General features: G+C 63.4%; 102 protein-coding genes and 1 riboswitch (2 of these 103 running past the window's edge). Of the genes, 44 read left to right on the top strand and 58 right to left on the bottom strand.

The window, feature by feature from the left end; translation table 11 throughout:
- The 4 genes from DYZ14_RS02905 to DYZ14_RS02890 all read left to right on the top strand — a co-directional run.
- A protein-coding gene (locus DYZ14_RS02905) for an FIST N-terminal domain-containing protein (RefSeq protein ID WP_154719260.1) crosses the window boundary here: on the top strand, positions 1-41 show its 3' end. 1,162 nt of this gene lie to the left of the window's left edge; 41 of the gene's 1,203 nt are visible here — the last part of the coding sequence; its start codon lies off the left edge, out of view; the stop codon is at positions 39-41.
- Complete coding sequence (locus tag DYZ14_RS02900; protein ID WP_154719259.1) at positions 38-2,284, top strand: hybrid sensor histidine kinase/response regulator; 2,247 nt, start codon at positions 38-40, stop codon at positions 2,282-2,284. The genes DYZ14_RS02905 and DYZ14_RS02900 overlap by 4 nt, the downstream gene beginning before the upstream one ends.
- Before the next feature lie 74 nt (positions 2,285-2,358).
- A complete protein-coding gene (locus tag DYZ14_RS02895) occupies positions 2,359-3,039 on the top strand; it encodes a hypothetical protein (protein ID WP_154719258.1) in 681 nt (226 codons plus the stop codon).
- Positions 3,036-3,386 (top strand): hypothetical protein, encoded by a 351-nt coding sequence (locus DYZ14_RS02890; protein WP_154719257.1) that lies wholly within the window; start codon positions 3,036-3,038, stop codon positions 3,384-3,386. The genes DYZ14_RS02895 and DYZ14_RS02890 overlap by 4 nt, the downstream gene beginning before the upstream one ends.
- A gap of 45 nt (positions 3,387-3,431) precedes the next feature.
- Here the strand turns inward: DYZ14_RS02890 and DYZ14_RS02885 are convergent, their stop codons facing one another.
- Complete coding sequence (locus DYZ14_RS02885; RefSeq protein ID WP_232365411.1) at positions 3,432-4,247, bottom strand: quinoprotein dehydrogenase-associated SoxYZ-like carrier; 816 nt, start codon at positions 4,245-4,247, stop codon at positions 3,432-3,434.
- A 174-nt stretch (positions 4,248-4,421) separates the two neighbouring features.
- Here DYZ14_RS02885 and DYZ14_RS02880 point away from each other — a divergent pair, with 174 nt between their 5' ends.
- Positions 4,422-5,486 (top strand): quinoprotein relay system zinc metallohydrolase 2, encoded by a 1,065-nt coding sequence (locus tag DYZ14_RS02880; protein WP_154719256.1) that lies wholly within the window; start codon positions 4,422-4,424, stop codon positions 5,484-5,486.
- Positions 5,487-5,496: 10 nt separating this feature from the next.
- On the opposite strand, the gene DYZ14_RS02875 is transcribed toward DYZ14_RS02880, so the two are convergent.
- Entirely contained in the window at positions 5,497-6,090 is a 594-nt protein-coding gene (locus DYZ14_RS02875) for a hypothetical protein (RefSeq protein ID WP_154719255.1), read from the bottom strand.
- 166 nt (positions 6,091-6,256) lie between these two features.
- Here DYZ14_RS02875 and DYZ14_RS02870 point away from each other — a divergent pair, with 166 nt between their 5' ends.
- The 6 genes from DYZ14_RS02870 to DYZ14_RS02845 all read left to right on the top strand — a co-directional run bounded on the left by DYZ14_RS02870 (position 6,257) and on the right by DYZ14_RS02845 (position 12,316).
- The gene (locus DYZ14_RS02870) at positions 6,257-7,384 is read left to right on the top strand and encodes an S-(hydroxymethyl)glutathione dehydrogenase/class III alcohol dehydrogenase (protein WP_154719254.1); all 1,128 of its coding nucleotides are present in this window, start codon (positions 6,257-6,259) and stop codon (positions 7,382-7,384) included.
- Between the two features lie 8 nt (positions 7,385-7,392).
- On the top strand, positions 7,393-8,223 hold the full coding sequence (gene fghA, locus DYZ14_RS02865; protein WP_154719253.1) for an S-formylglutathione hydrolase: 831 nt from the start codon (positions 7,393-7,395) through the stop codon (positions 8,221-8,223).
- Positions 8,224-8,490: 267 nt separating this feature from the next.
- On the top strand, positions 8,491-10,293 hold the full coding sequence (gene xoxF5, locus DYZ14_RS02860; RefSeq protein WP_154719252.1) for a lanthanide-dependent methanol dehydrogenase XoxF5: 1,803 nt from the start codon (positions 8,491-8,493) through the stop codon (positions 10,291-10,293).
- 79 nt (positions 10,294-10,372) lie between these two features.
- Positions 10,373-10,903, top strand: a complete 531-nt coding sequence (locus DYZ14_RS02855) for a c-type cytochrome, methanol metabolism-related (RefSeq protein ID WP_154719251.1) — start codon at positions 10,373-10,375, stop codon at positions 10,901-10,903.
- Positions 10,860-11,729: a substrate-binding domain-containing protein gene (locus tag DYZ14_RS02850; RefSeq protein WP_154719250.1), complete on the top strand. Its 870-nt coding sequence runs from the start codon at positions 10,860-10,862 to the stop codon at positions 11,727-11,729. The genes DYZ14_RS02855 and DYZ14_RS02850 overlap by 44 nt, the downstream gene beginning before the upstream one ends.
- On the top strand, positions 11,726-12,316 hold the full coding sequence (locus tag DYZ14_RS02845; protein WP_154719249.1) for a PQQ-dependent catabolism-associated CXXCW motif protein: 591 nt from the start codon (positions 11,726-11,728) through the stop codon (positions 12,314-12,316). The genes DYZ14_RS02850 and DYZ14_RS02845 overlap by 4 nt, the downstream gene beginning before the upstream one ends.
- Here the strand turns inward: DYZ14_RS02845 and DYZ14_RS02840 are convergent.
- The 4 genes from DYZ14_RS02840 to DYZ14_RS02825 are packed head-to-tail and all read right to left on the bottom strand — an operon-like array spanning position 12,310 to position 15,163.
- Positions 12,310-13,161 carry a quinoprotein dehydrogenase-associated SoxYZ-like carrier gene (locus tag DYZ14_RS02840; RefSeq protein ID WP_154719248.1) on the bottom strand — a complete coding sequence of 284 codons (852 nt, stop codon included), beginning with the start codon at positions 13,159-13,161 and terminating at the stop codon, positions 12,310-12,312. The two genes, DYZ14_RS02845 and DYZ14_RS02840, sit on opposite strands and share 7 nt — an antisense overlap.
- Before the next feature lie 4 nt (positions 13,162-13,165).
- Entirely contained in the window at positions 13,166-14,140 is a 975-nt protein-coding gene (locus DYZ14_RS02835; RefSeq protein WP_154719247.1) for a YVTN family beta-propeller repeat protein, read from the bottom strand.
- The gene (locus DYZ14_RS02830) at positions 14,112-14,645 is read right to left on the bottom strand and encodes an SRPBCC family protein (protein WP_154719246.1); all 534 of its coding nucleotides are present in this window, start codon (positions 14,643-14,645) and stop codon (positions 14,112-14,114) included. The genes DYZ14_RS02835 and DYZ14_RS02830 overlap by 29 nt, the downstream gene beginning before the upstream one ends.
- Positions 14,646-14,653: 8 nt before the next feature.
- Positions 14,654-15,163 carry a DUF3280 domain-containing protein gene (locus DYZ14_RS02825; RefSeq protein WP_154719245.1) on the bottom strand — a complete coding sequence of 170 codons (510 nt, stop codon included), beginning with the start codon at positions 15,161-15,163 and terminating at the stop codon, positions 14,654-14,656.
- Positions 15,164-15,288: 125 nt separating this feature from the next.
- Between DYZ14_RS02825 and DYZ14_RS02820 the strand changes: the two genes are divergently transcribed.
- The 10 genes from DYZ14_RS02820 to gfa all read left to right on the top strand — a co-directional run bounded on the left by DYZ14_RS02820 (position 15,289) and on the right by gfa (position 22,897).
- Positions 15,289-16,476, top strand: coding sequence for an ABC transporter substrate-binding protein (locus DYZ14_RS02820; protein ID WP_154719244.1), 1,188 nt, complete (start codon positions 15,289-15,291; stop codon positions 16,474-16,476).
- Position 16,477: 1 nt separating this feature from the next.
- Positions 16,478-17,452, top strand: a complete 975-nt coding sequence (locus DYZ14_RS02815; RefSeq protein WP_154719243.1) for a YVTN family beta-propeller repeat protein — start codon at positions 16,478-16,480, stop codon at positions 17,450-17,452.
- Between the two features lie 35 nt (positions 17,453-17,487).
- Positions 17,488-17,943 carry a hypothetical protein gene (locus tag DYZ14_RS02810; protein ID WP_154719242.1) on the top strand — a complete coding sequence of 152 codons (456 nt, stop codon included), beginning with the start codon at positions 17,488-17,490 and terminating at the stop codon, positions 17,941-17,943.
- Between the two features lie 27 nt (positions 17,944-17,970).
- Positions 17,971-18,228, top strand: coding sequence for a hypothetical protein (locus DYZ14_RS02805; RefSeq protein WP_154719241.1), 258 nt, complete (start codon positions 17,971-17,973; stop codon positions 18,226-18,228).
- 90 nt (positions 18,229-18,318) lie between these two features.
- Positions 18,319-19,290, top strand: coding sequence for an ABC transporter substrate-binding protein (locus DYZ14_RS02800; protein WP_154719240.1), 972 nt, complete (start codon positions 18,319-18,321; stop codon positions 19,288-19,290).
- Positions 19,283-20,044, top strand: a complete 762-nt coding sequence (locus DYZ14_RS02795) for an ABC transporter permease (protein WP_195949794.1) — start codon at positions 19,283-19,285, stop codon at positions 20,042-20,044. Before DYZ14_RS02800 ends, DYZ14_RS02795 begins: the two co-directional genes overlap by 8 nt.
- On the top strand, positions 20,041-20,673 hold the full coding sequence (locus DYZ14_RS02790) for an ABC transporter ATP-binding protein (RefSeq protein WP_154719238.1): 633 nt from the start codon (positions 20,041-20,043) through the stop codon (positions 20,671-20,673). Before DYZ14_RS02795 ends, DYZ14_RS02790 begins: the two co-directional genes overlap by 4 nt.
- The gene (locus tag DYZ14_RS02785; protein WP_154719237.1) at positions 20,670-21,398 is read left to right on the top strand and encodes an ABC transporter ATP-binding protein; all 729 of its coding nucleotides are present in this window, start codon (positions 20,670-20,672) and stop codon (positions 21,396-21,398) included. The genes DYZ14_RS02790 and DYZ14_RS02785 overlap by 4 nt, the downstream gene beginning before the upstream one ends.
- On the top strand, positions 21,395-22,189 hold the full coding sequence (locus DYZ14_RS02780; protein ID WP_154719236.1) for an ABC transporter permease: 795 nt from the start codon (positions 21,395-21,397) through the stop codon (positions 22,187-22,189). Before DYZ14_RS02785 ends, DYZ14_RS02780 begins: the two co-directional genes overlap by 4 nt.
- 138 nt (positions 22,190-22,327) lie before the next feature.
- Positions 22,328-22,897 (top strand): S-(hydroxymethyl)glutathione synthase, encoded by a 570-nt coding sequence (gfa, locus tag DYZ14_RS02775; RefSeq protein WP_115672013.1) that lies wholly within the window; start codon positions 22,328-22,330, stop codon positions 22,895-22,897.
- 260 nt (positions 22,898-23,157) lie between these two features.
- Here gfa and DYZ14_RS02770 read toward each other — a convergent pair whose 3' ends face one another.
- From DYZ14_RS02770 to DYZ14_RS02730, 9 genes are read right to left on the bottom strand one after another with little or no spacing between them, the layout of a single operon-like run.
- Positions 23,158-23,736 carry a thioredoxin family protein gene (locus DYZ14_RS02770; RefSeq protein ID WP_154719235.1) on the bottom strand — a complete coding sequence of 193 codons (579 nt, stop codon included), beginning with the start codon at positions 23,734-23,736 and terminating at the stop codon, positions 23,158-23,160.
- 4 nt (positions 23,737-23,740) lie between these two features.
- Positions 23,741-24,436: a ribulose-phosphate 3-epimerase gene (rpe, locus tag DYZ14_RS02765; RefSeq protein WP_154719234.1), complete on the bottom strand. Its 696-nt coding sequence runs from the start codon at positions 24,434-24,436 to the stop codon at positions 23,741-23,743.
- Entirely contained in the window at positions 24,433-25,377 is a 945-nt protein-coding gene (cbbX, locus tag DYZ14_RS02760) for a CbbX protein (RefSeq protein ID WP_154719233.1), read from the bottom strand. Before cbbX ends, rpe begins: the two co-directional genes overlap by 4 nt.
- Positions 25,378-25,392: 15 nt before the next feature.
- Complete coding sequence (locus DYZ14_RS02755) at positions 25,393-25,785, bottom strand: ribulose bisphosphate carboxylase small subunit (RefSeq protein WP_154719232.1); 393 nt, start codon at positions 25,783-25,785, stop codon at positions 25,393-25,395.
- A gap of 27 nt (positions 25,786-25,812) precedes the next feature.
- On the bottom strand, positions 25,813-27,273 hold the full coding sequence (locus tag DYZ14_RS02750) for a form I ribulose bisphosphate carboxylase large subunit (RefSeq protein ID WP_154719231.1): 1,461 nt from the start codon (positions 27,271-27,273) through the stop codon (positions 25,813-25,815).
- A gap of 31 nt (positions 27,274-27,304) precedes the next feature.
- Positions 27,305-28,384 (bottom strand): class II fructose-bisphosphate aldolase, encoded by a 1,080-nt coding sequence (gene fba, locus DYZ14_RS02745; RefSeq protein WP_127807178.1) that lies wholly within the window; start codon positions 28,382-28,384, stop codon positions 27,305-27,307.
- Positions 28,385-28,430: 46 nt separating this feature from the next.
- The gene (tkt, locus tag DYZ14_RS02740) at positions 28,431-30,458 is read right to left on the bottom strand and encodes a transketolase (RefSeq protein WP_154719230.1); all 2,028 of its coding nucleotides are present in this window, start codon (positions 30,456-30,458) and stop codon (positions 28,431-28,433) included.
- A gap of 11 nt (positions 30,459-30,469) precedes the next feature.
- Positions 30,470-31,339 carry a phosphoribulokinase gene (locus tag DYZ14_RS02735; RefSeq protein WP_115672005.1) on the bottom strand — a complete coding sequence of 290 codons (870 nt, stop codon included), beginning with the start codon at positions 31,337-31,339 and terminating at the stop codon, positions 30,470-30,472.
- 10 nt (positions 31,340-31,349) lie between these two features.
- The gene (locus DYZ14_RS02730; protein WP_154719229.1) at positions 31,350-32,399 is read right to left on the bottom strand and encodes a class 1 fructose-bisphosphatase; all 1,050 of its coding nucleotides are present in this window, start codon (positions 32,397-32,399) and stop codon (positions 31,350-31,352) included.
- Positions 32,400-32,501: 102 nt separating this feature from the next.
- On the opposite strand from DYZ14_RS02730, the gene DYZ14_RS02725 reads away from it, so the two are divergent.
- A complete protein-coding gene (locus tag DYZ14_RS02725) occupies positions 32,502-33,443 on the top strand; it encodes a LysR family transcriptional regulator (RefSeq protein WP_154719228.1) in 942 nt (313 codons plus the stop codon).
- Between the two features lie 20 nt (positions 33,444-33,463).
- Here the strand turns inward: DYZ14_RS02725 and DYZ14_RS02720 are convergent, their stop codons facing one another.
- A complete protein-coding gene (locus DYZ14_RS02720) occupies positions 33,464-34,687 on the bottom strand; it encodes a YeeE/YedE family protein (RefSeq protein WP_154719227.1) in 1,224 nt (407 codons plus the stop codon).
- A 182-nt stretch (positions 34,688-34,869) separates the two neighbouring features.
- The gene (locus tag DYZ14_RS02715; protein ID WP_195949791.1) at positions 34,870-35,490 is read right to left on the bottom strand and encodes an exopolysaccharide biosynthesis protein; all 621 of its coding nucleotides are present in this window, start codon (positions 35,488-35,490) and stop codon (positions 34,870-34,872) included.
- 212 nt (positions 35,491-35,702) lie between these two features.
- On the opposite strand from DYZ14_RS02715, the gene DYZ14_RS02710 reads away from it, so the two are divergent.
- From DYZ14_RS02710 to DYZ14_RS24090, 3 genes are all read left to right on the top strand, one after another.
- Positions 35,703-36,863, top strand: coding sequence for an iron-containing alcohol dehydrogenase (locus tag DYZ14_RS02710; protein WP_154719225.1), 1,161 nt, complete (start codon positions 35,703-35,705; stop codon positions 36,861-36,863).
- Between the two features lie 5 nt (positions 36,864-36,868).
- Entirely contained in the window at positions 36,869-37,306 is a 438-nt protein-coding gene (locus tag DYZ14_RS02705; protein ID WP_154719224.1) for an acyl-CoA thioesterase, read from the top strand.
- A gap of 62 nt (positions 37,307-37,368) precedes the next feature.
- On the top strand, positions 37,369-37,542 hold the full coding sequence (locus DYZ14_RS24090; protein ID WP_195949789.1) for a hypothetical protein: 174 nt from the start codon (positions 37,369-37,371) through the stop codon (positions 37,540-37,542).
- A 75-nt stretch (positions 37,543-37,617) separates the two neighbouring features.
- On the opposite strand, the gene DYZ14_RS02700 is transcribed toward DYZ14_RS24090, so the two are convergent.
- From DYZ14_RS02700 to DYZ14_RS02660, 8 genes are all read right to left on the bottom strand, one after another.
- Entirely contained in the window at positions 37,618-38,715 is a 1,098-nt protein-coding gene (locus tag DYZ14_RS02700) for a DUF475 domain-containing protein (protein ID WP_154719223.1), read from the bottom strand.
- Between the two features lie 353 nt (positions 38,716-39,068).
- The gene (locus tag DYZ14_RS02690; protein ID WP_154719222.1) at positions 39,069-39,488 is read right to left on the bottom strand and encodes an OsmC family protein; all 420 of its coding nucleotides are present in this window, start codon (positions 39,486-39,488) and stop codon (positions 39,069-39,071) included.
- Between the two features lie 88 nt (positions 39,489-39,576).
- A complete protein-coding gene (locus DYZ14_RS02685) occupies positions 39,577-39,984 on the bottom strand; it encodes a hypothetical protein (protein WP_154719221.1) in 408 nt (135 codons plus the stop codon).
- Positions 39,985-40,062: 78 nt separating this feature from the next.
- Positions 40,063-42,150, bottom strand: coding sequence for a penicillin-binding protein 1C (pbpC, locus tag DYZ14_RS02680; RefSeq protein WP_154719220.1), 2,088 nt, complete (start codon positions 42,148-42,150; stop codon positions 40,063-40,065).
- Positions 42,150-47,606, bottom strand: coding sequence for an alpha-2-macroglobulin family protein (locus DYZ14_RS02675; RefSeq protein WP_154719219.1), 5,457 nt, complete (start codon positions 47,604-47,606; stop codon positions 42,150-42,152). Before DYZ14_RS02675 ends, pbpC begins: the two co-directional genes overlap by 1 nt.
- 108 nt (positions 47,607-47,714) lie before the next feature.
- On the bottom strand, positions 47,715-48,992 hold the full coding sequence (locus DYZ14_RS02670; RefSeq protein WP_154719412.1) for a CynX/NimT family MFS transporter: 1,278 nt from the start codon (positions 48,990-48,992) through the stop codon (positions 47,715-47,717).
- Positions 48,993-48,994: 2 nt separating this feature from the next.
- Entirely contained in the window at positions 48,995-49,672 is a 678-nt protein-coding gene (locus tag DYZ14_RS02665) for a FadR/GntR family transcriptional regulator (protein WP_154719218.1), read from the bottom strand.
- A gap of 73 nt (positions 49,673-49,745) precedes the next feature.
- Positions 49,746-50,669 (bottom strand): LysR family transcriptional regulator, encoded by a 924-nt coding sequence (locus DYZ14_RS02660; protein ID WP_154719217.1) that lies wholly within the window; start codon positions 50,667-50,669, stop codon positions 49,746-49,748.
- A gap of 99 nt (positions 50,670-50,768) precedes the next feature.
- Here DYZ14_RS02660 and DYZ14_RS02655 point away from each other — a divergent pair, with 99 nt between their 5' ends.
- Both DYZ14_RS02655 and DYZ14_RS02650 read left to right on the top strand, forming a co-directional pair.
- Positions 50,769-51,956: an acyl-CoA dehydrogenase gene (locus DYZ14_RS02655; RefSeq protein WP_154719216.1), complete on the top strand. Its 1,188-nt coding sequence runs from the start codon at positions 50,769-50,771 to the stop codon at positions 51,954-51,956.
- A 418-nt stretch (positions 51,957-52,374) separates the two neighbouring features.
- Positions 52,375-53,385, top strand: a complete 1,011-nt coding sequence (locus tag DYZ14_RS02650) for a diguanylate cyclase (protein ID WP_154719215.1) — start codon at positions 52,375-52,377, stop codon at positions 53,383-53,385.
- Between the two features lie 32 nt (positions 53,386-53,417).
- Here DYZ14_RS02650 and glgX read toward each other — a convergent pair whose 3' ends face one another.
- Positions 53,418-55,496, bottom strand: a complete 2,079-nt coding sequence (gene glgX, locus DYZ14_RS02645; protein ID WP_154719214.1) for a glycogen debranching protein GlgX — start codon at positions 55,494-55,496, stop codon at positions 53,418-53,420.
- 170 nt (positions 55,497-55,666) lie between these two features.
- Between glgX and DYZ14_RS02640 the strand changes: the two genes are divergently transcribed.
- Positions 55,667-55,855 (top strand): DUF3008 family protein, encoded by a 189-nt coding sequence (locus tag DYZ14_RS02640; RefSeq protein WP_154719411.1) that lies wholly within the window; start codon positions 55,667-55,669, stop codon positions 55,853-55,855.
- Positions 55,856-55,881: 26 nt separating this feature from the next.
- Complete coding sequence (locus DYZ14_RS02635) at positions 55,882-56,664, top strand: SDR family oxidoreductase (RefSeq protein WP_154719213.1); 783 nt, start codon at positions 55,882-55,884, stop codon at positions 56,662-56,664.
- A gap of 58 nt (positions 56,665-56,722) precedes the next feature.
- On the opposite strand, the gene DYZ14_RS02630 is transcribed toward DYZ14_RS02635, so the two are convergent.
- Positions 56,723-57,208, bottom strand: coding sequence for an MgtC/SapB family protein (locus tag DYZ14_RS02630; protein ID WP_154719212.1), 486 nt, complete (start codon positions 57,206-57,208; stop codon positions 56,723-56,725).
- 100 nt (positions 57,209-57,308) lie between these two features.
- Positions 57,309-57,695 (bottom strand): hypothetical protein, encoded by a 387-nt coding sequence (locus DYZ14_RS02625; RefSeq protein WP_154719211.1) that lies wholly within the window; start codon positions 57,693-57,695, stop codon positions 57,309-57,311.
- Positions 57,696-57,767: 72 nt separating this feature from the next.
- Between DYZ14_RS02625 and DYZ14_RS02620 the strand changes: the two genes are divergently transcribed.
- Positions 57,768-58,307 carry a response regulator gene (locus DYZ14_RS02620; RefSeq protein ID WP_232365410.1) on the top strand — a complete coding sequence of 180 codons (540 nt, stop codon included), beginning with the start codon at positions 57,768-57,770 and terminating at the stop codon, positions 58,305-58,307.
- A gap of 19 nt (positions 58,308-58,326) precedes the next feature.
- Here the strand turns inward: DYZ14_RS02620 and DYZ14_RS02615 are convergent, their stop codons facing one another.
- Positions 58,327-58,947, bottom strand: coding sequence for a riboflavin synthase subunit alpha (locus DYZ14_RS02615; RefSeq protein WP_154719210.1), 621 nt, complete (start codon positions 58,945-58,947; stop codon positions 58,327-58,329).
- A gap of 240 nt (positions 58,948-59,187) precedes the next feature.
- On the opposite strand from DYZ14_RS02615, the gene DYZ14_RS02610 reads away from it, so the two are divergent.
- The gene (locus tag DYZ14_RS02610; protein WP_154719209.1) at positions 59,188-60,111 is read left to right on the top strand and encodes a 1-phosphofructokinase family hexose kinase; all 924 of its coding nucleotides are present in this window, start codon (positions 59,188-59,190) and stop codon (positions 60,109-60,111) included.
- Positions 60,112-60,138: 27 nt separating this feature from the next.
- Here the strand turns inward: DYZ14_RS02610 and DYZ14_RS02605 are convergent, their stop codons facing one another.
- The 5 genes from DYZ14_RS02605 to ppsA form a co-directional block, all read right to left on the bottom strand.
- Entirely contained in the window at positions 60,139-61,248 is a 1,110-nt protein-coding gene (locus DYZ14_RS02605) for an ABC transporter ATP-binding protein (RefSeq protein ID WP_154719208.1), read from the bottom strand.
- Positions 61,249-61,252: 4 nt separating this feature from the next.
- Complete coding sequence (locus tag DYZ14_RS02600; protein WP_154719207.1) at positions 61,253-62,146, bottom strand: carbohydrate ABC transporter permease; 894 nt, start codon at positions 62,144-62,146, stop codon at positions 61,253-61,255.
- Positions 62,143-63,042, bottom strand: a complete 900-nt coding sequence (locus DYZ14_RS02595; protein WP_154719206.1) for a carbohydrate ABC transporter permease — start codon at positions 63,040-63,042, stop codon at positions 62,143-62,145. The genes DYZ14_RS02600 and DYZ14_RS02595 overlap by 4 nt, the downstream gene beginning before the upstream one ends.
- 115 nt (positions 63,043-63,157) lie before the next feature.
- The gene (locus tag DYZ14_RS02590; protein WP_210209273.1) at positions 63,158-64,396 is read right to left on the bottom strand and encodes an ABC transporter substrate-binding protein; all 1,239 of its coding nucleotides are present in this window, start codon (positions 64,394-64,396) and stop codon (positions 63,158-63,160) included.
- A gap of 223 nt (positions 64,397-64,619) precedes the next feature.
- The gene (ppsA, locus tag DYZ14_RS02585) at positions 64,620-67,016 is read right to left on the bottom strand and encodes a phosphoenolpyruvate synthase (RefSeq protein WP_154719204.1); all 2,397 of its coding nucleotides are present in this window, start codon (positions 67,014-67,016) and stop codon (positions 64,620-64,622) included.
- Positions 67,017-67,246: 230 nt separating this feature from the next.
- On the opposite strand from ppsA, the gene DYZ14_RS02580 reads away from it, so the two are divergent.
- The 4 genes from DYZ14_RS02580 to DYZ14_RS02565 all read left to right on the top strand — a co-directional run bounded on the left by DYZ14_RS02580 (position 67,247) and on the right by DYZ14_RS02565 (position 70,888).
- Positions 67,247-68,209, top strand: coding sequence for a LysR family transcriptional regulator (locus DYZ14_RS02580; RefSeq protein WP_154719203.1), 963 nt, complete (start codon positions 67,247-67,249; stop codon positions 68,207-68,209).
- Between the two features lie 162 nt (positions 68,210-68,371).
- Positions 68,372-69,445 carry a tonB-system energizer ExbB gene (gene exbB, locus DYZ14_RS02575; protein WP_232365409.1) on the top strand — a complete coding sequence of 358 codons (1,074 nt, stop codon included), beginning with the start codon at positions 68,372-68,374 and terminating at the stop codon, positions 69,443-69,445.
- Positions 69,446-69,449: 4 nt separating this feature from the next.
- A complete protein-coding gene (gene exbD, locus DYZ14_RS02570; RefSeq protein ID WP_154719202.1) occupies positions 69,450-69,926 on the top strand; it encodes a TonB system transport protein ExbD in 477 nt (158 codons plus the stop codon).
- Entirely contained in the window at positions 69,923-70,888 is a 966-nt protein-coding gene (locus DYZ14_RS02565; protein WP_154719201.1) for an energy transducer TonB, read from the top strand. Before exbD ends, DYZ14_RS02565 begins: the two co-directional genes overlap by 4 nt.
- On the opposite strand, the gene DYZ14_RS02560 is transcribed toward DYZ14_RS02565, so the two are convergent.
- The 3 genes from DYZ14_RS02560 to DYZ14_RS02550 all read right to left on the bottom strand — a co-directional run bounded on the left by DYZ14_RS02560 (position 70,885) and on the right by DYZ14_RS02550 (position 75,480).
- Positions 70,885-72,414 (bottom strand): bifunctional aminoglycoside phosphotransferase/ATP-binding protein, encoded by a 1,530-nt coding sequence (locus DYZ14_RS02560; protein ID WP_154719200.1) that lies wholly within the window; start codon positions 72,412-72,414, stop codon positions 70,885-70,887. The two genes, DYZ14_RS02565 and DYZ14_RS02560, sit on opposite strands and share 4 nt — an antisense overlap.
- 182 nt (positions 72,415-72,596) lie before the next feature.
- Positions 72,597-74,138: an L-piperidine-6-carboxylate dehydrogenase gene (gene amaB, locus DYZ14_RS02555; RefSeq protein ID WP_154719199.1), complete on the bottom strand. Its 1,542-nt coding sequence runs from the start codon at positions 74,136-74,138 to the stop codon at positions 72,597-72,599.
- 58 nt (positions 74,139-74,196) lie between these two features.
- Entirely contained in the window at positions 74,197-75,480 is a 1,284-nt protein-coding gene (locus DYZ14_RS02550) for an NAD(P)/FAD-dependent oxidoreductase (RefSeq protein ID WP_154719198.1), read from the bottom strand.
- Between the two features lie 203 nt (positions 75,481-75,683).
- Here DYZ14_RS02550 and DYZ14_RS02545 point away from each other — a divergent pair, with 203 nt between their 5' ends.
- On the top strand, positions 75,684-76,601 hold the full coding sequence (locus DYZ14_RS02545) for a LysR family transcriptional regulator (RefSeq protein ID WP_154719197.1): 918 nt from the start codon (positions 75,684-75,686) through the stop codon (positions 76,599-76,601).
- Positions 76,602-76,608: 7 nt separating this feature from the next.
- Here the strand turns inward: DYZ14_RS02545 and DYZ14_RS02540 are convergent, their stop codons facing one another.
- From DYZ14_RS02540 to purU, 3 genes are all read right to left on the bottom strand, one after another.
- On the bottom strand, positions 76,609-77,013 hold the full coding sequence (locus DYZ14_RS02540; RefSeq protein WP_154719196.1) for a DUF3307 domain-containing protein: 405 nt from the start codon (positions 77,011-77,013) through the stop codon (positions 76,609-76,611).
- A 175-nt stretch (positions 77,014-77,188) separates the two neighbouring features.
- Complete coding sequence (locus DYZ14_RS02535; protein ID WP_154719195.1) at positions 77,189-80,116, bottom strand: aminotransferase; 2,928 nt, start codon at positions 80,114-80,116, stop codon at positions 77,189-77,191.
- Between the two features lie 107 nt (positions 80,117-80,223).
- Positions 80,224-81,108: a formyltetrahydrofolate deformylase gene (gene purU / locus DYZ14_RS02530; RefSeq protein ID WP_154719194.1), complete on the bottom strand. Its 885-nt coding sequence runs from the start codon at positions 81,106-81,108 to the stop codon at positions 80,224-80,226.
- Positions 81,109-81,373: 265 nt separating this feature from the next.
- On the opposite strand from purU, the gene DYZ14_RS02525 reads away from it, so the two are divergent.
- On the top strand, positions 81,374-82,465 hold the full coding sequence (locus tag DYZ14_RS02525) for a glycoside hydrolase family 5 protein (protein ID WP_154719193.1): 1,092 nt from the start codon (positions 81,374-81,376) through the stop codon (positions 82,463-82,465).
- Here DYZ14_RS02525 and DYZ14_RS02520 read toward each other — a convergent pair.
- Both DYZ14_RS02520 and DYZ14_RS02515 read right to left on the bottom strand, forming a co-directional pair.
- Positions 82,413-83,786, bottom strand: a complete 1,374-nt coding sequence (locus tag DYZ14_RS02520; RefSeq protein WP_154719192.1) for a UDP-phosphate alpha N-acetylglucosaminyltransferase — start codon at positions 83,784-83,786, stop codon at positions 82,413-82,415. The two genes, DYZ14_RS02525 and DYZ14_RS02520, sit on opposite strands and share 53 nt — an antisense overlap.
- Before the next feature lie 42 nt (positions 83,787-83,828).
- Entirely contained in the window at positions 83,829-85,856 is a 2,028-nt protein-coding gene (locus DYZ14_RS02515; RefSeq protein ID WP_154719191.1) for a GumC family protein, read from the bottom strand.
- 336 nt (positions 85,857-86,192) lie between these two features.
- Between DYZ14_RS02515 and DYZ14_RS02510 the strand changes: the two genes are divergently transcribed.
- Positions 86,193-87,380 carry a glycosyltransferase family 4 protein gene (locus tag DYZ14_RS02510; protein WP_154719190.1) on the top strand — a complete coding sequence of 396 codons (1,188 nt, stop codon included), beginning with the start codon at positions 86,193-86,195 and terminating at the stop codon, positions 87,378-87,380.
- The gene (locus tag DYZ14_RS02505; RefSeq protein WP_154719189.1) at positions 87,377-88,528 is read left to right on the top strand and encodes a GumK N-terminal domain-containing glycosyltransferase; all 1,152 of its coding nucleotides are present in this window, start codon (positions 87,377-87,379) and stop codon (positions 88,526-88,528) included. The genes DYZ14_RS02510 and DYZ14_RS02505 overlap by 4 nt, the downstream gene beginning before the upstream one ends.
- 30 nt (positions 88,529-88,558) lie before the next feature.
- Here the strand turns inward: DYZ14_RS02505 and DYZ14_RS02500 are convergent, their stop codons facing one another.
- The 7 genes from DYZ14_RS02500 to epmA form a co-directional block, all read right to left on the bottom strand.
- Complete coding sequence (locus DYZ14_RS02500) at positions 88,559-91,033, bottom strand: glycoside hydrolase family 2 protein (protein ID WP_154719188.1); 2,475 nt, start codon at positions 91,031-91,033, stop codon at positions 88,559-88,561.
- Between the two features lie 9 nt (positions 91,034-91,042).
- On the bottom strand, positions 91,043-92,011 hold the full coding sequence (locus DYZ14_RS02495) for a DUF1839 family protein (protein ID WP_232365407.1): 969 nt from the start codon (positions 92,009-92,011) through the stop codon (positions 91,043-91,045).
- 4 nt (positions 92,012-92,015) lie between these two features.
- Positions 92,016-92,924: an amino acid--[acyl-carrier-protein] ligase gene (locus DYZ14_RS02490; protein WP_154719186.1), complete on the bottom strand. Its 909-nt coding sequence runs from the start codon at positions 92,922-92,924 to the stop codon at positions 92,016-92,018.
- Positions 92,925-92,929: 5 nt separating this feature from the next.
- Positions 92,930-94,111: an acyl-CoA dehydrogenase family protein gene (locus DYZ14_RS02485; protein ID WP_154719185.1), complete on the bottom strand. Its 1,182-nt coding sequence runs from the start codon at positions 94,109-94,111 to the stop codon at positions 92,930-92,932.
- The gene (locus DYZ14_RS02480) at positions 94,111-94,362 is read right to left on the bottom strand and encodes an acyl carrier protein (protein WP_154719184.1); all 252 of its coding nucleotides are present in this window, start codon (positions 94,360-94,362) and stop codon (positions 94,111-94,113) included. Before DYZ14_RS02480 ends, DYZ14_RS02485 begins: the two co-directional genes overlap by 1 nt.
- Positions 94,363-94,557: 195 nt before the next feature.
- Positions 94,558-95,598, bottom strand: coding sequence for a lysine-2,3-aminomutase-like protein (locus DYZ14_RS02475; RefSeq protein WP_154719183.1), 1,041 nt, complete (start codon positions 95,596-95,598; stop codon positions 94,558-94,560).
- A complete protein-coding gene (gene epmA / locus DYZ14_RS02470) occupies positions 95,595-96,659 on the bottom strand; it encodes an EF-P lysine aminoacylase EpmA (RefSeq protein WP_154719182.1) in 1,065 nt (354 codons plus the stop codon). Before epmA ends, DYZ14_RS02475 begins: the two co-directional genes overlap by 4 nt.
- A gap of 144 nt (positions 96,660-96,803) precedes the next feature.
- On the opposite strand from epmA, the gene efp reads away from it, so the two are divergent.
- Complete coding sequence (efp, locus tag DYZ14_RS02465) at positions 96,804-97,373, top strand: elongation factor P (RefSeq protein ID WP_115671959.1); 570 nt, start codon at positions 96,804-96,806, stop codon at positions 97,371-97,373.
- Positions 97,374-97,504: 131 nt separating this feature from the next.
- Here efp and DYZ14_RS02460 read toward each other — a convergent pair whose 3' ends face one another.
- Both DYZ14_RS02460 and DYZ14_RS02455 read right to left on the bottom strand, forming a co-directional pair.
- Entirely contained in the window at positions 97,505-98,989 is a 1,485-nt protein-coding gene (locus DYZ14_RS02460) for an NAD-dependent succinate-semialdehyde dehydrogenase (protein ID WP_154719181.1), read from the bottom strand.
- The gene (locus DYZ14_RS02455) at positions 98,989-100,272 is read right to left on the bottom strand and encodes a 4-aminobutyrate--2-oxoglutarate transaminase (protein ID WP_154719180.1); all 1,284 of its coding nucleotides are present in this window, start codon (positions 100,270-100,272) and stop codon (positions 98,989-98,991) included. The genes DYZ14_RS02460 and DYZ14_RS02455 overlap by 1 nt, the downstream gene beginning before the upstream one ends.
- Positions 100,273-100,429: 157 nt before the next feature.
- Between DYZ14_RS02455 and DYZ14_RS02450 the strand changes: the two genes are divergently transcribed.
- Positions 100,430-101,260, top strand: coding sequence for a MerR family transcriptional regulator (locus DYZ14_RS02450; RefSeq protein WP_154719179.1), 831 nt, complete (start codon positions 100,430-100,432; stop codon positions 101,258-101,260).
- Positions 101,261-101,362: 102 nt separating this feature from the next.
- Here DYZ14_RS02450 and DYZ14_RS02445 read toward each other — a convergent pair whose 3' ends face one another.
- The 6 genes from DYZ14_RS02445 to DYZ14_RS02420 form a co-directional block, all read right to left on the bottom strand.
- Positions 101,363-102,775 (bottom strand): efflux transporter outer membrane subunit, encoded by a 1,413-nt coding sequence (locus DYZ14_RS02445; protein WP_154719178.1) that lies wholly within the window; start codon positions 102,773-102,775, stop codon positions 101,363-101,365.
- Between the two features lie 142 nt (positions 102,776-102,917).
- Entirely contained in the window at positions 102,918-106,031 is a 3,114-nt protein-coding gene (locus tag DYZ14_RS02440; RefSeq protein ID WP_154719177.1) for an efflux RND transporter permease subunit, read from the bottom strand.
- Positions 106,032-106,072: 41 nt separating this feature from the next.
- Positions 106,073-107,287: an efflux RND transporter periplasmic adaptor subunit gene (locus tag DYZ14_RS02435; protein ID WP_154719176.1), complete on the bottom strand. Its 1,215-nt coding sequence runs from the start codon at positions 107,285-107,287 to the stop codon at positions 106,073-106,075.
- Positions 107,288-107,445: 158 nt separating this feature from the next.
- A complete protein-coding gene (locus DYZ14_RS02430) occupies positions 107,446-108,006 on the bottom strand; it encodes a TetR family transcriptional regulator (protein ID WP_232365424.1) in 561 nt (186 codons plus the stop codon).
- A 120-nt stretch (positions 108,007-108,126) separates the two neighbouring features.
- On the bottom strand, positions 108,127-109,077 hold the full coding sequence (locus DYZ14_RS02425) for a phosphoribosylaminoimidazolesuccinocarboxamide synthase (protein WP_154719175.1): 951 nt from the start codon (positions 109,075-109,077) through the stop codon (positions 108,127-108,129).
- A gap of 194 nt (positions 109,078-109,271) precedes the next feature.
- Complete coding sequence (locus tag DYZ14_RS02420) at positions 109,272-109,925, bottom strand: energy-coupling factor ABC transporter permease (protein WP_154719174.1); 654 nt, start codon at positions 109,923-109,925, stop codon at positions 109,272-109,274.
- Positions 109,926-109,977: 52 nt separating this feature from the next.
- A riboswitch (cobalamin riboswitch) is annotated at positions 109,978-110,192 on the bottom strand.
- A 201-nt stretch (positions 110,193-110,393) separates the two neighbouring features.
- On the opposite strand from DYZ14_RS02420, the gene DYZ14_RS02415 reads away from it, so the two are divergent.
- Positions 110,394-110,609, top strand: coding sequence for a hypothetical protein (locus DYZ14_RS02415; RefSeq protein ID WP_181904073.1), 216 nt, complete (start codon positions 110,394-110,396; stop codon positions 110,607-110,609).
- 38 nt (positions 110,610-110,647) lie between these two features.
- Here the strand turns inward: DYZ14_RS02415 and DYZ14_RS02410 are convergent, their stop codons facing one another.
- A complete protein-coding gene (locus DYZ14_RS02410) occupies positions 110,648-111,526 on the bottom strand; it encodes a helix-turn-helix domain-containing protein (RefSeq protein WP_154719173.1) in 879 nt (292 codons plus the stop codon).
- Positions 111,527-111,646: 120 nt separating this feature from the next.
- Between DYZ14_RS02410 and DYZ14_RS02405 the strand changes: the two genes are divergently transcribed.
- Complete coding sequence (locus DYZ14_RS02405; protein ID WP_154719172.1) at positions 111,647-113,098, top strand: aldehyde dehydrogenase; 1,452 nt, start codon at positions 111,647-111,649, stop codon at positions 113,096-113,098.
- A gap of 57 nt (positions 113,099-113,155) precedes the next feature.
- On the top strand, positions 113,156-113,270 hold the beginning of the coding sequence (locus DYZ14_RS02400; RefSeq protein ID WP_154719171.1) for an aldehyde dehydrogenase. The gene runs 1,331 nt beyond the window's last position; the window shows 115 of its 1,446 coding nt (coding positions 1-115); its start codon is at positions 113,156-113,158; its stop codon lies off the right edge, out of view.

The raw sequence follows: 113,270 nt of genomic DNA, 5'->3' as shown, positions 1-113,270 counted from the left end.
GCGTCGCCTTCTTTCGTCCCAGGGGGAGCGCGCCGCTGTGATCGATCCCAATGATCCGTATGAGATCCAGATCGCCAAGCAGGCGAAGATCATCGATGCGCTGATCAATCGCGCCGAGCGCGGCCACGAGGTCGGCGGAACCGCCTATTCGCTGTTCCAGTCGGCCATCGCCTTGCAAGCGGAGGTGTGGGAGAAGACCAAGGACCTGGAAAAGGCGCTGGATACCCTCGGACGGGCATCCAGTGAGCTGGAAATCGCCTATCAGGCGCAGGAGCGCATTCAGCGCAATCTCGCCGACGCGATGGTGGCCATGGAGGGGGGCTTCGCGCTCTTTTCCGAAGACCGGCTACAGGTCTGCAACAGCCAGTTTCGCCAGTTGCTGCCGGATGTCGAGCCGATCATCAAGCCGGGTCTCGCCTTCGACGACTATCTCGCGGCCGTCAATGCCAGTCGATACCTGGTCCATGAGGAGGGCGAAGGATCAAAGGCGCGAGGTCGGCTGGCCGTGACCGCCCAGGGGCCTTCCGGCCAACGTTTTTCCTCCTTCGTCATGGCGCTGCGCAACGATCGCTGGTTCCAGATCTCCTATCGCCAGACCAGTTCCGACAATATGGCGGTGCTGCAGACGGAAATCACCGACCTGGTCCGAGAGAACCGTCGCGAGAAGAACCGGCTGATCGACCAGCAGGCGCATCTGCTGCAGGCGGCCTTCGACCACATGTCGCTTGGCGTGTGCACCTTCTCCTCCACCGGCGAACTTCTGGTGCGCAACGAGCGGTTTGGCGAACTGCTCGGAATTCCGCTGCCGCTGTTGAAGAAGGGCACGCGGTTCCAGCGCATCATCGAGCACATCGAACGGCATGAAATTCTCGACAGGACGTCTCAGGACCCGGAGATCTCGAATTGGTTCAAGGCGCTTTTGCGGGGTGAGACGATCCAGCAGCGCTTTCGCCGGCGCGACGGCATGAGCCTCGACATGCGGGTGCATTCCCTGCCCGACGGCGGGTTCATCGTCTCGATCATGGACATCACCGCCGAGACGGAGGCGGCCGCGCTTCTCGAACGGCGCGTGCGGGAGCGGACCGCCGAGCTGACCGAAGCGAACCGGCTGTTGCAGAAGCATGCCGCCGAGCAGACGAAGATCGAGGCTGCGCTTCGGCAGGCGAAGGAAGTGGCGGAGGCGGCGCATACGTCCAAGACCCGGTTCCTCGCTGCGGCGAGCCATGACCTGTTGCAGCCGATCAATGCGGCAAAGCTCTATCTCTCCACCCTCACAGAAACGGTCGAGCAGGCCGAAGCCAAGGAAGTGGTGAACCGCCTCAATCGATCCTTCAACTCGATCGAGACCTTGTTGCAGGCGCTGCTCGACATTTCGCGTCTCGATAGCTCTGGCGTCGAGTTCAACCTCACGTCCTTCAGCCTTGGGAATATGCTTCAGGGCTTGGCGGAAGATCTGGCGCCGCTCGCGGCGGAGAAGGGCATCAAGCTCACCATCCTGCCGACGACCCGGTGGGTGACGAGCGACCAGCGCTATCTGATGCGTTGCGTGCAGAACCTGGTGGTCAACGCCATCCAGTATACCGAACGCGGCCGTGTTCTTGTCGGGTGCCGCATGGCCGAAGGCCGGCTGCGCATCGAGGTCTGGGACACCGGGATCGGCATCTCGGACCATGACCAGGCGCGGGTGTTCAAGGAATTCACCCGCGGCAGCGGCGGCAAGGGCACCGGCATGGGGCTCGGCCTGTCGATCGTCGAGCGCGCCTGCCGGCATCTCGATCACGCGCTGAAGCTCAAGTCCCGCCCAGGCCACGGCACCATGTTTTCCATCGAAGTGCCGCTTGCCGCTGCCGAATATGGCGGGCATGGCGAGAGCCCGGTCGCCGAGACCCCGCCAGAAGGCAGCCTCGACCTGATCGTCATGGTGGTCGAGAATGACGCCGACGAGCTCAATGCCATGACCAGAAAGCTGGAGAATTGGGGGGCGAGCGTGCTGGCGGCCAGCTCGACCGCGGAGGCCCTGGCGCTGATGCAGGAAATCGGCACGCCGCCCGATATCCTGCTTGCGGATTACCAGTTGGACGACGAGGACACCGGCATCGACACCATCCGGACATTGCGGGCCATGTCCGGCGAGGAGATACCGGCGGTCATCATTTCGGCCAACCGTGAGCGCGAGCTCCTGCTGCTTGCCCGCGAAATGTCTTTCACCGTGCTCAACAAGCCCGTCCAGCTCGTTCGGCTGAGGGCATTGATCGACTGGCAGACCCGAGGCCGCGCGGCTTGAGCCAATACCGACCAATGTCTGCGGTGACTAACGGGTGCAGGGGGTTAGGCTCTTTAGGAAAAGGGAGGATTTCGATGCGTGTCTTTCTGCTTCTTCTCGCCCTGTTCGGCGGGTCGACAGCGCCGCTGTCGGCCGCGGAAACCTATGATCTGCTGTTCCGCAAGGGAGCGCTCTCGGGCCTTCCCGCCTCGCTCCCACCGGCGGCGGGCGAAGAAGGTCGAGACATCCTCGTCTACGACCGGATCGTCTCCCCCCTCAAGAAGGACGAATCTGGCGACACTGACACGATCGGCTTGCAGTTGACCTCGGACGACAATGCGGCGCTGATCCTGCATCGTGGACCGCAGATGCGTATGATCGGCACCTTCCCGGCTTCGGTCGGCAACCCGCTGATCATGTACTTCCTCGAGACGGCCGTCGCGGACATCGCAAAGCAGTCGGGCGGGAGCCCGTTCTACATGCGCAACCGCATCAAGGAAGCGCTGCTGAAGGATGCCGAGATCGTGCCGGTCTCGGTTCGCATCGGTGATCGCGACATTGCCGCAAGGCAGGTGACCATCCGGCCCTTCGCCGAAGACAAGGCGCGTGGCCAGATGGGGCGGTTCGCCGAACTGGCACTCGCCGTCACCGTCTCGCAGGATGTGCCTGGCTGGTACTATTCGTTGAAGGCGTCCGTTCCCGAGGGATCGACGCCCGCCGATATCGGCTATTCCAACGCCATCACTCTGACCCAGGGCGGGAATGCGAAACCATGAAGCGGCTCCTGATCGGTCTTGCCCTGGCACTGGGGGCCGGCTCCGCCGGCGGGCAGGGCATGCCCGAGCGGCTCAACGACTATCCCACCGAGGCGCGCACCGACTATGTCTTCGGCTGCATGGCGACAAACGGGCAGACCCGCGAGGTCTTGCGCAAATGCGCCTGTTCGATCGACATCATCGCATCGATCCTGCCTTACGAGAAATATGTCGAGGCGGAGACGGTGCTTTCCCTGCAGCAGGGAAGCGGCGAGCAACTGGCCATGTACAAGACCGCAGTCGTGTCGCAGACCATGGTGGCCGAACTCAGGCGTGCCCAGGCGGAAGCCGAGATGTTGTGCTTCTGAAGCACCCACTAAGGTCAGCACGCAGGTCTGAGGACCGGTCAGGCCTCAGGCCGGCGGTCGCTTCGGCAGGACCCGATCGAAGACATTGCCCTCGGTGTCGACAGCGTGCACCACGAAATCGGGTGAGCCGTCGTCCAGGTAGCTGAAGCGGAAGACCGGGTTTTCGCTGATCGAGATTCCGCCCTCCAGTGCGAACAGCAGGTCCTCGCCCTGGCGGACTTCGAGTTCGGTGATGAAATGCGCCCCGATGAACAGTTGGGTGATCTGGTCACGCTGCAGCCCGGAATAGTTCGGGTGGCGGATCATGATCTGCGCTTCGCGCCGCCCGCTCTGATCCGGCGTGGCCGCGTCGAACAATCTAAGCCGCATCTCGCCCATGCCGGCGAGCGCTGCGGAAGGGTCCTTGGTCGCGGGAGCGGAGCATCCGCCGGAAGCCTTGACGAAACGTCCGGTCATGTAGCTGCCGTCCGGCGTGTCGGCGATGACGCGGATGTTGGAATACTGGTTGACCCGCACGCGGGTCTCGAACTTCAGCGGCGTCATGGAGGGACCGAAGCGGATTTCGGCGGCAAGTGGTGCGGGGTTCTCGTCGATCACCAGCTTGATCGCCTGTATCGGCCCGGTGCCCGCCTCCCTTTGTTCGATGACGACCGGCACCGTGGCCGCGTCATTGGCGCGATAGGGCGCCGTCACCGTCAGCAGGGCGGAACCGTCGCTGAGCGGGACCTCGCCGGCGATGGCATCCTTGATCGTCGCCCAGGTCGCGCCTTCGACAAGCGGATTGTCGGCGACGGGCTCTTCGGCTACGGCCAGCCCGGCGATGAGCAGGAAGGACATTCCGGCTAGAACCTGGCGCATCATGGCAAAGCCCCTCTTCTTCCAAGCACCGGACGCGGTGCCGGCCCGCTTGATTTTGTATCATACGCCCTGAGGCCGTTGCGCAGAACCAAGCCTTTCGGATGTGTTGCGGGGCTTGCGTGCCGGTCTCAGGCTGGATGATCAGGGACGTCGCGGGGACGGATGCGGAGGTGAGGTGTGTTCGAGGCATTCGTTGCAATCTGCCTGCTCGCATCGGGCGATGCGCAGGCCGGCACGCAAGCCCCACAGCGATGCCGGACGGCCCTCCTGCCGGGCTATGCGTCGGAGAGCCAAGCGGATTGCGAGGCGGGCGTGCGCGCCAATCCACCCGCCTGGCTGGCGAGGAGTAGTGCTGGTGTGCCCCATTGCGAGCCCCGGCCGCCGGCCCGGCTCGCCTTCGTCGAAGCGGCTCCCGGCCTCTTCGTCCACCGCGGCGCGATCGCCGAACCCGATGCGGCGAATGCCGGCGATGTCTCCAATATCGCCTTCGTCATCGGCGAGCGCAGCGTAGCGGTCATCGATTCCGGTGGTTCGCGCCAGGTGGGCGAACAGGTCTATCTTTCCATTCGCGCCATAAGCGACCTGCCGATTTCGCATCTCATCCTTACGCACATGCATCCGGACCATGTCTTCGGCGCCGAGCCCTTGCGCGAGGCGGGTGCGCAGATCGTCGGCCAACTGAACCTGCCGCGGGCGCTGGCCGACCGGGCCGGCAGCTACGAGACGAGCTTCGGGCGGTTGATCGGCGCGCCGGCTTTCCTCGGCAGCCGGATCATTGCGCCGGATCGGGCCGTCGCCACATTGGAGAAGATGGATCTCGGCTCTCGCGTGATCGAGCTTGAGGTGTGGCCGACGGCGCATACGGCAACGGACATGACGGTCCTCGACCTCTCCTCGGGGGTGCTGATCGCCGGCGATCTCGTATTCCACGAGCATGCCCCCGCTCTGGATGGCTCGCTCAAGGGCTGGCGATCGGTTCTCGGGGATCTTGGCAGGGGGCCGGCGCGTCGTGTTGTTCCCGGCCACGGCGGCCCGCTGCTCGACTGGCCCCAAGGCGGCGAGCCGCTCGGGCGATATCTTGGCGTGCTGGAGACCGATACGCGTGCCGCCCTTGCGGCAGGCTTGACGCTTAGTGCGGCTGCCACCGTCATCGGTTCGGCCGAGGCAGGGCACTGGCAACTGTTCGACCTTTACAATCCGCGCAATGCCACCGTCGCCTATACGGAGCTCGAATGGGAATAGCGGGTTTCGGTCATTGCGGCAGGTGCTTCAAAAGCAGTTGGGCGACCGCATAGGCGCGCTTTTCAAGCAGGACCGGGGTTTCGCAGACATAGGTCAACGCGCGCGAACGATCGAGGAAGATGCGCTCGTTCCAGTCCATCTCCTCCTCGAGCTTGTCGATCCGGTCGAAGTCGGGTGCCTTCTCCGCGGTCAGTTTCGCCATTTCGCTCCGCTCCGCTTCGATCTTCTGGGACAGTTCGATCTGGCTGCGCGAATAACGGGCAATGCCGCCGATCAGGCGCAGGCGATCCGCGGAGAGCTTGTCGAAGACAGCGTGGAAGACGTTGCCGAGCAGTTGTTCGTCGGCCGCCTGCTGCTCGAGGAAGGTGCGGATGTGGGCCTCCGCCTCCTCCAGGCTGACGCGGCGCAGTGCCAGCACGGCCGCCAGTTCCTCAGCCTCCGGGGGCAGAGGTGTCCGGGCCACGGGATGCGGCCACATCAGGCCGGCCGAAAGATTTTCGACCTTGCGCTGGATGCAGGGCCAGTCGGGATCGGAAAAATCCGCGGCAGCGACCAGACCTGGAAAGAGCGCCAGCAGAAACCCCAGGTGCATGGCTTTCATCATGAGATCCTCCTCGACCTTGTGTCACTATAGGCAAACGGAGGCAGATACCAAAGGTGCCGATTTACACACTAAGGTCGCAATTGTCAGTGCGCTTGGCTGGTCTGTAATCTCATCCCAATGTCGCAGAAAGCGGGCATTCAATAACGCAGATTTCGGGAGGCACTCCATGCGCACACGCGCTGCTCTGGCTGTTCAGGCCGGAAAACCCCTTGTCGTGACAGAGGTAGAGCTCGAAGGCCCGCGGGCCGGCGAGGTGCTGATCGAGGTCAAGGCGACCGGGATTTGCCATACCGACGATTTCACGCTCTCGGGCGCCGATCCGGAAGGCCTGTTTCCCGCCATTCTCGGCCATGAGGGCGCCGGCATCGTCGTCGATGTCGGCCCCGGCGTCACCTCGGTGAAGAAGGGCGACCATGTTATCCCGCTCTACACGCCGGAATGCCGCGAATGCTATTCCTGCCTTTCCCGCAAAACGAACCTCTGCACCGCCATCCGCTCGACGCAAGGCCAGGGCCTGATGCCGGACGGCACCTCGCGGTTCTCGATCGGCAAGGACAAGATCCACCACTACATGGGCTGCTCGACCTTCTCCAACTTCACCGTGCTGCCGGAGATCGCGGTCGCCAAGGTCAACCCCGACGCCCCCTTCGACAAGATCTGCTATATCGGCTGTGGCGTCACCACCGGCATCGGCGCGGTGATCAACACCGCCAAGGTCGAGATCGGTTCGACCGCCATCGTCTTCGGCCTCGGCGGCATCGGGCTGAACGTGCTGCAGGGCCTGCGCCTGGCCGGTGCCGACATGATCATCGGCGTCGACATCAATCCGGACCGCAAGGAATGGGGCGAAAAGTTCGGCATGACGCATTTCGTCAATCCGAAGGAAGTCGGCGACGACATCGTGCCCTATTTGGTCAACATGACCAAGCGCAACGGCGACCTGATCGGCGGCGCCGACTATACCTTCGACTGCACCGGCAATACCAAGGTCATGCGCCAGGCGCTGGAGGCAAGCCATCGCGGCTGGGGCAAGTCGATCATCATCGGGGTGGCCGGCGCCGGCCAGGAGATCTCGACGCGTCCCTTCCAGCTGGTCACCGGCCGCAACTGGATGGGCACGGCATTCGGCGGCGCACGCGGCCGCACCGACGTGCCGAAGATCGTCGACTGGTACATGCAGGGCAAGATCCTGATCGACCCGATGATCACCCACACCATGCCGCTCACCGACATCAACAAGGGCTTCGACATGATGCACAAGGGTGAGAGCATCCGCGGCGTGGTGGTCTATTGAGAACGCCAATGGAACTCGTCTCGCAAAACAGGTGCTTCGGCGGCACGCAATCGGTCTATCGACACCGGTCCGAGGTTTGCGATGGCGAGATGACCTTCGGTCTGTTCCTGCCACCGCAGGCAAAAAGCGGATCCGTGCCGCTGCTCTGGTACCTGTCCGGCCTGACCTGTACCCACGAGAACGCCATGACCAAGGCAGGTTTGCAGCGGCATGCGGCGGAACACGGCCTGGCGGTCGTCTTTCCCGACACGTCGCCGCGCGGCGAGGGCGTTGCCGACGATCAGGCCTATGACCTTGGGCAAGGCGCCGGTTTCTACGTCAATGCGACCCAGAAACCCTGGTCGCGGCACTTCCGCATGTACGACTACATCGTTACCGAACTGCCCGCGCTGCTGATGGCCAATCAGCCGCTCAACGGGGTTCACGGCATTACCGGCCATTCGATGGGCGGGCATGGCGCCCTGACGATCGCCTTTCGCAATCCGGGACTGTTCCGTTCGGTTTCCGCCTTTGCGCCGATCGTCAATCCGACCCGGTCGGACTGGGGCCGCAAGCAGTTCTCGGCCTATCTGGGCGACGACGAGGCGCATTGGGTGGACTATGATGCCTGTCTCCTTCTCGCCGAGCGCGGATGGGCCGGCGACATCCTGATCGACCAGGGCGCGACCGACCAGTTTCTCGATCTGCTCAAGCCGGAAGCGATCGCCAGCCTGATCGCCGAACGGCGTCAGCCGGGTGTGGTGCGGATGCAGGCCGGCTATGATCACAGCTACTATTTCGTCGCGAGCTTCGGCGAGGATCACATTCGCTGGCACGCCGAACGGCTCAAGGCCGCGTGACGGAAATGCGTGGCGTCGGTTGGGCCGCCGCCACGCGATCTGCCCCGAATCGAAAGGCACGGGTTGCTGCCTTCAATTGTAAGTTTTGACGCACTTAACGGATCGGAGGAAGGGGATCGTTACGGAATGGGATCGACGCTGCGGAAAGCCGTGTCGCGATCTTGGGGGATTTTCGCGCAGCCGATGCCGGGAAGGAGGAGACCGTAAGGTTTTCCCGGGGCGAAGAGGGTGGAAGCCCTGATCGGTGTCACTCAACGGGAGGATGAAATGAAACGACTTCTCACATTGTTTGCCGTGTTGTCCATGGGCGGTGCACAACTCGCCTACGCCAATCCGGAACTGCAGAAAATCATCGATGACCCCAATCAGTGGGCCATCCAGACCGGCGACTACGCCAACCAGCGCTATTCCAAGCTCGACCAGATCAACAAGGACAATGTCGGCAAGATGCAGGTCGCCTGGACCTTCTCGACCGGCGTCCTGCGTGGTCACGAAGGTTCGCCGCTGGTCATCGGCGACATGATGTATGTCCATGCGCCGTTCCCCAACACGGTCTTTGCGCTGGACCTCAGCAAGGAAGGCCAGATCGTCTGGAAATACGAGCCGAAACAGGACGCCGACGTCATTCCGGTCATGTGCTGTGACACCGTCAACCGCGGTGTGGCCTATGCCGACGGCAAGATCTTCCTGCATCAGGCCGACACGACGGTTGTCGCGCTCGACGCAAAGACCGGCAAGGTGGTGTGGAGCGTCAAGAACGGCGATCCGAAGAAGGGCGAGACCAATACCGCGACCGTCCTGCCGGTCAAGGACAAGGTCATCGTCGGTATCTCGGGCGGCGAGTTCGGCGTCCGCGGTTCCGTCACCGCCTATTCCATCGCCGATGGCAAGCTGCTCTGGCGCGGCTATTCGATGGGTCCCGACAGCGACACGCTGATCGATCCGGAGAAGACCACCCATCTCGGCAAGCCCGTCGGTGCGGATTCCGGTCTGAACACCTGGGAAGGCGATCAGTGGAAAATCGGCGGCGGCACGACCTGGGGCTGGTATTCCTATGATGCCGAAGAAAACCTGATCTACTACGGTTCGGGCAACCCTTCGACCTGGAACCCGTCGCAGCGTCCCGGTGACAACCGTTGGTCGATGACCATCTTCGCTCGCGATGCCGATACCGGTGTGGCCAAGTGGCTCTACCAGATGACCCCGCACGACGAGTGGGATTATGACGGCATCAACGAGATGATCCTGACCGAACAGGAGATGGACGGCAAGGCGCGCAAGCTCCTCACCCATTTCGACCGAAACGGCTTCGGCTACACGCTGGACCGCGTCACGGGCGAACTGCTGGTGGCGGAAAAGTATGACCCCGTGGTCAACTGGGCGACCGAAGTCGTGATGGACCCGAAGTCCGAGCAGTATGGCCGGCCGCAGGTGGTCGCCCAGTATTCCACCGAACAGAACGGCGAGGACGTCAACTCGACCGGCATCTGCCCGGCGGCGCTCGGCACCAAGGACCAGCAGCCCGCGGCCTATTCGCCGAAGACCGAACTGTTCTACGTGCCGACCAACCACGTCTGCATGGACTATGAGCCTTTCCGTGTCAGCTATACCGCCGGCCAGCCCTATGTCGGGGCAACGCTGTCGATGTATCCGCCGGAAGGCAGCCACGGCGGCATGGGCAATTTCATTGCCTGGGACAACAAGGAAGGCAAGATCAAGTGGTCTCTGCCGGAGAAGTTCTCCGTCTGGTCCGGCGCTTTGGCAACGGCCGGTGACGTCGTGTTCTACGGCACGCTGGAAGGCTACCTGAAGGCCGTCGATTCCAATACGGGCAAGGAGCTCTATCGCTTCAAGACGCCGTCCGGCATCATCGGTAACGTCATGACCTACACCCATGGCGGCAAGCAGTACGTGGCTGTTCTGTCCGGTGTCGGTGGCTGGGCCGGTATCGGCCTCGCAGCCGGCCTGACCAACCCGACCGAAGGTCTGGGCGCGGTCGGCGGCTATGCGGCGCTCAGCGACTACACCGCCCTCGGCGGCACGCTGACCGTCTTCTCGCTGCCGAACTGACGAACGGTTTCGCCCAGGTGACTGGCGCGGGTGACCAAGACCCGCGCCAGTTCGTTCTCAAGGCCCAAAAGGACGAATTATGACCAGACCAGCATCAGCCCTGCCGATCACGTTTGCCGCACTCGCGCTGCTTGCCAGCGCCGCGACGGCGCAGGATGCGGAAAAGCCCGACAACATCACGGCCGCCTCCAATGAGAACGGTCGATACCTCACCGCCGACGGCGTGCCGACCTACAATGTCGCGCCCGATGGCACGATCGACTGGCTGACCTATTCCGGCTTCCGCCGCTACCATTCCGAATGCCATGTCTGTCACGGCCCGGAAGGCGAGGGCTCGAGCTACGCGCCCGCGCTCAAGACATCCGCGATCACGATGGACTATTACGACTTCGTCGATGTGGTCACCAATGGCCGCAAGAAGGTCAATGCGGCCGAGAATTCGGTCATGCCGGCCTTCGGCCAGAACGCCAATGTCATGTGCTACCTCGACGACATCTACGTCTATCTCAAGGCACGTGGCACCGATGCGGTCCCCCGCGGACGGCCCGCCAAGAAGGAGGCGAAGCATGAGGCGATCCGCCAGGCGGAGGCCGATTGCCTTGGTCACTAGTCGCATCGTCATTGCTGGTGCCTTGTGCCTCGCGAGCCTCGCCGGGATACCGGCCCTCGCCCAGACATCCGACCTGGTGTCGAAGACGGCCTTTCGCGTCTGCGCCGATCCGGCCAATTTTCCCCTGTCGGACAAGTCGGAGGCGGGGTTCGAGAACAAGATCGCCGAGCTGATGGCGAGCGAGCTCGGCTTGCCGCTGGAGTATACGTGGTTCCCGATGGCGACGGGTTTCATCCGCAAGACCCTGCAGGCCAATGCATGTGACGTGGTGATCGGCTATGCGCAGGGCGACGAGATGGTGCTCAACACCAATCACTACTATACCTCCGGCTTCGTCCTGATCGTACCTGCGGACGGACCGCTCGCCGGCGTAACGACGATCGGCGATCCGGCGCTCAAGGGCAAGCGGGTGGGGGTGGTGGCGGGCAGTCCGCCTGGAACCCACATGGCGCTGCATGGGTTGTTGGCCAAGGCGAAGGGCTATGACCTGATGGTCGACCGGCGTTACCAGGATCCGGCGGGCGACATGCTGGCGGATCTCGAGGCCGGCACGATCGACGCGGCGATCCTGTGGGGGCCGATCGGTGGTCCGCTGGTGAAGCAGAGCCACCCGGGTCTCAAGATCACGCCGCTTCTCTCCGAGCCCCTGCCGCCGAAGATGTTCTATCGCATCACGATGGGGGTGAGGCAGGGCGAGAAGGTCTGGGAGCGCAAACTCAACTCGCTGATCCGCCGCAACCAGGCCAAGATCGATGCGATTCTCGCCGATGCGGGCGTTCCCCTTCTCAACGACATGGGAACAGGTCCTCTGGAAGCGAAGAAATGACCTGGGGACGGGTGGCGCTTCTGGCCTTGCTCTGTCTTGCGCCGACGGCGCTCACCGCAGGGCAAGCCGGTGTTGCTGGGCAGGCGGGCGGGTCGCCCTCCGTCGAGGAGCCGGCTGACTATCGCGAAGACGAGTACAGGTCGCCCGTTCCAGCCACGCTTGCCGGCGCAACCGTCGTTTCGACCGATGAGGCCTATGCCCTCTGGCAGGGAGGAGAGGTCGCGTTCATCGACGTGCTTCCCCGCCCGCCCAAGCCGGCCAACCTGCCCGAGGGCACTATCTGGAACGAAAAGCCGCGCATTTCGATCGAAGGGGCTATCTGGCTTCCCAATACCGGCTACGGCAAGTTGGCCGACGTCACGCTCGCCTATTTCCGCGCCGGCTTGGAAAAGGCAACTGAGGGCGACAAAGGCAAACCGGTCCTGTTCTTCTGCCTTCCCAACTGCTGGATGTCATGGAACGCTGCCAAGCGGGCGCTCGAGCTCGGCTACAGCCAGGTCTACTGGTATCCGGACGGTAGCGAAGGCTGGACTTTCGACGGCTATCCGACTGCGCCTTTGCAGCCCGAGCCGGGGGCGGATCAATAGCTCGTCAGCCGCTGCGTCTTGCGGCTCACCGTGCCGTTCGTGTCCGTCATCGTCACATCGACCACCTGGGTCGCGGCCGGTATCGACAATCTGAACTCCGGATTCTCGCTCAGCGAAATCGACCCGGTCACCTCGACGAAGGACTGGCCGTCCAGATCGATGTTGATCGTCTCGACATAGCGCATGGGGATGAAAAGCAGGGTGATCTGATCCATCTGCATGCCGGAGTGGCTGGGATGGCTGATCCCAAGGTTCAGCGACGCCTGCTGGTTCCGCAGGCGTGAAAACTCGCCCAGCAGGCTTGACGAGCCGCGGGCCTCATGGCCGATGTCGATCGTCATGTCGCCCAAAGTCGCGAGCGCGATTGCGGGATCGCTGCCCGGAGGGGCCGCGCAGGCGCCCAGCCCGGAGGTCTTCACGAAGCCTTCGGTGGAGACGAGTTCGCCATTGGTCAACTCCGCCACGACATGAACCGGCGTCGGACCATTGACCCGCACGGTCGCCTCGAAGGCGAAACGTGCCATCGGTCGCGACAGGTGGAAGACCGCGGAAACCGGCATCGGGTTCTCATCCAGCACCAGGGTCACCGCGCGTATCGACTGGCCATCCGGAGCGGCGAGCGTGGCGCCGATGACCGTTCTGGCATCGTTTGCGGAGCGATAGGGCGCTTCCAGCGATACCGTTCCGTCGCCGGGCGCGATCGGTCGGTTGCCATAGAGCTGTTCCCGGATGGCTGGCCAAGGGTCATCTTCGGCAGCGCTCGCGGGGCCGATCAGGACCGTTCCCACGGCGAAGGCAAGGGAAAGGCACAGGGGCAGGGAAAAACGAAGGCAAAGCGTGCGCATGCCATCACTCCTTCGGCATATCTGTGGTGAGGAACAGGCCGAAGGCGCGCGGACCGTCGCCCGTGGCGATTTCCCCGACCACCTCCAGGCTTTTCGCATCGATGATCGACAAGGTATTGGTGTCCCAGTTGGCGACGGCGATGCGCGCCCCATCCGCGGTCGTGTCTATGCCCTCGGGATAGCCGCCGACATCGATCACGCCAACCTCTGCATAGGTCCTTGCGTCGAAGACGGTGACGCTGTCGCCATACTGATTGGTCACGAAGCCGCGATCGGTGGCAAAGGCGATGCCATAGGGTCGCTCGCCGGTTTTTGCCCGACCCAGGACGCGGCCGCTTTCAGGATCGACGGCGGTGACCGTGTTGCTGCCGACATCTGCGGAAAAGACACGGCCGTCGGGTGCGAAGGCAAGACCAAAGGGGCGTTCACCGACAGTGATGCGGTGCCTGAGCGCAAGTGTATCCGCGTCGAAGATCGACATCTGGTGGGAATCACGATCGGCCGTCGCCAGCCAGCGGCCGTCGGGCGAAATGGCGAGACCGGCCGGAGCGCTGCCTGTGTTCAAGGTCGCCGTCAGGCTCAGATCGTCAGCGGCGAGAACCCAGACGCGGGCGTTGTACCAGTCGGAGACGAAGATCCTGCGGCGCCTGTCGTCAACCGCGATCCCGATCGGGCCGCCGTCCAGTTGGCGTTCAACTTGCGGATTTGCGTCCGCCAGTCCGAAGCGCCGGATCGTCTTGCTGTCGGGGCTGACCGTGAAAAAGGCGCCAAGCTTCTGCGAAACCGCGACGCCGGCCGGCATTCCCGGTACCGGGATCCGCCGGATCTCCTTCATCCGCTCAAGGTCGATGACGCTCAGGTCGCTGGAGGACTGATTGGTCACATAGGCATAGTCGGCCACACCCTCACGCGGCCCCAGAAGAGCCGCGAGGAGACAGAACAGGACTGTTCTATTTGCCGAACTTGGCTTCCAGCGCATCAAGGCCTGCCTTGTAGACCGCGGTTACGGCGGCGATTGCGGCCGCGTCATTGAGGTTTTCCGGCGGATCGTTGTTGGGATAGCCGCGATAAAACGCGCCGCGCCATTCGATATGCGACCCGCCGCTCGCCGTGGGCGTGACTGTCAGGTGCGACGAATAGTTGGTAACCGGCAGCACGGCGACGTCGACCTCCGTGATGCGGTAGGAATAGGTCATCTTCGTCGCGTCATACTTGTACAGCTGTTCCGAGATTGTCGGACCGCCTTCCTTGCCAAGGGTCAGGACGCGCGTTGCATCGATAGCATTGTCGCCCGTGCCCGTCGATTTGAAGACCGCCGGATGCCAGCTCATGTCTTGGAAATTGCCGATCACCGCCCAGACCTCTGCCGGGGCCGCCTTGACGTCGACGGCGAGGGACAGCTTCTGCCGGGTCGGTCCGTGGGCGAAGGCGATCGCCGGAAGGAAGAGAAGAAATGTCAGCAGAATAGTAGGCAGCCGTCGCATGGGTATCCTCACTTTTTGAAGAAGTGGTTCTTGAAGATGTAGTTCAACCCGCGCAGCCAGCTGTCGTCGGTGTTGGAACGGATGTCTACGGCCAGGGCGCGCAGGGTTTGTCCGGTCTTAACGTCGGTCAGGACCAGGTTCATCGACAGGATGAGGTTGGAGACCTTCTGCACCTCGCCGACCAGCACATAGTCGGCACCGAGGCGCTCGGCCATGCGTTGCTCGCAGCCGTAGCAGTCGGCGGGATTGGTGGTGCGGGCGAGTTCGTCCGCGATCGCATCATTGGCGAGAAGGACGAAACCCTCTTCGCCGAATCGCTGCCGCGTTCTTTCTTCCAGAAGCCGGGTGCGCGCCGTCTGGTCCGGACGTTCGCCGTCATAGGCCCCTTCCGTCGAGGTATCGATGAAGGTGATGCCGAGAAAGGCGACCTTGGCGCCCGGCATCAAAGGCTTGTCCAGCGCGGCAAGCGCGAACACGGGCATGAGGGCCAGCAGGAGAGCTATCAGAATACGCTGCATGCAGACCAGCCTAACCACACCGGGACGGTCATACCACGATCCATAAGTATCGGTTTCGCACCATAAACCTCGCTGCTATCCTCCACTTTAAGATGTGTCAGGAGGATTGGGAGGTCATTCCGGCGATGTCTATTCCGCGGCTAACGCTCGCCATCCTTTGGGCTGCCTTGATGTCAACGCAGACCGCGTCGGCCGAGGAGGTGAAAACAGCCGTCCTGCGTGTCGATCTCACAAAGCTGCCGCCTATCTCCCGGCTGGATGTTGCTCCCGCCGATCTCGGTTTTGCCGGTGCGACGCTCGGCAACGAAGACAACCGCACCACCGGTGCCTTTACCGGCATGGACTATCAGTTGACCACCAAGGCCGTTCCGCCGGACCAGGCGGGAGCGGCGCTGGATGAGCTCAAGGCCGCCGGCATACGGCTGGTCGCGGTCATTGCCGATGGCGAGACGCTGAAGGCGCTGGCCGATCGGGCCGGGCCGGACATGCTCATTCTAAATGCGGGCGCGCGCGACGAGGCGCTGCGCGACGCGGAGTGCCGGGCGAATGTCCTGCATGTGGCGCCGAGCCGGCAGATGATCACCGACAGCGTCGTTCAATTCCTGATGTGGAAGAAATGGTCGCGCATTTTGCTGGTGCACGGTTCGCATCCCGAGGACAAGCTGCTGGCCGACAGCTACCGAAAGTCGGCAACAAAATTCGGCGCGAAGATCGTCGAGGAGCGCGAATTCGTCGATACCGGCGGCGCGCGGCGTACCGATACCGGCCATGTCCTGGTGCAGAAGCAGATCCCCGTCTTCATGCAGGAGGCCGAGGAGCATGACGTGACGGTCGCGGCCGACGAGACCGACGTTTTTGCCGCCTATCTGCCTTATCATTCCTGGGACCCGCGTCCCGTCGCGGGTTCGGCCGGCCTGATGCCGCTCACCTGGCACCAGGCGCATGAATCCTGGGGCGCCACGCAATTCCAGCGCCGTTTCGAAAAGCTGACGGGGCGGGGCGCCCGTGACGAGGATTATCAGGCCTGGCTTGCCATGCGGGTGATCGGCGAGGCCGTGACGCGATCGGGCAAGGCTGACGCCGGAACGATCCGGTCTTTCCTGCTGTCGAAGGATTTCGAGATCGCCGCGTTCAAGGGGCAGAAGCTGACCTTCCGCCCCTGGAACGGCCAGTTGCGCCAGCCGATCCTGCTCGGCGATGGCCGCATCACCGTCTCCGTCTCGCCGCAGGACGGCTACCTGCACCAGTATTCGCCGCTCGACACACTGGGCACGGATGCACCCGAAACCGCCTGCCGCGCCTTTGGAGGATAGAATGCTGAAATACGCCTGGATGATCCTGCCCGCCGCCATTCTGGCGAGCGAGCCCGCGCTTGCCAACAAGGTGTTCGTCACCAATGAACGGGGCAATACGGTCACCGTCCTCGACAGCAAGACCTGGGAGAAGATCGCCGAGTTCCCCGCCGGCAACCGGCCGCGCGGCATCACCATCAGCCCCGACGGCAAGGAGCTCTATGTCTGCGCTTCCGACGACGATACCGTCCGCGTTTTCGACCCGGAAACCTACAAGGAGATCCGTACCCTGCCGTCGGGTCCCGACCCGGAACTCTTCGCGCTCAATCCTTCCGGAAATCCGCTCTATGTCGCCAATGAGGACGACAACCTGGTGACCGTCGTCGACGTCAAGACCTATCAGGTCCTGGCGGAAATCCCGGTCGGGGTCGAGCCGGAGGGCGTTGCCGTCAGCCCCGACGCCAAGACGCTGATCAACACGTCCGAAACGACGAACATGGCGCATTTCATCGACACCTCGACCTACGAGATCGTCCACAATGTGCTGGTCGACCAGCGGCCGCGCTATGCCGAGTTCACCGCCGACGGCAAGAAGCTCTATGTCAGTGCGGAGATCGGCGGGACCGTTTCGGTCATCAATCTCGGCACGGAGGCGCCGAAGGTCGACAAGAAGATCACCTTCGAGGTGCCGGGCGTTCTGCCGGAGTGGTTGCAGCCGGTCGGGGTCAAGGCGACCAGCGACGGCTCGCGGGTCTTCGTCGCGCTCGGTCCGGCCAATCGCGTCGCGATGATCGACGGCAAGACCGACGAGGTTCTGGACTATCTGCTCGTCGGCCAGCGGGTCTGGCAGATGGCGTTCACGCCCGGCGAGGAGTTTCTCGTGGTCACCAACGGCAATTCCAACGACGTCAGCATCATCGACGTGAAGGCCGAAAAGGTCATCCGTTCCGTTCCCGTCGGCGAACAGCCCTGGGGAGTGGTCGTCGCGCCGAACTGACCAGTTACCAATCAAAACGATATTGGGAGGATTTCATGCGCAAAATTGTTATCGCGGCTTTCGCCGCACTGGTCACTTCGACCGTTACCCTGGCTCCGGCTGCGGCTTCACCGCTGTGCGACAAGCTCGGCTTTGCCGGACTTCTGGCCAAATGCAATCGCGGCGAGCCGATCGAGATCACGCTCGCCTCTGGCCAGCCGCTCGCCAAGGGCGATGTGGCGCTGCAATCCGGCGCCTATTACGAGATGAAGATCACGGCGGACGGTTCGGCCGAGCTTGCGATTACCGGTGCTCCGTTCTTCCGGGCGATCTGGATGAACGAGATCGTCATCAACGGGATCGAGGTTCGCCCGATGGCAATCGATAGCCTCGAGTTCGACCAGGCGGGCGTCGCGACCATGTCGTTCATTGCGATCAAGCCGGGTTCCTATGAGGTTCGCATTCCAAATACCACGAGCGACAGCCAGAAGATCACGATTTCGATCCAGTAAGCCAACATCGACAGAGGGATGAAGACGATGAAGATCAGCACGATGAAGTACCTGCTTGTTGCCGCCTTTTTGACCCTGCCCGTGGCAGCCGGGGCACAGGAAGTACCAGCGGAGAAGGTGACGGCGATCCAGGCCATGCTGAAGACCATGCAATGCGAGGTCGATCCGGCCAATATCGAGGCCGATGGCGAGGGTTTCGAGCTCGATGATGTTTTCTGCGCCGACGGCCAGTATGACATGGATCTGAAGGCCGACTTGACTGTGGCGGAGAAACGCAAGGAATAGGCGAGACGTTGGCCGCTGGGCGGACGAATCGCATAGAGATCGGCCGGACAGGAACCGGGAAGGCGGCGGTAAGCCGTGGGAGGACGCGCGATGGGTAAACTGGGACGTTTCTTGGCGACGGGCCTTTTGGCGCTCGGCCTTTCGCCGGCTCTGGCCGGGGATCTGCCGAAACTGCGGGCGGCCATGCTGGCGTCCGGCACGGTCAACTGGGAAATCACCACGATCAAGGCGAACGCGCTCGACAAGACGAACGGGTTCGAGATGGCGGTGCAGGACTATGCCGACAACGGCGCGACGCGCGTCGCCTTCGAGGGCGGCGAGGCCGATACCATGGTGGCCGACTGGATCTGGGTCGCCTATCAGCGCGCCGCCGGCAAGGATTATGTCTTCATCCCCTATTCGCGGGCTGTCGGCGGACTGGTCGTCAAGGACGACAGCCCGGTCAAGGCGCTCGACGATCTGAAGGGGCAAAAGATCGGCATTGCCGGAGGGCCGCTCGACAAGAGCTGGCTGATCCTTCGTGCCTATGCGACCAAGAAGCATGGCATGGATCTCGCCAAGGAGACCGAACAGGTGTTCGCCGCGCCGCCGCTGATCTTCAAGTCGGCCTTGTCCGGCGAGACCGCGGCGGCGATCAATTTCTGGCATTTCCTCGCCAAGATGAAGGCCAAGGGTATGCGGGATCTGGTGACCGTCGCAGACGCGGCGACCGAACTCGGGCTGGACCCCGATACTCCGCTCCTGGGCTATGTGCTGAAGGGCGAATTCGTCAAGGCACATCCCGAGGTGGCGCAAGGGCTCTACAAGGCCTCCGTGGGGGCGAAGGAACTGCTGCGCACCGACGACCAAGCCTGGGAGGGTCTGCGCGGAATGATGAACGCAGCGGACGACGCCGAGTTCGTTGCCTTGCGCGACGGGTATCGAGCCGGAATCCCGAGTGGCAAGCCGATCGACGAAGCGGCTGCCGATCGCTTCCTCACGCTGATGGCGGAACTTGGCGGCGAGGAACTCGTCGGCAAGGCGACGACGCTTCCGGAGGGAGTGTTCCTGCATCTTGAGTGAGTTTGCCCGCCATCCGTCAATTGTTCGCGCGCTGTCGCTCGGCCTGCTCCTGCTGGTCTGGGTCGGCGCGGCGGCGCTGACGGCGGATGCGAGCATCCTGCCGCAGCCATGGGCGCTCGGCGAACCCTTTGCCCGCGCGGCTGGCTCTGGCGCGCTGCCTTATCATCTCGCCATGACGCTCGGGCGTGTGGTGATGGCCTTCGTGCCGGCCATGGCGATCGGCGTGGCGCTGGGTTTCCTGATGGGGCGCTATCCCGCCTTCGATCGCTGGCTCGACCCCTGGCTGGTGGTGTTTCTCAATCTTCCGGCGCTGGTGCTGATCGTGCTCTGCTATCTGTGGATCGGTCTCAACGAGACGGCGGCGATCATCGCCGTGGTGCTCAACAAGATCCCGAATGTCGCCACGCTGATCCGCGAGGGCGCCCGCGCGCTCGATCCCAATCTCGATGCCATGGCCAAGGTCTATCGCATGTCGTCGCTAGCGCGGCTGCGTCATGTCGTCGTTCCGCAATTGGCTCCCTATATCGCAGGGGCCGCGCGCGCCGGCATCGCGGTCATCTGGAAGATCGTGTTGGTGGTTGAATTTCTCGGCCGCTCCAGCGGCATCGGCTTCCAGATCCACTTCTATTTCCAACTGTTTGATGTTGCCATGGTGCTGGTCTATTCGCTGACCTTCATCATCGTCATGCTGATCGTCGAGGCGTTGATCCTGCAGCCGCTCGAGCGCCGGGCGCGGGCCTGGAGGACGGCATGATCAAGATCGACGTCGAACGCAAGGCATTCGGCGAGACCGAGATCCTGCGCGACATTCGCTTCGAAGTGGCGGATGGCGAGACGGTTGCGATCCTCGGGGCTTCGGGGATCGGCAAGTCGACGCTGCTCCGGCTGATCGCCGGCATCGACGAGGCTTTCGAGGGTGAGATCGTCCGACCGTCGAACATCGCCTTGGTCTTCCAGGAGCCTGTGCTGCTGCCCTGGCGCAGCGCGCTGCAGAACCTCACCCTGGTGCATCCGACGCTTGGGGAGCAGGCGGCGCGCGGCGCACTCGAACGCATCGGCATCGCCGACAAGGCCGGGCTCTTCCCTGGCCAGCTGTCGCTTGGCCAGCAGCGGCGACTGGCACTGGCGCGCGCCTTTGCCGGGCGTCCCGCACTTCTCGTCATGGATGAGCCCTATGTCTCGCTCGATCTGCAGACGGCGGAGGAAATGCTGGAACTGACCGAGGCGCTCATTGCCGAAACCCGCCCGACGGTCATCCTGGTCACCCATTCCGAGGCGGAGGCGAGACGGCTGGCCAGACGCACGCTCCGGCTTGCCGGGCGTCCGGCGACGATCATTGACGGAGCGGACCCACCGGCAGCGAAGCGGGAGGTCACGGCATGAAGGGCCTCGAAATCAGCCATGTTGGATTTCGCTATGGCGAACGCAAGGCGCTTGACGATGTCTCGTTCAATGTCGAGCCCGGCCGGTTCTGTGCGCTGCTCGGGCCTAACGGTGCCGGCAAGTCGACGCTCTTCGCCCTTCTGACCCGGCTGATCGTTGCAGACGAGGGAGTGATCAATGTCGCGGGCTTCGACATGGCCCGTTCGCCAAGGGCGGCGCTCGCCCGGATCGGTGTCGTATTCCAGCAGGCGACGCTCGATCTCGACATGACGGTGCGCCGTAACCTGCGCTACTTCGCCGGGCTTCACGGTCTGTCCGGGCGTTCCGCCGCCATCGCCATAGATCGGGCACTGGCACAGCTCGGCATGGCCGAGCGCGCCGACGAACTGGTGCGTGCGCTGAACGGCGGACACCGCAGGCGCATGGAGATCGCCCGCGCCCTGGTCCATCAACCGGAAATCCTGCTGCTCGACGAGGCCACGGTCGGGCTCGATGCCGCCTCGCGCCAGGCGATCACCGATCATGTCCATCAGCTTGCCGAGAGCGGACTTGCCGTCCTCTGGGCGACGCATCTGGTCGACGAGATCGCCATGTCGGACCAGGTCGTGGTGCTGCATCGCGGGCGGGTGTTGAGCAACAGTCCCGCGGCTGAACTGGCCGGGGACCGCGGTCTCTCCAAGGCCTTCCTCGCCATGACGGCCGAAAATGCGGAGGCGACGGCATGAAAGCCTGGCTGACCGCGCTCCTCGCCATCATCACCCGGGAGAACCTGCGCTTCGTCAGGCAGCGCGGACGCTTTCTCGCGGCTCTCGTGCGCCCACTCGTCTGGCTTATCGTTTTCGCCGCCGGCTTTCGCGCCGCGCTCGGCGTGTCGATCATTCCGCCCTACCAGACCTACATCACCTACGAGGTCTATATCCTGCCCGGGCTGTGCGGCATGATCCAGCTGTTCAACGGCATGCAGTCGTCGTTGTCGCTGGTCTACGACCAGGAGATGGGGTCGATGCGGCTCTTGCTGACATCGCCCTTGCCGCGCTGGTGGCTGCTGTTTTCCAAGCTGCTGGCCGGGGTCATCGTGTCGATCGTGCAGGTCATGGTGTTCCTGGGTCTTGCGGCGCTGACCGGCATAGACCTGCCGCCGCTCGGCTATCTCGCCGTGCTGCCGGCGCTGCTGCTGAGCGGCCTGATGCTCGGGGCCTTCGGCCTGGTGATATCCTCGACCATACGTCAGCTGGAGAATTTCGCCGGGGTGATGAACTTCGTCATCTTCCCGATGTTCTTCCTGTCGTCGGCGCTCTATCCGCTGTGGAAGATGGCCGAAAGCTCACCGTTGCTGCGCGACATCTGCGCCTACAATCCCTTTACCTATGCCGTCGAGTTGATCCGGTTCGCGCTCTATGGCCAGTTGAACCTCGAGGCGCTCGCCTGGGTTTCCGCCTGCTTCGTCGTTTTCATGCTGGCGGCGGTGTGGGGCTATGATCCGGCCCGCGCCATGCTGCGCGCGCGCGGTCGATAGTCGCCCAAGACTTACGCCTTCGTCGCATCGTCGCACTGAAAACCGCCACTTTCCGCTATGTTGCCGATCGCCTGATTTGCTCCGATCCTGTCATCGACTGAGACGCTCCAGACGTCCAGACTTGAGGAGGAGGGACCCATGATCAAACTGCATCCGGCCATCGACAACGGCTTTCCGCCGGCTAAGCCCGGCTTCCACGGCGGTACGCTCAAATGCAAGTGCGCGACCAATCCGGTGACCGTGGAAATCAGCTCGCAGACGGCCCACAACCATGCCTGCGGCTGCACCAAGTGCTGGAAGCCGAAGGGCGCAATCTTCGCGCAGATCGCCGTCGTGTCGCGGGACAATGTCAAGGTGACTTCCGGGGCGGAGAAGCTCCAGATCGTCGATCCCAGTGCCACGATCCAGCGTTATGCCTGCAAGGATTGCGGCACGCACATGTACGGCCGCATCGAAAACACCAAGCATCCGTTCTACGGCCTGGACTTCGTCCATACCGAACTCAGCGACGAGACGGGCTGGTCTCCGCCGGAATTCGCCGCCTTCGTCTCGTCGGTCATCGAGAGCGGGGTCAGCCCCGACAAGATGGGCGAGATCCGCGCGCGCCTCAACGAACTCGGGCTGCCGCCCTATGACGCGCTGTCACCGGCGCTGATGGACGCGATCGCGACCCATGTCGCCAAGCAATCGGGTGCGCTTGCGGCCTGAAGAAGGCTAACCATTCCTCCCCCGAGCCCTGTCCGTGTCTCTTCCCTTTCGGAAGCGAAAACGGGCGGGGCTTGAGGTTGTCGGTGACACGCCGGCATCCTTGGGTTGGAAGCGTAAGCAGCCAAAAGCAAAGCCGCCGATGGTGGATCATCGGCGGCTTTGGACGTTTCATGGGATGTCCGCATGCGACCGGCGTTTGGTGTTGAAGGTCCTTGTCGCCCTTTCGATCGGGGAGGGTGATCGCCGGTTCCGCAGTTGCCTCAGCGCTTCTGCGCCAGCCAGGACGGATCCTGCTTCCATTTGATCGAACAGCCGATCGCCGAGTGCTGTTCTTCCGGCCCCTTGCCGGTCCTGGCGATCCCGACCATGGCTTCGAACAGGTCGCGCTTCAGATCGGCGGGGCCAATCTCCTTGCGCGAGGCATCCAGCCGTCCGCGATATTGCAATTCCATGCGCTTGTTGAAGCCGAAGAAGTCCGGCGTGCAGACCGCGCCATAGGCTCTGGCAACCCACTGGTCGGCGTCATGCAGATAGGGAAAGGGCAGGGCGTGGTCGGCGGCAAACCGCTTCATGTTGTCGAAACTGTCTTCCGGATAGGCGGTCGCATCGTTGGAGTTGATGGCGACGAAGCCGATCCCGTGCGCCTCCAGCTCTAGCGCATCGCGCACGATCCGACCGATCACCGCTTTCACATAGGGGCAGTGATTGCAGATGAAGGCGACGACGAGGCCGTTCGGTCCGGCCAAGTCGAGTATGGAGCGGGCGCGTCCCTCGGTGCCGGGAAGCCGGGCGTCGATGGCCTTCCAGCCGAAATGGCAAAGCGGCGCAGTGGATGCCATGGAGCTACCTTTCGTTCTGGACCAGGGGACGGGTCGCGTTGTCTGCAGCGTGGCGCAGGGCGGCGATATTGCCGGCATAGGCATCCGCTCCGCCCTTGAAGACCGCCGAGCCGGCGACGAGGATGTCGGCGCCGGCCCGGGCGACGAGCGGCGCGGTCTCGGGCGTCACGCCGCCGTCGATTTCGATCACGATCGGGCGATTGCCGATCATCGCCTTGATGCGTGCGACCTTGTCGACCACGGCCGGGATGAAGGCCTGGCCGCCGAAGCCGGGATTGACCGTCATCAGCAGGACGAGATCGAGGCGATCGAGGACGTATTCGATGACGTTTTCCGGTGTCGAAGGATTGAGCGAGACGCCCGCCTTGCAGCCGAGGTCGCGGATCGCCTGCAGCGAGCGGTCGAGATGGGTCGTGGCCTCGGCATGGACGGTGATGATGTCGCAGCCCGCATCGGCGAAGGCGGTGAGAAAGCCGTCGACGGGCTCGATCATCAGGTGGCAGTCGAACACCTTGTCGGTGCGATTGCGGATCGCCTTGATCACCGGCGGGCCGAAGGTGATGTTGGGCACGAAATGCCCGTCCATCACGTCGAGATGGATCCAGTCGGCACCGGCGCGGCAGACGGCTTCGACTTCCTCGCCCAGGCGCGAGAAGTCGGCGGACAGGACCGAGGGCGCAATGATGGTGTTCTGTTTCATGCCGTCTCCTGACGCTGCTCGGAGGGTGTGGGCGGTTTCATGGCGAAGACACGGCTGGCGGCAATGTCACGGCCGATGATCGTGGACAGCTGCTCGGCATTGACCGGGCCCTTGGCCTCCTCGAACAGGCGGTTGGCCTGGCGCAGACGCGCCCGGTCGAGCGCGTTGCGGATGGACCGCGCATTGGCGAAATGCGGCTGGCTGCGCCGGCGGGCGATGTAGTCGGTCATCACGTCCGTCGCCTCGGCGTCGAGGTGGTATCCCTGCCTCTCGAGCATGGTCTCGGCGATCGACAGCAGTTCCTCGTTTGCATAGTCGGGGAAGTCGATGTGATGAGCGATGCGCGAGCGGAAGCCCGGATTGCTTTCGAAGAAGCGATCCATGCGGTCGGAATAGCCGGCAAGGATCACCACGAGATCGTCGCGGTTGTTTTCCATCACCTGCAGCAGGATCTCGATTGCCTCCTGGCCGTAATCGCGCTCGTTGTCCGGCCGGTAGAGGTAGTAAGCCTCGTCGATGAACAGCACGCCGCCCATGGCCTTCTTGAGGATCTCCTTGGTCTTCGGCGCGGTGTGGCCGATATACTGGCCGACGAGGTCGTCGCGCGTCACCGAGACGAGGTGGCCCTTGCGGATATAACCGAGGCGATGAAGCAGGTTCGCCATGCGCAGCGCCACCGTCGTCTTGCCGGTGCCGGGATTGCCGGTGAAGCTCATGTGCAGCGACGGCGGTTCATGGGAAAGTCCCATGGCGCGGCGGGCGCGCTCGACCAGGAGCAGTGCGGCCGTCTCGCGGATCCGCCGCTTCACGGGTTTCAGGCCCACAAGGTCGCGGTCGAGTTCTTCGAGGATCTCGGCGACGCCCGAGGTCCGGTATTCCTCGGCGAGGTCGACCGAAGTCGGCAAGCTCTCCTGCGTCACGGTTGTCTCGGGCATTGCCATTGTCTCGTCCTTTCGTCAGTTCGTCGTGGTCGACCAGGAGTAATGCTGGGAGCGGCCCGGACCGTCGGTCCGCACCATCCGGAGATCCGGCTCCTTGTCCGGGCGGTTGACGATGAAGGACATCGTCACCGTCTCGAAACCGCGATGGGAATCGAAGGCATTGAGGCGGATGTAGTGCTGGGGATTGGCCTTGCGGCAATCGTCGAGCTCCATCATCACGCCCTTGGCGTCCTTCAGGTCGAACATCGGATTGCCCCACACTTCCCAGTAGGTGTTGCGGGGGTGGGGATCGTCGGTGTACTCGACGCCGATCGCCCAGCCCTTGCGCAGGCAGTATTCCACCTGCGCGGTGATCTGCTCGTCCGTCAGGTCCGGCAGGAACGAGAAGCAGCCTTGGGTGATACGCATTGTCGTTTCTCCTTTTCTCTCGCTCTGTCAGAGGACGCTTACGCTCGGAACGAAGTCCGACGTGTCGGTCGAGGTGTAGTTGAAGCTGATATTGCCCCAGGTATCGAGGGCGGCTTCGAGCGGCTTGCACCACTTCGCGGCGGCCCTCAGGATTTCCGGACCTTCATTGGCGATGTCGCGGCCCTCGTTGCGGGCGAGCACCATGGCTTCGAGAGCCACCCGGTTGGCGGCCGCACCGGCTTGGATGCCCATGGGATGGCCGATCGTGCCGCCGCCGAACTGCAGAACCACGTCGTCGCCGAACAGGTCCAGCAACTGGTGCATCTGGCCGGCATGGATGCCGCCCGAGGCGACCGGCATGACCTTCTTGATGTCGCCCCAGTCCTGCTCGAAGAAGAGGCCGCGTTGCAGGTCCACTTCGTTCTTCGTTTCGCGCAACACATTGTAGTAGCCCTGTACGGTCATCGGATCGCCTTCCAGCTTGCCGACGGCAGTGCCGGCATGCAGGTGGTCGACGCCGGCCAGACGCAGCCACTTGGCGATGACGCGGAACGAGATGCCGTGGTTCTTCTGGCGCGTGTAGGTGCCGTGCCCGGCGCGGTGCATGTGCAGGATCATGTCGTTCTGCCGGCACCATTCCGAGATCGACTGGATTGCCGTCCAGCCGACAATCAGGTCGACCATGACGATGACGGAACCCAGTTCCTTGGCGAATTCGGCGCGGCGGTACATTTCCTCCATCGTGCCGGCGGTGATGTTGAGGTAGTGGCCCTTGACCTCACCGGTGACGGCGGAGGCATGGTTGACGGCCTCCATGCAGTAGAGGAAACGGTCGCGCCAATGCATGAAGGGCTGCGAGTTGATGTTCTCGTCGTCCTTCATGAAGTCGAGCCCGCCCTTCAAGCCTTCGTAGACGACGCGGCCGTAGTTCTTGCCGGACAGGCCGAGCTTCGGCTTGGTGGTGGCGCCGAGCAGTGGTTTGCCGAACTTGTCGAGCCGTTCGCGCTCGACGACGATGCCGGTCGGCGGTCCCTTGAAGGTCTTCACATAGGCGACGGGGAAGCGCATGTCCTCAAGCCGTGCGGCCTTCAGCGGCTTGAACGAGAAGACATTACCGATGATCGAGGCCGTGAGGTTGGCGATCGAGCCTTCCTCGAACAGGATGAGGTCATAGGCGACGTAGCAGAAATACTGCCCCGGCGTTCCCGGCACCGGATCGACCCGGTAGGCCTTGGCGCGGTACTGGTCGCAGGCGGTAAGGCGGTCGGTCCAGACGACCGTCCAGGTGGCGGTCGAGCTCTCGCCGGCGACGGCGGCCGCCGCTTCGATCGGATCGACGCCTTCCTGCGGCGTGATGCGGAAGAGGGCGATCAGGTCGGTGTCCTTCGGCTCGTAGTGGCCGTCCCAATAGCCCATCTGGGCGTATTTCAGGACGCCCGCCCTGTAGCGTTCCTTGCCCTTGATCTCGGTTTTCGCATCGGCGTTCATGGCACTGTCCTTTCCTTGGTCGGATGGGAGTTCAGGCGGCTTCTGACCGCGCGTTTGAGGGTTTCAGGCTGCCGCTCGCATAGCGTTTGGCCATGTCGCTCATCGGGATGACCTTGATGCGCGACGCATTGCCCGCCGTGCCGAAGGCCTCGAAGCGGGCCTTGCAGACGGAGGCCATGGCATCCATGGCGGGCTTCAAGAACTTGCGCGGATCGAATTCGTCGCGGCGGGTGTCGGCGACGCGGCGGAATTCGGCGGCGGCGGCAAGACGCAGGTCGGTGTCGATATTGACCTTGCGCACCCCGAAGCGGATGCCGCGGACGATCTCCTCGACAGGGACGCCATAGGTCTCACGCATCTCGCCGCCATGGGCGTTGAAGATCTCCTGCCATTCCTCAGGGACCGAGGAGGAGCCGTGCATGACGATATGGGTGTCGGGCAAGCGCCGGTGGATCTTCTCGATCACGTCCATGGCCAGCACTTCGCCGGTCGGCTTGCGGGTGAACTTGTAGGCGCCGTGCGAGGTGCCGATCGCCACCGCCAGTGCGTCGACGCCGGTCTCGGCGACGAAACGGGCGGCTTCGTCCGGATCGGTCAGCAATTGCGAGCGGTCAAGCGCGCCTTCGAAGCCATGGCCGTCCTCGGCCTCGCCGTGGCCGGTCTCCAGCGAGCCCAGGCAACCGAGTTCGCCCTCGACGGAGACGCCGACCATATGGGCAAGCCGCGCGACTTCGGCGGTGATGCCGGCATTGTAGGCATAGTCGGCGGGCGTCTTGGCGTCCTCTTTCAGCGAGCCGTCCATCATCACCGAGGTGAAGCCGTGCTGGATGGCAGAGAGGCAGGTGGAGACCCGGTCGCCATGATCCTGGTGGATGCAGAGCGGAATGTCCGGATACATCAGTTCCAGCGCTTCCATCATCTTGGCGAGCATGATGTCATTGGCATAGGTGCGGGCGCCGCGCGAGGCCTGCAGGATGACCGGCGCATCGCAGGCCTTGGCCGCCTGCATGATGGCGAGGCCCTGTTCCATGTTGTTGATGTTGAAGGCGGGCACGCCGTAGCCGCGTTCGGCGGCATGGTCGAGCAATTGACGAAGCGTTATGCGGGCCATGGTCAGGCGTCCTCTCTCTGTGCGTTGGTAGGGGCGGGGCTTCTCGTCATCGGCCGCGATCGCCCTTGTTGTGGCCGGTCAGCCGTAGCGCTTCCGCGACGACATGCTCGGCGGTGATGCCGAAGTGCTTGTAGAGTTCGCCGGCCGGGGCCGAGGCGCCAAAACCCTGCATGCCGATGAAGCTGCCGCGCGGCCCCATCCAGCGGTCCCAACCGAGCCGGCCGGCGGCTTCGATCGCGATGCGCGGCGCGCTGCCGAGGACCTTGTTCTGGTAGGCCTCGTCCTGCGCCTCGAACTTTTCCCAGCTTGGCATCGAGACGACGGCCGCCTCGATGCTTTTTTCGGAGCGGAGCTTGTCGGCCGCGGCGACGGCGATCTCGACCTCCGAGCCGGTGGCGAGAATTGTCACGTCGCGGGGCCCTTTGGCTTCGCGCAGGACATAGGCGCCACGCGCGGAGAGGTTCTCGTCGCCGGGGACCGTGCGGAGCATCGGCAGGGCCTGGCGGGAGAGCGCCAGCACGCTCGGCGTCGCCTTTTCGGTGAGCGCGATTTCCCAGCATTCGGCCGTCTCGATGATATCGGCCGGGCGGAAGACATTGAGGTTCGGCGTGGCGCGCAGCATGGCGAGATGCTCGACCGGCTGGTGGGTCGGGCCGTCCTCGCCAAGGCCGATGGAATCATGGGTCAGCACATAGACGACCGGAAGGCCCATCAGTGCCGAGAGCCGCATCCCGCCGCGGGCATAGTCGGAGAACACCAGGAAGGTGCCGCCATAGGGGATGAAGCCACCATGCAGCGCGATGCCGTTCATCGCCGCCGCCATGCCGTGCTCGCGGATGCCATAGTGCAGGTAGCGGCCCTTGAAGTTGCCGGCGGCGATCGGGGCCGTCTGCGAGGTCATGGTGAGATTGGAACCGGTGAGATCCGCCGAACCGCCGATCGTCAGGTCTGTCGCGTCGTTGATCACTTCCAGCGCCATTTGCGAAGCCTGACGCGTTGCGACCTTGGTGGATTTCGCCTGGTGCTCCGCACGGAACTTCGCCAGCCGACGCCCGACCTCGGCGCCGAGATCGCGGCCGATGGTCTGCTCATAGCGCTTGCGCGAGCGGGATGTCTCCCTGCGAATTTCCCAGGCTGTCCGGACTGCCTTGCCCCGGATCGCCACGCCTTCCCAGGCCGACTTGATGTCGGACGGGATGAAGAAGGGCGGATGGGGCCAGCCGAGCTTTTCCCGCGTGGCGGCGATTTCCTTGTCGCCGAGGGCGGCGCCATGGGTCTTATGCGAGCCTTCCATGCTGGCGGCCCCCTTGCCGATCCGCGTGCGGCAGGCGATCAGCGATGGCTTGCGGCTCTTGCGGGCACGCTCGATCGCCTTGGCGACCGCTTCCGGATCATGGCCGTCGACGGCTTGCGCGTCCCAGCGGGCGGCGCGGAAGCGGGCGAGCTGGTCCATGGAGGTGGAAAGCTCGGTCGCGCCGTCGATGGAGATATGGTTGTCGTCCCACAGCACGACGAGCTTGCGCAGCTTCAGGTGTCCAGCCAGATCGATCGCCTCGTGGCTGATGCCCTCCTGCAGGCAGCCGTCACCGGCAACGACATAGGTGAAGTGATCTGAGAGCGACGAACCGAAGCGGGCAGCCATCATCTGTTCGGCGATCGCCATGCCGACGGCGGTGGCGATACCCTGGCCGAGCGGACCGGTGGTCGTCTCGATGCCGAGGGCATGGCCGTATTCCGGATGGCCGGCGGTCTTCGAGCCCATCTGCCGGAACGCGGCGAGCTCCGTCATCGGCATGTCGGCAAAGCCGATAAGGTGATGGATCGCGTAGAGCAGCATGGAGCCGTGGCCGGCGGACAACACGAAACGATCGCGGTCGGGCCAGTCGGGTTTGGACGGATCGATCCTGATGAAGCGGTTGAACAGCACGGTCACGGCATCCGCCATGCCCATCGGCATGCCGGGGTGCCCGGAATTGGCGTTTTGCACGGCATCCATGGCGAGGAAGCGGATGGCGTTCGCCATGGCCTGCTCGGATGCCGCGGCAGTGGTCTCGATCTTCTGCGAAATGTTCATGACTGTCCTCCTCACGACATGCGGTGCTTGCGTTCGAGCAGCTTGTGGATGAGCGGGGTGAAGATCAGCTGCATGGCGAGGTCGAGCTTGTCGCCGGGCACGACGATCGAATTGGCGCGCGACATGAAGCTGTTCTGCAGCATCGACAGCAGATAGGGGAAATCGATGCCGCGCGGATTGGTGAAGCGGATCACCAGGATCGATTCCGCCGGCGTCGGGATCCAGCGGGCGATGAACGGGTTCGAGGTGTCGACGATGGGCACGCGCTGGAAGTTGATGTCCGTCTGCGAGAATTGCGGGCAAATGTAGTGAACATAGTCCGGCATGCGGCGAAGAATGGTGTCGGTGACGGCTTCGGTCGAATAGCCGCGGGTCGCCTTGTCGCGATGGATCTTCTGGATCCATTCGAGATTGATGACGGGCACGACGCCGATCTTCAGGTCGCAATGCTGGGCGAGATTGAGGTCCTCGGTCACCGCGCAGCCGTGAAGCCCCTCGTAGAACAAGAGATCGCTGCCCTTGAACTCCTCCCATTCGGTGAAGGTGCCGGGGGCTGCTCCGTATTTCGCGGCTTCCGCATCGTCGTGGATATAGTGGCGGGTACGGCCGACGCCGCGGCGGCCATATTCCGAAAATACGTTCTCCAGGATTGCCAGTTCGTTGGCGTCGGCGGCGAAATGGGTGAAGTCGTTGCCCTTGGCCTTTTCCTCGGCGACCTTCTTCTTCATCGCCTCGCGGTCGTAGCGATGGAAGGCATCGCCCTCGATGAACGAGGCGGAGATGTTCTCGCGCTTGAAGATCTTCTCGAAGGTGTCCTTGACGGTGGTGGTGCCGGCGCCGGACGAGCCGGTGATCGAAATGATCGGGTATTTTGCTGACATTGGTTTCTCCTCAGGCGCGGAACAGGCCGCGCTTGCCGAACAGCGGCGCGCGTTCACCGATCATGGTGGGGTCGACATGGTAGCGGGCGACGCGCGCCACCTCGCGGCGAGAGCCGAAGACCAGGGGCACGCGCTGGTGCAGGCCTTCAGGTTCGATCTCTAGGATACGGGTGACGGCATTGGTCGCCGCACCGCCGGCATTCTCGACAAGGAAGGCGATCGGATTGGCTTCGTAGACCAGCCGCAGGCGCCCTTGCGAATAGCCTCTTCGGCTGTCGGCCGGATAAAGGAAGATGCCGCCCCGCACGAGGATGCGGTAGGCATCGGCGACCAGGGAGGCGATCCAGCGCATGTTGAAGTCGCGCTCGCGCGGGCCGTCTGCGCCGGCCAGGCAGTCGTCCACATAGAGGCGGATCGCCTCTTCCCAGTGACGGTAGTTCGAAGCGTTGATGGCGAATTCGTGAGCGCGATCGGCGATGCTGACGGACTTGTAGCCTTGTACGAAACAGCCGAGGCGGCTCGAGAAGATGAAGATCTCGGTGCCCTTGCCGAGCGACAACACCAGCGCCGTCTGGGGCCCGTAGATGAAGAAGCCAGCCGCCAGCTGGCGGGTGCCCGGCTGCAGGAATGTCGGCATCGGGTCGTGCTCGGCGTTCGTGAGGGCCGGAAGGATCGAGAAGACCGTGCCGACCGAGACATTGGTGTCGATGTTCGACGAGCCGTCGAGCGGATCGATGGCAACGGCAAGCCTTGCCTCGGGATTGAGCGAGACGGGATGCTCCAGCTCTTCCGATGCGTAGAAGGCGACCGGCGCGCCCTGCAGCGAGGAGAGGAAAAGGTCGTCGCAGATGACGTCCATTTCCTTCTGCATGTCGCCGTCGCTGTTCGAGGCACCACGCAGGCCGTGGAGGTGCGCGCTGAGTGCGCCCTGGCCGACAAGCTTGCGAACATCCAGGGCCGCGGTTGCCAGCCGCTGTATGACGGACGCTACGTCGCGTGCCGTTTCATCGCGCGTGGCGATGCATGAAACGAGATATGCCTCGAGTGTTGCGCCTGACATGATGTCTCCTCCCATCAAGTGTCAGGAGAAGAATGGCGGATTGCCAGAGTTTGTAAATTTTATTATATTGACTAACTCGGTTAGAAATATTTACTTACTAATATGCGCAATGTGACCCTCCGCCAGCTGCGAACGATCGAAGCCGTCAGTCGGCTGGGCAAGATCAATCTCGCCGCCGGCGAGCTGGGTTTGACCGGGCCCGCGCTGACCCTGCAGATCCAGCAATTGGAACGCGACACGGGCGTATCGCTCTTCGATCGGACCCGCGAGGGGATGGTGCCGACGACCTTCGGTCTTGCCTTTCTCGAGGCGGCGCATGCGATCGAGGAGAACCTGTCGGCTCTTGCCGACTCGATCGATGCGATGAAGGGTTTGCGAAGCGGGCGCCTGAGGCTCGGTGTGGTGTCGACGGGCAAGTATTTCGCGCCGCAACTGATCGCCGCCTTTCGCAAGCAGGTGCCGGGGATCGAGATCAATCTCTTCATCGGCAACCGTGCGGAGATCATCCAGAAGCTTCGCGATCACGAGGTCGATATCGCCCTGATGGGCCGTCCGCCGCGCGATTTCGACGTTCGCTCCCAGATGTTCGGCGACCATCCGCTGGTGTTCATCGCGCCGGCCGGGCATCCGCTGGCGGGTGTGCTCGACATTTCTCGCGAGCGGATCGCCCAGGAGCAGTTCCTGGTGCGGGAAAGCGGATCGGGCACGCGCATCTCGCTGGAGATCTTCCTCAGCGAAGTGCCGCGGCGGCTGGAAGAGCTGGGAACGGAGATGGGTTCGAACGAGACGATCAAACAGGCGGTGATTGCCGGGCTCGGCCTTGCCTTCATTTCGGCGCATACCATCGAGCAGGAAGTCAAGCTCGGCCGTCTCATCATTCTCGATGTGGTGGACACGCCGATCCGGCGGCAGTGGTTCAGCGTGTCGCGCACGGACCGCGCGACCAATCCGGCCATGCAGGCCTTCGAGCGTTTTCTGCTGGCGGAAGGGGCTCGCCACCTGCCGGTGGTGACGAAGCCCTATCCCGCCAACGCTTTCGGGTGAGCGTTCTCGCTGCCGGCTGATCAGCCGTCGGCGCGCGACAGGACCTTCTTCTCGAAGAAGAAATAGGGGCGGAGCTTCACGCCGACCATGTTGCCGGCAAAGGCGAACACGGCCCAGAGCCAGCCGTGCAGGCTGCCCGAAGCGATGCCGGAGAAATAGGCGCCGATGTTGCAGCCATAGGCGATGCGCGCACCATAGCCGAGCAGCAGGCCGCCAATCACGGCGGCAAGCACCGAGCGCAGCGGAATATCAAGGCTGGGCGCGAACTTGCCGGCCAGTGCCGCAGCCAGCATGGCACCGGCGATGATACCGAAGTCCATAACCGAGGTGATGTCGGCAAGTACGCTTTCACTCAGCGCCTTGGCATTGGCGGGTGCCTGCCAATAGGCCCAGGCCGAGGGGTCGATGCCGATCAGTTGCGCGCCCTTGGCACCCCAAAGGGCAAAGGCCGAGGTGATGCCCCAGGGACGGCCGGCCAGCGCCAGGGTCGCGAAGTTGAGAAGGACCAGGGCGATCGCACCGGCGACCAGCGGCCAGGGACCACGCAGCAGGCGGGAGAGGCCCTGGCGCTGCGAGGCCGGTTCTGCTTCCAGCGCGCCATGGCGGCGCTTCTCGACCAGAATGGTGACAGCGGCGATCGCCGCAAAGAGCACCAGCGAAACGAGAATACCGCCGGCGGCACCGAAGTTCTCGACCAGGGAAACCGGCGGCAGGGACGGAAGGCCGGTCCACCAATCGAAATGGATCGTGGCAAGCACCGAGCCGATGATGAAGAACAAAAGCGTCACCAGCATGCGGGCATTGCCGCCGCCGGCGGTGAACAGCGTGCCGGAAGCGCAGCCGCCGCCGAGCTGCATGCCGATGCCGAACATGAAGGCGCCCGCCAGGACGGAGGTGCCGAGCGGAGAGACGAAGCCCTTGACCGGATTGCCGAACAGCGTGCCGCTGGCCAGGAAGGGGAAGAATAGGATGACGGCCAGCGCCAGCAGGATCATCTGCACGCGCAGGCCGCGACCGCGACCGTCCATGATGAAGACGCGCCAGGCGGAGGTGAAGCCGAAGGCTGCATGATAGAGGGCGATGCCGAGGCCGCCGCCGACGAGGAACAGCGCGCCCTGTTTCACGCCATAGGCGTAACCGAGCAAGAGGGTGCCCAGAACGAGGAGGGCGAGAGCGCCGAGGCCGGGGGTACCGAGCAGCGGCTGCCGTTCGGGCGCGCTCAGCGGAGATGCGACTGTGGACATGGGGAGGCTCCTGATGTTGAGGTCGCGATCCTATGTCCTGTCGCCCGCTTTCACGAGAAACGCTGTTCTTCGCCGGCGCCGGATCGGCACGCAGTTTTGCGCGTTGGCCAAAGTCAGTGGATAATTGTACCGGGCTGCCGGCAAGTCCGGTCGGCAGAGGCGTTCCGGCTTGTTTTCTTCCCTTAGCCCGCAGCCCAGCCAAAGGCCGCGGCGGTGCCGTAGATCAGGCCTCCGGTGGTGCTGAGCGCCACGGCGGCCAGCACGATGCCGAAGAGGGTGGCCAGTCCATCCCGTTCCATCAATCCCATGGCGATCACCACCAGTGCTGCCACGGGGAGAACATTGCCGAACGGAATGGGCAGCGCCACGGCCACGGCCAGCAGGAAGACGGGGATGCCGAGCAAGGTCTCGGCGGTTCGGCCGGTCAGCGGTCTCATGCGATCGCGCCTGAGGATGGTCTCGACCCGTTTGACGAGGGGCGCGGTGTGGCGCACCACCAGTTCGACCGTGCCCGCCGAAAGCCGTCTGCGGGCCAAAATGTTCGGCAGCCAGATGGATCGGTTCCCGGCCATGATCTGCAGCGAGACGAAGGCGAGGCAGGTGCCGAAAAACATGCCGAAAGGGCCGGGGATCGGTGTCAAAGCCGGCAAGGATAAAATGAGGATGGCGAATGCAATGCTGGTCCGGCCCATCGCCGCCAGGAGTTCGCCGAGCGTGATCGTTCCCGCTAAACTCGCCGCTTCCGCGAGGGCTGCGAGTTGCGTAGAAGCGGTGCCTGCCTGTTCAGTGGGGGCGGGGTCCATCGATCTTTGATCCTCGGCCTTCGGTCGGCGGGTTGATTGCCCCATCGCCAATCCGCTGTGGCGTTCATGCCTGCATGTAGGTGCGCCGAAGGCTGGGACAAGATGAGGGCGTTTCGATGGCCGCTCCCCTTATCAATGCGCGCGCCATGGTTCCCAATGGGGGCGACACGCTTTAGCATGCGGGTCATGGACAGGACGGGACAGGAGGAAGAATGCAAGCGTTTCAGTTCAACACCACGCCGCAGGTGATTTTTCGGCCCGGAGCCACCAACGAGATCGGCGCCCTGGCACGCCTGAAATGTGGTGCCAGGCCCCTGCTTGTCACCGATCCCGGCTTGCGCCGGATCGGTCTCTGCGATCCCGCGCTTCATTCGCTTGCCGAAGCCGGGCTCGGGGTGACGGTGTTCGACGCGGTCGAAGCGGACCCCTCCCTTGCGACGGTGATGGCTGCGGTGGAGGCCGGACGTGCGGCCGAGGTGACGGGTGTCATTGGTTTTGGAGGCGGCTCCTCGCTCGACGTCGCCAAGGTCGTGGCATTGCTGCTCGGCTCCGGCGAAGAAATCGACGCTGCCTGGGGCGTCGGCAATGCGAAGGGGCCGCGCCTGCCGCTCATACTCGTGCCGACGACAGCCGGCACCGGTTCCGAGGTGACCCCGGTATCGATCATCACGGTCGGCGGGGAGGAAAAGCGGGGTGTGTCGTCGCCGATCCTGCTGCCGGACGTCGCCCTGCTCGACCCCGACCTGACGCTTGGCCTGCCTGCGCCGATCACGGCGGCGACCGGCATCGACGCCATGGTGCATGCCATCGAGGCCTATGCCTCGCGCAATGCCAACAACAATCCCTTGTCAAAAATGCTCGCCCGCCAGGCCCTGCAACTCCTGGGGGCGAATATCGAGACGGCGGTTTTCGACGGGGCCAACCGGGAAGCGCGCGGCGCCATGCTGCTCGGCTCGATGCTGGCGGGACAGGCCTTTGCCAACTCTCCGGTCGCCGCGGTCCATGCGCTCGCCTATCCGATCGGCGGGATCTTCCATATCCCTCACGGATTGTCCAATGCCTTGGTCCTGCCGCATGTCCTGCGGTTCAACGCGCCACAGGCAGCGGGTTTCTATGCCGAAATCGCTGCCGACGTGTTCCCCGATCTGGCAATGGAGCAGGGGACACAGGGGCGATGTGCGGCCTTTATCGAGCGCCTTGCCGACCTGTCGCAAAGGCTCGGGCTCAAGACAAGGCTGCGCGATGTCGGCATCGGCGAGGCCGATCTGCCGCGCATGGCCAGCGAGGCGATGAAGCAGGGCCGTCTCCTGGTCAACAATCCCCGAGATGTCAGTGAAGCCGATGCGCTGGCGATCTATCGGGCGGCGTGGTGAGCGGCATGGAGAGACGCGGCCCGGCGGATCGCTCCGCCTACAAGCTGTTCCGCACGCTGACGACGCGCTGGGCCGACAATGACATTTACGGCCATATGAACAATGTCGTTCATTACAGCCTGTTCGATACGGCGGTGAACGGTTTGCTAATCGAGAAGGGCGTGCTCGACATCCATGGCGGCGAGCGGATCTTTCTCGTCGTCGAGACGGGGTGCCGCTATTTCGCGGAAATCGCCTTTCCGGACGTCGTCGATGCGGGAATCCGGGTGGCCCGGCTCGGCGGCTCGTCTGTTCGCTATGAGGTGGGCCTCTTTCGCCACGGGGAAGAGGCCGCCGCTGCCGAGGGTTTCTTCATCCATGTGCAGGTCGATCGCGCGACACGTCGGCCGGTGCCGCTGGGTGAGGAGACCCGTCGCGTTCTGGTGCCGCTGTCGATTGGTTGATGACCGTTGGAACCCGAGGACGGGTGGCGCGGTTCTTCAGGCATGGAAACGAGGAGACAGCCATGAGCCGCGATAAAAAGATCGACCAGGCCGAGTTGGAGCGCGAACGCCGCCAGGAAGATATGCCGGCGGCCGGGCCGCACGGCCGCAAGGAACTGACCGACCCGATGAAGACGCCGGGTACGGGATCACTGCCTGAACCGGGTGCGTCGAAGACCGACGTTGGCCCTGATTGATCGACAAATGCCCCTTGAAATGACGAAAGGCCGGCGGATATCCGCCGGCCTTTCTGTATTGTCCTTGGTCGAGTCCTAGATGTTTTCGGCGATTGTCTCGCGTTCGCGCTGCAGTTCTTCAGCGCGTTCCTTGCGATTGTAGCGGATCGAGGACCACAGCGAGACGCCGATAAGGCCGGCGCCGCCGAGGCCGGTGATGACCTCCGGGATGTGCACCAGCGTCTGGCAGTACATGATGACCGATAGGATCAGGATCGCGTAGAAGGCGCCGTGCTCGAGGTAGCGGTATTCGGCCAGGGTACCCTTCTCGACCAGCATGATCGTCATCGAGCGCACATACATGGCGCCGATGCCGAGGCCGATGGCGATGACGAACAGATTCTGGCTGAGCGCGAAGGCGCCGATGACGCCGTCGAAGGAGAAGCTGGCATCGAGCACTTCGAGATAGATGAAGGCGCCCAGACCGCCCTTGGCTGCTTCCGACATCGTCTTCTGCGACTGGTCGAGAAGGCCGCCGAGCACTTCTACGGCGAGGAAGGTCAACAGGCCGTAGATTGCGGAATAGACGAAGGTGACGGCTTCCTCACCCTCGAGCAGTTTCGAGAACAGCAGGATCAGCAGCAGGACAAAGGCGATTTCGATGCCCTTGATCGTCGCCGAACGCGCCATGTGCTTCTCGATCATCTCGATCCAGTGCACGTCCTTCTCATGGTCGAAGAAATAGGTAAGGCCGACCATCATCAGGAAGGTGCCGCCGAAAGCCGCGATCGGCAGGTGGGCATCGTTCATGATGCGGGCATATTCGGCCGGTTCCCGCGCCGCCAGGATGAAGGCGTCGACCGGACCGATTCCGGCGGCGATGACCACGATCAGCAGCGGGAAGACGATACGCATGCCGAACACGGCAATGATAATGCCCCAGGTCAGGAAGCGATGCTGCCAGACCGGCGTCATGTCCTTAAGTTTGTTGGCATTGACGATGGCGTTGTCGAACGACAGCGAGATTTCGAGCACTGCGAGCACGGCGCAGATGAAGAAGACCGTGGCCATGCCGCCGATCGTGCCGGTCGTCTGCCAGCCAAGCCAGGCGCCGAGCACAAGGCCGGCGACCGTGACGATGAAGGCCCACTTGAAGTAGCCGAGCGTGTTGTTTCCGGATACGGGCTGGCTCATCGACGTGTCTCCCGGTTGATTTGAATTGTCGAAGGGGACAGGCGAAGTGGTCTGCCGCGCGTCGCCCAGCACGCGCGGAAAATTGGCATGTTCGAAGATATCATTTTCTTGAATCCGCCGGCTCATATTGCTGGCGGTACCGACATCACGAGAGCGCCGTAAACTCTCGCCAGAGGGGCCCGGCACCAAAGTTTATCCGTGGAGACCAATGGTCAGGTGTCACAGAACCCGGACGTTTTCACCGAAGTCGGACCTTGCGTCAAGACCTCGGCGCATTTGCACCGCGCGGCAACTGATATAGGACGGTTTTGTCGCCCGTCCATCGGAATACGTGCCGCATCCTGTGCCAGGGCTTATTCCGCCAGGCGCAGGTCAAGGCTTGGGTTCCCGGAGAGCGTGTTGCTGACCGTGCAGATTTCCTCGGCGTCATGAACGATCGCCATCCTCGTTTGGGCATCGATGTCGCCGTCGATGGTGAAGAGGATATCGAAACGGGCGATGCGGGACGGGCCTTCGTCCGCCTTTTGGCCGCTCGCCTCGACGCGGATTTCCCGGATTCTTTCATGAACGCCCATGCGATGGGCAGCGATGCGCGCGCTCATCGCCATGCAGGAGGCCAGCGAAGCATAGAGCAGATCCAGCGGATTGAAGCCCGGCTGCGAGGGGCCGGTGACGATGTCGAGTGTTCCGCCGGTGGTCGTGGCGATATGGGGGAAGCCTGTTCGTCCGAGGCTTGCGGTGGCTCCCGTCGCCCGGACCTTTGATTGCTGCATCTGCCTTCCCTCGTGCTTACGGTCAACTCTGCATAGCGGTGAGGCGCCTGGCCGGCAAGCGCGTCGACCAGGGGCTGCCAGAGGGTTGTCAGAGTGAACTGCCGATCCGGGCTGTTCCGGTCTGGCCGTTGTTGCGCGTCCATTTGAGCTTGTTGTCGCTGATGCGCTCGAGTTCGAAGCACATGGGCTCGCCCTTGTACCAGGTGGTGAACTTCTGGCACAGCCGGTTGCCATCGATCCACCAGCGGCCGGTGTCGGAGGGCTTGGCCAGGCGTCCGAGGCCGAGCGCTTCGCCAGAGCCGTCCACCTGTCCGTCGAGGCGATAATTGAGCGGGAATTCGCCGCCGAAGGGGACAGCCAGATAGATCCGTTTGCCGATCACCGACTGCTTGATCTCGGCGGCGTCGTAGCGGTTCTGGTTTGCATTGGCGGGGTTTGTCAGAATGAGCGCAGAAGCAAGCGCCGCAAACACCATGATCGTCTTTGCTGTCGTCATCTTTCCGGTCTCCCTGGAGGTTCCAAGCCTGGTCCGTTCAAAGATACGCAGTGCGCGCAGCCCTGGATCAGCCTGAGATCAGGGGTTTCGTATGAAAATCCCGACGCTCGCTGCCCGGCCGGCGGCGTCGATCACGGTCAGCGTCGAATAGCCGGAGCCTTCCGGCGTCCAGTCGCTGGTGCGCCGCCTCGTCGGTTCGGCGAGCGGCTTGCCATTGGCGAGCCAGCGGAACGGTGCGCGCCCGGCCTGCAGCTTGAGGATCAACGGCAGGGCCGTGCCGTCCGGCGCGGTGCCGAGTTCCACATGCGCGCCCTCTGGAGGATAGACGATCTGTGGTGGCTTTTCCCGCGCGGATGCCGAGATGAGGCCGTTCGCCTGCATGGAGAACCGCCGCTGGCTGATGGGGAGCTCGGCCTGGGCGATGCGGGCAGCGCCACGGGGAGCGGGTGGGAGCGCCGTGCCGGCAATGCCCGACTTGGCGAAGGCCTCGAACAGCACGGGGGCGGCCGTGGCATAGCCGGATATGCCGGGGATGGCGGCGTTGTCGGGCCGGCCGATCCACACGCCGATCACGTAACGCCCGTCGTAACCGACGGACCAGGCGTCGCGGTAGCCGTAGCTTGTGCCGGTCTTGTAGGCGATGCCGCTCTTTGGACTGCCGAGCGGCGGCAGGACGGCGGAGAGGACGTCCGCGACATTCCAGGCGGCGACGGGTTCGAACAGCGGCGGGCTGTCGATCGCTCCGGGCAGATCGCGAATGCCGTCACCGAGCCTGACCGGCTTCTCGCGGTTCGCAAGGCCGGCATAGAGCTGGACCAGATCCTTCAGCGACAGGCCGACCCCGCCGAGCGCAATCGCAAGGCCCGGCGCTTCGGCCGTCGGCAGGCGCGGCGTCACCTCGGCGCGGCGTAGGCGCGCCATCAGCTTGGTCGGGCCGAGTGCATCGAGAAGACGAACGGCCGGCACGTTGAGCGACAATTGCAGCGCCTGACGGACCGACACGTCACCCTGGTAGGTCATGTCGAAATTCTTCGGGCGGTAGCCGAAGAAGTCGGCAGGGCGGTCCTCGACGATGGTCTCCTGGGCGACGAGGCCCTCTTCGAAGGCGAGGCCATAGATGAAGGGTTTCAGCGTCGAGCCCGGCGAGCGGCTCTGGCGCGTCATGTCGATCCAGCCGGAGCGCGAGGCGTCGAAATAGTCGGCGGCGCCGACTTCGGCAAGGATTTCGCCGGTCTCCGCATCAGCCATCATCAGGGCGAGCGAAACTTTGGGGTCGAGCTTGGCCGAGGCATGCAGCGCGACGGTCTCCAGCCTCTGCTGGATGTCTGCGTTCAACGTCGTTTCGTGGCGCTCGGCCGTTGGCTCCCTTTTGCGCGCGGCTTCCGCCAAATGTGCGGCCAGTGCCGGCAACTGCGCACGCCGGGTCGGAACGGCACTTGCCCCGGCGCGGGCGATCTCGGTCGCGTCGAGCACACCGGCCGTCTGCATGCGCTCGAGAACACGGTGACGGGAGGCTTCGGCCGCGGCCGGATGGCGATCGGGCCTGCGACGTTCCGGCAGCTGCGGCAAGGCGACGAGCAGGGCGGCCTCCGCCACCGAAAGACGGCGCGGCTCCTTGCCGAAATAGGCAAGGCTTGCGGCCCGTACGCCTTCGAGATTGCCCCCATAGGGCGCGAGCGTCAGATAGAGATCGAGGATTTCCGCCTTGCCGAGGCGCCGCTCGATCTGGATCGCCCGGGCGATCTGGATGAGCTTGGCGGCGATCGACCGCTCCCGCCGCGGCTCGATCAGGCGTGCCACCTGCATGCTGATGGTCGAGCCGCCGGAGATGATGCGGCCATTGGAGACGAGCTGGAGCGCTGCGCGGCCGAGGGCAATAACATCCACCCCGGCATGCTCCTCGAAGCGCCGGTCTTCATAGGCGATCAGCATTTTGAGGAACTGCGGATCGACATCCGCTGCATGTGTCCGCAACCGCCAAAGCCCGTCCCGCGTGGCAAAGGCGCGCAACAGCCGTCCGTCGCGATCCACCACTTCCGCAGAGACGCTTGCGGCGCCTTCCAGCGGCGGAGGGAACGCATGGTCGGCCCAGAGAAGGCCGGCGACCAGCACGCCCGCCAGGGAAGCGGCGAGGGTGCCGATGCCGATGGTTCGAACCAGCCTCATTATTCCGCTGCCACGACCTCCATACGTCCCGTCGCCGTGCGGGCGAAGAATTGCGGGCGATACATGTCCTCGACATGGGCGGCGGGGTGGTCATAGACGCCCGGCGTCACCGCGCGGACCACATAGGCCAGCGTGATCGCATCGTTCTCACCCTTGTTCCGGCTGATCGCCGCGACGAAGCGGTCGTTGCGGAATTCGAGATGGGCGGTTTCGGTCTCGCCGATCCAGTCGAAATTGGCGAGCTTGGCGCTGTCGACGAGGCTCGGATTGTCGATCTCGAAGCCGGCCGGCAGAAGGTCGGTGATCAGCAGTTCGGCCGGCCATTCGTCGGTTTCGGTGACTTCGAGCACGACGACGTAGCGCTCGTTCTGGCTGGCCTCGCTGACATTGGCCTCCTCGCCGTCGAGCGTGTAATAGCCGCGGGCGATGGTGAAGCCTTCTTCGGTTGCCGGCAGAGGCACGCTCGGTGCGGCGACCGTCGTCACGGATGCCGTCAGCGGATCGCTGCTCTTGTTGGTCAGCGTGACCGGGTGTTGAAGCAGCGCGTCGCCGGAAATGCTGGCGCGGTAGCCGCCGCTGTGATCGGCGCCGTTGACCTCCACGCTGATCCCATCGTCACCCTGGTCGAGCGCGCGGGCGGCGAGCAGCGCCCAGGTCTGTTCCTGGGTGCTGAGATAACGCTTCTCGCGCAGTTCCGCACTCACCACCTTGGCCAGCATGGGCACGATCGGCGGCACGGGCCGGCTTTCGGCGGCGAGCGCCAGGACGGCGGCGGCGTCGCGCAAGGACGAGCCGTAGTCCGAGCGGTTCAGGCTGACCTTGTGGATGCGGGCTTCTTCCGACATGCCGGCGGCATCGAGGAAGACGGCGCGCGAGCGTTCGGCATCGCCGTAAAGGGCGAGGGCGGCTGCCAGATGCGCCTTGGACAGCGGCGTCGGGAACTCGCCGAGCATCGTGTCGGCATAGTAGCGCAGGTCGCTGATCGCGGCCTTTCGGTTCCGCGCGAGCACGTAGAGCGAATAGGCGATCTCGTTGCCGCGGTCCTTGATGTTGGTGTCGTAGCCGATGCGGTTCTGCAGGTTTTCCAGTGCCTGCACCATGGCCTCGTCCGGCACGTCGAATTTCTGTTCGCGCGCCCGGGTCAGGAAGTCGCTGACATAGGCGTCGAGCCAGAGGTCGTCATAGCCCGGCGCCCAGAGGCCGAAACTGCCGCTCGACGACTGGTAGGACAGCACGCGGTAGACCGCATCCTGGACACGCTTCTTGATTTCGGCATCGGCGGGCAGGCCGGAGCCGGACTGCAGCTCGTCGAAATAGACGAGCGGAAGCGCACGGCTGGTAGTCTGCTCGGCGCAGCCATAGGGGTAGCGGTCAAGGCTCATCATCAGCGCCGGGATGTCGAAACCCTCGGCGCGCGAGACGTTCAGACTGACCGAAGCGTCCTGCAACAGGCTGTCGGCCAGAAGGTCGCCGTCGACGGTCAGGCTGCGGCCGGCGGCCAGATTGATGATCCGGCGTTCGGTGACTGGCAGCGAGGATGGCCTGACCGGGACGATCAACTGCTGGTCGAGCGAAATCCCATCGCCACCGGAAAGCGCGATGTCGATGGTGCCCTGACCAGGCTGCACGCCGGTCAGCGGCAGGGTCACCGTGGTCTTGCCGCCGGCTTCCAGGCTGATCGTCTGCGTGGCATCGCCCGCGTCGACTGAGACCGGATCGCTCGGCGTGACCGCCAGCGTGTATTCGCCGGCGGGGGCGTCTGTCGCGACGATGTCGAGCCTCAAGGCGCTGACGTCGCCCGGGGCGAGGAAGCGCGGCAGGCTCGCGGTAACCACGATCGGATCGCGGATGATCACATCCGTCTGGGCGTGGCCGACACCTGTCTTCGACCAGGCGACAGCCATGATGCGGGCCGTGCCGTTGAACTGCGGAATGTCGAAGCTGACGGTCGCCTTGCCTTCGGTATCCAGCTTCACCGGACCGGAGAAGAAGGCGACGAGTTTTTCCTTCGGCGGATTGCCTTGAAGCGGCATTTCGGCGCCGTCACCGCCGGTGCGCAACTTGCCCGTCGCACCGAGCGAACCGTCGATCAGGCGGCCATAGAGGTCGCGCATCTCGATGCCCAGGCGGCGCTGGCCGAAATACCAGCTCTCCGGATCGGGCCCTTCATAGCGCGTCAGGTTGAGGATGCCGACATCGACGGCGGCAACCATGACATAGGCTTCCTCGCCGATGCCGGCTCCGGCCACCTCGATCGGGATCTCAAGGGCCTGGCGCGGCAGGGTCTTTTCCGGGGGCGATAGCTTGATCGCCAGCTTGTCGGCGCCGGGATCGACCGCCAGCCAGGTGACGCCGATCGCGCGCATCGGCATGCGGCTTTCCTGGGCCTCGCCGGGACGGAACAGGGTGGCGGTGACATAGGCGCCGGGGCCGAAATCGGCGGTGATCGGGATTTCGACCTCGCCGCCGCCGACCGGAATGCTGGCGGTCTTCGCGGTCACCAGCGTGTCGGTGCCGACGGTCAGCAGCAGTTCGCCGGCAAAGCGCGGAGAGACCTTGAGCTTGGCCATGTCGCCGACCTTGTAATTCTCCTTGTCGAGGCCGATTTCCAGCGCGTCGGGCGTTTCGGTCGAGCTGGCCTCGACGAACCAGCCGGCGTCGAATTCGACGCTGGTGGCAGCGCCGCCGGCGCTCGCCTGTTCGATCTCGAGGCGATAGCGGCCCCAGGTGACGGGCACGGCTATTTCCGCGCCGTCGCTTTCGATGTCCACCGTCCCGTCGGACACCTGCTTGGTGGTGACGATCGGTTCATAGCGCCAGGACGAGCCCTCGCGATACCACTGGTAGTTCCGTTCCAGGCTGACGAGTTTCCACCTGGCGCCGGCCAGCGCCTGCTTTTCCCCGTCGGGGCCGACGGCGATGACATGGAAGCGGCCGGTGGAGTTCTCGGCGAGGTCGCCGGTGAATTCCGGCTTCACGCCGATCATCGCCCCTTCGGGACGGACGGGCAGGGTGAGCTTGCGCTCGACGGCCCGGCCACCGCCTTCGACCATACGCAGCACGATCTCGGCTTCCAGCATCTGCGTGGTCGACGGCAGTTCGCTGATGTCGACGTCGAAGCTGGTCTTGCCGTCCTCGTCGAGCGGTTCGAGTGCCTCAAGCGGGATGCGGGTCTCCTCGCTCTGCTCCTCGTCGGCGAGGCCGAAGACATAGCGTTCGAAGGCCGGGCTCGTGCGGGTCGGGCGGATGTTCACCTCGCCCTCGAGCATCAGGCCGGCCGCCGGAGCGCCATAGAGATAGCGGCCGTCGACGGAAACCGGAACGGCAACGCCGGGCTCGACGCTCGTGGTGACGCTGGTGATGTCGAATTCCAGCCGGTCCGGCACGAAGTCGTCGACCAGGAAACCCTTCTGGGCGATCGGTTCCTTCTTCGGATCGGTGTGGATGTTGATCGTCCAGGTGCCGCGCATGGCGTCGGCCAGCAGCGGAAGATCGGCGGAATAGCCGCCGAGCGTTTCGCTGGTCACCACCATGCGGCGGAATTCGACGCCGTCGGGGCGGTTGAAGATGAAGGTCAGCGGCAGGCTTTCGATCGCGTCTGCCTCGGTGTCGCGCGACAGGGCTGCCGCATGCACGGTTTCGCCGGGGCGGTAGATGCCGCGCTCGGTCCAGGCGAGCACGTCAATGGCGCCGGGCGCCGGACGTCCGGTGACGCCGCGGTCCGACAGATCGAAGCCGGCGCGGGTCATGTCGAGGAAGACGTTGTCGTCCTCGCCCTTGCGAGCGACGATCACGGCCGGGGCAAGGGCTGCCCTGGCGCGCATCAGGCCTGCGTCGAAGCGGGCGCGGCCGTCGGCATCGGTGCGGGCCGTCGCCAGGATCTCGTTATTCTTGGCGATCAGCTGCAGATCGACATCGGCAAACGGTGCGGCGCTTGCCAGCGAGCGGGCAAAGACATGCAGGCCATCGGTGCCGGCAAAGGTCGAGAGCCCGATGTCGGAGACCACGAACCATTGGGTGGCCCGGGTATTCCAGTCTTCGCTGGTGGCATTGGCGACGGCTGCGGTCATCACGTAGATGCCGGGGCGGCGCTTCGGCAGTGCCTCGTCGACCGGGAAGCTGGTGATCACGTCCTTGTTGAGTTCGCTGGCAATGTCGATCGTGCCCTGCCAGATCAGTTCCCCGCTTTCGCTTTCGATGCGGTCGGCGCCATAGCCGTCGAGTTGGGTGAGGAACTGCGAGGCGGCCAGCAGGGGAGCGACATTGCGGTCGCCGATCCGATAGAGCTCCAGCTTGGCGCTCTCGGTGTTGACGGAGACGATCGGAATTCCGCGCCGGGCGGTCGACGGCAGGACGAAATTGTCGCCGGTGAAGCGCACGGCGGCCGAGCGATCCTTCACATAAACTTCGAGATCGACCTGGGCTTCGAGGTTCTCCTCGACGGAGGAAGGCAGGCCTGCACGCAGCGCCAGCTTGTAGCGCTGGCCGTGGGTCAGGCCCTCGACGCAGATCTGATTGTCCTTTGCGTCGACGGCCTTGGGAGCCGAACCGTCGAGCGTGACGAAGGGCGTATAGTCCACGCCGCGCTTGACCAATGGATCGGAGAATTCGACGCAGGCGCGCGGCGTCAGGCTGTCGGCATCGACCGTGTGGCTGACGACGCGGAAGCCCTTGCGGGCGCGCAGGTCGTTATAGGCGGCCTGCACGGTCTTGGCAGTCACCAGTTCAAGGCTGGCCTTGTAGGCACTGAGCGCGCCGCGGTAGTTTTCCGAGTTCTCCAGCCCCTTGGCGAGTACGGCCAGCGCATCGGCGCGCGCCTGGGTGGAGCGGGTGAGCAGAAAACCGTTGAGCGCGGCAAGTACGCCCTGGCCGGTCACTTCGCTGTTGCCCGTGACGGAATTGGCGGCGCGGGCGACCTCGATCCATAGCGCAGGATCCTCGGGGGTCAAGGCGAGAGCGCCCTTGAAGGCGTGGAGGGCGCCCTCGTAATTGCCGGCAAACAGGGCTTGCCGGCCCTGGTCGAGTAATGCGTTGTGGCCAAAGCCCTGCTGGTCTTCGCTAAGGCTTAGGCCTGCGCGCTGCTGGCGGGCATCTTCCATCAACTGGTCGGACACTAAATCGGGCCGCTGGGGTGCGCCGATATCGGGTTCCGCGCCCTGCTCGATGATGCGCCCGGCAACGGCACCGGCGAAGGTATTCAGCTGGTTGAAATCGGATTTCAGGAAGCACCACTTCACCTTGGGATTATAGGTGAAGGCCCGGCATTCCTGGTCGGCGATGCAGCTCGACTGGCACTGGGCGAGCGAGACGTTCTGTTCGGTCCGGAGGTCGAACCCAAAATAGTCGCCGTCGCGGGTGGTGACGACGCTGCGTCCGCCGGCGGAAAGCGCGGGTGGCGCGAGCGCCAGAAGGCCAAACAAGAGTGCGGTGAAACCGTTGGACCTGCGCCTGGACATGATGTCCCTCCCACGCTCGAGCATTTCAGCGGAGAATACTCTTCGTCCATAACAGGCGCTTGTCAATCACAGCCGATGACGCGCTGTGCGCCCCGACACAGGCGTTGGTCAGGCTGCGTTCTGGATGGTCTTGACGTCGACGTGCAAGGCGCGCCCCGCTCCCCAGCCGTTGATCGCGGCGCCTAAGCCGAAGGCGACGAAGACGATGGACGTGGCGGCGAAACTGCCGGTCCAGTCGCGGATGAGACCGACCAATAGCGGCGCGATCGCAGCCAGCGTATAGCCGACAAATTGGGCCATGCCGGACAGGTGGGCTGCGACATGCTGGTCAGGCGAGCGCAGCACGACGGCGGTGAGCGCCACCGCGACCAGACCACCCTGGCCGATGCCCTGAAGCACGGCAAAGGGCCAGACGGTCCAGAGGGGTGCAAACAGAAGGCCGAGCAGGCCGATGACGGCGATCGCGGCCAGTGCGACATGGACCACGCGCTGGTCCTTGCCGCGAACGGCAATCTGCGGCGAGACAATGCAGGAGGCGGCCTGGACCATGACCGACAGCGAAACGATCGCGCCGGCCGTGACGCCGTCAATGCCGCGATCGCGAAGGATCGGCACCAGCCAGCCGAAGACGCAGTAGGCGAGCGCCGATTGCAGGCCCATGAACAGGGTGACCTGCCAGGCCAGCTTGTCGCGCCAAAGGCCCTCGACGCGAAAACTGGTCTTTGCCGGTTTCGCCCTGCTGCCGAGGGCCTGGGGTAGCCAGATCAGCCCGACGACGGCGGCGGGAAGCGCCCAGATCGCCAGGGCAGCGCCGAGCGAGCCGCCGACGGCGGTCTCGATCGGCAGCGTCAGGCCCGCCGCGCCTGCCGCGCCGGCACAGAGCGCCATGGTGTAGAAGCCGGTCATCAGCGCGGCCTTGTCGGGAAAGTCCCGCTTGACCAGGCCGGGCAGAAGGACATTGCCGATGGCGATGCAGGCCCCGGCAAGGGCGGTGCCGAGGAAGAGCAGCGGAACGGAATGGAAGCCACGCAGTGCGGTACCGAGCGCGAGCAGGGCCACGGCGGCCAAGAGGGTGCGCTCCGCGCCGAGGCGTCCGGCAAGCCGAGGCGCAAGTGGCGAGAACAGGCCGAGGCAGGCGACCGGAACGGTCGTCAGGAGGCTCGCGCCCGCGGCCGAAAGGCCGAGTTCGGAGCGGATTTCCGGCAGCAGGGCCGAGGCGCTGGAAAACAGCGGACGAAGGTTGAAGGCGATCAGTACCAGGCTGACGCCAAGCAGCAGGCGTGCGAGCGGGCTCATCGAAGCGGTGGGCGGCGCCTCGGGCGGCATGTCCTCGGCGTCGATCAGGAGTTCATCGCCCAGGTCGAGCGCTTTGGTCTGTTCCGTCATGGTCACGTGCCGGTCTTTCCGTCGAGGAAGGCGAAAACCGGTGCCATGAAGCGGCGCACCGCTGCATCGGCCTTGTCCGGGTCGCCGGTTTCAATCGCATCGACGATCGCCAGATGGGCGGCCATGTCGGGTTCGGGAAGTTCGCCGCCGGTCGTCGCCTGGATCGTTTCCGCGATCGATGCGGAGAAGAAATCGAAAAGTTCGACCAGGGCACAGTTTGCCGACGCGGCGATCACCGCCTTGTGGAAGGCGAGGTCGCGGGCGATGAAACTCTTCCTGTCGCAGGCATCGGAATTTCCGCGCTGGGCGAGCAGGGCGCGCAGCCGGGCGATCGTCGCCGGGCTTGCCCGCCTTGCAGCAAGCCGGGCGGCCTCGACGTCGAGCGCGCAGCGGGCCTCGAAGCGGTCGCGAAGGCTCGCATGGCGGGCGGCGTCCAGCGTGCGGCCGCCGTCTGCTGCGGAGCGGACATAGGTGCCGGACCCCTGCAGCACTTCGAGCAGACCCTGAGAGGCAAGGACCCGGACGGCCTCGCGGACAGTTCCGCGGCTGACGCCAAGCGTGGCGGACAGGGTCGCTTCGTTCGGCAGGCGCGAACCGACAGCGAAACGTCCGGAGATGATCTCGGCGCGAATGGCTTCGGTCGCCGTGTCGGCGAGGCTGGTCTTGTGAACAGGTTTCATGCCAAATAGATTAAATCATCGGATGACTTTGACAAGTGGAATGTTCACCGCAGGCGGCTTGGCCTTCACACGGTCAGCCGGGGGTGCCGTCGCTCGACGCGTTGAATTCCCGCACCTGCCCCAGCAGCCAATTGGAAAAGGCGGTGGCTGGCTGGTAGGCCATCTTCGACAGCGGGCGGACAAGATAATAGGCGCTGGCGCTCTTCACCTCGTGGTTCCAGGCGCGCACTAGTTGACCGCTCGCCAGTTCCGGCTCGATCAGGAAGGTCGGCACCAGCGCGATGCCGAGGCCGGCAAGGCAGGCCTGGACCACGTTGGAGAATTGTTCGAACCGCATGCCGCCGCCGCGCCCGTTGGCTATGCCGAGACTTGCGAACCAATGCTCCCAGGCCCGCGGGCGCGAGGCCATGTCGAACAGTGGCATGGAGAGCATGTCTTCCGGTCGCGCCACGGGGTGGTCGCGGAGAAAGGCGGGGCTGCAGACCGGCACCACCATTTCCTGCATGAGAAACTGGCAATCGGTGCCGGGCCAGTTGGGTTCGCCGATGTGGATCGCGGCATCGAGGCCGGAGGCTTCAAAGTCGAACTGGCCGATGCGGGTGGCGAAGTCGATGATGATCGAGGGGTGCTTCTGCAGGAAGTCCGGAATGCGCGGCATCAGCCAACGGGTGCCGAAGGTCGGCAGGATGGCGAGGCGCAGATGCGTGTCTTCCGCTTTCGCCATCGCCTCGAGCGACAGGGTGCGGATGGTTGCCAGCGCGTCGCCGATCCCCTTGGCATAGTCCCGGCCGATCGGTGTCAGCTCCACGCCGCGGTTGTTGCGGTCGAACAGCTTGACCCCGAGCTGGTCTTCGAGGAGGGATATCTGCCGGCTGATCGCCCCTTGCGTGAGGTTCAGCTCGTTGGCGGCGGCGGAGAAGCTGCCGAGCTTGGCGACGGAATCGAAGGCGGCGAGCGCGCTGGTCGAAGGCAGGAAGCGGCGTTGGTGGGTCAGCATTGGCTATGAATAGACCTGATAGCCACATGAGTAAACATGTCTTGCGTTCGCCTGCCGTTTCGTCAATCTATGCACCAGTTTACAGAGGATATCAGACCTATGAGCGAAATGCGGCCGTTTTCCTGGAGCGATCCATTCCTGATGGCGGAGGCGCTCTCCGAAGATGAGCGCATGATCCAGGCCTCCGCCGAGGCCTTTGCCCAGAGCGAGCTGATGCCGCGCGTCAACGAAGCCTATCTCGGCGAAACCGTTGCGCCGGAACTGTTCAAGCTGATGGGCCAGGCCGGGCTTCTCGGCGTTACGCTTCCCGAGAAGTACGGCGCCGCGGATGCGAGCTATGTGTCCTACGGCCTCGTTGCCCGCGAAGTCGAGCGCGTCGATTCCGGCTATCGCTCGATGATGAGCGTGCAGTCCTCGCTGGTCATCTATCCGATCTATGCGTATGGCTCGGAAGAGCAGAAGGACAAGTATCTGCCGGGCCTCGTTTCGGGCGAACTGATCGGCTGCTTCGGTCTGACCGAGCCGGATGCCGGCTCCGATCCGGGCGGCATGAAGACCCGTGCGGAGAAGATCGAGGGCGGCTATCGCCTGCGTGGCTCCAAGATGTGGATTTCCAATGCGCCGATTGCCGACGTCTTCGTCGTCTGGGCGAAGTCGGAGGCCCATGGCGGCGAGATCCGCGGCTTCGTGCTCGAGAAGGGCATGAAGGGTCTTTCGGCTCCGAAGATCGGCGGCAAGCTGTCGCTCAGGGCCTCGGTCACCGGTGAAATCGTCATGGACGGCGTCGAGGTGGGTGAAGATGCGATCCTGCCGGACGTCTCCGGCCTGAAAGGTCCGTTCGGCTGCCTCAATCGCGCCCGCTACGGCATTTCCTGGGGCGTCATGGGGGCTGCCGAGGATTGCTGGCACCGTGCGCGCCAATATGGTCTCGATCGCAAGCAGTTCGGCAAGCCGCTCGCCGGCATGCAGCTCTACCAGAAGAAGCTCGCCGACATGCAGACGGAAATCACGCTCGGCCTGTTCGCCTCTCTGCGCGTCGGCCGGCTGATGGACGAGCACCAGTTCGCTCCCGAAATGATCTCGCTGATCAAGCGCAACAACTGCGGCAAGGCGCTCGACATCGCCCGCCAGGCCCGCGACATGCATGGCGGCAACGGCATCCAGATCGAGTATCACGTCATGCGTCACGCGCAGAACCTGGAGACGGTCAACACCTACGAGGGCACGCACGACGTCCATGCGCTGATCCTCGGTCGGGCGCAGACCGGCATCCAGGCGTTCTTCTGAGAAAACGGCCGGAAATCGACGTTTCTCCGGGCGGCCTCAAGGCCGCCCTCTTTTTTTTTCAAAACATTGCCGTTCAGGTGCGCGGGCCAGTGGTAGCTGGGGCCGCATCTGATGATGACTGCAGCGAGCCCGTGTTCCTATTATCTGTTTTTGGATGCTCGCGCGGCATGTTATTGCGCTTTGTCAATTGTCGGCGAAATTTTCTTGTTCGCGCACGGCTTCGTGTTGCCCAGGATGTATGAAACGGCGGTTTGTTGAACTATTAGCAACGCCTTGCTGAAGATCGCGCGACGTTCCCGCCGCGACTGCCGGGCGTTTGACGGGTCCTCGGATGATCCGCCTTCACCCTGGGCACGTATCGAGCGTTCAGACGTTGATTTGCCGCCAGGACCTTGGCACGAGACCAGGAGAGACAGACATGTATGCCGTTGCCGTTTTGGATGCGGACGCCCTTGCCACATTCAGGCGTGAGCATCCCTGGCTGAGCTTTCCGGACAATGTGCGGGAAGTGTCCCTCTTCCTCGATGACAATGGAAGCCCGGTCCGTCTCACGGCCACCGCTTTGGGGACCGATGGCGCGGACTGTCCCGCCGATCCGGATGTGTTCGGCACGGAGACCGTGCTGGCCCTGATCCGCTTTGCTCCGCGCGGCAAGCCGACGACCTGGGAGAGCCCTGATGAGGCGCGGGTATGGCGTATCCTCGAGCGGCTGCCGACCAGTGACGAGATGGTCCTGGTCGATGATACGCTGGAGGCCAGTCGTCGCGTACTGCTCGATCAGGCCTATGAAATTGTCCATAAGATGACCGTCGATGCCCTTCGTGGCCTCGCCGTGTCGGCCCGATCCGGCGGTGAAAAGGATCGGCTCGAGGCGGCCGCTGTGAATGTGCCCGCCAGCTTGGACCAGGTGGCCGAGGCCCACAGGGTCCTGTTCCACGAAGTCGATCTGTGGCGGCTGGTGGCCATCTTGCGCGATGAGGCATCCTTGCCGATCGACCACGATCTGGTGGGGTCCGATGATCTGTCTGTGATCGAGCGCCTGGCCGCTGATCCGGGCGTGGCGGAGGGAACGGCGGATTCGCTGATCCAGACCATGTTCGACCTCTCGCCGGTGGCATTCTCGATTTCGACGATCGGCGAGAACAGTTCGCGCTATGTGCGCGTCAACAAGGCCTATCTCGACCTTGTCGGAAAGTCATGGGAGTCTATCCGCGGCCAGGAAATGGTGTCCTCCGGTCTGGTTATCGACAATTCCGCACGCGAGGCGCGCCTTGCCTTGCTCGATTGCGAGGGCGGCTATTCGGGTGAACGGGCAGATATCCGCAATGCCGCCGGAGAGCCTGTTCCCGTGCTGATTTCGGCCCGACGAATGAAGCTGGCCGGCAAGCTCTACGACTTCGAAGTGATTGCAGAGGCCTCGCATCCATAGAAAGGTGGGCGGCACTCGCCGCCCACGGCTTGTCAGACGCGGTACAACAGGGCGAGTGAACGTGGCGCAAGGGTCAGGTCATGACCCTCCGCGACGATGTCGCCGTGGCCATTCGGGTCGACCGTCGTCAAAGCGAGCCGCCAGTCACCACCGCTTGTCTTCGGCAGTCTGAAGGTCATATCCGCATCGACAGGGTTGAACAGAATGAGAATTTCGCTCCAGACCCCTTCGATTTCGGCCAGGTCATCGCGCCCGAGCTTCAAGGCAAGGGGATTTCCGTCGAGCCAATGCTCGGGACGCTGAGATCCTCCCTTCACGTTGAACCAGTCGATCGCCATTCCATCGCGCCAGCTTGCGCGACGCAGCAATGGCTGCTGCTTTCGGAGGGCAATCAGGCGGCGGGTGAAATCGCGCAGCGCTTCGCAGCCTTCCGGCAGGTTTTCCCAATGCAGCCAACTGATTTCGCTGTCCTGGCAGTAGCCGTTGTTGTTGCCCATTTGCGACCGGCCGAATTCGTCGCCTGCGAGCAGCATCGGCGTCCCGTGCGAGAAGAGCAGCGTCGCCAGAAAATTGCGCTTCTGCCGCGCGCGAAAAGCGTTGATGCCTTCGTCTTCCGTCGGGCCTTCGACGCCGTAGTTGTGGCTGCGGTTGTCGTTGTGGCCGTCATTGTTGTCTTCGCCGTTGGCCTCGTTGTGCTTGCCGTCATAGGAGACGAGATCGTTGAGGGTGAAGCCGTCATGGGCGGTGATGAAGTTGATGCTGGACCAAGGGCGACGTCCGCGCAGATCGTAGATGTCGCCTGAACCCAATAGACGGGCAGCGAAATCCGGTGCGCAATTATCCCCGTTCAGCCAGTAGTCCCGGGTCGAGTCGCGGTACTTGTCGTTCCACTCCGCCCAGCCGGGCGGGAAACCGCCGACCTGATAGCCGCCGGGACCGATGTCCCACGGCTCGCCGATCAACTTGACCTTCGACAGAACCGGATCCTGCGTGACGGCATCGAAAAAGCCCCCGCGCTGGTCGAAACCCTCAGGCTCGCGCCCAAGGATCGTGCCGAGGTCGAAGCGAAAACCGTCGACATGCATTTCTTCGGCCCAGTAGCGCAGGCTGTCCATCACCATCTGCAGCACGCGCGGATGGGAAGTGTTGACGGTGTTTCCGGTGCCGGTGTCGTTGATGTAATAACGGTGATTGTCGGGCAGGGTGCGGTAGTAGGAGAAATTGTCGATGCCCTTGAAGGACAGCGTCGGCCCGAGTTCATTGCCCTCGGCGGTGTGGTTGTAGACGACGTCCAGGATGACTTCGATCCCCGCATCGTGGAAGGCGCGCACCATGTCTCTGAAGCCGGTCAGGCCTTTTGGGCCATAATAGCGCGTCGCCGGGGCAAAGAAGCCGATCGTGTTGTAGCCCCAATAGTTTCGCAGGCCCTTTTCCAGAAGGTGACTGTCATCAGGAAAGGCATGGATCGGCAGGAGTTCGACCGAGGTGATTCCGAGGCTCTTCACATAGTCGACGGCGGCCTTGTGGCCCAGGCCCTCGAATGTGCCGCGCAAGTCTTGCGGGATGGCCGGGTTGAGCTTGGTGAAGCCCTTCACATGTGTTTCGTAGACGATGGTATCCGCCCAGTGGATGTTGGGGGAACCATTGTATTCGCGACTGATCCGTGGATCGATGACCCTGCACTTCGGCATGTCCGAACCGTTGTCCAGCGTGCTGAAGGACAGGTCCTTCTCGCCACTGTCGATATCGTAGCCGAAATGCCCCTTGGTCCAGGTGATGTCGCCAACGATCTCTCGCCCATAGGGGTCAAGCAGAAGCTTGTTCGGATTGAAGCGGTGGCCGTTGGCGGGGTCATAGGGGCCGTGGACGCGGTAACCGTAGAGCATGCCGGGCTTGATGCCCGGCAGGTAGCCGTGCCAGACCTCGTTCGTATATTCCGGTAGGTCGACGCGGGCGATCTCGGTCTTGCCGTCCTCGTCGTAGAGGCAGAGCTCGACCCGCTCGGCATGCGCCGAGAAGAGCGCAAAGTTGGTGCCCTCTCCGTCGAAACGCGCGCCGAGTGTGTGGAATTCGCCGGGCTCCACTGCGAAATTCGTGCTGCGGGCATCCATCGTGATTTTCCTTTGGCGGAGAGAGGAGTGCGAGATCGCGCCTCTCAATTCCGCAGTGCGGCATTTTGTTCCCTCCGCCTCGAAAGAGGGGAGGGATGCCGGAACTTTGTTGCGGCGACAGGGTTGATCGGGTGGTCGCGCAGCACGCGCGTGGCAAAGAGGAGATCGACATGCCGGCAAAATCCAAGGCGCAGCAAAAGGCCGCGGGCGCGGCGCTTTCTGCCCAGCGAGGCGAAACGAAAAAGAGTGAGCTGAAGGGGGCCTCAAGGGACATGGCCAAGTCCATGACCGAAGACGAACTCGAAGAGCTCGCTTCCATCAAACGCAAGGGCAAGCCGGAACACGTTTCCGGCAGATAGACGGCGATCAGAACCAGGGGGACGAGATGGAGTTTCACGGCAAGGTGGCGCTGGTGACAGGCGCCGGTTCGGGCATCGGCAAGGCTTCGGCAATGATGTTTGCCGCGCGCGGCGCCTTCGTCGGCCTTCTGGGCCGAACCGAGGACGAATTGCAGGAGGTCCTGCTCGCCATCCAGACGGCGGGCGGCGAGGGGCGAGTTCTTGTCGCCGACATCAGCGATGAGACAGCGATGCGTGATGCCGTCGAAGGCCTGTGGTCGGCCGCGGGGCGTCTGGACATGGTCGTTGCCAATGCCGGCATCAATGGCACCTGGGCACCCATCGATGAACTGAGACCGGAAGAATTCGACCAGACGATTTCGGTCAATCTGCGCGGCACTTACCTCACGCTGCACCATGCGGTGCCGAAGCTCAAGAAAACGGGTGGTGGGTCGATCGTCGTCGTGTCGTCGATCAATGGGACCCGGACCTTCACGTCGCCGGGGGCGACGGCCTATTCCGCCACAAAGGCGGCCCAACTCGCCATGGTGCAACAATTGGCGCTGGAACTCGGGGATGACCACATCCGGATCAACGCGGTCTGTCCCGGTGCCATTTCCACGTCGATTGATGACAACACCCAGATCCGCAGTCGCGAGGATACCGAGGTTCCCGTTCATTTTCCGGAGGGCGATATTCCGCTGACGGGGGGAAAACCGGGGGAGGCTGCTGACGTGGCCGAGGTCATTGCGTTCCTCGTCTCCGACCGCGCGCGGCATATCACCGGTACGCCGGTCTGGATCGACGGTGGCCAGAGTCTGTTGCGCTGAAAACGCCAAGCCTGACGACCGTCGAAGAGTGCCCGAACTTCGGCTTTCTACTTTAGCGTTAGTCGGCGTCGTTCGGCGCAATGAGCGCGCCGAGCCCCTGAAGAAGCCAGAGCACGATGAGGGCCATGGCTGTGGCAACCAGGCTGACATGCCAGAAGCCGAGGCCTGCGGAAAGACCGATCGCGCCGGAAAACCATAGGCCGGCACCGGTCGTGAGGCCGCGAACCTCTCCCTTGGAGAATACGATCATGCCGGCTGCCAGGAACGCGACGCCAGCGGTGATGGCCTCGATCAGGCGAAGCGGATCGACGCGGGCCGACTGGCCCTGGAACGCGGAATGATGGGCGATCTCGATGGTGAGGATGGCGACGATGGCGCTGGAAAGGCAGACCAGGATATGGGTGCGAAGCCCCGCGGCCGTATTCTTGCGCTCGCGTTCGAAGCCGATCGCTGCGCCACAGACCATGGCGATCAGCAGCCTCATGACGATTACCGAGAGTGGCAAGGTGGTCTGCGTGGCGAAATAGGGATCGAGTTCCGGCATGGGCGGGTTCCTGCAGGGGGACGCATGGCTGTCGCCTTGAAACGGTAGAGGACGCGTCGGCGGTGCCGACACGTCCTTTCGTCATTCGTCGAGGCGCGCCTTAATGGCGATTGGCGCCGGCGGTCGAGGAATAGGTCGCCGAAACCGGGTCGCTGGCGGGGAAGGTATCGATCAGGCCTTCGTCGACCTGCGATTCCAGTTCCGATTCGTCCTGAGCGCGACGGGCGCTGAGCACGGCGTCGGACACCGTTTCGTCGCCGTCCTGCGACGGCGCGCGTTCATGGCCCTTTGCCGTGTTTCCGTCGAAGGAGCCGACCTGCACCAGCAGGGCACGCGCCTTTTCAAGTGCGTTGTCACGGCTCAGTTCGCCGCTCTGGCCCTGTTTCATCCGCACCGAGACGACTTCGCCACCGTCACCGACGAATTCGACGGTAAAGCCGGGCACGCCGCCCATGTCTTCGTGAATCTGTGTATCAATGATCTGCATGGCAGTTCTCCATCTTGGCAATCCGGAGAAGAACGCCTGGATGGTCGACAGGTTCCATCGGCAGTCGACGATATGCCGCGCGAAGATGAAGCGCGCCGGTTAAGACGATCCGTGTGGGTTGGTCGAAAGAAAGACTTTGTTTACCAAGTTTTTCCAGTTTTGTTCAAAACTGAAACAAACTTCGAGTTGCATGCGTTGTGCGGTCAAAGGAGTAAAGCCATGCCGCTCAAGAATGCTATTCAGACTGATACAATCCTCATCGTCGAAGACGACGTGTTTATTTCCATGGATGCCGCGGACAGCGTTTCGCGCGCCGGTGTCAACGTCGTGACGGCGGAGACGGTGCACGATGCGCTGGATATTCTCGAGAACGAGCATATTTCGGCGGCCATCCTTGACTTTCAGGTGCGCGACGGTGCGGTCACGCCGATCGTCGACGAGTTGCGCAAGAGGAGCATTCCCTTTCGCATCGTATCGGGCTCGCCGCTTGCCGAAATCGCCGCGAAGGGCATTCCGGCCGGCCTTTGCGCGCAGAAGCCCGCCGACTACTTCAAGGTGCTTGTCTCCTTGATCAGCGACCGCCCCTGGATATCTCTGCGCCCGAGCCATTGAAGGCACTGGCCGGGGAGCCTCACGGGCGCTTGTCGAGGAGCCGCGTCAGCGTGCGCTCGACGACATCGACCATGACCATCGTCTGGTGATCGACCTCGATGTTCAACCTGTCTCCCGGCTTGTAGCGCGGAAATGTCGTCTGCCGCAGCGTTTCCGGAATGAGATTGATCTGAAAGACGTCGCCCTCGGCTTCCGCAACCGTGAGGCTGGCGCCGTTGACGGCGAGAAAACCGCGGGGGAAAATATATTTGGCCCAGTCCTGCGGCACGGCGAAACGAATGAAGGCGCCCGGCATCTCGCTTTTGGCCGCGACAAGTGTGGCTGTGGTGGCAATGTGGCCGGCGATCGCGTGGCCACCGTTTTCATCCGTAGGCTTGGCCGAGCGTTCGATGTTGACGCTGTCGCCGATGGTCAGATCGCCCAGATTGGTGCGTTCCAGGGTCGCATCCATGGCATCGAAGGTCACGGTCGTCCCGTCGATCGACGTCGCCGACAGGCACACGCCCTCGACCGAGACGCTGCCGCCGATCTGCAAGCCTTCGACAAGGCGTTCGGGAAACGCGATGTGGAATTCGGTGTAACCGTCATGACGGGTTATGTTGACGACGGGAGCAACCGCCTGAACGATACCGGTATACATATATCTTCCTGTGTTCTGCGCCCGGGTCTATCAGAGCGCCCGCAACGATTTTCCGCAAAGGTAATGTGCGGCTTGGCAAAGACAACCGTTTAAACGAGACACTGTGTCAAGTCTTCCCGAGCGGACCGGTCATGGGGCCCCGTCTTGCCCTGTCCAAGGGACCGGCGCTATGGCTCAGCCTTCCGTTGGGGGGTGCAAACAATTTCTTGGATCTGTCATGAAGGGACGCTAGGCTCGGGCATGTCGAAAATTCTCTCCATCGCGCTCAATCCCGCCATCGATATTTCCAGTGACGCTGACAAGGTGCGTCACACTCACAAGACCCGCACCCATAACCAGCGCCAGCATGCCGGCGGCGGCGGCATCAATGTGGCGCGCGTCATCGTCGAGCTCGGCGGCAATTGTGAACTGCTTTATCTTTCCGGCGGTGCCACGGGAACCCTGCTGGAAGCCATGTTGAAGCCATTGGGCATCCGCCAGCATGCGTTTCCAATTCACGACCCGGTCCGGGTAGCCTACAATGTGCGCGAGCTCTCCACAAATCTCGAATATCGCTTCGTGCCCGAGGGGCCGCAGGTCACCGAGGCGGAACTGGCGCCGGTCTTCGACCTTCTGGAAAACACGGATGCGGATTATATCGTCGCCAGCGGCAGCCTGCCGCGCGGTGTCGGTGACGGCACCTATGCACGCATGGCCGCAATCGCGGCGGCCAAGAAAGCCCGCCTGATCCTCGACACGTCCGGCGAGGCTCTGCATGAGACGCTGTCGAAGTCGAAAGTCTTCCTCGTCAAGCCGAGCCTCGGCGAACTGGCGAGCTTTGTCGGGCAGGAGATCGATCACGACAATGCGGGTTCCGCCGCGCAGGCCGTCGTGCGCAGCGGGGCTGCAGACTATATCGCTGTCACGCTCGGTGGCGACGGTGCGATCCTCGTTGGAGCCGAAACGATCCAGCGCGTGCCGGCGATCGAGGTGCCGGTTCAGTCGGCGGTCGGCGCAGGCGATAGCTTCGTCGCCGCGATGACCTGGTCACTGGCCGAGGGTCACGAGATCGGCGAGGCTTTCCGCTTCGGCCTGGCGGCCGGTGCTGCGGCCGTCATGACATCGGGAACGGAACTCTGCCGTCGTGCGGACGTGCTGGCGCTCTATGAGGCGAACAAGGGCTGAGCTTCGCCCGGCCGCTTGGTCGATGCCTCATAGCCGCATGCCGGTCTTTCCGTCGAACAGTTTGGCCTTGCCCATGTTGACCTCGAAGCGGAACGTCTCGCCCGGCTTGACGCGCTCTTCGGGCCTGACCCGCGCGATCGCCTCCATGCCGCCGAGCGTGAAGACCAGCATCGTGTCCGGTCCAGTCGGCTCGACCACGTCGACCGCGCGTTCGAAGACGAAAAGGTCGGATTGCGGCGCGCCGTGGGCGCCGACATGGGTGATCGTCTCGGGGCGAAGACCGAGATGGATCTCCTCGCCCTCCAGCCCCTTGACCTTTGCCGCCTGTTCCGGCCCGAGCGGAAAGCGGATCGTTCCCTCTTCGTCGGTGACGGTGATGGCATAGCCATCCTCGTTGACCACCTTACCCTTGACGATGTTCATCGACGGCGAGCCCATGAAGCCGGCGACGAAGAGGTCGACGGGGTTTTCATAGATCTCCTCGGGCGTGCCGAACTGGCGGACATGGCCGTTGTCCATCACGGCAATGCGAGAGGCGAGCGTCATCGCCTCGATCTGGTCGTGGGTGACGTAGACGATGGTCTTGCCGAGGCGCAGATGCAGTTTCTTCACTTCCGTGCGCATTTCGATGCGCAGCTTGGCGTCGAGGTTGGAAAGCGGCTCATCGAACAGGAAGACGTCCGGATTGCGCACGAGGGCGCGGCCCATGGCGACGCGCTGGCGCTGGCCGCCGGACAACTGCCCGGGTTTGCGGTCCAGCAGCTGCTCGATGTGCAGGAGCTGGGAGACGTCGGCGAGCGCCTTGTCCTGCACTGCGCGATCGACGCCACGGGTCTGCATGCCGAAGGTGATGTTCTCCTCAACGGTCTTGGTCGGATAGAGCGCGTAGGACTGGAAAACCATGGCGATGTTCCGGTCCTTCGGCGGCACGTCGTTCACCAGCGTGTCGCCGATGCGAATCTCGCCGCTGGTCAGGGTCTCGAGCCCGGCGATCAAGTTGAGCAGGGTCGACTTGCCACAGCCCGAAGGTCCGACAAGCACGACGAACTCGCCGTCATCGAGGTCGATGCTGACCCCCTTGATGACCTCGACATTGCCGAACTTCTTCCAGACGTCCCGCAGTTCTACTTTCGCCATCTCATCACCCTTTCACGGCGCCTGCGGCCAGACCGCGCACAAAGTATTTCCCCGCCACGATGTAGACGAGGAGCGTCGGCAGGGCGGCGATGATCGCGGCCGCCATGTCGACATTGTATTCCTTCACGCCGGTACTCGACGCGACGATGTTGTTGAGCGCCACGGTCACCGGATTGCTGTCGCCGACCGTGAAGGCGACGCCGAACAGGAAGTCGTTCCAGATCTGGGTGAACTGCCAGATGACGGCGACGACAATGGTCGGCAGCGACATGGGCAAGAGCAGCGTGAAGAAGATGCGGAAGAAGCCGGCACCGTCGATCTTCGCCGCATGGACGATGCCGTCCGACACGCTGACGAAGAAGTTGCGAAAGAACAGCGTGGTGAAGGAAAGGCCGTAGACGGTGTGGACCAGGATCAGGCCGTAGACGCTGCCGGCGAGACCGAAATAGCCGAGCATGCGGGCCATGGGCAGCAGCACGACCTGGAAGGGGATGAAGGAGCCGAACAGCATCAGGGCGAAGATGATGTCCGCGCCGGGGAACTTCCACTTGGTCAGGGCATAGCCATTGAGCGCGCCGAGCAGGGTGGAGATGGTGACCGCCGGGATCACCATCAGGATCGAGTTCATGAAATAGGGCTGCAGGCCGGTGCAGCGCACGCCGACGCAGGCCGCGCTCCAGGCCTTTTCCCAGGCGGCGAAGGTCACATCCTTCGGCAGACTGATGAGCGAGGACGTGCGGATTTCCTCGAGCGACTTCAGAGAGGTCGAAATCATCACGAAGAGCGGCATGAGATAGTAGAGGCAGAAGAGGCCGAGGATGGCGAACAGCAAGAGCCGCAGCAACGTGTTCCTGAGACCCCTGGGCCGGACGATGCCGGAGGTAGCCGTCTTGCTCATTTCGCCGGCCTCCTCAGTTCCGAATAGAGATAGGGAATGAAGATCGCGGTGACCGTGACCAGCATCATCACCGCGCTTGCGGCCGCCGTGCCGAGTTCGCTGCGCTGGAAGGCGAAGGAATACATGAACGTCGCCGGCATGTCGGTGGCATAGCCCGGTCCGCCGCCGGTCAGCGCCATGACCAGGTCGAAGCTCTTGATGGCAAGATGCGCGAGAACGACGAAGGCGGAGAAGAAGACCGGCCGAACGATCGGCAGGATGATGCTCCAGTAGGTCCGGAACGGCCCCGCACCATCGATCGCCGCCGCCTTGATGATCTCGTCGTCGACCGAGCGCAGGCCGGCGAGGAACAGCGCCATGACATAGCCGGAGGATTGCCAGACGCCGGCAATCACGATGGTGTAGATCGCCATGTTCGGATCGACGAGCCAGTCGAAATTGAAATTGGGAAAACCCCAGCCCTGGATGATCTTCTCGACGCCGAGTGTCGGGTTGAGGATCCATTTCCACGCCGTGCCGGTGACGATGAACGACAGTGCCATGGGGTAGAGATAGATGGTGCGGATCATGCCTTCGGCGCGAATCCGCTGGTCGAGCAGGATCGCCAGGAACAGGCCGATCAGCATGCAGCAGATCATGAACAGACTTGTGAAGATGAAAAGGTTCTCGATCGCCACGAACCAGCGCGGAGTCGTCCACAACCGCTCGTATTGGCCAAGGCCGATCAGCGTGTAATTCGGCATCACGCCGGACTTGGTGAAGGAGATATAGACCGTCCAGGCGATGAAGCCGTAGACGAACAGCAGGCTTGCGGCAAACATCGGCGACACGACGATCTGCGGCAGCCATCGCTCGAAAAATCGATCGAAGGCGACCCGTCGGCTTCTGTCAGTCATTTCGCGGATCCTCCCGGCATGGTCTTCATTCCCCCTTGCGGTCTGCGCCGCATCAACGGGAACCACCGGAGTTCGGCAAGGCCGGACCCCGGTGGGGATCGATCGCAGTTAAGTCTTACTGGGCGCGCTTCACCGCTTCGCCCATGGCCTTGGCCGCATCGGCCGAGCTCATGTCCGAATTGAAGAAGTTGGTGACGACGTCGAGGAATTCGCCGCGTACCGTGCGGGGAACCGCCATTTCATGGGCCATGGACGGAACGAAGGTGTTGTTCTTCACTGCCGCCGTCATGTCTTCGAAGGACTTGAGGGCGCAGCTGTCGAACTTGTCCAGCTTGATGTCGGTGCGGGCCGGAATGGAACCCTTGGCCAGGTTGAAGGTTTCCTGGAACTCGGGCGACATGATCAGGCTCGCCAACACCTTCTGGCCCTCGATGCGATCGTCGCCCGAAACCTTGAAGAAGGCGAAGCTGTCGGTGTTGAAGCTGAAGCCGTTGCCAGGAGTCGGGGCGCAGATGAAATCCTTGCCCGGCTCCTTGCCGGCGGCGAGGAACTCGCCCTTGGCCCAGTCGCCCATGATCTGGAAGCCGGCTTCGCCGTTCATCACCATGGCGGTCGCGAGGTTCCAGTCGCGGCCGGAGAAGCCCGGATCGACATAGCCCCGCAGCTTGCGGAGCTGGTCGAAGACCTTGACCATGGTTTCGCCGGTCAGGGCCTCTTCGTCCAGCTCGATCAGCGCCTTGCGATAGAAATCCGCGCCTTCGGAAAGGACGATGGTTTCGAAGACCGTCGCATCCTGCCAGGGTTGGCCGCCATGGGCGAGCGGCGTGATGCCGGCGGCCTTGAGCTTGTCGGCAACGGCGTTGAACTCGTCCCAGGTCTTCGGCACTTCGGCGCCGACCTTGGCCAAGACGGCGGGGTTCACCCACATCCAGTCGATGCGGTGAACATTGACCGGGGCGGCGACATACTTGCCCTGGTATTTCATGATTTCGGCCATGGACGGCGGCAGGACATCGTCCCATTTCTCGGCCTTGGCCACATCCTCGACATCGGCGAGACCACCCTGGTCGGCCCATTCCTGGATGCCGGGACCTTTCAGCTGCACGGCTGCCGGCGGGTTGCCGGCCATCACGCGGGCGCGAAGGGCGGTCATGGCCGCATCACCGCCGCCGCCGGCGATCGGCGAGTCTTCCCAAGTGCCGCCCTGCTTTTCGAAGGCTTCCTTCAAGGTCCCGACGGCTTTCGCCTCGCCACCCGAGGTCCACCAGTGCAGGACCTCCACGGTGCCGCCGGCATGGCCGGCTGCGGGAAGCATGAAGAGAGAGACGGCGGTGGCAGTCAAAATGGATTTCAATTTACGCATGGCATCCTCCCGATTATTGCGGACGCAAGGGTCCGATTGCCGAATGGCTTTGGAAAAGGCTACTTGGTTCTGCGTAGAAACCCGCTCACGAATATGCGCGTTCTGCGGGCATGCGAACAATATCACGATACAACGATATCAACAGGTCGAATTGACTCTAATCAATCGGTGCGGGAGATTCGCCCGCACCGTACGGCACCTTGCCTCCGGGCGATCAGCCCCGGCCAGCCTTGGCCTTCTCCGCCGCCGAGACGATTTGTTTCACGGCGATGAAACTGTCGGGGCTCACCGACATCGAGTCGATGCCGCAGTCGACCAGGAACTCGGCGAATTCCGGATGGTCGCTTGGCGCCTGGCCGCAAAGGCCGATCTTGGCGCCCGCCTTGTTGGCCTCGGATATCACCTTTTCGATCATCCATTTGACCGCCTCATCCTGCTCATCGAACAGGTCGGCCAGTTCCCCGGAATCGCGGTCGACGCCCAGTGTGAGCTGGGTGAGGTCGTTCGAGCCGATCGAGAAGCCGTCGAAACGGTCGGCGAACTTGGCGGCCAGGATGACGTTCGAGGGGATCTCGCACATCACATAGACCTGGAGGCCGTTTTCGCCGCGCTTCAGGCCGTTCTCCGCCATGACGGAGAGCACCTTGTCGGCCTCACCGACCGAGCGGCAGAAGGGGATCATGACGACGACATTGGTGAAGCCCATTTCGTCGCGCAGCCGCTTGATCGCCTGGCATTCGAGCGCGAAGCCTTCACGGTAGCGCGGCGAGTAATAGCGAGAGGCGCCGCGAAAACCGATCATCGGGTTTTCTTCCTCCGGCTCGAATTCCGCCCCGCCGACGAGGCCGGCATATTCATTGGTCTTGAAGTCGCTCATGCGGATGATGACCGGCTTCGGATAGACTGCGGCGGCAAGGCGGCCGAGGCCACGGGCCAGCTTGTCGACGAAGTAGTCGGGCTTGTTGTTGTAGCCAGCGGTCAGGGTGGCGATCTCGGCCTTTGCCGCCTCGTCCTTCAGCCTGTCGAAATGCACGAGCGCCATCGGATGGACTCGGATGGCGTTGGATACGACGAACTCCATGCGGGCGAGACCGATGCCGTCGGCCGGCAGGCGCCACCAGCGGAAGGCCGAGCCGGGATTGGCGAGGTTCAGCATGACCTTGGTGTTGGTTTCCGGCAGGTCGTTGACGTCGAGTTCCTCGACCGAGAATTCGGCGATGCCCTCGTAGATGAAGCCTTCGTCGCCCTCGGCGCAGGAAATCGTCACGTCCTGACCCGTATGCAGGATCTCCGTCGCATTGCCGGTGCCGACGACGGCCGGCAGGCCGAGTTCGCGGCTGACGATCGCAGCATGCGAAGTGCGTCCGCCATGGTCGGTGACGATGGCCGCGGCGCGTTTCATGATCGGCACCCAGTCCGGGTCGGTGGTCTGGGTGACGAGAATCGAGCCCTCGACGAACTTGTCGATGTCCTTGGCGGTTTCGATCAGGCAAACCTGTCCGCTGGCGATGGCGTCGCCGATCGACAGGCCCTTGGTCAGGACCTTGCCCTTGTTTTGGATCGTGTAGGATTTGAAAATGCCGACGTCACGCCGCGCCTGAACCGTTTCCGGGCGGGCCTGCACGATGTACATGTCGCCGGTATCGCCGTCTCGAGCCCATTCCATGTCCATCGGGCAGCCGTAGTGCCGTTCGATGGTCGCCGCCCAGCGGGCGAGTTCGACGATCTCCGGATCGCTCAGTACCCAAGCGGCCCGCTCGGCCTTGGAGGTCGGCACATTGCGGGTCGGCTTGTCGCCGACCGCATAGATCATCTTGATGGACTTGGCGCCCTTCTTCTTCTCGATGATAGGCGACAATGCCATGTCGTCGAGCAGCGGCTTGAACACCTGATACTCGTCCGGGTCCACCGTGCCCTGCACGACGTTCTCGCCCAGGCCCCAGGCGGCATTGATCAGCACGACCTTGTCGAAGCCGGTCTCGGTGTCGATCGAGAACATCACGCCCGATCCGCCGATGTCGGAGCGCACCATCTGCTGCACACCGATCGACAGCGCCACCTTCATGTGGTCGAAGCCCTTGGTCCTGCGATAGCTGATCGCGCGGTCGGTAAAGAGCGAGGCATAGCAGCGACGGCAGGCGTCGATCAGCGCCGTCTCGCCCTTGATGTTGAGGAAGGTTTCCTGCTGGCCGGCAAAGCTGGCATCCGGAAGATCCTCGGCGGTGGCGCTGGAGCGCACGGCGACCTCGACTTCGTCCACGCCGGCCCGTTTCGACAACGTGCGATAGGCCTCACGGATCGCTACCTCGATCTCGGCCGGCCAATCGCCCTTGAGGAAGATATTGCGGATTGCCAAGCCGGTCTCGGCGAGCGTCGCCTTGCCGGACTCCCATTCGGCGAGGAAGGACGTCATGCGTTCCTTGAGGTTGTTTGCCGTGACATAATTCCAATAGGCGTCCGCAGTGGTGGCAAAACCCGGGGGCACGCGTATGCCGCCCGCGGCCAGGGCTTGCACCATTTCACCGAGCGAGGCGTTCTTGCCGCCGACGCGCGGCACGTCGTGGCGTCCCAGCGTTTCAAACCATGCGATGGACTGCTGCACTGCGGACATGGAAACCCTCCCGGATGGTGTTCTTGATGACGGCTCGCTCGGAGCGATTGTATGTTGTCGACAATAACCACTGTATTGTCACCGTGCTTTGACAATAATCAAAGAGATGCGCGAATGCGGGCTGCGGCGCAGCTTGTCTTATGACCGGATATTCGGCCTGGCCGGACTTGAAACGGATTTCGTTTTAGGCAGTATTCATTCTCAGGATTCATCAAAGGAATGACTGATTCATGCGCGTCGATTTCCTCGGCCTCGAGGCCTTTCTGTGCATTGCCGAGCGCGGCAGCTTTCACAGGGCGGCCGCCCATCTCAATCTGTCGCAGACGGCGCTCAGCCACCGGATGAAGAAGCTCGAGGACGATCTGGGCCTCAAGCTTCTGGCGCGGACGACGCGTCAGGTGACCTTGACCCCGACCGGAGTCGAACTGCTGCCTAAAGCGCGGCGGATGATGGACGAAATCACCTCCTCGTTCGAGCAGCTTCGCCTGCGGGGCAAGGAGCGCCAGGAGCATATCTCGATCGCCTGCCTGCCCACCATCGCCTCGATCTACCTGCCGCGCATCCTTGGCGGCTTCCTGGAAGACTATCGCGATGTGCGCGTGCGGATCCTCGACCATTCCGCCTCGGAGATCATCGACCATGTTCGCAACGGCGAGGTCGAGTTCGGCATTTCCATCGTCTCCTCCATGGCCATGGACCTGGAGATCACCCCGCTTTTCAAGGAATCCTTCGTTCTTGCCTGCCCCAAAAGCCATCCGTTGGCCAAGGGCGACGCCGCCACCTGGCAGGACCTCGAAGGTGAGCCGCTGATCCGTATCGGTACGCTGACGGGCAACCGTATCCTGATCGACGATGCGCTCGGCAGTCGCCGGGAGAGCCTGCTGTGGCGATACGAAGTGCGCCACATCGCGACCGCCATCAACATGGTGCAGGCGGGGCTCGGATTGACGGTGCTGCCGGAATTCGCACTCGGCGCCAGCCGGGCCTCCGACATCGTCGCCGTGCCGATCCGCAATCCGTCCGTCGTGCGCACCATCGGCACCATCATGCGCAAGGGCATTCCGCTGAGCCCGCCCGCCGAGGCGCTTTGTGCACTGGTCATGCGGGAATTCCGCCAGGAAAAACCGGTCAGGTCGTCCCGCAAGCCGGCAGATCACGATCACCTGGATTCGGAGACGGACAGCGCTGCATAAACCTCACCGCCGCGTTCAACTTTTTCAGCGCGGCAGGCGCGTTATTACTTGTCAAAATAATTCAAGTTAATTATCGAGGGGGATGCCAGCGCATGATCGTGGCAGGTCCTGCCGCGATCACGACGGGCCATCGTATCGTTTCATCAGACAAAGGAGCTCCCAGTGTTTCCTCATCATTCGGGACCTTCCATCACCGGCCTTGCCCTGGCCGGATGCCTGCTTCTTTCTTCCGCCGCCGCATTCGCACAGGAGCCTGCGCCTGGCGGCATTGCGCCTTCAGCGCCCGCAGCAGCGGCGGTCGCGCCGACCCCGGCTCAGCCGGGTCTGGCGGTCTCTCCCGAACCTGTAAGCGATGCGGCGCCTGCCTCGACCGAAGCGGCAGCGTCTGACGCGGCTGAAGCGACGTCCGCTGCAGAACCGGTCGCGGTTCAAGCGGGTTCTCCGGCCGTCGAGACGGGTGGGGCTTCTCCGGCGGTGGATGAACCGGCCGGCGCTGGACAGATCGCCCGCGAAGATCTGCCGCATAATCTCTCGCCGCTCGGCATGTTCATGGCAGCCGACTGGGTGGTCAAGGCGGTGATGATCTCGCTGGCCTTCGCCTCTCTCGTCACCTGGACCGTGTGGCTGGCCAAGACGCTGCAACTGGCCGGCGCCCGGGTGCGGGCGACGCGTGGACTGAAGGCCATCCTCAAGGCCCACACGCTCGAAGCGGCCATGGCCGACATGGCCGGTCGCGGTGGCGTCGTCGTCTCGATGCTGCGCAGTGCCAGCGATGAAATCCGCCTCTCCGATGCCGCCGTGGATCGGGCGGGCGGCGCCGGGGTCAAGGAGCGGGTGGCCTCTGCTCTGGCGCGGATCGAGGTGCGTGCCGGGCGCCATATCGCCAAGGGCACCGGCGTGCTGGCGACGATCGGTTCGACGGCGCCGTTCGTCGGCCTGTTCGGCACGGTCTGGGGGATCATGAACTCCTTCATCGGCATTTCCGAATCCCAGACGACCAATCTCGCCGTCGTCGCGCCCGGCATTGCCGAGGCCTTGCTCGCCACCGCGATCGGCCTGGTGGCCGCTATCCCGGCGGTGATCATCTACAACGTCTTTGCCCGTTCGGTGACCGGTTATCGCCAGTTGCTGGGCGACGCGGCGGCCGGCATCGAGCGCCTGGTCAGCCGCGATCTCGACTATCGCAAGGCCTCTCCCGCGGCCAAGAGCGCCGCCGTGGCGCTTGCGGCGGAGTAAAGAGATGGCCGGCGGCATTCGGGAAAACCATTCAGGCGACGATCTGGCGGAAAACCACGAGATCAATGTCACGCCCTTTATCGACGTGATGCTGGTTCTGCTCATCATCTTCATGGTGGCCGCACCGCTGGCCACCGTCGATGTCAGCGTCGACCTGCCTGCATCGACGGCGAAGCCGGCCGAGCGGCCGGATACGCCGGTCTATGTCACACTGAAGGAAGACATGAGCCTGTCGCTCGGCAACGAGACGGCTGTCCGCGAAACCCTCGGTGCCGATCTCGATCGCCTGACCGAGGGGAACAAGGATGCGCGGATCTTCCTGCGCGCCGACAAGGCGGTGGACTATGGCGCCTTCATGGAAGTCATGAACCTCCTGCGCGATGCCGGCTATCTGAAGATCGCGCTGGTGGGGCTGGAAACCCTGCCGTCGCCGCAACTTTCGCCGGACGAGCCGTCACCCGCGCCCGGGGTGCAGCCATGACAAGCCACCCGGTGCAGCGCTCCAGGGGCAGGGTAGCGGGTGAACTGCTGCTCTGGTCGGCGGCCGCGGTTTGTGTGGCCGCCGCCCATGCCGGTGCGGTTGCGCTGTTGCTGCAGGAACCGGAGCTTGTTGCAGCCGATGCGGCCCCCCCGTCGGCGATCATGATCGAGCTTGCCCCCGAGCCTGTTGCGGAAAAGGTCGAGGAGGAACAGATCGTTCCCGACCAGGTCGATGCCGAGGAGATCAAAACGGCGTCGCATGAGCCCATCCCTGAGCCTCTTGAGCAGCCGGTACCCGAGCCCATGCCCGAGCCGATCGTGGAGCCGCCGGTCGAGGAAGTCGTGGAGCACGTGCCGGAGCCGGTTGCCGAGCCCGTCGTCGAACCGCCGCCGCTCGAACCCGAGCCGCTCCCGGACCCTGTCGAGGAGATCGATCCGATCGAGCAGATGGTGATGGCCCAGCTTGAAAACGTGGCCGTGCCGATTCCGGTCATGCGTCCGCCGCCGCCCGCTCCGAAGCCGGTGGAGGAAAAGCCGAAGAAGCAGGACGCGAAGAAACCCGTCGCCAAGCCGAAGGCGCCGCCGCCGCCCGCGTCGGAGGCGGCGCGCAAGGCCAAGGCCGAGGTCGCCCAGGCCGATCGCACGGCGGCAAAGGCGACCAGCAGCGGTGGGGGCCGCAATGTCAGCCCCGCCAAGTGGCAGTCGCGCCTGATGTCGCATCTCGAGCGGCGCAAGCGCTATCCGTCTGAGGCGCGCAGCAATCGGGAAGAGGGGACCGTCTATGTACGGTTCCGGATCGATGACGGCGGTAATGTCCTGTCGGTTTCGCTGTCGCGATCGTCCGGCCATTCGAGCCTCGACCAGGCGGTGCTCGATATGGTGCGTCGCGCCTCGCCCGTTCCGGCCCCGCCTGCGGGCGTGAGCAAGACGATCACCGCGCCCGTGCGCTTCAATATTCGTTAGCCGGGCCGGTCGAGCAACGTCTCGACCGCCGCGAGGACGTCATCGATCGCAGCGGTCGCGTCGATGCGGTGCCAATCCATGGGACCAAGGTCCCTGGCGAGTTGCATTTCAAGCACGTCGAGCGTGGCGTCGGATTGACCCTTCGGCCTTGACGCAATGCGCGACTGCAGGGTGTCGGCGCCGGCGTCCAACCAGAAACCGCTGAATGGTACGCTCAATTGTTCGGCGATGACGCGCACGTGACGGCGGTCATCGGGCCGGTCGAAAACGGCGTTGACGATCGCTGTGCCACCGCCCTCAATCACCAGGCGCGCCCGATCGGCCATCTGTGCATAGACCGTCGCCGAGATGTCCGGTCGATAGGCTTCCGGAGGCAATTGCTGGTTGGCGGCGACGCCGAACATCGCCTTGCGAATCCGGTCGCTTTCTAGGATGCGGGCACCCGGCGGACCGGCGAGACGGGGGGCAAGCCGATCGGCGAGTGTGGACTTGCCGGAACCGCTCAGCCCACCGATCGCCACGAGCCGTGGCGATCGGTGGGTGAGAAGCGATGCGGCGAAGTCGAAATAGGTCCCGGCGCTGTGCGCCAGCTTGCCATCGGCATCCCCGCCCGACTCGATCTGGGTGCCGGTCACATGGGCGCGGACGGCGGCCCTGACCGCCATGAAGAAGGGTAGAAGGGAAAAGCCCTCGTCGTCGTGGCTGATGTCGAGATAGCGATTGGCCGCGACATTCGCCAGATCCGGGAAGCCGCGATGCCACAGGTCCATCAGCAGGAAGGCGAGGTCGTAAAGGACGTCGACGGTTGCGATCTGGTCGTTGAAGTCGATGCAGTCGAACATGCGTGGCCCGGCGGCGCTGAGGAACAGGTTTCGCAAGTGCAGGTCGCCATGGCAAAGGCGCACCTTGCCCTCGGCTTCGCGTCGATCCATCAGGGCTATATGATCCGTCCAAGCGCTTCGGAAGACCGCGTTCAGCCGGGCGACGGCATCGTCGGGGAAGACATGGCTGGTGGCGAAGCCTGCCGCATTGATGTCCAGCACGCCGCCAAGGTTGGCCGAACCGCTGGCGGTGTGGACGATCGGCGCTTGCGCATGGACGGAGGCGATCATCCGCGCCGTTTCCTCCATCAGCGAAGCGTCCAGCTTGCCTTCGTCCGCCATGCGGTCGAACAGGTCGTGCTGGGCAAACCGGTTCATCTCTACGACGACGTCGACGGCCTCGCCCGTGCCGTCAAAGGTCAGTCGCCCATCTGCCTCGCGGGTGATGCGGCGGATGCCGAGGTAGAGCTCGGGCGTTGCCCGACTGTTGAGCTCGACCTCGCGCCGGCAGTAATGCAGGCGAAGTTCATAGGTCGAAAAGTCGGCGTAGGGCAGTTTGACAGCACGCTTCAGCTTGTAGGCGCGGCCATCGATCAGGAAGACGAGCGAAATGTGGGTCTCGATGATCTTCACTGCGCCTGTTTCGCCGTAGGTCTCAGGCGCGCTCAGAAAGGCAATCGCTGCCGACTGATCGTGAATGTTCATTCGCCCGCCCCGAAATGCCGCCAGATCATGCGGGCACCTTGGCCGATTTGAAAGGGGAAGACCAGTGCAGGCCATCAAACCTTGGTCTGAGGCTTTTGAACTTTCACATAAAGTTCAAAAAGAAAAGGCCGCGCGGTCTGTTTCGCCCGCGCGGCCTTCGCTCGAATCAACAAGAGGGTCGATCAGCCCACGTCGAACTTGACGCCCTGCGCGAGCGGCAGTGTCTTGCCGTAATTGATCGTGTTGGTGGCGCGGCGCATGTAGGCCTTCCAGGCGTCGGAGCCGGATTCGCGGCCGCCGCCGGTTTCCTTTTCGCCACCGAAGGCGCCACCGATTTCTGCGCCGGAGGGGCCGATATTGACATTGGCGATGCCGCAATCCGACCCACGATCCGACACGAAGGCTTCCGCCTCGCGCAGGTCGTTGGTGAAGATCGACGACGACAGGCCCTGGGGAACGTCATTGTTGAGAGCCAGCGCTTCGTCGAAGTCGCTGTACTTGATGATGTAGAGGATCGGCGCGAAAGTCTCGTCCTTGACCGGACCGGTCTGGGCCGGCATCTCGACGATTGCCGGGCGAACGTAATAGGCGTCGGCCGCTTCGTTCTGCATCAGGCGGTCGCCACCGGAGACCTTGCCGCCAGCTGCCTTGGCTTCATCGAGCGCCTTCTGCATACGGCCGAAGGAGCCTTCGTCGATCAGCGGGCCTACCAGCGTCGAGGACTGCAGCGGGTTGCCGACAGTGACCGAGCCATAGGCCTGGATCAGGCGCGGGACGAGCTTGTCGTAGACGCTTTCGTGGACGAACAGGCGGCGCAGCGAGGTGCAGCGCTGGCCGGCCGTGCCCATGGCGGCAAAGGCGACGCCGCGCAGGGTCAGGTCGAGATCGGCGGTCGGGCAGACGATCGCCGCATTGTTGCCGCCGAGCTCGAGGATCGACCGGCCGAAGCGGGTGGCGACGCGCGGGCCGACGGCACGGCCCATGGCGGTCGAGCCGGTTGCCGAGATGAGCGGAACCTTCGGGCTGTCGACGAGGATTTCGCCGATCTCGCGGCCGCCGATCAGCAGCGTCGAAAGATTGGCCGGAGCCTTGCCGCCGTCGGCGACATAACGGCTGACGGCCTTTTCGAAGATCGCCTGGGTGGCGATGGCGGTGAGCGGGGTCTTCTCCGACGGCTTCCAGATGGTCGAGTTGCCGCAGACCAGTGCCAGAGCCGAGTTCCACGCCCAGACGGCAACGGGGAAGTTGAAGGCCGAGATGATGCCGGTGATGCCGAGCGGATGCCAGCTTTCCATCATCCGGTGTTCGGCGCGTTCGGTGGCGATGGTCAGGCCGTAGAGCTGACGCGACAGGCCGACGGCGAAGTCGCAGATGTCGATCATTTCCTGCACTTCGCCAAGACCTTCGGAGACGATCTTGCCGACTTCTATGGAAACCAGGCGGCCGAGGTCGGCCTTGGCGGCGCGCAGTTCCTCGCCGAGCAGGCGGATCAGTTCGCCGCGCTTGGGGGCCGGAACGAGGCGCCATTCGAGGAAGGCCTGATGGGAGGCGTCGATGGCGGCCTTGGTGTCGGCGGCATTGATCTCTGTGACAGCGGCGATCTTCTCGCCGTTGATCGGCGAGCGAACCGAAAGCGTGCCGCCGGCGAGGCTTTCGGCGGGCACGCCGAGGCGGCCCATGATGGCGGCCACTTCGGCCGAGAAGTTCAGGTTGGCAAGGGTCATGGTCTTCCTTCCAGTAATTGCGGATGTTCCGTTATCGGTTGTCTTCGAGGGCTTCCGTTCAGAAGCGCGCCCCGGCGAAATGGGCGATCTGGGCGCCGGCTTCGTAATAGGCGCCCTTCAGGTTGCGAAGCGGAGCTTCGACGACGTCCCTGACCGGCAGCGGCAGATCCGTCTCCGAAAGTTCGCCGAGGATATGGCGAGCCAGTGTCTTACCGAAAACCGTTCCCGGCGCAATGCCGCGGCCGTTATAGCCGGAAAAGCCCACGACATTCGGGGCAAACTTGTGAAAACGCGGAATGGCGTCGTCGGTCATGCCGATGCGGCCATACCATTCGGTTTCGAATTCGACATTGCCGAGATCGGGAAAGAGCTTCTTGAGCGCCCTCTTGGCCCAGGAGCGGTGAATGGCGGCGCCTGTGTTGCGAAGGGCGCCGCAGCTGCCGAAGACAAGGCGGCCGGCCTTGTCCATGCGGAAGGAGGAGAGCACTTCCTTGGTGTCCCAGCAGCCCTCGCGGCCCGGCAGGATCTTTTTCAGCTGTTCGGCCGAGAGCGGCTTGGTGGCGAAGTTGAAATAGGGCAGCAGGACCTGTTCCTTGCGCACCGCTTCCCAAGGACCGGTCGAATAATATTCGGAGGCGACGATGATCCAGTCGGCCGACACCGAACCGTTCGTCGTCTTCACCACCCAGCGGCTGCCGTCGCGTTCCGTCGAAACCGCGGCGCTGCCGGTATGGATCTTGGCCCCGGCAGCGATCGCCGCCTTGGCCAGCCCCCGAACATAGGCCAGCGGCTGGAGCGTGCCGGCCCGCATGTCGAGCAGCGATCCTGCATAGGCCGTCGTGCCGATGCGCTTGGCCGTCTCTTCCGCCGAGAGAATACGCACGTCGGCGCCCCGCGCGGCCCACTGGCTGCAACGCTCCTTGATTTCCTCAAGACCGGACTGGCCGACGGCGCAGTGGAGCGTGCCGTTCTTTTCGAGCTCGCAGTCGATGCCGTGCTTTTCGATCAGCGCGCGGACCAGCAGCGGTGCATTGCCCAGCAGGTCGAGAACGCGCTCGCCATAGACCGGGCCGAGTACGCCGGGGATCTCCGACGGCATGACCCACATGCCGCCGTTGATCAGGCCGACATTGCGGCCGGCCCCGCCGAAGCCGATCTCGGTTGCCTCCAGGAGGACGACCTTGGTGCCAGCCTCCGCCAGGTGCAGGGCGGCGGAAATACCGGTATAACCGCCGCCAACGATGACGACATCGGCGTCGACCCGGCCGGAAAGCGGCGGGGTGAGCGGTGCCGCCGGTGCGGTCCTTTCCCACAGGCCGTGGGAGCGGGGGTCGTTCAGCATGATCTCTTCCTCTTGGGTGGCCGTGGGAGACGGCCGATAGGACGTTTCGTTGCGTCGGAGGCGAGCGCGGTTCTCGAGGAAGTCGCAGTCCAGGCGTCGCTCGCTCACATCATTCCGAAACATGAAGTCTTGCGAAATCTAGAAGACGAAACTAACCCGTTCCAACGATAATTTCTCAAGAGTTCATTCCGTCGAGGTATAACATGCTGCCGGCCCGGCGCTTTCTTCCGTCGCTCTCACTGCTCGCAGCCTTCGAGGCTGCCGCGCGAACCGGCAGCATCACGGCCGCGGCCCGCGAGCTCGACCTCACCCAGAGCGCAGTCAGTCGCCAGATCAAGGCACTGGAGGATCAGCTGGGTGTTGCGCTGTTTCTTCGCGAGCGCCAGACCATTCGGCTCACAGTCGCGGGCGACGGCTATGCGCGGGAAATCCGCGAGGCCTTGCGGCGCATTTCCAGTGCCTCGCTCAACCTTCGCGCCAATCCCAATGGCGGGACGCTGAACCTCGCCGTGCTTCCGACCTTCGGCGCGCGGTGGCTGGCACCGCGTCTGGCCGGTTTCCTCACGGCCCATCCCGGCATTGCCATCAATCTGATCACCCGCCTGTCGCCCTTCGATTTTCATCTGGATTCGATCGACGCGGCAATCCATTTCGGCGCCCCGGTCTGGCCAGGCGCCGAACTGACCCCGCTGATGGGGGAGACGACGATCCCGCTGTGCAGTCCGTCGTTCAAGGCGGCACACCGGCTGGAGGCCGCCGCCGATATTCTCGATGTGCCGCTGCTGCATCTGACGACGCGCCCCGATGCCTGGGAAAAATGGCTTTCCGCCAATGGCGTGGCTTTCGAATCCGTGCATGGCATGCTGTTCGATCAGTTTGGCGCGGCCTCGCAGGCCGCTGTCGGTGGGCTTGGGGTGGCTTTGCTGCCGGCATTCCTTTTCCGCGAGGAAGTGGCGCGGGGCGATCTGGTGCCGGCGATCAATCAGGAGGTCGACAGCGAGGGAGGCTACTATCTTGCCTTCACCCGAGAGCGCGCCAGCTACCTGCCGCTCGTCGCCTTCCGCAACTGGATTCTCGATGAGATCGCCCGCGAGCACGCTCCGTCATCTCGATCCGGCTGACCGGCGCTCAGAGGGTCTGGCTGATGGCGAGGGCGGTGGCAAAGCCGAGATGGGTCAGATGATGCAAGGTCTGGTCGGTGCCGAGCAGCCACCAGAAGCCGGTATGGCTTGAATCGAAGCCGAGGCGCGACTGGGTCACCGCCTTTGCCCGATCGATCGCCGAATGGACGATGAAATCGACAAGGCCGATCCAGGCCAGCGACGGGGCGAAAATCGAGAAAATCAGGCCGGTCAGGGCTCCGTGTATTGCGGCATGCAAGGCGAGGGGCACCAGCCATCCTCGGGACCGTTGCTTGCCGATGGCGATCCAGCCCGTCTGCAGCAGGAAATCGGCGACAAGGTGCTTGAGGAGGAACAAGGCCATGCCCCATACGATCCAGGGAGTGGAGATCATTTCGGGCATGCTCGGCATCGAGTTTCCTTCACCTTTGGCTGTCGAGGTGGAGGATAGACATGCTGCGAACGGGCTGTGAAGCCGGCCTCCGGGGAAGCCTGGTTTTGCGATTTGCGAAGCGTTTACAACATACCAAAATTTGAGCAATCGGCGTTATGTTGAATTAAGCACCGCGCCGGAGCATCGTTCTTGCTCACCAGCCGTCGGAAAGCACCTTTTCCAGCATTGCGGCGAAGAAGTCGGCGCTGTCGCGCGACAGGCAGAGCGGCGGCTTTATTTTCAAAATGTTAAGATGATCGCCCGTTGGTTGCATGATCACGCCGAGATCCAGCAGGCGGTCGCAGATGGCGGCGGTCTCTTGCGTTGCCGGCTCCAGGGTTTCCCGGTCGCGGACGAATTCCAGCCCGAGATATAGCCCCATGCCGTGAACCGCGCCGATGAGCGGAAAACGCTGGCCGAGCGCCTCCAGCCGTGACTTCAGATAGTCGCCCGTATTCTTTGCATTCTCCTGAAGGCTCTCGTCGCGCATGATGTCGAGCACCGCCATGCCGACGACGCAGCTGACCGGGCTGCCACCGGCCGACGAGAAGAAATAGCCTTCGTTCTCCAGCGCGTCGGCGATCGCGCGGCTGGTGATGACGGCGCCGAGCGGCTGGCCATTGCCCATGCCCTTGGCGATCGTGATGATGTCGGGGACGACGCCCTGCTGCTCGAACCCCCAGAAGAAATGACCCAGCCGGCCATAGCCGACCTGAACCTCGTCGGCGATGCACACACCGCCGCGCGCGCGGATCATGCCGTAGACCTCGGCGAGGTAGCCGGGCGGCAATGGAATGCCGCCGGCATTGCCGTAGACGCATTCGCAGATGAAGCCGGCAAGCTTTTCGCCGGCTTCGTCAATGGCATCCAGTGCCTTGGCGACGCTTGCCACATAGTCGGCAGACGACGTGGCGCCGCGGAAGGGGCCGCGATAGGTGTTTGGCGCCGTGACCGGGTGAACCCAGCCGGGGCGTGTTTCGAGCGCGCGCGGGTTGTCGGCAATCGAGGTCGAGACCGCATCGCTCGCCACCGTCCAGCCATGATAGGCCTCGAGCAGGCTGACGATGTTGTGCGAGCCGGTCTTGGCCCAGGCGAGGCGGAGCGCGAGGTCGACGGCCTCCGAACCGCTGTTGACGAGGAAGACGGTGTCGAGGCCGTCCGGCGCAAGCGAGGCCAGTCGGTCGGAGAATTCCGCGACCGAGGCATAGTGGAAGCGTGAGTTGGTATTGAGGAGAGACCACTGACGCCCAGCCGCGCGTGCCAACCGTGGATGTCCGTGGCCGAGAATGGTGACGTTGTTGACCATGTCGAGGTAGGACCGGCCGGTCACGTCGAACAGATGCTCCTTCCAGCCCCGCTCGATCTGCGGCGGATTGGCGTAATAGTTCTTCTGTGGCTTGGCGAAGCTGCAACGGCGCATGTCGAGCAGTTCAGCGCTCAGCGGCCCTGGTGCATCCAGTTCGCAGCCCAGCAGGGCGGAAGGCGAGGGGCAGAGGCCCGCCCAGACCCTCGCATGGGCAGGGCGGGCGAAGAGCGGCGGAACGAGATCGGCGTCGCGGCAAAGCTGCACCCGCAGTCCGCCGACCGCACCGAGCACGCCGGCGACGACACCGATCGGCTCGCCTGACCTGATCTCGCTGCCATCCTCGAGCAGGCAGTCGACCCCGTCGATATGCAGGGATATGTCCGCGGAGGAAAGGATCAGGTGGTGTCCGTCCTTGATCACGCGCGCATCGATCGGAGCCGAAACCGGCGTCGCGGCCGGCAGGCAGATGTCGACATGGAGCGCGAAGGTCGCGGGCTCACGTTCCGACAGCGTGCGGGTATAGGAAAGGCGGTATTCGCCATAGCGGGTCGAGGCGACGCCGGTCTCGGCGGCCGCGCGGGCCAGCAGCTTCCAGTCGATCTGCGGGTCGGACCAGCCGTCCTCGACCAGGGTATCGCTCATCACCGAAAGATCGGTGAGCCGCACCGTTTCCGGCGCGATGTCGGGAAGCAGCCGGCCGAAGGCGCTCGCGTCGAAGGGGCGCGCGCCATGGCCGACCGCGTCGAGAATTGCGGCCTCCATCAGCGCGAAGGGGGCAGACGTTGCGACGTCGAAAATCTCGCGTTCATGCGCCGCGTTTCCCTGGACGTAGGCGTTATCCGGGTCGATGGCGAGTTGCTGTTCGGAACTGGCGACGAGCACGCCGGCACGGGCCACGATCAACGGCCAGAGCGCCTTCAGTTCGGCCTCGTTGAGGGGGCAGCGCTCCTGGAAGGCGCGGACCGCCGGCAGGATGAAGAAGGGGTCGCCGTCGGCATGGTGAAGGAGCGCGGTGCAGGTGACCGCCAGATCTGCGACCAGCCAGCCGCTCACGACATCACCGAAATCGATGACGCCGTCCGGCATCAAACGGCCCTCCCGGTCGGGCCTCGCCACGACGTTGTCGTCGGTGATGTCGTGGTGGATCGGTTGCACCCGCAGCTTGCCGGCCAGCGGCTGGATGCGCTTGACGGCGGTGACCATGGCCTTGGCGATGCGGTCGCGCCGTGACTGGTCCGTCACCGCCTTCAGCAGGTGGAGTGCGACCGGCCCGGCGCGGCGGAGATCCCATTGCAGTTCGCGCTCGAGGCCCGGATGGGTAAAGTCCTTGAGACCGACTGCAATGCGGGCGGTCAGCGCGCCAAGTCCGGCAACGATCGGCGGCGCCAGATACTTGCGCTGGGTCAGCGGCTCTCCGTCGAGATAAGTGAGCAGCCGGACCTGATAATCTTCGTCGTCGACCGTCAGGAAGAGAATATCCTCGCCGCCCGCGGCGAGTATGGGGGAAGGAACGCGCACCATGTCGGGCAGGGTTGCCAGATGACGCATGGCGGCGTTCTGCGCAGCAAGCTCGATTGTCGCATATTCCGCCCGGCAGATCTTCAGGACATAGCGGTCCTCGCCGGTATCGATGCGGAAGTTGCGATCCTGCTGGCTGCCGAGTTCCTTGAGACTGCCTTCCAGCCCGTAGTGCTCCTTGAGAATGTCGGCAGCCTGTTGTTCCGACACGTTTGGACGGGGCAGTTCGGTGCGCCTGAGCAGAGCGGAGTCGGGCATGGCTGTTCTCCCTCGAGAATCACATAGCCGACATTATCAAAGGTGCGTCAGCCGTCCATCCCGGTGCGCCGGCGCCCGCCGGCGTGCCGGGGTTGTGGACAGCTCGATCAGCCCATGCGTTCGGAGGCGTAGGAGCCCGGGCTCGCCGGGAAGACCACGGTGCGGTTTCCGTTGATGAAGGTGCGGTGGTGGATATGGGCGTGGATCGCCCGCGCCAGCACCTGGCTTTCGACGTCGCGCCCGATCGAGACATAGTCGTCGGCGCTCTGGGCATGGGTGATGCGGGCGACGTCCTGCTCGATGATCGGACCCTCATCGAGGTCGGCCGTCACGTAGTGGGCGGTCGCGCCGATTAGCTTCACGCCGCGCTCATAGGCCTGCTTGTAAGGGTTGGCGCCCTTGAAAGACGGCAGGAACGAGTGGTGGATGTTGATGATCCGGCCGGACATCTTCCGGCACAGGCTATCGGAGAGCACCTGCATGTAGCGGGCAAGCACGATGAGCTCCGTCCCGGTCTGCTCGACCAGTTCGAGAAGCTGGGCCTCCGCCTGCGGCTTGTTCTCCTTGGTCACCTTGATGTGGTAGAAGGGGATGTCATGGTTCACCACGACCTTCTGATAGTCGAAATGGTTCGAGACGACGCCGACGATGTCGATGGGCAGGGCGCCGATCTTCCAGCGATAGAGCAGGTCGTTGAGGCAATGGCCGAAACGCGACACCATCAGTAGCACCTTCATCCGGTGCGCCGCATCGTGGATTTCGCTTTCCATGCCAAACTGTTCGGCGATCGGCTTGAAACCTTCGAGCAGCTTGTCGCGCGCGATGCCCTTTTCGGAGATGAAGCTGACGCGCATGAAGAACTTGCCGGTGCCGAGATCGTCGAACTGCGAGCTGTCGACAATGTTGCAGCCTTCTGCGGCAAGGTAGCCGGAAATGGCCGCCACGATGCCACGCGTGGATGGGCAGGATACCGTCAGTACATAGCTCGTCATCTTCTCAAACCTTTTTCTCGCCCCGAGGGTGGACGGGCTGTCTTATCGCAGTCATGCCGTGGCGGAAAGATCGGCACCTGATTTGCGACGGACGCTGCCTGTCTGTCCCATTGGCGCCAAGCTTAGGGACGGTCGAGGAAAACTCCGTTCCCATTGCGTCTTCCATCAGCGTATCCCCGTCGTCACGGTGCAGGGCTGGGATGGCGGATCTGTTGACCTCGGCTTGGAAGTCTTTAACCTCGCCGCATCAAACTTCAGGGATACCATGGATCACACCCGTCATTGCTCCGGCGTCATCGCGTTTGCTTCCAGACGACAGAAGCGGGTCGCGGCGGTGCTGCTCGTCCTTGGGCTGCTTTCCCAACCGGCGCAGGCCGCAGAACCGTGTTTTCGCGGTATCAACCTCTCCGGTGCCGAATTCGGCAATCCCGACGGCGTGGCGGGGACGGATTACGTCTATCCCTCGGAGGCCACCATCGCCTATTTCGCCGGCAAGGGTTTCACTTCGGTCCGCCTGCCCTTTCTCTGGGAGCGTCTGCAACCTCGCCTGCGGGGGGATCTCGATGAAGGCGAACTGGGGCGATTGCGGGAAAGCGTCGAGAAGCTTAGGGCTGCCGGCCTTCGTATCGTTCTCGATCCGCACAATTACGCGCGTTACCGGGAGGCTGTCATCGGATCGGCCGAGGTCAGCAGTGATGATTTCGCCGATTTCTGGGGGCGTCTGGCGCGTCACTTTGCCAATCAGCCGGACATTACCTTCGGCCTGATGAACGAACCGCACGACATGCCGGCGACGCAATGGCTGGATGCTGCCAATGCGGCTCTCGCCCGCATCCGCGGCGAGGGCGCCGACAATCTCGTGCTCGTTCCGGGAACGGCCTGGACCGGCGCGCACAGCTGGGAGGGCGGGACTTATGGCGCGCCGAACGGTGAGGTGATGCTCGGCGTCGTCGATCCGGTCGATAACTATGCCTACGAAGTGCACCAGTATTTTGACGATGATTTTTCGGGCACGAAGGCCAATTGCAGCCGTGCCGGAGATGCCGTCATGGCCATCGAGAATTTTTCCCGCTGGCTGCGAACCCATGGCAAGCGGGGGTACCTGGGTGAATTCGGCGTGACCGGGGACGAGGCTTGTGTCTCGGCCCTTGCCGACATGGTCTCCGCGGTCGAAGGCAATCGCGAATTGTGGGTCGGCTGGGCCTACTGGGTCGCCGGCGACTGGTGGCCCGATACCGAAGCGCTCAACATCCAGCCGACCGCCGAGGGCGACCGTCCGCAGTTGAGGGGGCTGGCGACCGCGCTCAAGGATTTCTCGGCAAGCGGTTCTTCGTGCCCGGCGCTTCAGTCGCGGTAAGGCCCGGCCGGGTCATGGCAGGCGCGTAAGCCTTTCCCGTCGGCGATCCTGCGGGCGCGGGCGAGCGCGGGGACAGGCCTGCCCAATCCACGCGATGGGCGGTTCCGAGCACGAACCACAGCAATGCGGCGGTCTTGATCGAGAAGAACGAGTTGCTGATGATCATCAGCAGCAGGAGATAGATCAGCACCATGGAATGGAAGACCCAGGCCTTCGGATCCTTGAACGGTGCGACCACCAGCATGGCCCATAGCGCGACGAACCCGAGCAGACCGAATTTCGTCAACGTGTAGGCAAGTCCTGAATCGGCGGTGAATTCGTCGGTGGTGGCGATCCCGAGGACGACGGGTAAGTCCAGCCGGGTGAGAATGGCGGCGGTCACCTTGAACCGCCCGGCCACGTCGTTTGCGCCACCCTCCGTGCCGGTCGCCAGGCCGTAGATCGCGATCAGGGCCAGCAGCAGGAAGGGCAGCGCGATCCAGATCGGCCTTGCCACCAGCCGGTAGAAGGGCAGCATCAGGGTCATCAGGATGCAGGTGTAGAAACCGAAGCGGGCATCGGCGAGCACGACCGTGGCGAGAGCCGCCGCCATGACCGCGAAGCGATAGCGCATGTCGCTCCGAAACAGCGCCCAGGCAAAGACAATCGCACCGAAATTGCCGGCGGAGACCGGTTCGAGGAAGACGGAGGACACCCGGTGCTGGCCGAGGAAGGACAGCAGCGTTCGTGGCTCGGGGCGAAGGCCGCTGATGAACAGGCCGCGGGTCGCGCCGAAGGTTTCCTCGAGTGTCAGCGAGCCGCGGGCGATGAAATAGCCAAGCACGTTGAAGACATCGAGATAGAGCTCGGTCAGGAAATATTCGAACAGGCCGAAGGCAAGGACGATGGCGATCGAGATCGCCACCAGGCGGTCGGCGAGTTTCGTGTCGCGGACCTGCGTCCCCATGAAATAAAAGCCGATCGGAATGAGGACGTCACGCAAGGCCTTGAGGTCGATGGCGCCCCTCAAGGCAAAGAGGAGGAGCATGTAGCTCAGGAACAGTGCCGAGACGAGATAGAGATCGATGCGGCGGCCGAGGGCCGCCAGAAAGGCGCAGCCGATCAATGCCATTTCAAACAGCATCACGTGGCTTTCCCGAATCCCCGTCACATTGGTGTTGAGGAAGCAGAGGAAGGCATTGAAGGTGAGGCCGCCCAGGACCGCGATGGTCGCCAATTGCCGGCGCAGTGCTTCATAAGCTGATTCCGGGAGCGCTTGCGGGTTCGTCACCTCGGTCGGCACCGGCATCGTGGTGGCGTACCGGCTGTCAACCGGGCGCATGGCCGGGGTTCCCCAAGATCGTACCACTCGTTGCGATGTTCATCACGCACCCTCCACAAGCACGCAACCGAGGACGAGATCGCGCGCATCGCCGATCGCCTCGAGGGTTGCATCGACGTCGGCATTGGTGAGCGCCACCGGATCCGCGAGGACGACGATTGCGTCGGCGCTGGAGATCAGTCCTGCGAGGTGCTGCGCTGCCGCTGTCTGGCAGGCGTTGATGAGGATGAGATCGCTGTCGGATTGCTGCGCCTTTTCGACATAGCGCGATAGCGTCGGCCGGACGGGCGGCGACGGGGACCTAGTTGCGGGGAAATGTTCGTATTTCAGAATGTCGGAGAGCGGTGCGGTGGTGGGCCAGTCACGGGCGAGAGCGGCGGCGAGGCTCGCAGAGTGGCCGGCGCGCAGGCGCGACCGCACCTCCAGATTACCCGGCGCATAGAGAATGCCGAGTCCTGAATCGATGAGCGCGTGAACGATGTCGGCAACGACGCTAGAGGCCTGCGGAACCGGACCGGCGGCCAGAAAAAGGACGGTGGCCGGCTGATGGGCCGCGGTGAATTCCCGCAAGGTGCCAACGGCCTTCAAAATTCCATTGCCCTCGGATGGTTCTGCCGAAGAGCGACGCTGGCGACGAAAAGCGAGCAGCGAACGCCAACCGGAGCGCGGTTTTTCCGCCGTCTTGGCTGACGCGGCGATGTGGGCAATCACCGGGAATCCGGACCGGTCGAGGGCCGTCTGCTGTGGGCGCCGGAAACCGGACAGGATTTCGCTGAGCACGGCGAGGCCGGTGCCAAGCACGGTGCCGAACAGCCCGGCGGCGACGAGGATCATCAGCTTCAATTTCAACGACGACTTCGGCATGGGCACGGCGGCCGTGATCACGCGAGAATTGTTCATGTTCATCGATTGCTGCTGGGAGAGTTCCTCCGCCCGATTGAGGAAGGTCTTGTAAAGGGTGCGCACCGCCTCGGCTTCGCTTTCCAGCTGGCGCATCTTGATCTGCGCGGCGCTGCTGTCGAAGCTGGTTTTCGTCAGGTTTTCCAGCCGCTCCGTCAGGGCCTTGGTATTGGCGGCGGCGCGTTCGTAGTTCACGCGCATCGACTGGCGCACGCGATCGAGTTCGGCCTGGATCGCCTGTTGCATGTTGGCGACCTGGGAATTGATCGCCCGCAGTTGCGGATGATTGGCGCCGAGATTGGTGGCGAGCTGTGAACGCGTGTCGAGGAGCTGGGCGTAGCGATCCCTCAGCAGGCCGATCGACGTCGACTGCAGCACTTCGGGGATCGCACCGGCCTCGATCGCGCTCATTGTCAGGCTCCGGGCCTGCTCGTAGATCGTCTGCTGCTGCTCCTCGGTGCCGCGCGCGGCAATGAGCTGCTCGTTGATGCCGGCGACCTGTTGGTCGATGACGAGGCCCTGGCTGCCGGTGCTGACCAGATCGTTCTCGGCCTTGAATTTCTCGACGGCCAGTTCCGCCTTGAGGACGCGGTCGCGGAGTTCGCTCGCCTGGACCTGGAAGGAATTGCTGGCCCGACGGGCGACATCGCCACGCGCCTCGTCGAGTTGTCGCAGATAGACGCTGGCTACGGCATTCGCAATGTCCGCGGCCTTGCCGGCATCGGGGTGCTCGGCGGAGATCGTGAAGACCAGGGATTGGCCGGCGCGCGCGATCGTCACGTGGGACTTGAGGGCTTCGGCGACCGCGACGATCCGATCGGCCTCGCTGACCGGCTTGGCATTCGATGTCGGTTTCGGGGCAAAGAACGGATCGTTCGCCAGGTCGAGCTTGCGGGCCACGTCGCTCATGACGCCACGCGACTGCATCACGTAGATCTGGCTGTCGAGATTGGATTGATCCTGCTGGGCGGAGCTGCCGGTCCCCTTGCTGTCGACGGGCTCGGCAGCGAGCCCCAGAGGGTCCAGCAGGATTTCGGCGGTCGAGGCAAATTTGGGCGTCAGTTGCAGCACATAGACCGAGGCAATCAGCACGCACAACGCGACGGCGATCACGACGTAGTGAAACCGTCGCCTCAAGATCCCCGGTAGTTGAAAAATGTCGATGTCCATTTTCCTGCCCAGAACCGCTGGCCGGCCATGTTTCGTTTCTGCGTCGATCGGACGGAATACCCGAGGTGGAGACGGGGTGCCCGCATGAATGGGAGACTGCCGCCGGATCAGAAAGAGGCCGTCGGGCAAGGGCCGGCCGGTCGGTTCCCATCGAGACGATCCTCGCAGATCGTGGTTAACGAGTTCTGAACGAAAGGGGCGAGGCTCGTTAACCTTGCAGTCGCGACGCGGTCGCAGGAGGCGCCCGGCAAACGCGATCTTAAGAGTTCGCGGTGCACCATCGCTCGTCTCAATTTGCTCTCACGCGCGCTGATGAACGGCGCCGACAGGTGAAGAATGAAGCGCTTCAATCGGCCGGACCCGGACGTCACCGGCGCGCCGCTGATCGTCCAGGTGGTGCGGCAATATACGCCCGGACGTGGTGGGCTCGAAGACGTCGTTGCCAATCTCAGCCGGCTTCTCCTGCGGCGCGGCTTTCGCGTGCGTGTCGTCACGCTGGACAGCCTGTTTCGCTCGCGCGACCAAAAGCTGGCCGAACGTGAGATCATCGACGGCGTCGAGGTCGTGCGCATCCCGTGGAAGGGGTCGACTCGCTATCCGCTTGCTCCGAGTGTGTTCCGCCATATCGGCGATGCCGATCTCGTTCATGTTCATGGAATCGATTTCTTCTTCGATGCGCTTGCCCTGACGCGTCCCTTGCATGGCAAGCCGCTCGTCGCGACGACGCATGGAGGGTTCTTCCACACGCCGAAATTTGCTGCGATCAAGCAGGTCTGGTTCCGGACCGTTACTCGCCTCTCGGCGCTCGCCTATCGCTCACTGCTGTGCTGCAGCCGATCGGACCTGGCGCTTTTCTCCCGGATCGCGCCGCGTCGGGCCGTGCTGGTCGAGAATGGCGTGGATACCGAGAAATTCGCCGGTCTCTCCTCGGCCATGCCGCAGCGACGGATCGTCACCATCGGTCGTTTCTCCGTCAACAAGCGGCTCGATCGTCTGTTTGATGCCATGCAGGCCCTCAACGGCGTGTCGCCCGAGTGGAAGCTCGATGTCGTCGGGTCGCCGTCCGATCTTAGCGAAGAAGACCTGCGCCGGGAGATCGCCGGGCGCGGGCTGGCCGGGCAGGTAGCCCTGCACATCGGCGTCGACAATGCGCAAGTCCGCCGGCTGATCGCCGAGGCGTCGCTGTTCGCCTCCGCCTCGGAGTACGAAGGCTTCGGTCTGGTCGCCGTCGAGGCGATGAGTGCCGGGCTGGTGCCGGTGTTGCATCCGAACGATGCCTATCGGGTGCTCGGCGCCCAGCATCCCGGCCTATGCCTGGCCGATTTCTCCCGACCGGCGGAATGCGCAGCGCAGATCGAACAGACCTTTCAGGCCCTGCTCGCCAATCCTGCCGCAATGCGCGCGGATATGATGGCGGGGGCTGCCGTCCATGCCTGGGAGAGCGTTGCCGATCGCTATATCGACGTCTATCGCGCGGCCTTGGGCGACAGGGTCCCGCCGCCACTGCGGAGCCTGCCGGCATGACGACCTCGCCTGCAAAGCGACGGGTGCTGATCGTCACCGGTCACCATTTTGCCGAGGCCGCGCGCAAGGTCGACCTGCATTTCATGGCCGACACCTTGCGCGCCGGCGGTGATCATGTGGATTTTCTTGCTTGCCGCCTGAGCTTCCTCAGCCGTTTCCTCAAGGACGGTCGTTTCGACCATGCCAGGCAGCGTCCGCTCAATCGCTGGAACCGCATTGCCGAAGGGCTCGAGGAATTCCTCTGGTACGCGCCCTTCCATCCGATGAACCTCAAATCGCCGCTGCTCAACGGGCTGACGGCGCCCTTCTTCCGTCTCTATGATCGACTTTTGCCAAAGGCGGTCATGGCGCGGATGGCGAGCTATACGCATGTCCTGATCGAGAGCGGACCGCCGCCGCTGCTCGTCCACCGGATACGTCAAGCTGCGCCACATTCGAGGATCATCTATCATGCAGCGGACCGGCTGCGCACCATCCACGTTCATCCCTGCATCGAGGCGGCTCTTGCAGACGGAATTGGCGACTACGATCTGATTCACATCATGGCCGAAGCGATGCGGGCGGATTTCCCGGACGATGCGCCGATCCTCTATCTGCCTCATGGGATTGCCAAGGAGACCTTCGATCGGGCAACGGTCAGCCCCTATGCCGCGCCACGCAATGCGGTGAGCGTCGGTGACATGCTGTTCGACGCGCAGGTCATCGACACATTGGCGGCCGCCTGTCCCGAATGGACCTTCCATTTGTTCGGCAAGAAGGCTGTGCCTTCCGTGCCACGCGCCAACATCGTCGTGCATGGCGAAGTCTCCTTCGAAACCATCGTTCCCTTCATCAAGTTTGCCGATGTGGGGCTCGCCCCCTACCGGCAGAGCGAGGCGGCGGATTATCTCAGCCAGTCGAGCCTCAAGATGATCCAATACAGTTATTGCCGACTGCCGATCGTGGCGCCGGTCTTCGCAGCGGCGGGAAGAAGCCATGTCTGCGCCTACCGCCCGGGCGACGCGGCTTCCGCCGTGGAGGCGTTCCGACGGGCTCAGGCCTTCGATCGGGGAACGATCGAAACTGCGGGCATCCTCAGCTGGGAGGAGGCGGTGCGGCGGCTGTTTGATCACGAAGTGATGGAAGGGCGTGGTCGGCCGCAGCCTTAGACTGCCCACCGAACCGGGGTCCGCAGGAGCCTAGAAGGAAACAAGCCTGCGCGCGCCGAGCTGGGCAATTGTGCCAGTCGGCCTCTGTCTTGTGGCCGTGCCGTCCCGAGGGCCCAACGCGATCCGACGTTCTGAACCCGGCGCCAGGTGGAACCAGTCGTCCTCGGGACGATAGCCCTCGACCTCGATGTGGATCGACTGGGCGAAGACCGGAGTCGACAGCCGTAGGATCCAACGGCCTTCCTCCTCTTCGACGACCGCGTCGATCGGGGCATCGTGCATGGCAATGTCCCGGCCGAGGGGAAAATGGAAGGCCTCGGCGACGAGGCGGCCGGTCTCGGGCTCGATCAGTCGGGCGACCGTCACGTTGTGGGACGGCGGACCGAAACGGAAGGCATAGGTCGTATCGAAGAACGCGCCGAACAGGTCGGTTGCCGGAATGCGTTGAGTGCCTCGTGCGGCGACGGCCAATGAACGCTTCCCGCTGACGACCGGTTGGCGGCCGTCGCGGAGGCAGGCGAGTTCGAGAACGAGTTCCAGGCTGTCGCCCGTCTCGTTCAGCACATGGACATCCAAACCGTTGGTGCCCTCGTCGGTGAGATTGACCTGTACCGGACGGAAGGCGCGTTTGAGCGCGTACCAGACCGGCTTCGGTTCGCCGGTCGAATCGATCACGCCCCAGCCGGGACCGGGAATCAGATCCTGCAGCGTCCAGACGAGCGCCCCGTTGCAAGGCGAGGCTGTGCTGCGCCATTCGGCATAGGTCTCGGTCACGACTTCGCCGGTGACGGTACGCGACAGGTCGAGATAGCGGGCGGGATCCTCGCGCCGCAGCCGGGACGGGTCGAGCTTGTAGAGGTCCTGGAGATAATGGTCGCGGATGTCCTCGAAGTCCCAGGATGCACCGCGGTCGCGGGGGACACGGGCCTTCCAGCGCGGATCATGGACGGGGGCGACGGGCAGGTGGGCATCGAGCGTTGCCTGTTGCGGCACATGGGCAAAGGCCAGGCTCTCGGCGGCAAAGCGAACCTCGGCGCGGCGCGCATCCTCCAGCGGCCGGCAATAGGCGCCGACGCCGTAATAATGGGTGACTCCTTCATTGGGCGAAAACGGCATGGCGCCGCCCGAGGGCGAGTTTGCCACATAGGGTACATCGGGACGGGTTTCTGCGGCGAGAGACGGCAGGGTCTCCTCGTAGAACGACGTCTTCCAGATGCGCTCGGGCAGGCCCAGCATGGCGCCCTGCTGATAAACCTCGCTGCCGCCGCACAGAATGGCGAGGGAGGGGGAGCCCTGGACTGCACCGAGAAACTGGCGAATCTCGCGATCGATGCTCGCGGCAAAGGCCTCGTCCGCGGTCGGGTAGTCGAAATTGGCGAACATCAGGTCCTGCCAGACCATCAGCCCCAGCCGGTCGCAGAGACGGAAGAAATCGGCGCTCTCATAGGTCATCGTTCCGCCGATGCGGATCATGTTCATGCCCGCCTCGGCGGCGAGCGTCAGCCAGGGCGCATAGTCTTCCGCCGCGCCGGGAAGCCGGAGGATATCGGCATTGGTCCAAACCGCGCCCCGACAGAACACGGGTTCACCGTTGACCACGAGGCCGAAGCCGCGGCCATCCGGTCCGCGGTCGATCTCGATGCGGCGGAATCCGACGAGGCCGAGCGAATGGGGCTGGCCGTCGATCGTCAGACGCGCATCATGGAGTTTCGGCTTGCCGTGGGTCCGCGGCCACCAGGGCTCGATCGCGGGAAGGGTGAGTTCGGCGGTCCATTTGCCATCGTCGTTGGCCTGAAGTCGGGTATCGTGACCGGCGCAGGACAGACGCAGGTCCTTGGCCTCGCCCTCCAGTGCGAAGGAAACGGAAAGCCGGCCGGTGCCGTCGGGGTCGAGGTCGGCGCGGACGGCAAGATCGGAAATCGCGTGCTTTGCTTGGCGGATCAGGCTGATCGGCCGGTAGGGGCCGGCGGGATGGATTTCGGGGCACCAACCGGGCATGTGGCCGAGTGGCGTCGTGCGGATCAGCCGCAGGCCCTGGTGGTCCATCATCTGCGGGCGCCAGCGTGCCCGGGGTCCGCGCTTGTCGAGATGGGACGCAAGGGCCCGGAAGCAGATGGCGATCTCGTCATGGCCGGTGAGGGCAAGGTCCAGATCATGGGCCGCATACATGCTGTCCGAGGTGAGGCGCAGTTCGCCATTGATGTAGATTTCGGCAATGGTCGCAAGGCCGGCAAAGCGCAGGATTGCCGGGCCTTCCGCTTCGCCTTCGAGCGAGCGGAAATACCAGGCATCCTTGTCGTGCAGTGGTTGCGGCTTTTCCGGATCGAAAAGGCCGGCGGCGGCCAGCGCGGAAGCCACGGTGCCTGGAACAGGTGCGGGAATGCGAACGGCGGGGCGATGGACCTCGTTCGGGCCGGCATAACGACCCGCTTCGGTGACGAGCAGCGTCCAGCCGTGCTCCAGCGGGCGTTCGTCCGCTGCGAGGTAAGTGGTCATGCCCGTCATCATGCCTCCTCAGGCGAGGGTTGTGCCAAGTTCTCCGATGAGCTTGTCCCAAGCCTCGGCCGCCGGGTCCAGAGCGGATCGCAGCGGATCGAACTTTTTCCGCGTCACTGCACGGGCCAGCTGGAACTGAACGGTCTTGGCCGTCTCCGAGATCTTCAGTGCGTGCGCGGCGGCATCCTCAAATTGCGACGGTGAAAGCCAGGCCAGATGGCTGGCCAGAAGCTCGAAGTTCGCGCCGAACTGGCGCAGCGTATTGAAGGCGTATGTGTGGAAATAGCCGAAGGGCCGCTCGGCGATCGCCTCGACCTGGTTCGGAAAGACCTCGGCAAAAGCGGCGATCGGATTGGCGTCGGGCCGACGCGCGAAGTGCCGCATCAGCAGGCGGCGGGCGGTTTCGCGCTGGAGCTCTTGCGAGGGCAATGCCGCGGGGAATTTGACGAACTCGGTATAGGGCAGGAAGGGCAGGGAGCCTTCCGGCAAATGATGCTGGAGCAGCCCGTCGACGTCTTCGCTTTCGACGTGGAAGAAGCCGCCATTGTGGAAGTAGTCCATCGTTCGGCCTTCGAGGTCGAGGCGGTTGATGGCGACCGTCGTCTTTCCATGCTCCTGGCGATAGCCGACGCCGCGGGTGTCCGGCAAGAAATAGCTGTCCATCTCGACGAGGCAGAGGCGGCCACGGGCGATCTGCGCGGCGACATGGGCCTCGACGCTGTCGAAGATCGCAAGTTCCGTGACGCGGATGCCGTAGAGATCCTCGAGGTCTTCCAGAGGAACCTTGAAGAAGGTCATCTGGTCGCCCTCGAAGTCCTGGGTCAGCGTGAAGCCGAGCATGGCCTCGGGCGCGGCGCCAAGGGTGGCCAGCACCTCGATCCACAGGTCGACATAGCAGTTGGTCTCCGGCCACATCCGTTCGCTCGCGTGCAATGCATGGGGCGTATAGGTGGCCGGATCCAGTCCGGGAAAGACCGCAGGCGTCACCGGATCAGCCCCAGAGTGCGGCGCGAACCGACTGAGGCCACTGGTCGACGTCCAGCCCGTGGTGATGGAACAGCGCGAGCGCGATGCGTTCCAGACCGAAGCCGACGCAGGCTGTGTGTGCCACGGAACCGTCGGCGAGGTTCAGGCCCCATTTCGAGCCGAAGGCGTCCTGGTGATAGTTGAAGCTCATGCAGGCCGTCGGATTGGAGACCGAGGTGATCGGGATCAACAGCTCGAACTTGAGGTTCTGGTCGCGCTGGTTGTTGGCGAGCATCTTGCCGGCGCGGCCGAAGAACGGGTCGTTGGCGACGTCGATCTCGACCGGCAGGCCGACCTCGGCCATGATTTGCTGGCCGCGATCCATCCAGACCTGGCGGAAGTCGGTGACCTGGTCCTGGCTGCCCATGCAGACATATTCGCGCATGCGGAACAACTGCTGGCGGGCCGGATCGTTGGACGGCTCATGACGGAAGCAATAGGATTGCAGGTCGTAGAGCCCGCCCTTTTCCGGCAGATTGCCGCGCTTGGCGATCGTCGGATAGAGCGGATAGCAGGCCGCCGGCGTCAAGACGATGTCGGTCGCCTTCTGCTCGGCCGTCCAGTCCTCGTCGGCGTCCATGCATTTCAGCAGGCTGACATGGTCGAGCTCGTTGCCGCAGAAGCTGTGCACGGTGCCGGCCAGCTGCGGGAAGCTCTTCATGTAGCCGCTCTTTTCGAAATAGGCGCGGTTCATGCCCGGCGGAAAACGGATCGCCTCCGCACCGTCGGCAGCACCATATCGGTCGATCAGGCGCTCGAAGGCGGCGATCACGTCTTCAAACCGCCCACCACGGCCATAGAGGCCGTCAACGCCGGTTTCGATCAGGAGACCGCTTTCGAACAGGCGGTCGAGGAAGCTTACCTGCATATCCATGGTTCTTATCCCAGCAATCCGGTTTCCTGCTTGTGAACAAGCAGCATGGTTGAGGTGTTGGCGAGTATGCGGTCATTGGAGATCATCAGTTCGGCAGAATGCGCGTCGCGCAAATGCCGGCCGAGGCTGTAGGGCGTGCCGTTCTTGTAGCCGAGGATGCCGCAGATGCGCATGGCCTGGTTGATGATCGGCAGGATCATTTCCGACGATGCGATCTTCACATTGTTCATCGCCACGGCGAAGCCCATCGAGGACAAGCGGTCCTGATCCTTGCGCGCGGCTTCGAAGGCTTGCAGGCCGTTGACGATGTTGGCGCGGACGACCTGAAGCTGGCTCGACATTTCGGCGAGCTGGACGAGGCCGGGCGGCTGAGTGCCGGGCGATTTGCGGGCGGCGGCGCGCACGAAGTTCTGGGCACGCGCGAAAGCATCGACCGCGATGCCGTACCAGAGCGAACTCCACAGGAGATGCGCGCTTGCCAGCATGGACTGGGCGGCGATCTCGGCAAAGGGTTGCGGCAGAATCTGTTCGGCGGGCGCCTCGCCCTTGAAGATGAAGCCGTCCGAGCAGGTGCCGCGCATGCCGAGCGTGTCCCAGGTCTGGGTGCGCTCGAGCGTGTACTGGTCCTTGAGGAAGACGGTCATCACCTGGTCGGAAGAGGCCGCGTCCTTGTGGCTGCGCGAGGTGATCAGGATGGCGTCGCAGTCGATGCCGTAGGAGATGACGGTCGCGTCCTTCTCGAGATAGCAGCGACCATCCTTCACCTCGATCGCGCAAATGCTGTTGCGCATGTTGCCGCCGATACCGGCTTCGGTCGTCGCCGAGCCGAGGAGCAGCTGTTCGGTGGCGACCCGGCGCATGAATTCGCGGTGCCACTCGGCTTCATGGCCGTGCGAGACGAGGCTCGAAACCTTGATCTGGTGCATGGCGAAGATCATCGCGCTCGAAGCGCAGGCCTGGCCGATAATGGTACAGACCTCGGCGATCTCCGAGGTCGACAGGCCTTCGCCGCCCAGTTCCGAGGGGATCATGATCCCCATCAGCTTGACGGCCTTCATTTCCTCGATCGCCTCGCGGGGGAAACGTCCGGCCTTGTCGACGTCGTCGGCATAGGCGGCGGCGACGGTGGCAACCCGAATGGCCCGGGACTTCAGGTGTGTCTCTTGGGGCTTGGCGGAGAGGTCCATCAGGCGACCTTTCTATCCTCGAGAATGGATTGGATGGTCGCCTCGATCGCGGCGATGCTCGCGAACGACTTGCGGTTCAGCAGGTGATCGGGAAACTCGATATCGAAGGCTTCCTCGAGGCCGAGCATGAGTTGTACCGAGGCAAAGGACGACAGGCCGGCCGCATAGAGATCGCCTTCATTGGCGATGGTGTCGACGGATACAGGCAGGCCACCGAGTTTTGCCAGCAAAGTCCGAATTGTCTCGTTCATCTACTTACCCTTCCCGGATGCTATTCTCCAAAATGCTGGGTAATTTCTTAGGGGCGAAAGCATAAGATTCCGCTAAATGCCGTAGTTAAGGAAGAATGAGCGGTTATGACATCCGTCAATGGACCCTTAGCGGGGCATCTCAACGGTTCGCAGGACGAGAAAAACTCGCATCTTTTCCAGAAGGTTGCGGCGCTCTCAGGGGTAGTGATGAAGTGCGTTGTGGCGATCGAGGACGGCATAGCGGCCGGGCTCGATTTCGCTCAGCATGCCATCGCCGACGGAGACCTTGCCGTGCCCGCCGGGCAGGTCAAGGATATAGGTCGGGATGCAGAGACCGGAAACCTTGCTGCGCAAGGCCTTCATGATGGCCTGGCCCTCGGCGAGAGACAGGCGGAAATGGCCGGTGCCCGGCGCCATGTCGGGATGATGGAGGTAGTAAGGCTTCACCCGTGCTTCGACGAAGGTGCGCATTAGTTCGGCGAGCACCTCTGGGTCGTCATTGATGCCCTTCAGAAGCACGCTCTGGCTGACCATGGCAATGCCGGCATCGACGAGCCGGGTGCAGGCATCCCGGACGGGTTGCGACATTTCGCGCGGATGGTTGGCGTGCAGCGCGACAAAGACCGTCTTGCCGCTCGCCTTCAGCGCGTCGATCAGTTCGGGGCTGATCCGTTGCGGATCGACAGCCGGGACCCGGCTGTGGATGCGCACGATACTGACATGCGGTATCGCCGCCAGTGCAGTCATGATGTCCCGCAGCCGGCGCGGTGACAGGATCAGGGGATCGCCTCCGGTCAGGATGACCTCCCAGATTTCGGCGTGGGAGGCGATGTAGCGAATCGCGTTTTCCAGTTGTCCCGGCGTCAGACTGCCGTCGCCCTGGGGGCCCACCATTTCGCGGCGGAAGCAGAAGCGACAATAGACCGGACAGACGTGAACGACCTTGAGGAGCACCCGATCCGGATAGCGATGGACAATGCCCTCGACCGGGCTGTGGGCGTGATCTCCGATCGGGTCGGCGCGCTCGTCCGTCGTTTCGATCAGTTCCGCCGCCGTCGGTACATATTGCAGGGCAATCGGGTCGGCAGGATCGGACGGGTCGATCAGGCCCCGCACCGTCGGGGTAAGGGCGACGGCATATCTTGACGCGACGCGATTGAGCGTGTCCCGCTCGTCCGGAGAAACAAGACCGGCACCGACCAGGTCACCGACGCTGTGCAGGCTCTCCGCGGTCACGGCGCGGTCTCCGCGACGGGGGCCCACATCACCTGGTCGATGCGCACGGCGCCGGTCGCCAGCATGACCAGCCGGTCGAAACCAAGGGCGATGCCGGAAGCGTCCGGCATGATGGCAAGCGCATCGAGGAAATCCTCGTCGAGCGGATAGGTCTCGCCATAGACGCGTTGCTTCTCGATCATTTCCGCCTCGAAGCGGCGGCGTTGTTCGCCGGCATCCGTCAGTTCGCCAAAGGCATTGGCGAGTTCGACGCCGCAGGCATAGAGTTCGAAGCGTTCGGCGACGCGCGGGTCGTTGGCGGATGGACGGGCCAGCGCCGCCTCCGCCACCGGGTATTCGTCGAGAATGGTGAGGCGTCCCATGCCGAGATGCGGCTCGACCTTCTCGACGATCACGCGGCTGAACAAGTCCGCCCAGGTGTCGTCGTCGGCGACCCGCATGCCGGCTTTGCGCAGCTGCGCCGCCAGATGATCGCGGTTCGTTGCGCCGTCGGCCTCCACCGAGCCAAGCAGGTCGATGCCGGCATGGCGCCGAAAGGCCTCGGCAACCGAGAGACGCTCGGGCTCGACGAAGGGATCGCAGTCCTGGCCACGATAGGAGAAGCCACGCGTCTTCATTGTTTCCGCCGACAGGGCGACAAGCGCCGCCGCATCGGCCATCAGCGTCTCGTAGCTTTCACCCGCGCGATACCATTCCAGCATGGTGAATTCGGGGTGGTGCAGCGGGCCGCGCTCGCGGTTGCGATAGACATGGGCGAAGCAGGAAATGCGGCGCTCGCCTGCGGCCAGCAACTTCTTGCAGGCGAATTCGGGCGAGGTGTGGAGGTAGAGCGGGGATGCGATGCCGTCATTACCGATCGCTTCGGTGGCAAAGGCGTGCAGATGGGCCTCGTTGCCGGGCGAGATCTGCAGCGTCGCCGTATCCACCTCGATGAAATCGCGATCGGCGAAATAGGCACGAAACGCAGACTGGATGGCGTTGCGGCCGAGCAGGAAGGGGCGGCGGTCGGCATGGGCCGAAGGCGTCCACCATGGGGCAGAGGAGCGGCGGCGATCGTTCATTCCGGCTTTCTCGGTCCTTGTTGCAAGGTGGGCTGGCTATTTGGCCGATTTTGGGTTAGTTGCGCCCAGGAAAATTCAAAAGACATCAGCAGGGACGGCGGGTCGTCCTTTACGACGGGTCTTTCGCAGTTACAAGGAATTCCAATGGTCAAGGTCATCGCCTCCTCGGTTCGCAAGGGCAACGTACTCGATGTGGACGGCAAGCTTTATGTCGTCCTCACCGCCGAAAACTTCCACCCCGGCAAGGGTACGCCGGTCACCCAGGTGAACATGCGCCGCATCGTCGATGGCGTGAAGGTGTCCGAACGCTGGCGCACCACCGAGCAGGTCGAGCGCGCCTTCGTCGAAGACGTCAACTTCCAGTTCCTCTACGAGGACGGCGAAGGCTTCCATTTCATGAACCCGGAATCCTACGACCAGGTCGTGGTCGATGCCGAGACCATGGGCGACCAGAAGGCCTATCTGCAGGAAGGCATGACCTGCATCCTCTCCATGCACGAAGGCATCGCCCTCGCCATCCAGCTGCCGCGCCACGTGACCCTCGAGATCGTCGAGACCGAACCGGTCACCAAGGGCCAGACGGCGTCGTCTTCCTACAAGCCGGCCATCCTGTCCAACGGCCTGCGCACGCTGGTACCGCCGCATATCGAAGCCGGCACCCGTGTCGTCATCGCGACCGAAGACAATTCCTACGTCGAGCGCGCGAAGAACTGATCTTCATCTCACATTCTATCGGACAAAAAGGCCCGGTCGCCATTGGCGCCGGGCCTTTTCATTGGGCTGGGTTACACAAAAGAAAATCCCCGGCGCAAGGCCGGGGATGGATCGTTCTGAGTGCTTAAGGCTTACTCGATCCCGCCGAGGCACATGTATTTCAGCTCGGTATAGTCATCGATGCCGTATTTCGAGCCTTCGCGGCCGAGGCCGGATTGCTTGATGCCACCGAACGGTGCGACCTCGGTGGAGATCAGGCCGGTATTGATGCCGACCATGCCGTATTCGAGCGCTTCGGCAACCCGGAAGATCTTCGCCACGTCCTTCGAGTAGAAGTAGGAGGCGAGGCCGAACTCGGTGTTGTTGGCGAGCTCGATCACCTCCTCTTCGGTCTCGAACTTGAAGAGCGGCGCGACCGGGCCGAAGGTTTCCTCGACGGCGACCTTCATGTCGGAGGTGACGCCGGTCAGGATCGTCGGCTGGAAGAACAGGCCGCCCTGGTCGGCCGGCTTGCCGCCCAAAGCCACCTTGGCGCCCTTGGAGACTGCGTCGGCGACGTGCTCCTCGACCTTCTTCAGGGCGTTGGTGTCGATCAGCGGGCCGGTGGTCACGCCTTCGGCAAAGCCGTCGCCCACCTTCATCTTGCCAACGCGCTCGGCGAGCTTGGCGGCAAAGGCGTCGTAGACGCCGGACTGGATGTAGAGACGGTTGGCGCAGACGCAGGTCTGGCCGGCATTCCGATATTTCGAGATCATGGCCCCTTCGACGGCGGCGTCGAGGTCCGCATCATCAAAGACGATGAACGGGGCGTTGCCGCCGAGTTCAAGGCCGAGCTTCATGATCTGGTCGGCACCCTGGCGCATCAGGATGCGGCCGACATTGGTCGAACCGGTAAACGTCAGCTTGCGGACCTTGTCATTGTCGCAGAACTCCTTGCCGACCATGGCGGCGTCGGTCGAGGTGATGACCGAGAAGACGCCGAGCGGCAGGCCGGCGCGTTCGGCGAGGATGGCGAGTGCCAGGGCCGAAAGCGGGGTTTGCGCGGCGGGCTTCGACACCATGGCGCAGCCGACGGCGACGGCGGGCGCCATCTTACGGGCGAGCATGGCGTTGGGGAAGTTCCACGGCGTGATGGCGCCGACCACGCCGACCGGTTGGCGGATCACCATGATGCGCTTGTCAGGCTGGTGGCCGGGAATGGTGTCGCCATAGACGCGCTTGGCTTCCTCGCCGAACCATTCGACATAAGAGGCGCCGTAGAGGATCTCGCCGCGGGCTTCCGGCCAGGGTTTGCCCATTTCCATCGTCAGGATGGTGGCCAGGTCGTCGGCATTGGCGACCATCAGGTCAAACAGTTTGCGAAGCACGCCGGCGCGTTCCTTGCCGGTCTTCTTGGCCCAGGCCTTCTGTGCCTTGTCGGCGATTTCGATAGCGCGGGCTACTTCTGCCTGGCCGAGGTTCGGCAGAACGGCGATCACGTCGCCGGTCGCCGGGTTGGTCACTTCAAAGGTCTTGCCGCTGGAGGATGCCGAGACCCACTCGTCGCCGACAAGAGCCTTGTCGGTGGCAAGCGAGGCATCCTTCAGCTTCGAGGCGAGGAGGTTGGAAATGGTCATTACTTCTTTTCTCCCACGACTTCGCGGATCGAGGTTTCGATGATGTCGAGCGCTTCGTTGAAGACCTCGTCCTGGATGGTGATCGGCGACAGGAAGCGGATGACGTTACCATAAACGCCGCAGGTGAGAAGGATAAGCCCCTTTTCCAGCGCCTTCAGGCGGATCGCATTGGTCAGGTCGGCATCCGGCTTGGTTGAACCGGCATGGGCGAATTCGACGGCGACCATGAAGCCCGGGCCACGAATGTCGGAGATCTGCGGAATGTCGGCGCGCAGGGCTTCGAGGCGCTGCTTGAGACGGCCGCCGAGCTGGTTGGCGCGGTCGCAGAGCTTTTCTTCCTCGATCACGTCGAGCACGGCATGGGATGCGGCAATCGCCAGCGGGTTGCCGGCATAGGTGCCGCCGAGACCGCCGGGGCCGGGGGCGTCCATCAGTTCGGCGCGGCCGGTGACGGCGGACAGCGGGAAGCCGCCGGCCAGGCTCTTGGCCATGGTCATGAGGTCAGGCTGAACGTCGTAGTTTTCCATGCCGAACAGCTTGCCGGTACGGGCAAAGCCGGTCTGCACTTCGTCGGCGATCAGCAGGATGCCGTGCTCGTCGCAGATCTGGCGCACCGCCTTCATCAGCGCGCGCGGCACTTCGTAGAAGCCGCCTTCGCCCTGCACCGGCTCGAGAATGATCGCTGCGACGCGCTTCGGGTCGACGTCGGCCTTGAACAGCTTGTCGAGAACGTCGAGCGATTCTTCGACGCTGATGCCGTGCAGTTCGATCGGGAAGGGAACGTGGAAGACATCGCCCATCATCTGGCCGAAGCCGACCTTGTAAGGGACGACCTTGCCGGTCAGCGCCATGCCCATGAAGGTACGGCCGTGGAAGGCACCGGTAAAGGCGATGACGGCCGAGCGGCCTGTGGCGCAACGGGCGATCTTGACGGCATTTTCGACGGCTTCCGCGCCGGTCGTAGCGAAGATGGTCTTCTTCGGGCCGGCGATCGGGACCATCTTGTTCAGACGTTCGGCCAGCGCGACATAGTTCTCATAGGGCATGACCTGGTGGCAGGTATGGGTGAAGCAATCGAGCTGCTTCTTCACCGCTTCGATGACCTTAGGATGGCGATGGCCGGTGTTGAGAACCGCGATACCGCCGGCGAAGTCGATGTAGCGGCGGCCTTCGACGTCCCACACTTCGGCATTTTCCGCCTTGGCGGCATAGATCTGGGTGGTCATGCCGATGCCGCGCGAGATGGCATCGTTCTTGCGAACTGCGATTTCGGAGTTCTTCATGTCAAAATTCCTCTGGTAACGGTTGACCCCCGGCATCGGCCATTCAGTTCGATCGCAAGGCTGTTATATTTCCTACATTTTTTCTGTAGACTTGCAATATGGTTTGCCGCAATTATTACGCATGGCAATGACGTCGCGCTGACAGGGTTCGGTCCTCATGGATGATATCCGTTTCAAGATTGCCGAGGCCGCCCGGATGGCCGGGGTCTCCCCTTCGACGCTCAGGTTGTGGGAAACGCAGGACCTCATCCAGCCGATCCGTACCCCTTCCGGGCAACGGCTTTATGATCGCGCGCTCGTCGAGCGGCTGAAGACGATTGCCTGGCTTCGTAGCGAGAAGGGCCTGAACCCCGCCGCCATTCGCGAGAGCCTGCGCGAGGAGGGCATGGGGGAGGAGGTCAACACCTTCGATCTCCCGGAGGAAGAGGGTTCCGACCCCGCGGGCATCCCGGTCGGGCTGAAGATCCGGCGACTGCGCCGGGATTCCGGCCGGACGCTCGAGGCGGTGGCCCAAGCGACAGGCGTTTCGGTCTCGCAGCTTTCCACCTTCGAGCGAACGTCGCAGGGACTTTCCTTCACGGCGCTGCATGGTGTCGCGGCCTTTCTCGGCACGACGCTAGCCTCGCTCAGCGGACAGGAACAGGGGCGGGGTGGTGAATCGCTGATCCGCGACGGCAAGTGGCCGACCTGGCCGACCACGACATCTGGGGTAACGGTTCAGGTTCTTGCCGAAGGCCGCAACCAGATGGAATGCAATCGCTTCCAACTGGCGCCGGGGGCCTCCAGCGAAGGCGCCTATCAGCACGAGGGGGAGGAGTTCATCCACGTGCTGTCCGGCAGCCTGGGCATCATCCTTGAAGGAGATCGGTTCTTCGAACTGCACGCCGGCGACAGCTTCTATTTCGAAAGCCGCCGGCCGCATTCCTGGCACAACAGCTTCGATGGGGAGACGGTGCTGTTGTGGATCAATACGCCCGCCACGTTCTGACGGACATCGCCACCGCCCACTTCCCGCGATCAGACGCCTGGAAAAGAAAACCCGACGATCGTCTCCGATCGCCGGGCTTCCTGTTTTGATGTCCGGCCGAGCTTACATGCCGGCCTTCTTGTCGAAGGCATAGCCGCCGCCGATGGCGACATTGAGTGCGACGTAGTCGGCTGCCATTTGCTGGACGGCTTGGGCAAGGCTTGCCTGCGCGGTCGATACTGAACGCTGGGCGTCGAGTACGTCGAGCAGCGAGGAGGCGCCGTCCTTGTAGCTCGCTGTCGAAAGCGACAGGGCTTCCTCATAAGAGCGAACGGTCGCGGTCAAGGCATTGACGGTCTGGCTGTCGCGGTTGACTGCGGCGAGCGCGTTCTCGACTTCCTCGACCGCATTGAGCACGGAGGCCTTCCAAGCCAGATAGGCGCCGCGTGCGGACGATTCCGCGATGTCGACATTGGCCTTCAGGCGGCCGCCGTCGAGGATCGGCAGGGTCAGGCTCGGCCCAAAGGACCAGGACGTGATGCTGCCAGCCAGCGACTTCGTCGAGACCCAGGAGGGCGAGATCGAGCCCCCCAGCGTGATCGACGGATAGAGCTGTGCCTCGGCGACGCCGATTTCGGCGACTGCAGCGGCGAGTTCGCGTTCCGCCTTGCGGATGTCCGGACGGTTGCGGATGAGGTCGGCCGGAACGCCGGCATTGACGCTACGCCGTGCGATAGGCTGGGGCGCACCCTTCTGCAAGTCGGCGATGAGCGCGGAGGCCGGCAGGCCCAGCAGGGTGGCGATGTGATGCGCCGACTGACGGAAATTCGTTTCAAGGCCCGGCAGATCGGCGAGCGTCGAATTGACCAGACCTTCCGACTGCACGACGTCGAGACGCGATGCGGCGCCTGCCTCGAGCTGCAGCTTGGTCAGATCCAGCGTCTCGCGCCGCGACGCAAGGTTCTTGCGGGCGATGGCGATGCGTTCCTGATAGTAGCGCGCATTGATGTAGGAGGTGACGAGGTCGGACAGATAGGACAGCTTGGCAACATCGGCGCTGGCATAGGCAGCATCGAGCGAAGCCGTGGCCCCTTCCTTGGCGCGGCGATACTGACCGAAGAGGTCGAGCAGCCAGGACACGCTGAGCCCGCCGCTCGCAGTCGAGGTGGTGTCGGTGGTGCGGGTGACGTAGTCGCCGGTGCCCCCGGTCTTCGAGAGCGATTCGTCGCCCGACAGGCCCAAAGACGGCAGGCCGCCGGCACCGGCGACAACGACATTCGCCTGCGCCGCGCTGATGCGCTCGAGCGCTTGCAGGACATCGAGGTTCTGATCGAGACCCTGCTCGACGAGCCCGTTGAGGCGTCGGTCGTTGAAGGCGGTCCACCAGGCTGCCATGGCAACTTCGCCATTGCTCTTCTTGCCGCCTTCGGCAAATTTTTCCGGAAGCGGGGTCTGCGGCGGCGTGTGATCCGGGCCGGTCACACAGCCGGACAGCAACAGCAGGGCGAGGGGGGCGGCTACGCGAATGGATACCATCGTCTTATCCTAGATTGTAATCAGGGTGTCGAACGCAAGAGCAGGCCTTCAAGACCAATCGCTGTGCGCCCCATGCCTCAACTGCGCCGCGATTCGCAAATCGCGGCGCAGATATTTTGTTAACCTAGCAAGCCATTGGATGTCATGACAGTGCCTCTTTCGTTTTTGCACGAGTTGTAAGCCTCCGAACGATCACGAAGAAGGAGGGCACGAAGAAGATGCCGAGCGCGGTTGCGGCCAGCATGCCGCCGAGCACGCCGATACCGATCGAGTTCTGCGCGGCCGACCCGGCACCGGTGGCGATCGCCAGCGGTACGACGCCGAGGATGAAGGCGAGCGAGGTCATGATGATCGGACGCAGGCGAAGGCGCGCGGCCTCGAGCGTCGCGCCCAGGAGGTCTGCTCCCTGCGCCATGCGATCCCGGGCGAACTCGACGATCAGGATGGCGTTCTTCGCGGCCAGACCGATGGTCGTCAGCAGTCCGACCTTGAAGTAGACGTCATTGGCCTGGTCGAAGAAGTAGGCGGCGGCAAGGGCGCCGAGCACGCCGACCGGCACGGCCATGATGACCGAGAACGGGATAGACCAGCTCTCGTACAGGGCCGCGAGGCAGAGGAAAACGATCAGGATGGACAGGGCGTAGAGAAGCGGAGCCTGCGAACCGGAGAGGCGTTCCTGGTAGGAAATCCCCTGCCAGGCGACGGAATATCCGCCTTCCAGGCCCGCCGTCAGGCGCTCCATCTCGTCCATCGCGTCGCCGGAACTGATACCGGGACCCGCTGCACCCTCGAGCGAGATGGCACTGGTGCCGTTGTAGCGCGCCAGAGTGGGCGGGCCGCCGACCCAGGAAACCTCGCTGAAAGCCGAAAATGGCACCATCTCGCCATCCGTGTTGCGAGCATACCAGTGGCCGAGGTCGTCCGGCTGCATCCGGTAGGGCGCGTCGCCCTGAACGTAGACCGGCTTCAGTTCGTTGTTCAGGGTGAAGTCGTTGACATCGCGGCCGGCGAAGATCGTCGACAGCATCGAATTGACGGTCGCGAGGTCGACGCCCATCGCCCCCATCTTCTCTTGGTCGAGCAGGATCTTCAGCTGGCTCTCTGCATCCGGGCTGTTGGAGCGGAGCGAACTGACCTTGGCATTGGTGGTACCCAGTCCGATCAGCTGCTTGGAGGCGGCAGTCAATGCCTCGGTGCCGTTGTTTCCGCTGTCGACCAGATACATGGAGAAGCCGCTGGAGGTACCGAGACCGGGAATGGCCGGCGGCTGGAGCGGGAAGACCATGGCGTCACGGAGGGTGAAGAAATAACCCATCGCCCGCTGCACGACCGCAGATGCGGCGAGTTCGGGCGCCGTGCGTTCGTCGAAGTCCTTGAGCTTGGCGAAAACGAGCGCGTAGTTCTGCCCCTGGCCGACGAAACTGAAGCCGGACACGGCAAAGACGTCCTGGACCGCGTCCTTCTCCTTCTCGAGGTAGTAGTCCTCGATCTTCTTGATCACCTCTTCGGTACGCGCCGTCGTCGAGCCATTGGGCAATTGGACGATGGTCATCAGCACGCCCTGGTCTTCCTGGGGCAGGAAGGAGCTCGGCATGCGCATGAAGATCCAGGCGCAGCCGCCGATGACGAGAGCGAACATCAGCATGACGCGCATGGGGCGCTTCAGCAGGTAGCCGATGCTCGACACATAGCCGTTGGTGGTCCGGTCGAAATTGCGGTTGAACCAGGCACCCGGTCCACGGCGCTCCTTGGTGTGATCGATCGGCTTCAGCATGGTGGCGCAGAGCGCCGGCGTCAGCACGATGGCGACGACTGCGGAAAGCAGCATGGCCGAAACGATGGTGATGGAGAACTGGCGGTAGATGATCCCGGTCGAGCCGCCGAAGAACGCCATTGGAATGAACACCGCGGTCAGCACGAGAGCGATGCCGATGATCGCTCCGGTGATTTCTCCCATCGATTTCTCGGTCGCCTCGAGCGGAGACAGTCCTTCCTCGGACATGATGCGCTCGACATTCTCGACGACGACGATCGCGTCGTCGACCAGCAGGCCGATGGCAAGCACCATGGCGAACATGGTCAGCGTGTTGATCGAGTAGCCGGTCAGAGCCAGGATCCCGAAGGTTCCGAGCAGGACGACCGGAACGGCGATCATCGGAATGAGGGTAGCGCGAAGGTTCTGCAGGAAGATCAGCAGGACCACGAAGACCAGCACGATCGCCTCGATCAGCGTATGGACGACCTTCTCGATCGATAGCTGGACGAAGGGCGAAGTGTCGTAGGGATAGGTGATGATCACGTTTTCCGGCAGGGACGGTGCTATGGCCGCAAGTGCCGTCTTTACCCGTTCGGCCGTGTCAAGCGCGTTGGCGCCCGTCGCAAGGTTAACCGCGAAGCCGGTCGCCGGATTGCGGTTGGCCCGCGTATTGGTCGAATAGCTTTCCTGGCCGATCTCGATGCGGGCAACATCGCTGAGGCGAACCGTGGCGCTATCGGTCTCGACCTTCAAGATGATAGATTCGAAATCCGAGACGCTTCGCAACTGGCTCTGCGCCGTTACCGTCACATTCAGCTGCTGGCCGGCCGCGACCGGCTGGTTGCCCAGCGAGCCAACCGAGACCTGGGTGTTCTGGGCTTGAATGGCGCTGGTGACATCGGTGGGGGTCAGCTGGAACTTGTTGAGCTTGAACGGGTCCAGCCAGACGCGCATGGCGTAGCCGGTACCGAAGACTTCGATGCTGCCGACACCTTCGAGCCGCTTGATCTGGTCCTCGATCTGCGAGGAGAAAATGTCGCCGAGCACGACAGGCATGCGGGCGCCGTCCGTCGATACCAGCGCGCCGACGAGCAGAATGCTCGACGTCGAGCGGGTGACGGAAATGCCGGCCGACTGAACCACGTCGGGAAGTTGGGACTGAACGAGCTGAAGCTTGTTCTGTACCTGAACCTGGGCGATGTCCGGTTCGACGCTGTTGCCGAAGGTCAGCGTGACCGAAGCGCGGCCGGTGCTCGACGAGGAGGTCATGTAGGTCAGATCATCGAGGCCGGTCATGCCGTCCTCGATGATCGACGTCACCGATTTCTCGACCGTTTCGGCGCTTGCGCCGTTGTAGGTCGCGGAAATGCGCACGGTGGTCGGCGCGATTTCGGGATATTGTGAAATGGAAAGCGTGGAAATCGCCAGGGCTCCGCCCAGCATGATCACGATCGCGATCACCCAGGCAAAGATTGGACGACGAATAAAGAACTTGGCCATTGGTTACCCCTTAGCGCCTTTTTACTGCCTGCCGCGCCCGTTCAGGGCTTTGCGGCCGGGGTTGCTTCCGGTGCCTTCGGCGTTTCAACGACGAAACCCTTGTCATCGACGGTTGCTTCGACCGGGGCGACCGGGGCGCCATCGCCGATCCATTGGAACCCGTCGACGATCAGCTTGTCGCCGTCGGCGATCCCTTCGGTGACCAGCCAGTTGTTGCCGGATACGGTGCTTTCGGCGAAGGTGCGCGTCTCCACGACACCTTGGGCATTGACGAACTTGGCGGTCAATTCTCCACGCGCATCGCGGTTGGCGGCGCGTTGCGGAATGAGATAGCCGTTTTCCTTGCCGACCGTCACGGTGGCGCGGACATACATGCCCGGCAGGATAAGATTGTCCGGGTTGTCGAAAACGGCACGGATCGAATAGGTGCCGGTCGTTTCGCTGACGGCCATTTCCGACATGTCGAGTTTGCCGACATGAGGATATTCGATGCCGTCCTCCAGCGTCAGCTTGATGTCGGCGGTTTCGTCGCCGTCGCTCATCCGGCCGGCCGCGATCGCCTGCTTCAGGCGCAGCAGGTTGGCACTGGATTCGGTGAGTTCGATATAGATCGGATCGAGACGGCGCAGCGTGGTGAGCGCATCCGTCTGGTTGGCAGTCACGACATTGCCGATGGAGAAATTCGATGCGCTGGTGACGCCTTCGAAGGGGGCGTGGATCTCCGTCAGGTCGAGGTTGATCTGGGCGGCATTCAGCGAAGCCTTGGCCTCGGCGACATCGGCCTTTGCCTGCAGCAGCGTGACCTTGGCATTTTCGAATTCGATCTGGGTGGCGCCGCTGCCGACCAGACGCTCGTAGCGGGCAAGGTTGGCCTCAGCACTCGGAACGCCGGCCTCGGCCTTGGCAAGGCTTGCCTCTGCCTGTGCGACCTGGGCGCGATAGGTGTCGTCCTCGATCTTGTAGAGGAGGGTACCCTCCTTGACTTCATTGCCTTCCTTGAAGGCGATCTCCTTGATGATGCCGCTGACGCGGGGACGGATTTCGGCGACCTGGAAGGCTGCCGCGCGTCCCGGCAACAGCGAGGTCAGCGGTTGTTCCGCCTTCTTCATGACGACGACGCTGACCGGTGATGGCGGTCGTTCGGCCCCAGCCCCGGCTCCGGCCGGAGCCTTGCCAGCGGTGTCTGAATCGTTACAGCCCACCAGCACGGCGGAGAGTACCAACAGGGCTGTGGTCAGCTTAAAGTGTCTTTTCATTGTCGTTTCCGGGTCATCAATGGGGCGGGACGGTCTAGCGCTACAGCATCGCGGGCCGCCATGGAAATTAACTCTTGTTAATCAACCGACGAGGCGCATGACGGAGCAATGCAATAAAGGTCTGGCATCAATTGCCAAGTGACGTATTCAAGTTATCGTCACTTGGCAAGAGGGTTTTGCAGCGCAGCATTAATGAGCGCGACGACATCTTCGCAGCGTGTTGCCAATATGTCAGCCTTTTCGTTTGCGATCATGACCGGATGCAAGACGCAGCTGAGTGCGAGAAAGGCCGAGTTCGCGGCCTTGCGGCTATTGGTAACCTTGTAGCTGCCTTCCGCAATTCCCTCTTCGATAATGATAGTCAAGTCTGCAAGGAGCCGGTCCCGATAGCGATGGCCGCATTGCAGGTCCTCCTTGGCTGTCAGGAGGACCATCTCGAACAGGTAGGGATTGTCCGCCAGGTCGCGAAGATGACTTTCCATCAGTCGCTTGACGAAGTCCAGCAGACGCTCCGGCGCGGGCTTGGTCGTTTCCAGGCCACCGAGGCGGTCGATCATTTTCTCGATGTGACGCGCCGAAATCGCGTCGACGAGGTTCGTTTTCGAATGGAAATGCTTGAAGACATTGGCGGGCGACATGCCAAGCTCGGTGGCGATGTCGGCGATGGCGACACTCGCATAGCCACGGGTGCGAAAAAGGTGGTCGGCCGTGTTGAGGATGTCCTCGCGCGTTTCCTCGGCCGGCCGGCGGAGGCGGCGCGACGGGGAGCGAGCGGTGCCGTCGTTCGTCGGGACGACCTTGGTCGATCTAGCCTTTTCGCGCGCGATGGGCACGGTCGGTCAACTCCCGGGGAAGTAGGGGGCGAGGTTCATCCGGACGCGGTCGCGCGGTGTCTCGCCGCGATCATCCGGCTCGAACCGGAGCCCGGTGATGGTTTCGTAGGCCTTTATATAGACCTTCGAGGTCTCCTCGACCAGTTCGACCGGGATTTCCGGGATCTCGTCCTTGTAAGGATCGCAGCGTTCGGCGACCCATGAGCGGACGAAATCCTTGTCGAAGCTCGCCGGGCGCTCACCCTTCTCGAAGCTCTCTCGATAGCTGTCGGCGATCCAGTAACGGCTGCTGTCGGGCGTGTGGATCTCATCGGCGAGCAGGATCTTGCCGTTGGCATCGGTGCCGAATTCATACTTCGTATCGACAAGGATCAGGCCGCGCTTGGCGGCGATTTCCTGGCCACGGGCGAACAGTGCCAGCGCATAGCGCGAGACCGTATCCCACTGTTCCTGCGTCAGCAGACCTTCCGAGACGATCTGCTCGGCACTGAGCGGTTCGTCATGACCGCCGTCGAATGCCTTGCTCGTCGGGGTGATGATCGGCTCGGGCAAGACCTGGTTGTCGCTCAGACCGTCCGGCAGGGTGATGCCGTACATCTTGCGCTCGCCCTTCTTGTAAAGCGTGAGGACCGAGGTGCCGGTGGTGCCGGCGAGATAGCCGCGCACGACGATCTCCACCGGCAAGATGTCCAGCCGCTTGCCGACCACGACATTCGGGTCGGGATAGGCGACGACGTGATTTGGGCAGATGTCGGCGGTCTCCTCGAACCAGTAGCGCGCCGTCTGGGTCAGCACCTGTCCCTTGTAGGGAATGCAGGTGAGGATCCGGTCGAAGGCGCTCAGCCGGTCGGTCGAGATAATGATGCGGTTGCCGTCGGGCAGATCATAGTTTTCGCGCACCTTGCCGCGATAATAGTTCGGCAGTTCGGGGAAGTGGGCTTCGGAGAGAATGCGCAACGGCGTTACCCTTTGATCAGCGGGTCGAAACGGCCGAAGTGCCAGCCGGCCCAGGATTTCGAGCCGACCGAAATTCGAGCGGTGGCTTCTGTAAGGCCGGTACCGCAAGCCGGCGTCTTTTTCAAAGAAAAAAGCGCGTGACCCAAGGCCACGCGCTTCGCGTCGTCATTCCTGCGGAACAGCTCCGCGGGCCATCAGGCGAAGGTCAGGCGGTTCACTTCGGTCATGCGCGAGACAAGACCGTTCGAGCGAATGCCCTTGATGACCGATACGACCGAGAAGGTGATCACGGCCTCGGCCACGAAGACCGGGAAGTAGGCGGCGACCCAGGTTGCCCAGTCGGCAAGGGCAAAGCTGTCATTCGAGATCATCAGCCAGAAGCCGACCATGGCGGATACGCCCGCATAGTAGACGGCGTCGATGCGCAGGACCTTGCCGAGGCTGAAGCGGTCGCGAATGTTCGCGTCGAACAGGCGGCGGCCGAAGCTATAGTGCGCGGCGACCATGGGGATCATCAAGGACAGGGCGTTGACGCCCAGATGGGGGATGTCGCCCGGCTCGAAGAGGAAAGCCTGCAGGACGAGGCCCAGAGCGAAACCGAGCATGGCCGGCGCGAAGCCGAACAGCATGTAGATGGTCGTGGCGCCGATCAGGTGGAGCTCGGATGGGCCGACCGGCAGGTGCCAGATCTGCATCATGGCGGAGAAGCCGACAGCGGCCAGGATAGCCTTCGGCAGGACCAGCGGATTCCGGACGGCCGCCGGTAGTTGAGCGGCCACGAGGGCGAGGGCGGCTGCGTTCGCCATAGCGAGGCGCGCCGGATCGATGATTCCAACTTCGATATGCATTTGTCATTCCTTTCGTCCGCGCCCACCGCGCGGTTCTTCAGTGGATGCCGCTTTCGCGGCGCGTGCGATGGCAGGTCTCCTGGCTCACGGGTCTCGGCTCGGTCCGCCTTATCAGCCGTTCTCGGCCAATGGCATTCTGGACGTCGCTCGCCGTTTACAGTTGCGGGGGCAGCCACGGTTTCGGCCCCTGATGGGTAGTCCTCACCGTATTCCCTCTTCGTCCGCCTCTCCGTTCGGTTTGGCAGAACCATCACGATCACACTAATAGGATCATTGCGCGACGCATGTCCAGAAGCGGCATGTGTTTTGCCGCAGTTCAGCCGTTTCGGCGAGCGGCCATTCGTCAGTGGCTACCGGACGGGTGCCTCGCCACATTTGGCTAATGTCATTTTGCCGCATTGCTGCACATCGCCTCAGTCAGTAGGGGTGACGAATGTCAAGATTGCGCGACCCGGGAAGGATGAAGCGATGATTGCACGGATGATTTACCGATTGCCGTTGTTCGGTTGGATGCTGAAGGAAGCGGTCGTCGGTCCGACCACGGCAAAGGTGCTGTTCGTTCTCAACCTGCTGCTGGTCTGGTTGCTCGCGATCCTTGCCTTCGGCTACCCCGCCATCATTCTTCCCGCACTGGCAGCGGTGCCCACCATGTTCGTGATCCTGATCCTGATCACCAAGGGGTAAGTCCCGGCGCAGCGAGCCGAACGCTCTCGAAGCGCCGTTCAGGGCCAGTCGGCATAGGTTGCCGTGAAATTTCCACGCTGTTCGTCACCCGTGAACCGGGCCCGCTGGCGATAGGCGGCTGGAGGCAGGCCGGTCTGGCGCTTGAAGAAATGGCTGAAATAGGTGGCGTCGCGGAAGCCGAGCGTCTCGGCGATCTCCTGAATGCTGCGCGTCGAGCGTTCGAGGTTGAGTGCTGCCTCCCGCGTCAACCGTTCATGGACGAGTTGCAGTGGTGCGCGGCCCGTCGCGCGTCGACAGATGTCGTGCAGGCGGTCGGTTGTTATGCCGAGTTCACCGGCATAGGTGGCGATCGAGCGCTGGCTGCGGAAATGACGCTCGACCAGTTGACGGAAGCGAAAGAGTAGATTTGTCGAGCCCGGTTCCTCTGCGGTTGGTCCCCGGTCGGGAAACACCAATCGGCAGGTCTCGATCAGGATGAGGGTGACATAGGCCTCGGTGGCCGCGCGGGCCTCTCCGTTTTCCTCCTCTCTTTCCCGGGCAAGGCCGGCAAGCAGCGGCGCCAGGCGCGCCATATGACGCCGCTCGACGGGGATCCCCCGAGGCTCGGCGGACAGAAGACTGCACAAGAGTTCGCCGTTCACAGATTTGCTCTCATCAATATCTGCGCGCGCAAGTCCGATCAGCGAGGCGTTCGATCCCGCTTCCACGAGGAGTTTCGTTGGGCCGGACCCGGGCAGGAAGGCGATGCAGGGGGCTTGCCAGTCGTCTTTGCCGGTGGCGTGTTCGCGGCTGACCTTTCCGCTTTCGACGAACAACAGGTGGCCGAGCGTCTCGGGGGCGGAGGCCACCTGTAGGGTGCGCGCCGCAAGCGCCGGCTCGAAGCGGCGAAAATCGACTTCCCCCTTTGCACGAACCATCGCCTTGCCCCTGTCGAACCGTTTCCCAGGAAATCACAAGATAAACCCAATTTTCCGCATTCTCAATGCGTGCCCCGGCGGCTAGTCTGGTGTCGCCTTTGGGAGGAGGCTCATTCAGGCATGTTCCAGACGAAGCTCATCATCGACAACCGCGACCAGGAGGCAGAAGGTTCGGCCACTTTCATGCGGCACGATCCCGTCGGGGGCGCCGTGGTGACGATTGCGTCCGCCGCCTCGATGAATGACGCGCGCCGCGCGGCCGATGCCGCGGCTGCGGCCTTCCCGAGCTGGTCGCTGACCGGGCCAGGCGAAAGACGCGCCATTCTGCTGGCCGCCGCCGATCGTCTCCTTGCCCGTTCCGGCGAAATCACCTCGGCGATGACAGCCGAGACGGGAGCCACGGACGCCTGGTGCCGCTTCAACATCGAGCTTGCGGCAGAAATCCTGCGCGACGCTGCGGGCATGACCACCCAGGTTTGCGGTTCGCTGCTCCCCTCCGACCAGGGAGCACTGCTATCCATGGGCTTGCGTCAGCCGGCCGGCGTCTGTCTGGGCATGGCGCCATGGAACGCGCCGATCATCCTCGGGGCAAGGGCGATCGCCATGCCGCTCGCCTGCGGCAACACGGTAGTGCTCAAGGCATCCGAGTTGTGCCCACACACACACCGTCTTCTAGCCGACGTCCTGATCGAGGCCGGCACGCCTGCCGGTGTCGTCAATGTCGTCAGCAATGCGCCGCAGGACGCCGAAGACATCGTCGAGGTGCTGATCGGCCATCCCGCCGTCCGTCGCGTCAATTTCACCGGCTCCACCCGTGTCGGCCGGATCGTCGCGCAGATCGCGGCACGGCATCTCAAGCCCTGCCTGCTGGAACTCGGCGGCAAGGCGCCGCTCGTGGTCCTTGCCGATGCCGATCTCGATCATGCGGTCGAGGCGGCGGCCTTCGGCGCCTTCTTCAACCAGGGCCAGATCTGCATGTCGACCGAGCGGATCATCCTGCTCGAGCCGATCGCAGACGAATTTGCCGCGCGGTTTGCCGCGAAGTCCCGCTCCCTGAAGGCCGGCGACCCGCGGATCTCGGGCCTTGCGCTGGGGCCGATGATCGGTGCCGAGGCGGTCCAGCGGGTGAGGGGGCTCGTTGCCGATGCGCAAGCCAAGGGGGCATCGCTGCTTGTCGGCGGCACGACCCATGACAGTTTCATGGACGCAACCGTGCTCGACCATGTCACGCCGGTGATGCGTCTCTACCGCGAGGAGAGTTTTGGCCCGGTCGCGGCGCTGATTCGGGCACAAAGTCTCGACGAGGCGGTGACCATCGCCAATGACTGCCAGTACGGCCTGTCGGCCTCGGTCTTCGGGCGGGACATCGGCCAGGCGATCGCGGTCGCGCGTCGCATCGAGTCCGGCATATGCCACGTCAACGGCGCGACCGTCACGGACGATCCCCATGCCCCTTTCGGCGGCGTGAAGGCCAGCGGCTACGGCCGTTTCGGCGGTCAGCAGGCGGTCGAGGCGTTTACCGAGCTACGCTGGATCACCGTCAATCCGCACCGCCGGCCTTATCTCATCTAGGACGGCTTCGGCTCCATCAAACACACCATTGCCAACAACAACGAGAGGATATCAGAAATGGACATCAAGCAGATCATCAACGGCAAGCCGGTCGGAGCGATCTCCGGCAAGACCTTTGTGCGCCACGATCCCTTTACCGGCGCCGTCGCCAGCACCGCGCCTGCCAGCGGCA

This window comes from Ciceribacter sp. T2.26MG-112.2 (assembly GCF_900492205.1).
GTDB lineage: Bacteria > Pseudomonadota > Alphaproteobacteria > Rhizobiales > Rhizobiaceae > Allorhizobium > Allorhizobium naphthalenivorans_A.
This window is presented reverse-complemented; position numbering and strand designations above follow the sequence as displayed.

Bases quoted from the DNA above. Each gene is read 5' to 3' on its own strand.
- DYZ14_RS02805 (WP_154719241.1), top strand. From the start codon at position 17,971: ATGAAGATCAGCACGATGAAGTACCTGCTTGTTGCCGCCTTTTTGACC.
- DYZ14_RS02755 (WP_154719232.1), bottom strand. From the start codon at position 25,785: ATGCGTATCACCCAAGGCTGCTTCTCGTTCCTGCCGGACCTGACGGAC.
- DYZ14_RS02890 (WP_154719257.1), top strand. From the start codon at position 3,036: ATGAAGCGGCTCCTGATCGGTCTTGCCCTGGCACTGGGGGCCGGCTCC.
- DYZ14_RS02735 (WP_115672005.1), bottom strand. From the start codon at position 31,339: ATGTCAGCAAAATACCCGATCATTTCGATCACCGGCTCGTCCGGCGCC.
- DYZ14_RS02855 (WP_154719251.1), top strand. From the start codon at position 10,373: ATGACCAGACCAGCATCAGCCCTGCCGATCACGTTTGCCGCACTCGCG.
- DYZ14_RS02405 (WP_154719172.1), top strand. From the start codon at position 111,647: ATGTTCCAGACGAAGCTCATCATCGACAACCGCGACCAGGAGGCAGAA.
- DYZ14_RS02650 (WP_154719215.1), top strand. From the start codon at position 52,375: ATGTATGCCGTTGCCGTTTTGGATGCGGACGCCCTTGCCACATTCAGG.
- DYZ14_RS02520 (WP_154719192.1), bottom strand. From the start codon at position 83,786: ATGCGCCCGGTTGACAGCCGGTACGCCACCACGATGCCGGTGCCGACC.
- DYZ14_RS02815 (WP_154719243.1), top strand. From the start codon at position 16,478: ATGCTGAAATACGCCTGGATGATCCTGCCCGCCGCCATTCTGGCGAGC.
- DYZ14_RS02440 (WP_154719177.1), bottom strand. From the start codon at position 106,031: ATGGCCAAGTTCTTTATTCGTCGTCCAATCTTTGCCTGGGTGATCGCG.
- epmA (WP_154719182.1), bottom strand. From the start codon at position 96,659: ATGAACGATCGCCGCCGCTCCTCTGCCCCATGGTGGACGCCTTCGGCC.
- DYZ14_RS02560 (WP_154719200.1), bottom strand. From the start codon at position 72,414: ATGAACATTCACGATCAGTCGGCAGCGATTGCCTTTCTGAGCGCGCCT.
- DYZ14_RS02820 (WP_154719244.1), top strand. From the start codon at position 15,289: ATGTCTATTCCGCGGCTAACGCTCGCCATCCTTTGGGCTGCCTTGATG.
- ppsA (WP_154719204.1), bottom strand. From the start codon at position 67,016: ATGTCCGCAGTGCAGCAGTCCATCGCATGGTTTGAAACGCTGGGACGC.
- DYZ14_RS02675 (WP_154719219.1), bottom strand. From the start codon at position 47,606: ATGTCCAGGCGCAGGTCCAACGGTTTCACCGCACTCTTGTTTGGCCTT.
- DYZ14_RS02785 (WP_154719237.1), top strand. From the start codon at position 20,670: ATGAAGGGCCTCGAAATCAGCCATGTTGGATTTCGCTATGGCGAACGC.
- DYZ14_RS02535 (WP_154719195.1), bottom strand. From the start codon at position 80,116: ATGCCCGACTCCGCTCTGCTCAGGCGCACCGAACTGCCCCGTCCAAAC.
- DYZ14_RS02835 (WP_154719247.1), bottom strand. From the start codon at position 14,140: ATGCGCTGGAAGCCAAGTTCGGCAAATAGAACAGTCCTGTTCTGTCTC.
- DYZ14_RS02410 (WP_154719173.1), bottom strand. From the start codon at position 111,526: ATGGTTCGTGCAAAGGGGGAAGTCGATTTTCGCCGCTTCGAGCCGGCG.
- DYZ14_RS02605 (WP_154719208.1), bottom strand. From the start codon at position 61,248: ATGGCGAAAGTAGAACTGCGGGACGTCTGGAAGAAGTTCGGCAATGTC.
- DYZ14_RS02615 (WP_154719210.1), bottom strand. From the start codon at position 58,947: ATGTATACCGGTATCGTTCAGGCGGTTGCTCCCGTCGTCAACATAACC.
- DYZ14_RS02800 (WP_154719240.1), top strand. From the start codon at position 18,319: ATGGGTAAACTGGGACGTTTCTTGGCGACGGGCCTTTTGGCGCTCGGC.
- xoxF5 (WP_154719252.1), top strand. From the start codon at position 8,491: ATGAAACGACTTCTCACATTGTTTGCCGTGTTGTCCATGGGCGGTGCA.
- glgX (WP_154719214.1), bottom strand. From the start codon at position 55,496: ATGGATGCCCGCAGCACGAATTTCGCAGTGGAGCCCGGCGAATTCCAC.
- DYZ14_RS02480 (WP_154719184.1), bottom strand. From the start codon at position 94,362: ATGAACGAGACAATTCGGACTTTGCTGGCAAAACTCGGTGGCCTGCCT.
- DYZ14_RS02565 (WP_154719201.1), top strand. From the start codon at position 69,923: ATGACAAGCCACCCGGTGCAGCGCTCCAGGGGCAGGGTAGCGGGTGAA.
- DYZ14_RS02515 (WP_154719191.1), bottom strand. From the start codon at position 85,856: ATGGACATCGACATTTTTCAACTACCGGGGATCTTGAGGCGACGGTTT.
- gfa (WP_115672013.1), top strand. From the start codon at position 22,328: ATGATCAAACTGCATCCGGCCATCGACAACGGCTTTCCGCCGGCTAAG.
- DYZ14_RS02435 (WP_154719176.1), bottom strand. From the start codon at position 107,287: ATGAAAAGACACTTTAAGCTGACCACAGCCCTGTTGGTACTCTCCGCC.
- DYZ14_RS02490 (WP_154719186.1), bottom strand. From the start codon at position 92,924: ATGGATATGCAGGTAAGCTTCCTCGACCGCCTGTTCGAAAGCGGTCTC.
- pbpC (WP_154719220.1), bottom strand. From the start codon at position 42,150: ATGAGGCTGGTTCGAACCATCGGCATCGGCACCCTCGCCGCTTCCCTG.
- DYZ14_RS02620 (WP_232365410.1), top strand. From the start codon at position 57,768: ATGCCGCGCGAAGATGAAGCGCGCCGGTTAAGACGATCCGTGTGGGTT.
- DYZ14_RS02845 (WP_154719249.1), top strand. From the start codon at position 11,726: ATGACCTGGGGACGGGTGGCGCTTCTGGCCTTGCTCTGTCTTGCGCCG.
- DYZ14_RS02750 (WP_154719231.1), bottom strand. From the start codon at position 27,273: ATGAACGCCGATGCGAAAACCGAGATCAAGGGCAAGGAACGCTACAGG.
- DYZ14_RS02660 (WP_154719217.1), bottom strand. From the start codon at position 50,669: ATGCTGACCCACCAACGCCGCTTCCTGCCTTCGACCAGCGCGCTCGCC.
- DYZ14_RS02725 (WP_154719228.1), top strand. From the start codon at position 32,502: ATGCGCAATGTGACCCTCCGCCAGCTGCGAACGATCGAAGCCGTCAGT.
- DYZ14_RS02505 (WP_154719189.1), top strand. From the start codon at position 87,377: ATGACGACCTCGCCTGCAAAGCGACGGGTGCTGATCGTCACCGGTCAC.
- DYZ14_RS02840 (WP_154719248.1), bottom strand. From the start codon at position 13,161: ATGCGCACGCTTTGCCTTCGTTTTTCCCTGCCCCTGTGCCTTTCCCTT.
- DYZ14_RS02525 (WP_154719193.1), top strand. From the start codon at position 81,374: ATGGATCACACCCGTCATTGCTCCGGCGTCATCGCGTTTGCTTCCAGA.
- DYZ14_RS02455 (WP_154719180.1), bottom strand. From the start codon at position 100,272: ATGAAGAACTCCGAAATCGCAGTTCGCAAGAACGATGCCATCTCGCGC.
- DYZ14_RS02730 (WP_154719229.1), bottom strand. From the start codon at position 32,399: ATGTCAGGCGCAACACTCGAGGCATATCTCGTTTCATGCATCGCCACG.
- DYZ14_RS02665 (WP_154719218.1), bottom strand. From the start codon at position 49,672: ATGAAACCTGTTCACAAGACCAGCCTCGCCGACACGGCGACCGAAGCC.
- DYZ14_RS02710 (WP_154719225.1), top strand. From the start codon at position 35,703: ATGCAAGCGTTTCAGTTCAACACCACGCCGCAGGTGATTTTTCGGCCC.
- efp (WP_115671959.1), top strand. From the start codon at position 96,804: ATGGTCAAGGTCATCGCCTCCTCGGTTCGCAAGGGCAACGTACTCGAT.
- DYZ14_RS02625 (WP_154719211.1), bottom strand. From the start codon at position 57,695: ATGCAGATCATTGATACACAGATTCACGAAGACATGGGCGGCGTGCCC.
- DYZ14_RS02700 (WP_154719223.1), bottom strand. From the start codon at position 38,715: ATGAGCCAGCCCGTATCCGGAAACAACACGCTCGGCTACTTCAAGTGG.
- DYZ14_RS02720 (WP_154719227.1), bottom strand. From the start codon at position 34,687: ATGTCCACAGTCGCATCTCCGCTGAGCGCGCCCGAACGGCAGCCGCTG.
- DYZ14_RS02460 (WP_154719181.1), bottom strand. From the start codon at position 98,989: ATGACCATTTCCAACCTCCTCGCCTCGAAGCTGAAGGATGCCTCGCTT.
- cbbX (WP_154719233.1), bottom strand. From the start codon at position 25,377: ATGGCAATGCCCGAGACAACCGTGACGCAGGAGAGCTTGCCGACTTCG.
- DYZ14_RS02895 (WP_154719258.1), top strand. From the start codon at position 2,359: ATGCGTGTCTTTCTGCTTCTTCTCGCCCTGTTCGGCGGGTCGACAGCG.
- DYZ14_RS02830 (WP_154719246.1), bottom strand. From the start codon at position 14,645: ATGCGACGGCTGCCTACTATTCTGCTGACATTTCTTCTCTTCCTTCCG.
- DYZ14_RS02630 (WP_154719212.1), bottom strand. From the start codon at position 57,208: ATGCCGGAACTCGATCCCTATTTCGCCACGCAGACCACCTTGCCACTC.
- DYZ14_RS02690 (WP_154719222.1), bottom strand. From the start codon at position 39,488: ATGCAGCAATCAAAGGTCCGGGCGACGGGAGCCACCGCAAGCCTCGGA.
- DYZ14_RS02420 (WP_154719174.1), bottom strand. From the start codon at position 109,925: ATGCATATCGAAGTTGGAATCATCGATCCGGCGCGCCTCGCTATGGCG.
- fghA (WP_154719253.1), top strand. From the start codon at position 7,393: ATGGAACTCGTCTCGCAAAACAGGTGCTTCGGCGGCACGCAATCGGTC.
- fba (WP_127807178.1), bottom strand. From the start codon at position 28,384: ATGGCCCGCATAACGCTTCGTCAATTGCTCGACCATGCCGCCGAACGC.
- DYZ14_RS02810 (WP_154719242.1), top strand. From the start codon at position 17,488: ATGCGCAAAATTGTTATCGCGGCTTTCGCCGCACTGGTCACTTCGACC.
- DYZ14_RS02595 (WP_154719206.1), bottom strand. From the start codon at position 63,042: ATGACTGACAGAAGCCGACGGGTCGCCTTCGATCGATTTTTCGAGCGA.
- DYZ14_RS02870 (WP_154719254.1), top strand. From the start codon at position 6,257: ATGCGCACACGCGCTGCTCTGGCTGTTCAGGCCGGAAAACCCCTTGTC.
- DYZ14_RS02600 (WP_154719207.1), bottom strand. From the start codon at position 62,146: ATGAGCAAGACGGCTACCTCCGGCATCGTCCGGCCCAGGGGTCTCAGG.
- tkt (WP_154719230.1), bottom strand. From the start codon at position 30,458: ATGAACATTTCGCAGAAGATCGAGACCACTGCCGCGGCATCCGAGCAG.
- DYZ14_RS24090 (WP_195949789.1), top strand. From the start codon at position 37,369: ATGAGCCGCGATAAAAAGATCGACCAGGCCGAGTTGGAGCGCGAACGC.
- DYZ14_RS02640 (WP_154719411.1), top strand. From the start codon at position 55,667: ATGCCGGCAAAATCCAAGGCGCAGCAAAAGGCCGCGGGCGCGGCGCTT.
- DYZ14_RS02550 (WP_154719198.1), bottom strand. From the start codon at position 75,480: ATGCTGAACGACCCCCGCTCCCACGGCCTGTGGGAAAGGACCGCACCG.
- DYZ14_RS02415 (WP_181904073.1), top strand. From the start codon at position 110,394: ATGATTGCACGGATGATTTACCGATTGCCGTTGTTCGGTTGGATGCTG.
- DYZ14_RS02540 (WP_154719196.1), bottom strand. From the start codon at position 77,013: ATGCCGAGCATGCCCGAAATGATCTCCACTCCCTGGATCGTATGGGGC.
- DYZ14_RS02655 (WP_154719216.1), top strand. From the start codon at position 50,769: ATGAGCGAAATGCGGCCGTTTTCCTGGAGCGATCCATTCCTGATGGCG.
- DYZ14_RS02780 (WP_154719236.1), top strand. From the start codon at position 21,395: ATGAAAGCCTGGCTGACCGCGCTCCTCGCCATCATCACCCGGGAGAAC.
- purU (WP_154719194.1), bottom strand. From the start codon at position 81,108: ATGACGAGCTATGTACTGACGGTATCCTGCCCATCCACGCGTGGCATC.
- DYZ14_RS02545 (WP_154719197.1), top strand. From the start codon at position 75,684: ATGCTGCCGGCCCGGCGCTTTCTTCCGTCGCTCTCACTGCTCGCAGCC.
- exbD (WP_154719202.1), top strand. From the start codon at position 69,450: ATGGCCGGCGGCATTCGGGAAAACCATTCAGGCGACGATCTGGCGGAA.
- DYZ14_RS02885 (WP_232365411.1), bottom strand. From the start codon at position 4,247: ATGATGCGCCAGGTTCTAGCCGGAATGTCCTTCCTGCTCATCGCCGGG.
- DYZ14_RS02825 (WP_154719245.1), bottom strand. From the start codon at position 15,163: ATGCAGCGTATTCTGATAGCTCTCCTGCTGGCCCTCATGCCCGTGTTC.
- DYZ14_RS02715 (WP_195949791.1), bottom strand. From the start codon at position 35,490: ATGGACCCCGCCCCCACTGAACAGGCAGGCACCGCTTCTACGCAACTC.
- DYZ14_RS02875 (WP_154719255.1), bottom strand. From the start codon at position 6,090: ATGATGAAAGCCATGCACCTGGGGTTTCTGCTGGCGCTCTTTCCAGGT.
- amaB (WP_154719199.1), bottom strand. From the start codon at position 74,138: ATGACCCTTGCCAACCTGAACTTCTCGGCCGAAGTGGCCGCCATCATG.
- DYZ14_RS02445 (WP_154719178.1), bottom strand. From the start codon at position 102,775: ATGGTATCCATTCGCGTAGCCGCCCCCCTCGCCCTGCTGTTGCTGTCC.
- DYZ14_RS02685 (WP_154719221.1), bottom strand. From the start codon at position 39,984: ATGACGACAGCAAAGACGATCATGGTGTTTGCGGCGCTTGCTTCTGCG.
- DYZ14_RS02510 (WP_154719190.1), top strand. From the start codon at position 86,193: ATGAAGCGCTTCAATCGGCCGGACCCGGACGTCACCGGCGCGCCGCTG.
- DYZ14_RS02580 (WP_154719203.1), top strand. From the start codon at position 67,247: ATGCGCGTCGATTTCCTCGGCCTCGAGGCCTTTCTGTGCATTGCCGAG.
- DYZ14_RS02850 (WP_154719250.1), top strand. From the start codon at position 10,860: ATGAGGCGATCCGCCAGGCGGAGGCCGATTGCCTTGGTCACTAGTCGC.
- DYZ14_RS02705 (WP_154719224.1), top strand. From the start codon at position 36,869: ATGGAGAGACGCGGCCCGGCGGATCGCTCCGCCTACAAGCTGTTCCGC.
- DYZ14_RS02485 (WP_154719185.1), bottom strand. From the start codon at position 94,111: ATGGACCTCTCCGCCAAGCCCCAAGAGACACACCTGAAGTCCCGGGCC.
- DYZ14_RS02770 (WP_154719235.1), bottom strand. From the start codon at position 23,736: ATGGCATCCACTGCGCCGCTTTGCCATTTCGGCTGGAAGGCCATCGAC.
- DYZ14_RS02790 (WP_154719238.1), top strand. From the start codon at position 20,041: ATGATCAAGATCGACGTCGAACGCAAGGCATTCGGCGAGACCGAGATC.
- DYZ14_RS02500 (WP_154719188.1), bottom strand. From the start codon at position 91,033: ATGACGGGCATGACCACTTACCTCGCAGCGGACGAACGCCCGCTGGAG.
- DYZ14_RS02670 (WP_154719412.1), bottom strand. From the start codon at position 48,992: ATGACGGAACAGACCAAAGCGCTCGACCTGGGCGATGAACTCCTGATC.
- DYZ14_RS02610 (WP_154719209.1), top strand. From the start codon at position 59,188: ATGTCGAAAATTCTCTCCATCGCGCTCAATCCCGCCATCGATATTTCC.
- DYZ14_RS02450 (WP_154719179.1), top strand. From the start codon at position 100,430: ATGGATGATATCCGTTTCAAGATTGCCGAGGCCGCCCGGATGGCCGGG.
- rpe (WP_154719234.1), bottom strand. From the start codon at position 24,436: ATGAAACAGAACACCATCATTGCGCCCTCGGTCCTGTCCGCCGACTTC.
- DYZ14_RS02635 (WP_154719213.1), top strand. From the start codon at position 55,882: ATGGAGTTTCACGGCAAGGTGGCGCTGGTGACAGGCGCCGGTTCGGGC.